This window comes from Shewanella sp. cp20 (assembly GCF_000832025.1).
Classification (GTDB): Bacteria; Pseudomonadota; Gammaproteobacteria; order Enterobacterales; family Shewanellaceae; genus Shewanella.
The window spans coordinates 288,357-390,159 of sequence record NZ_JPII01000007.1 but is presented as its reverse complement, the minus strand read 5'-3'; the positions used below and the strand labels follow the sequence as shown (position 1 = coordinate 390,159).

General features: G+C 52.6%; 88 protein-coding genes, 1 other RNA gene and 1 pseudogene (1 of these 90 running past the window's edge). 49 read left to right on the top strand and 41 right to left on the bottom strand.

Annotated elements, in window-relative coordinates:
- Positions 1-184: 184 nt before the first annotated feature.
- Complete coding sequence (locus DB48_RS02035; protein WP_041508643.1) at positions 185-2,419, bottom strand: acyl-CoA dehydrogenase; 2,235 nt, start codon at positions 2,417-2,419, stop codon at positions 185-187.
- Between the two features lie 450 nt (positions 2,420-2,869).
- Here DB48_RS02035 and DB48_RS02030 point away from each other — a divergent pair, with 450 nt between their 5' ends.
- The 3 genes from DB48_RS02030 to DB48_RS02020 are packed head-to-tail and all read left to right on the top strand — an operon-like array spanning position 2,870 to position 5,584.
- Positions 2,870-3,613 (top strand): (Fe-S)-binding protein, encoded by a 744-nt coding sequence (locus tag DB48_RS02030; RefSeq protein ID WP_041508642.1) that lies wholly within the window; start codon positions 2,870-2,872, stop codon positions 3,611-3,613.
- 10 nt (positions 3,614-3,623) lie between these two features.
- Complete coding sequence (locus tag DB48_RS02025; protein ID WP_041508641.1) at positions 3,624-5,012, top strand: lactate utilization protein B; 1,389 nt, start codon at positions 3,624-3,626, stop codon at positions 5,010-5,012.
- A 2-nt stretch (positions 5,013-5,014) separates the two neighbouring features.
- Complete coding sequence (locus tag DB48_RS02020) at positions 5,015-5,584, top strand: LutC/YkgG family protein (protein ID WP_041508640.1); 570 nt, start codon at positions 5,015-5,017, stop codon at positions 5,582-5,584.
- Between the two features lie 423 nt (positions 5,585-6,007).
- On the opposite strand, the gene DB48_RS02015 is transcribed toward DB48_RS02020, so the two are convergent.
- Entirely contained in the window at positions 6,008-6,901 is an 894-nt protein-coding gene (locus DB48_RS02015; protein ID WP_041508639.1) for a LysR family transcriptional regulator, read from the bottom strand.
- A gap of 337 nt (positions 6,902-7,238) precedes the next feature.
- On the opposite strand from DB48_RS02015, the gene DB48_RS02010 reads away from it, so the two are divergent.
- The 3 genes from DB48_RS02010 (at position 7,239) to mgtE (ending at position 10,002) form a co-directional block, all read left to right on the top strand.
- Positions 7,239-7,541 (top strand): hypothetical protein, encoded by a 303-nt coding sequence (locus DB48_RS02010; protein ID WP_041508638.1) that lies wholly within the window; start codon positions 7,239-7,241, stop codon positions 7,539-7,541.
- A gap of 202 nt (positions 7,542-7,743) precedes the next feature.
- The gene (gene ppiC, locus DB48_RS02005; RefSeq protein ID WP_041508681.1) at positions 7,744-8,022 is read left to right on the top strand and encodes a peptidylprolyl isomerase PpiC; all 279 of its coding nucleotides are present in this window, start codon (positions 7,744-7,746) and stop codon (positions 8,020-8,022) included.
- Between the two features lie 624 nt (positions 8,023-8,646).
- Positions 8,647-10,002: a magnesium transporter gene (gene mgtE, locus DB48_RS02000; RefSeq protein ID WP_041508637.1), complete on the top strand. Its 1,356-nt coding sequence runs from the start codon at positions 8,647-8,649 to the stop codon at positions 10,000-10,002.
- Here the strand turns inward: mgtE and DB48_RS01995 are convergent.
- On the bottom strand, positions 9,973-10,884 hold the full coding sequence (locus DB48_RS01995; protein WP_052813610.1) for a mechanosensitive ion channel family protein: 912 nt from the start codon (positions 10,882-10,884) through the stop codon (positions 9,973-9,975). The two genes, mgtE and DB48_RS01995, sit on opposite strands and share 30 nt — an antisense overlap.
- A 575-nt stretch (positions 10,885-11,459) precedes the next feature.
- Between DB48_RS01995 and DB48_RS20260 the strand changes: the two genes are divergently transcribed.
- From DB48_RS20260 to proC, 5 genes are read left to right on the top strand one after another with little or no spacing between them, the layout of a single operon-like run.
- Positions 11,460-11,636, top strand: a complete 177-nt coding sequence (locus tag DB48_RS20260) for a hypothetical protein (protein WP_200890531.1) — start codon at positions 11,460-11,462, stop codon at positions 11,634-11,636.
- 4 nt (positions 11,637-11,640) lie between these two features.
- Positions 11,641-13,137, top strand: a complete 1,497-nt coding sequence (gene putP / locus DB48_RS01990) for a sodium/proline symporter PutP (protein ID WP_041508636.1) — start codon at positions 11,641-11,643, stop codon at positions 13,135-13,137.
- A gap of 13 nt (positions 13,138-13,150) precedes the next feature.
- Entirely contained in the window at positions 13,151-14,251 is a 1,101-nt protein-coding gene (gene proB, locus DB48_RS01985; protein ID WP_041508635.1) for a glutamate 5-kinase, read from the top strand.
- A 2-nt stretch (positions 14,252-14,253) separates the two neighbouring features.
- Positions 14,254-15,501 carry a glutamate-5-semialdehyde dehydrogenase gene (locus tag DB48_RS01980; RefSeq protein ID WP_041508634.1) on the top strand — a complete coding sequence of 416 codons (1,248 nt, stop codon included), beginning with the start codon at positions 14,254-14,256 and terminating at the stop codon, positions 15,499-15,501.
- Positions 15,502-15,509: 8 nt separating this feature from the next.
- On the top strand, positions 15,510-16,385 hold the full coding sequence (proC, locus tag DB48_RS01975; protein WP_082035565.1) for a pyrroline-5-carboxylate reductase: 876 nt from the start codon (positions 15,510-15,512) through the stop codon (positions 16,383-16,385).
- A gap of 94 nt (positions 16,386-16,479) precedes the next feature.
- Here proC and DB48_RS01970 read toward each other — a convergent pair whose 3' ends face one another.
- From DB48_RS01970 to DB48_RS01960, 3 genes are all read right to left on the bottom strand, one after another.
- Positions 16,480-17,775 carry a glycerophosphodiester phosphodiesterase family protein gene (locus DB48_RS01970; RefSeq protein ID WP_041508633.1) on the bottom strand — a complete coding sequence of 432 codons (1,296 nt, stop codon included), beginning with the start codon at positions 17,773-17,775 and terminating at the stop codon, positions 16,480-16,482.
- A 69-nt stretch (positions 17,776-17,844) separates the two neighbouring features.
- Complete coding sequence (locus DB48_RS01965; RefSeq protein WP_041508632.1) at positions 17,845-18,633, bottom strand: alpha/beta fold hydrolase; 789 nt, start codon at positions 18,631-18,633, stop codon at positions 17,845-17,847.
- Positions 18,630-19,652, bottom strand: a complete 1,023-nt coding sequence (locus tag DB48_RS01960) for a M14 family zinc carboxypeptidase (protein WP_041508631.1) — start codon at positions 19,650-19,652, stop codon at positions 18,630-18,632. Before DB48_RS01960 ends, DB48_RS01965 begins: the two co-directional genes overlap by 4 nt.
- A 181-nt stretch (positions 19,653-19,833) precedes the next feature.
- Between DB48_RS01960 and DB48_RS01955 the strand changes: the two genes are divergently transcribed.
- On the top strand, positions 19,834-20,361 hold the full coding sequence (locus DB48_RS01955; RefSeq protein ID WP_041508630.1) for an acyloxyacyl hydrolase: 528 nt from the start codon (positions 19,834-19,836) through the stop codon (positions 20,359-20,361).
- Positions 20,362-20,436: 75 nt separating this feature from the next.
- Here DB48_RS01955 and DB48_RS01950 read toward each other — a convergent pair whose 3' ends face one another.
- Both DB48_RS01950 and DB48_RS01945 read right to left on the bottom strand, forming a co-directional pair.
- Entirely contained in the window at positions 20,437-22,068 is a 1,632-nt protein-coding gene (locus tag DB48_RS01950; RefSeq protein ID WP_041508629.1) for an endonuclease, read from the bottom strand.
- 212 nt (positions 22,069-22,280) lie between these two features.
- Entirely contained in the window at positions 22,281-22,961 is a 681-nt protein-coding gene (locus tag DB48_RS01945) for an energy-coupling factor ABC transporter permease (protein WP_041508628.1), read from the bottom strand.
- A 213-nt stretch (positions 22,962-23,174) separates the two neighbouring features.
- On the opposite strand from DB48_RS01945, the gene DB48_RS01940 reads away from it, so the two are divergent.
- Together DB48_RS01940 and DB48_RS01935 are read left to right on the top strand one after the other, a co-directional pair.
- Positions 23,175-24,263, top strand: coding sequence for a GGDEF domain-containing protein (locus DB48_RS01940; RefSeq protein ID WP_041508627.1), 1,089 nt, complete (start codon positions 23,175-23,177; stop codon positions 24,261-24,263).
- Between the two features lie 137 nt (positions 24,264-24,400).
- Positions 24,401-26,071: an amidohydrolase gene (locus tag DB48_RS01935; protein WP_041508626.1), complete on the top strand. Its 1,671-nt coding sequence runs from the start codon at positions 24,401-24,403 to the stop codon at positions 26,069-26,071.
- A gap of 55 nt (positions 26,072-26,126) precedes the next feature.
- Here the strand turns inward: DB48_RS01935 and DB48_RS01930 are convergent, their stop codons facing one another.
- A complete protein-coding gene (locus DB48_RS01930) occupies positions 26,127-27,638 on the bottom strand; it encodes a hypothetical protein (RefSeq protein ID WP_052813609.1) in 1,512 nt (503 codons plus the stop codon).
- Positions 27,638-29,290 (bottom strand): hypothetical protein, encoded by a 1,653-nt coding sequence (locus DB48_RS01925; protein ID WP_041508625.1) that lies wholly within the window; start codon positions 29,288-29,290, stop codon positions 27,638-27,640. Before DB48_RS01925 ends, DB48_RS01930 begins: the two co-directional genes overlap by 1 nt.
- Before the next feature lie 325 nt (positions 29,291-29,615).
- Between DB48_RS01925 and DB48_RS01920 the strand changes: the two are divergent.
- Together DB48_RS01920 and DB48_RS01915 are read left to right on the top strand one after the other, a co-directional pair.
- Positions 29,616-29,917: pseudogene (locus DB48_RS01920) on the top strand (DUF1840 domain-containing protein).
- Between the two features lie 613 nt (positions 29,918-30,530).
- Positions 30,531-31,976 carry a phospholipase D-like domain-containing protein gene (locus DB48_RS01915; RefSeq protein ID WP_041508624.1) on the top strand — a complete coding sequence of 482 codons (1,446 nt, stop codon included), beginning with the start codon at positions 30,531-30,533 and terminating at the stop codon, positions 31,974-31,976.
- A gap of 76 nt (positions 31,977-32,052) precedes the next feature.
- On the opposite strand, the gene DB48_RS01910 is transcribed toward DB48_RS01915, so the two are convergent.
- Positions 32,053-32,523, bottom strand: coding sequence for a cupin domain-containing protein (locus tag DB48_RS01910; RefSeq protein ID WP_041508623.1), 471 nt, complete (start codon positions 32,521-32,523; stop codon positions 32,053-32,055).
- A gap of 313 nt (positions 32,524-32,836) precedes the next feature.
- Between DB48_RS01910 and DB48_RS01905 the strand changes: the two genes are divergently transcribed.
- Positions 32,837-34,912 carry a M13 family metallopeptidase gene (locus tag DB48_RS01905; protein ID WP_041508622.1) on the top strand — a complete coding sequence of 692 codons (2,076 nt, stop codon included), beginning with the start codon at positions 32,837-32,839 and terminating at the stop codon, positions 34,910-34,912.
- A 169-nt stretch (positions 34,913-35,081) separates the two neighbouring features.
- On the opposite strand, the gene DB48_RS01900 is transcribed toward DB48_RS01905, so the two are convergent.
- The 3 genes from DB48_RS01900 to DB48_RS01890 form a co-directional block, all read right to left on the bottom strand.
- Positions 35,082-35,327 (bottom strand): hypothetical protein, encoded by a 246-nt coding sequence (locus DB48_RS01900; protein ID WP_041508621.1) that lies wholly within the window; start codon positions 35,325-35,327, stop codon positions 35,082-35,084.
- A 92-nt stretch (positions 35,328-35,419) separates the two neighbouring features.
- Positions 35,420-35,800, bottom strand: coding sequence for a hypothetical protein (locus tag DB48_RS01895; RefSeq protein ID WP_041508620.1), 381 nt, complete (start codon positions 35,798-35,800; stop codon positions 35,420-35,422).
- Positions 35,801-35,811: 11 nt separating this feature from the next.
- Positions 35,812-36,117, bottom strand: a complete 306-nt coding sequence (locus tag DB48_RS01890) for a monooxygenase (RefSeq protein ID WP_041508619.1) — start codon at positions 36,115-36,117, stop codon at positions 35,812-35,814.
- 171 nt (positions 36,118-36,288) lie between these two features.
- Between DB48_RS01890 and DB48_RS01885 the strand changes: the two genes are divergently transcribed.
- The 4 genes from DB48_RS01885 to DB48_RS01870 all read left to right on the top strand — a co-directional run bounded on the left by DB48_RS01885 (position 36,289) and on the right by DB48_RS01870 (position 39,696).
- The gene (locus DB48_RS01885) at positions 36,289-37,188 is read left to right on the top strand and encodes a LysR family transcriptional regulator (RefSeq protein WP_041508618.1); all 900 of its coding nucleotides are present in this window, start codon (positions 36,289-36,291) and stop codon (positions 37,186-37,188) included.
- A 117-nt stretch (positions 37,189-37,305) separates the two neighbouring features.
- On the top strand, positions 37,306-38,058 hold the full coding sequence (locus tag DB48_RS01880) for a sporulation protein (protein WP_041508617.1): 753 nt from the start codon (positions 37,306-37,308) through the stop codon (positions 38,056-38,058).
- A gap of 175 nt (positions 38,059-38,233) precedes the next feature.
- On the top strand, positions 38,234-38,839 hold the full coding sequence (locus DB48_RS01875; RefSeq protein WP_041508616.1) for a DsbA family protein: 606 nt from the start codon (positions 38,234-38,236) through the stop codon (positions 38,837-38,839).
- A 371-nt stretch (positions 38,840-39,210) separates the two neighbouring features.
- A complete protein-coding gene (locus DB48_RS01870) occupies positions 39,211-39,696 on the top strand; it encodes a hypothetical protein (protein WP_052813608.1) in 486 nt (161 codons plus the stop codon).
- 101 nt (positions 39,697-39,797) lie between these two features.
- On the opposite strand, the gene DB48_RS01865 is transcribed toward DB48_RS01870, so the two are convergent.
- The 3 genes from DB48_RS01865 to DB48_RS01855 form a co-directional block, all read right to left on the bottom strand.
- Complete coding sequence (locus tag DB48_RS01865) at positions 39,798-41,984, bottom strand: OsmC domain/YcaO domain-containing protein (protein ID WP_041508615.1); 2,187 nt, start codon at positions 41,982-41,984, stop codon at positions 39,798-39,800.
- A 178-nt stretch (positions 41,985-42,162) separates the two neighbouring features.
- Positions 42,163-43,731 carry a sensor domain-containing diguanylate cyclase gene (locus DB48_RS01860; RefSeq protein WP_041508614.1) on the bottom strand — a complete coding sequence of 523 codons (1,569 nt, stop codon included), beginning with the start codon at positions 43,729-43,731 and terminating at the stop codon, positions 42,163-42,165.
- 216 nt (positions 43,732-43,947) lie between these two features.
- Positions 43,948-44,181: a hypothetical protein gene (locus tag DB48_RS01855; RefSeq protein WP_041508676.1), complete on the bottom strand. Its 234-nt coding sequence runs from the start codon at positions 44,179-44,181 to the stop codon at positions 43,948-43,950.
- Positions 44,182-44,537: 356 nt separating this feature from the next.
- On the opposite strand from DB48_RS01855, the gene DB48_RS01850 reads away from it, so the two are divergent.
- Positions 44,538-45,440: a substrate-binding periplasmic protein gene (locus DB48_RS01850; RefSeq protein WP_160290134.1), complete on the top strand. Its 903-nt coding sequence runs from the start codon at positions 44,538-44,540 to the stop codon at positions 45,438-45,440.
- A gap of 200 nt (positions 45,441-45,640) precedes the next feature.
- Here the strand turns inward: DB48_RS01850 and DB48_RS01845 are convergent, their stop codons facing one another.
- Together DB48_RS01845 and DB48_RS01840 are read right to left on the bottom strand one after the other, a co-directional pair.
- A complete protein-coding gene (locus DB48_RS01845) occupies positions 45,641-46,468 on the bottom strand; it encodes a class II glutamine amidotransferase (protein ID WP_041508613.1) in 828 nt (275 codons plus the stop codon).
- Positions 46,453-47,406 carry an ATP-grasp domain-containing protein gene (locus DB48_RS01840; protein WP_041508612.1) on the bottom strand — a complete coding sequence of 318 codons (954 nt, stop codon included), beginning with the start codon at positions 47,404-47,406 and terminating at the stop codon, positions 46,453-46,455. Before DB48_RS01840 ends, DB48_RS01845 begins: the two co-directional genes overlap by 16 nt.
- 204 nt (positions 47,407-47,610) lie before the next feature.
- Between DB48_RS01840 and DB48_RS01835 the strand changes: the two genes are divergently transcribed.
- Positions 47,611-49,401 carry an N-acetylglutaminylglutamine amidotransferase gene (locus tag DB48_RS01835; protein WP_041508611.1) on the top strand — a complete coding sequence of 597 codons (1,791 nt, stop codon included), beginning with the start codon at positions 47,611-47,613 and terminating at the stop codon, positions 49,399-49,401.
- Positions 49,402-49,428: 27 nt separating this feature from the next.
- Here the strand turns inward: DB48_RS01835 and DB48_RS01830 are convergent, their stop codons facing one another.
- A complete protein-coding gene (locus tag DB48_RS01830; protein WP_041508610.1) occupies positions 49,429-49,998 on the bottom strand; it encodes an SOS response-associated peptidase in 570 nt (189 codons plus the stop codon).
- 342 nt (positions 49,999-50,340) lie between these two features.
- Here DB48_RS01830 and DB48_RS01825 point away from each other — a divergent pair, with 342 nt between their 5' ends.
- Together DB48_RS01825 and DB48_RS01820 are read left to right on the top strand one after the other, a co-directional pair.
- A complete protein-coding gene (locus tag DB48_RS01825) occupies positions 50,341-52,059 on the top strand; it encodes a hypothetical protein (protein ID WP_041508609.1) in 1,719 nt (572 codons plus the stop codon).
- Positions 52,052-53,005 (top strand): hypothetical protein, encoded by a 954-nt coding sequence (locus DB48_RS01820; RefSeq protein ID WP_041508608.1) that lies wholly within the window; start codon positions 52,052-52,054, stop codon positions 53,003-53,005. The genes DB48_RS01825 and DB48_RS01820 overlap by 8 nt, the downstream gene beginning before the upstream one ends.
- A 92-nt stretch (positions 53,006-53,097) precedes the next feature.
- Here the strand turns inward: DB48_RS01820 and DB48_RS01815 are convergent, their stop codons facing one another.
- Positions 53,098-53,484 carry a ribosome recycling factor family protein gene (locus DB48_RS01815; RefSeq protein ID WP_041508607.1) on the bottom strand — a complete coding sequence of 129 codons (387 nt, stop codon included), beginning with the start codon at positions 53,482-53,484 and terminating at the stop codon, positions 53,098-53,100.
- A 216-nt stretch (positions 53,485-53,700) separates the two neighbouring features.
- Here DB48_RS01815 and DB48_RS01810 point away from each other — a divergent pair, with 216 nt between their 5' ends.
- The 3 genes from DB48_RS01810 (at position 53,701) to DB48_RS01800 (ending at position 57,668) form a co-directional block, all read left to right on the top strand.
- Positions 53,701-53,949 (top strand): DUF3297 family protein, encoded by a 249-nt coding sequence (locus DB48_RS01810; protein WP_011866839.1) that lies wholly within the window; start codon positions 53,701-53,703, stop codon positions 53,947-53,949.
- A gap of 365 nt (positions 53,950-54,314) precedes the next feature.
- Positions 54,315-56,381, top strand: coding sequence for a methyl-accepting chemotaxis protein (locus DB48_RS01805; RefSeq protein WP_041508606.1), 2,067 nt, complete (start codon positions 54,315-54,317; stop codon positions 56,379-56,381).
- Between the two features lie 309 nt (positions 56,382-56,690).
- Positions 56,691-57,668 (top strand): substrate-binding domain-containing protein, encoded by a 978-nt coding sequence (locus tag DB48_RS01800; protein ID WP_443018602.1) that lies wholly within the window; start codon positions 56,691-56,693, stop codon positions 57,666-57,668.
- Positions 57,669-57,688: 20 nt separating this feature from the next.
- Here DB48_RS01800 and DB48_RS01795 read toward each other — a convergent pair whose 3' ends face one another.
- Complete coding sequence (locus DB48_RS01795; RefSeq protein WP_082035563.1) at positions 57,689-58,897, bottom strand: serine hydrolase domain-containing protein; 1,209 nt, start codon at positions 58,895-58,897, stop codon at positions 57,689-57,691.
- Between the two features lie 197 nt (positions 58,898-59,094).
- On the opposite strand from DB48_RS01795, the gene DB48_RS01790 reads away from it, so the two are divergent.
- Entirely contained in the window at positions 59,095-59,706 is a 612-nt protein-coding gene (locus DB48_RS01790) for a DUF2726 domain-containing protein (RefSeq protein WP_041508604.1), read from the top strand.
- Between the two features lie 231 nt (positions 59,707-59,937).
- On the top strand, positions 59,938-60,375 hold the full coding sequence (locus DB48_RS01785; protein WP_041508603.1) for a dCMP deaminase family protein: 438 nt from the start codon (positions 59,938-59,940) through the stop codon (positions 60,373-60,375).
- A 68-nt stretch (positions 60,376-60,443) separates the two neighbouring features.
- On the opposite strand, the gene DB48_RS01780 is transcribed toward DB48_RS01785, so the two are convergent.
- The gene (locus tag DB48_RS01780) at positions 60,444-62,483 is read right to left on the bottom strand and encodes a hypothetical protein (protein WP_152619076.1); all 2,040 of its coding nucleotides are present in this window, start codon (positions 62,481-62,483) and stop codon (positions 60,444-60,446) included.
- Positions 62,444-62,857 carry a hypothetical protein gene (locus DB48_RS01775; protein ID WP_152619075.1) on the bottom strand — a complete coding sequence of 138 codons (414 nt, stop codon included), beginning with the start codon at positions 62,855-62,857 and terminating at the stop codon, positions 62,444-62,446. Before DB48_RS01775 ends, DB48_RS01780 begins: the two co-directional genes overlap by 40 nt.
- A 342-nt stretch (positions 62,858-63,199) precedes the next feature.
- Here DB48_RS01775 and DB48_RS01770 point away from each other — a divergent pair, with 342 nt between their 5' ends.
- Genes DB48_RS01770 through DB48_RS01755 form a run of 4 tightly spaced genes read left to right on the top strand, consistent with a single transcriptional unit; the run spans position 63,200 to position 66,066 of the window.
- Positions 63,200-64,093, top strand: coding sequence for a nuclease-related domain-containing protein (locus tag DB48_RS01770; RefSeq protein WP_041508600.1), 894 nt, complete (start codon positions 63,200-63,202; stop codon positions 64,091-64,093).
- A 52-nt stretch (positions 64,094-64,145) separates the two neighbouring features.
- Positions 64,146-65,246, top strand: a complete 1,101-nt coding sequence (locus DB48_RS01765) for a hypothetical protein (protein WP_041508599.1) — start codon at positions 64,146-64,148, stop codon at positions 65,244-65,246.
- Positions 65,243-65,593, top strand: coding sequence for an STAS-like domain-containing protein (locus DB48_RS01760; RefSeq protein ID WP_041508598.1), 351 nt, complete (start codon positions 65,243-65,245; stop codon positions 65,591-65,593). Before DB48_RS01765 ends, DB48_RS01760 begins: the two co-directional genes overlap by 4 nt.
- Positions 65,584-66,066: a hypothetical protein gene (locus DB48_RS01755; protein ID WP_041508597.1), complete on the top strand. Its 483-nt coding sequence runs from the start codon at positions 65,584-65,586 to the stop codon at positions 66,064-66,066. Before DB48_RS01760 ends, DB48_RS01755 begins: the two co-directional genes overlap by 10 nt.
- A 184-nt stretch (positions 66,067-66,250) precedes the next feature.
- Here the strand turns inward: DB48_RS01755 and DB48_RS01750 are convergent, their stop codons facing one another.
- Positions 66,251-66,655 (bottom strand): hypothetical protein, encoded by a 405-nt coding sequence (locus tag DB48_RS01750; RefSeq protein WP_041508596.1) that lies wholly within the window; start codon positions 66,653-66,655, stop codon positions 66,251-66,253.
- A 334-nt stretch (positions 66,656-66,989) separates the two neighbouring features.
- On the opposite strand from DB48_RS01750, the gene DB48_RS01745 reads away from it, so the two are divergent.
- Together DB48_RS01745 and DB48_RS01740 are read left to right on the top strand one after the other, a co-directional pair.
- Complete coding sequence (locus DB48_RS01745; protein ID WP_041508595.1) at positions 66,990-69,713, top strand: DEAD/DEAH box helicase; 2,724 nt, start codon at positions 66,990-66,992, stop codon at positions 69,711-69,713.
- Between the two features lie 221 nt (positions 69,714-69,934).
- Positions 69,935-70,726, top strand: a complete 792-nt coding sequence (locus DB48_RS01740) for a hypothetical protein (RefSeq protein ID WP_041508594.1) — start codon at positions 69,935-69,937, stop codon at positions 70,724-70,726.
- A 503-nt stretch (positions 70,727-71,229) separates the two neighbouring features.
- Here the strand turns inward: DB48_RS01740 and gcvP are convergent.
- The 6 genes from gcvP to DB48_RS01710 all read right to left on the bottom strand — a co-directional run bounded on the left by gcvP (position 71,230) and on the right by DB48_RS01710 (position 79,548).
- Positions 71,230-74,118: an aminomethyl-transferring glycine dehydrogenase gene (gene gcvP, locus DB48_RS01735; RefSeq protein WP_041508593.1), complete on the bottom strand. Its 2,889-nt coding sequence runs from the start codon at positions 74,116-74,118 to the stop codon at positions 71,230-71,232.
- Between the two features lie 171 nt (positions 74,119-74,289).
- Positions 74,290-74,679: a glycine cleavage system protein GcvH gene (gene gcvH, locus DB48_RS01730; RefSeq protein ID WP_041508592.1), complete on the bottom strand. Its 390-nt coding sequence runs from the start codon at positions 74,677-74,679 to the stop codon at positions 74,290-74,292.
- 202 nt (positions 74,680-74,881) lie between these two features.
- The gene (gcvT, locus tag DB48_RS01725) at positions 74,882-75,976 is read right to left on the bottom strand and encodes a glycine cleavage system aminomethyltransferase GcvT (protein ID WP_041508591.1); all 1,095 of its coding nucleotides are present in this window, start codon (positions 75,974-75,976) and stop codon (positions 74,882-74,884) included.
- A 476-nt stretch (positions 75,977-76,452) separates the two neighbouring features.
- Entirely contained in the window at positions 76,453-77,661 is a 1,209-nt protein-coding gene (locus tag DB48_RS01720) for an FAD-dependent monooxygenase (RefSeq protein WP_041508590.1), read from the bottom strand.
- Between the two features lie 11 nt (positions 77,662-77,672).
- The gene (gene ubiH / locus DB48_RS01715) at positions 77,673-78,914 is read right to left on the bottom strand and encodes a 2-octaprenyl-6-methoxyphenyl hydroxylase (RefSeq protein WP_041508589.1); all 1,242 of its coding nucleotides are present in this window, start codon (positions 78,912-78,914) and stop codon (positions 77,673-77,675) included.
- A gap of 61 nt (positions 78,915-78,975) precedes the next feature.
- Positions 78,976-79,548, bottom strand: a complete 573-nt coding sequence (locus tag DB48_RS01710; protein ID WP_041508588.1) for a UPF0149 family protein — start codon at positions 79,546-79,548, stop codon at positions 78,976-78,978.
- A gap of 283 nt (positions 79,549-79,831) precedes the next feature.
- Here DB48_RS01710 and DB48_RS01705 point away from each other — a divergent pair, with 283 nt between their 5' ends.
- The 4 genes from DB48_RS01705 (at position 79,832) to DB48_RS01695 (ending at position 81,819) form a co-directional block, all read left to right on the top strand.
- Entirely contained in the window at positions 79,832-80,140 is a 309-nt protein-coding gene (locus DB48_RS01705) for a cell division protein ZapA (RefSeq protein WP_041508587.1), read from the top strand.
- Positions 80,141-80,217: 77 nt separating this feature from the next.
- Positions 80,218-80,398: non-coding RNA, 6S RNA (gene ssrS, locus DB48_RS19790), on the top strand.
- 172 nt (positions 80,399-80,570) lie between these two features.
- Positions 80,571-81,344 carry a MipA/OmpV family protein gene (locus tag DB48_RS01700; protein ID WP_041508586.1) on the top strand — a complete coding sequence of 258 codons (774 nt, stop codon included), beginning with the start codon at positions 80,571-80,573 and terminating at the stop codon, positions 81,342-81,344.
- A gap of 19 nt (positions 81,345-81,363) precedes the next feature.
- The gene (locus DB48_RS01695; protein WP_041508585.1) at positions 81,364-81,819 is read left to right on the top strand and encodes a CC0125/CC1285 family lipoprotein; all 456 of its coding nucleotides are present in this window, start codon (positions 81,364-81,366) and stop codon (positions 81,817-81,819) included.
- A 47-nt stretch (positions 81,820-81,866) separates the two neighbouring features.
- Here DB48_RS01695 and DB48_RS01690 read toward each other — a convergent pair whose 3' ends face one another.
- Genes DB48_RS01690 through DB48_RS01675 form a run of 4 tightly spaced genes read right to left on the bottom strand, consistent with a single transcriptional unit; the run spans position 81,867 to position 85,144 of the window.
- Positions 81,867-83,180 (bottom strand): ATP-binding protein, encoded by a 1,314-nt coding sequence (locus DB48_RS01690; RefSeq protein WP_041508584.1) that lies wholly within the window; start codon positions 83,178-83,180, stop codon positions 81,867-81,869.
- Between the two features lie 32 nt (positions 83,181-83,212).
- Entirely contained in the window at positions 83,213-83,914 is a 702-nt protein-coding gene (locus tag DB48_RS01685) for a response regulator transcription factor (RefSeq protein ID WP_041508583.1), read from the bottom strand.
- Complete coding sequence (locus DB48_RS01680) at positions 83,914-84,303, bottom strand: DUF3019 domain-containing protein (RefSeq protein WP_041508673.1); 390 nt, start codon at positions 84,301-84,303, stop codon at positions 83,914-83,916. Before DB48_RS01680 ends, DB48_RS01685 begins: the two co-directional genes overlap by 1 nt.
- A gap of 7 nt (positions 84,304-84,310) precedes the next feature.
- Positions 84,311-85,144, bottom strand: a complete 834-nt coding sequence (locus tag DB48_RS01675; RefSeq protein WP_152619078.1) for a MipA/OmpV family protein — start codon at positions 85,142-85,144, stop codon at positions 84,311-84,313.
- Positions 85,145-85,668: 524 nt separating this feature from the next.
- Between DB48_RS01675 and DB48_RS01670 the strand changes: the two genes are divergently transcribed.
- Complete coding sequence (locus tag DB48_RS01670) at positions 85,669-86,280, top strand: 5-formyltetrahydrofolate cyclo-ligase (RefSeq protein ID WP_082035562.1); 612 nt, start codon at positions 85,669-85,671, stop codon at positions 86,278-86,280.
- A 19-nt stretch (positions 86,281-86,299) separates the two neighbouring features.
- Here DB48_RS01670 and DB48_RS01665 read toward each other — a convergent pair whose 3' ends face one another.
- Positions 86,300-87,160, bottom strand: coding sequence for a substrate-binding periplasmic protein (locus DB48_RS01665; RefSeq protein WP_160290133.1), 861 nt, complete (start codon positions 87,158-87,160; stop codon positions 86,300-86,302).
- 280 nt (positions 87,161-87,440) lie between these two features.
- On the opposite strand from DB48_RS01665, the gene DB48_RS01660 reads away from it, so the two are divergent.
- Complete coding sequence (locus DB48_RS01660) at positions 87,441-87,920, top strand: copper resistance protein NlpE (RefSeq protein WP_041508580.1); 480 nt, start codon at positions 87,441-87,443, stop codon at positions 87,918-87,920.
- 15 nt (positions 87,921-87,935) lie between these two features.
- On the opposite strand, the gene DB48_RS01655 is transcribed toward DB48_RS01660, so the two are convergent.
- Both DB48_RS01655 and ung read right to left on the bottom strand, forming a co-directional pair.
- Positions 87,936-88,529: a hypothetical protein gene (locus DB48_RS01655; protein WP_152619074.1), complete on the bottom strand. Its 594-nt coding sequence runs from the start codon at positions 88,527-88,529 to the stop codon at positions 87,936-87,938.
- 183 nt (positions 88,530-88,712) lie between these two features.
- Positions 88,713-89,381 (bottom strand): uracil-DNA glycosylase, encoded by a 669-nt coding sequence (ung, locus tag DB48_RS01650; protein ID WP_041508578.1) that lies wholly within the window; start codon positions 89,379-89,381, stop codon positions 88,713-88,715.
- 166 nt (positions 89,382-89,547) lie between these two features.
- Between ung and DB48_RS01645 the strand changes: the two genes are divergently transcribed.
- Entirely contained in the window at positions 89,548-90,084 is a 537-nt protein-coding gene (locus DB48_RS01645) for a type II secretion system protein (protein WP_041508577.1), read from the top strand.
- A gap of 118 nt (positions 90,085-90,202) precedes the next feature.
- Positions 90,203-90,520, top strand: a complete 318-nt coding sequence (locus tag DB48_RS01640; protein WP_041508576.1) for a DUF3144 domain-containing protein — start codon at positions 90,203-90,205, stop codon at positions 90,518-90,520.
- 120 nt (positions 90,521-90,640) lie between these two features.
- Here DB48_RS01640 and DB48_RS01635 read toward each other — a convergent pair whose 3' ends face one another.
- Positions 90,641-91,255 (bottom strand): LysE family translocator, encoded by a 615-nt coding sequence (locus DB48_RS01635; protein WP_041508575.1) that lies wholly within the window; start codon positions 91,253-91,255, stop codon positions 90,641-90,643.
- 461 nt (positions 91,256-91,716) lie between these two features.
- On the opposite strand from DB48_RS01635, the gene DB48_RS01630 reads away from it, so the two are divergent.
- Positions 91,717-92,169, top strand: a complete 453-nt coding sequence (locus tag DB48_RS01630) for a thioredoxin family protein (protein WP_160290132.1) — start codon at positions 91,717-91,719, stop codon at positions 92,167-92,169.
- A gap of 225 nt (positions 92,170-92,394) precedes the next feature.
- On the opposite strand, the gene DB48_RS01625 is transcribed toward DB48_RS01630, so the two are convergent.
- A complete protein-coding gene (locus tag DB48_RS01625; RefSeq protein WP_041508671.1) occupies positions 92,395-94,971 on the bottom strand; it encodes a TonB-dependent receptor plug domain-containing protein in 2,577 nt (858 codons plus the stop codon).
- Positions 94,972-95,501: 530 nt separating this feature from the next.
- On the opposite strand from DB48_RS01625, the gene DB48_RS01620 reads away from it, so the two are divergent.
- From DB48_RS01620 to DB48_RS01610, 3 genes are all read left to right on the top strand, one after another.
- On the top strand, positions 95,502-96,950 hold the full coding sequence (locus tag DB48_RS01620; RefSeq protein ID WP_041508573.1) for a sigma-54 interaction domain-containing protein: 1,449 nt from the start codon (positions 95,502-95,504) through the stop codon (positions 96,948-96,950).
- A 187-nt stretch (positions 96,951-97,137) separates the two neighbouring features.
- Positions 97,138-98,580, top strand: coding sequence for a cytochrome c oxidase accessory protein CcoG (gene ccoG, locus DB48_RS01615; protein WP_082035560.1), 1,443 nt, complete (start codon positions 97,138-97,140; stop codon positions 98,578-98,580).
- A gap of 427 nt (positions 98,581-99,007) precedes the next feature.
- Entirely contained in the window at positions 99,008-100,603 is a 1,596-nt protein-coding gene (locus DB48_RS01610; protein ID WP_041508572.1) for an AMP-binding protein, read from the top strand.
- A gap of 91 nt (positions 100,604-100,694) precedes the next feature.
- Here DB48_RS01610 and DB48_RS01605 read toward each other — a convergent pair whose 3' ends face one another.
- The gene (locus DB48_RS01605; protein WP_041508571.1) at positions 100,695-101,210 is read right to left on the bottom strand and encodes a lipocalin family protein; all 516 of its coding nucleotides are present in this window, start codon (positions 101,208-101,210) and stop codon (positions 100,695-100,697) included.
- Positions 101,211-101,463: 253 nt separating this feature from the next.
- Between DB48_RS01605 and DB48_RS01600 the strand changes: the two genes are divergently transcribed.
- Positions 101,464-101,803, top strand: partial view of a DUF4382 domain-containing protein gene (locus DB48_RS01600; RefSeq protein ID WP_052813604.1) — the 5' portion only. 665 nt of this gene lie beyond the right edge of the window; only the first 340 of its 1,005 coding nucleotides appear in the window; its start codon is at positions 101,464-101,466; the stop codon falls past the right edge of the window.

Here is a 101,803-nt window from a genome sequence, read left to right as displayed (position 1 = left end):
CAGGAAAAACGCTTGAGAACAAAGCAGGATTTTTAGATAAGTAGTTATTCTACAATTAAAAATACTAATACAGTTATCGAGCGTTTTAACAAGCTAGCGTGATCAATTATTTACGACTATTGGTATAACCCCAAAAATAAAAAAGCCGCTCTAGCAGGCGGCTTTTATGTTTACACGACAGGCACTAGGCAATTTTCAGTGCCGCTCTGTCATCGACCAGCTGCATATCGAAGTCAAACTCGTCGACCCGAATGGCACGCTCACGCTTAAGGTTATAATCCAGCAGCTGCTTGTGCTCGCCCTCTGTGATGATCTTGGCGGCGCGGGCTCTGTCCAGCGTCTGCGCAAATCTCACCCCAGACTTAAAGTAGCCCTGCTTCAGCCCCTTCTTCACCTTGGCCAGCAGCGGCAGACAGGCGATCTTAGCCAGATAGGCCTGCTGATTGATATCGTTACCATCGCCCGGCACAGGCTTCACCAGATGGGTCAGCTGACGCTTGATCTGGGTATTGAGCTGCGCCTCGTGGGCCAGTTCACGGACTAGGTCGTCGTTGATCTTCTTCATCTTAGGCGAGTAGGTCACAGTGATCAGCTTCATCAGCTGGCGGGTCGCTGCCGATGGGAAATTGTCCAGGAAGCTCAGCAGCGCGTTTTCGGCGTTAACCAGCGCCCAACGTGTAGCATACTCGAAATAAGGCTTGGCCTGCGCACGATGTTCGCTGCTCACCTTCTGCTCGTAGTAACGAATCGAGGCCATGGCCGCGTACAGGTAGCTCATCACATCCCCCAGACGCGCCGACAGCATCTCGGCCTGTTTGAGCTTGCCACCGAGCACCAGCAAGGAGAAGTCGGCATACACTGCAAGTTTAGACGCCAGCTTGTGCACCGCCTTCTCATATTCAACCACTTCGCTCAGCTCAGACTTGGCTCCCGCAGTGAAAGGTAGCAGACCTAAGCGGAAGGCACGTAGACTGTTACCAACACTGTAGCCCACTGTCTGCTTGAAGATGCGGTTAAAGGTCTTGTCGGCATCCTTATCGTCGCTGTGAATCGCCTCTACCATGCTCTGCAGATGAGGGTGACAACGCATCACGCCCTGACCGAAGATCATCAGGTTGCGGGTCAGAATGTTCGCCCCTTCCACCGTGATGGCGATAGGCTGCGCCACATAGCCAGAAGCCAGAGTATTTTGTGGGCCACGCTGAATCGCCTTACCGGCCTGAATGTCCATGGCCGAGTTCAGCACGTCACGGCCGATCTCCGTCATGTGGTACTTGGCCATTGCGGTCACCACTGATGGCTTAAGCCCCAGACCCAGGCCTTCGGTGGTCAGTACACGCATCGCCTCTTGCAGATAGGTCTTACCTGCGATATCGGCCAGCTTCTCCTGAATCCCCTCGAACTTGCCGATGGCCAGACCAAACTGCTCACGCACGGCGGCATATTCTGCCGACGACTTAAACGAGGCCTGACTCACAGAGACCCCGAGTGCCGGTAGCGAGATACCACGGCCGGCGCCGAGACAGGCCACCAGCATCTGCCAGCCGCGACCTATGTTCTGCTGACCACCAATGATGAAGTCCATCGGAATAAACACATTCTCGCCGCGAGTCGTCCCGTTATAGAAACGACAGCCCATAGGGTCGTGGCGATTGCCCAGCTCGACGCCAGGATGAGACTTAGGGATCAGCGCGCAGGTGATGCCTAGCTGCTCCTTGCCGCCCAACAGACCCTGTGGATCTTCCACCTTAAAGGCCAAACCTAATACGGTGGCGATAGGCGCCAGGGTGATATAACGCTTGTCCCAGGTCACCGACAGGCCGAGCACCTGCTCGCCCTGATATTCACCCATGGTGACAGTGCCGATATCCGGAATACCACCGGCATCCGAGCCAGCCTCTGGGCTGGTCAGTGCGAAACAGGGGATCTCCTGGCCGTTGGCCAGACGTGGCAGCCAAAAATCTTGCTGAGCCTGAGTACCGTAATGCATCAATAGCTCACCAGGGCCTAAAGAGTTAGGCACCATCACGGTAACCGCCACCGCCGAACTCTTGGCGGCAATGGTCGCCACTATGGTTGAGTTGGCATAAGGGCTGAACTCAAGACCACCGAAGGCCTTGGGAATGATCAGTGAGAAAAACTTATGTTCTTTTAAGAAGTTAAGAATGTTATCTGGCAGGTGCAGGCTGTTTTGAATGGCAAAATCATCCACCATCTCGATCAAGGTCTGCACTGGGCCGTCGAGGAAGGCCTGCTCCTCATCGGACAAGGTGGCCCCCGGAACCTGACGCAGGGCATCGAAGTCTGGGATCCCCTGGTAGATAGATCCCTCTAGCCACACATCACCGGCGTCGAGCGCCTCTTGTTCGGTGGTAGATATACTCGGCAGTACTTTTTTAAATTTTGTTCTAATACTCATCTTTCAGACTCATCCGACCAGAAAACCTAGTGTGCATTACGTCACAAAAAACGAATTAGATCAAACATTCTAACCTCAAAAAAATGCTTTATTTTACAGTTACAAACATAACTTAAAATTAAGCCCATTCTTTTCAAAAGGTTACAAGTGTACGCCCAAATAAAAAATTTAAACAACCGTTTCATATAATTGTTTGAATCAAGCCTTTTTTGACCTGGATCAGTGACTTTTTCCAACAATGAGAGACCAAAATCACACTGTTTCAGAAATGAAAAAATACGTATATATATTTACTAAATTAGCACTACTTATTATGTGGATATAAGCTTAAATTATCATCACAAATAACCCTGCAACATGGGCTAAATACCAAGCTTATGCCACCTGTAGCGGCACTGAATAAGCCAGCGCATTCGCCCACATGCAGCCATCAAAAAAAGAGAGTGCTTCATGAAGATAGCCCTATTCATTCCCTGTCTGGTGAACCAGATGATGCCCCATGTCGGCATCGCAACCGTCGAACTCCTCGAAAAACTCGGCCATCAGGTCATACTGCCCAAGGGCCAAACCTGTTGCGGTCAGCCCATGACCAACTCGGGCTGTTTTGATGAAGCCAAGAAGACCACCCTCAAGCTGTTAAATGCCTTCAAAGGGGTCGAGTGTGACGCCATCGTCTGCCCGGCAGCCTCTTGCCTGGTGGCGGCCAAGGAAAACTTCCATGAGTTTGACGACAGCCCAGAGGCCCAGGCGGTGATCGATAAGCTCTACGAGCTGACCGAATTCCTCCACGATGTCGCCCCTATTCCCGCCTTCAACAAGGCCTTCAACTACAAGATCAGCCTGCAGCTCAGCTGTCACGGCATCCGCATGTTGGACCTGGCCACACCGAGCGAGCAGATGGGCCCACGCACCAATAAGGTAGAGGCCGTACTGAGCAGCATCCCTGGCATCGAAATCGTCTATCCGGATCGTCGCGACGAATGCTGTGGCTTCGGTGGTACCTTCGCCGTCGACGAAGGCGCCGTCTCCGCCAAGATGGGTAAAGACAAGGCGCAGGCACACGCCGCCACTGGGGCAACCTATGCAGTGGGCTTCGACCCCTCCTGCCTGTTGCACCTAGACGGCATGATCCGCCGTCAGCTATTGCCGATCGCGACCCGTCATATCGCCGAAGTCATCAACGCAGCCCTCTAAGGAGCCGACCATGTCTAGTCAAACAACCGCACTCAACTCAGGCGTGCATGCGAAGAAGGCCGACATCTTCTGTAAAGATGAGGCACGCGTCGATTGGCACTCTAAGGCCCTTTGGGTATTGCGTGAGAAGCGCGATCGCGCCGCCGGTAGCCTGCCTGAATGGGAACAACTGCGTCAGCTCGGCTCCGAGATGAAGCTACATACTCTGACCCACCTGGGCGAGTACCTTGAGACCTTCGAAAAGAACTGTCAGGCCAACGGCATCGTGGTGCACTGGGCCAAAGATGGCGCCGAGCACAACCAGATAGTGCATAGCATACTGGCCAAGCATCAGGTGAAGAAGCTGGTTAAGTCTAAGTCGATGCTCACCGAAGAGTGTCACCTTAACCCTTACTTGGAGAGCAAAGGCATAGAGGTGATCGACACCGACCTTGGCGAGCGCATCATCCAGCTGGCCAAGCAGCCACCGTCACATATCGTGGTACCGGCGATCCACATGAAGAAAGAGGAAGTGGGCGACCTCTTCCACGACAAGTTAGGCACAGAGGCCGGCGCCTCGGACCCTACCTATCTGACCCGCGCCGCCCGCGCCCACCTGCGTGAGCAGTTCCTGTCGGCCGATGCGGCCATGACAGGGGTCAACATGGCAATTGCCGATAAAGGCGCAGTCGTCGTCTGCACCAACGAAGGTAACGCCGACATGGGCGCTAACCTGCCGAAACTACAGCTGCACTCCATGGGTATCGACAAGATGGTGCCGGATCTCGACAGCGCCGCCATCTTGCTACGCACCCTGGCCCGCAACGCGACGGGTCAACCTATTACCACCTACAGCAGCTTCTATCGCGGTCCACAGGACGGCGGCGAGATGCACATCATCATCGTCGACAACGGCCGTACCGACATGCTTAAAGACAAGATTCTGGCCGAATCGCTCAAGTGTATTCGCTGTGGCGGCTGCCTGAACACCTGCCCCGTGTATCGTCGCTCGGGTGGTTACAGCTACAACTACACGATTCCTGGCCCTATCGGTATCGCCGTCGGTGCACAGGCCGATGACACTCACTCTATCCCTTGGGCCTGTACCCTGTGCGGCAGCTGTAGTTATGTCTGTCCGACCAAGGTGCCGCTGGATAAGATTATCCATCACCACCGTCGCCTCAAGGCCAAGGCGGGCAAGCTGCCATACGGCAAGCGCAACTATATGCCGCTGGTCGGCAACTTCATGGCCAGCGAGACCATGCTCAACTGCTCCATGAGTGTCGCCCGCACCGCGCTGCGCATCCTGCCGGGATCGCTACTCAAGCCATTCTCGGGCGCCTGGGGCAAGTATAGAGAACTGCCGGTCGCACCTAAGTCCAGCTTCGAAGCTTGGTTTAACAAAAACAGAGGTCAATAAACATGTCGAGCAAGCAATCAATTCTCAATGCATTAAAAAGCGTCGCGGTTGCACCTCAGGCCATGCCGCCAATCAATGTCAGCCCACGTCTTGACGATGTGATCGGCCAGTTTGAAACCAACCTGGGTACAGTCGCCGGCACCTTGCACAGAGAGGGCGGCTTGGCCGCCTTACAGGCTAAGGTGGACGAACTGATCAAAGAAGGTAAGCAGGTGATCTCTCAGGTCGAGGGCGTCACCGGCAACCGCAGCGCCCCGGAAACGGCTCACGAACTGAAAGATATCGACTTTGCCGTGATACCAGGCGATGTCGCCGTGGCGGAAAATGGTGCCATCTGGGTCAATAACCAACACCTGGGCCACAGGGTAACACCCTTTATCTGTGAGAACCTGTTTCTGGTGGTGAGCGCCGACAAGGTAGTCGCCAACCTGCATCAGGCGATCAAAAAGATAGGCCTAGACAGCGGCGAGTTCGGCGTGTTTATCGCAGGCCCCTCTAAGACGGCCGATATAGAGCAGGCGCTGGTCGTCGGTGCCCACGGCGCCTGTAGCCTGAATGTTTACCTCATTTAACACCTAAGGAAGGTGCGAATAAGTCCCGTGCTTGCTCTGCGTGTGCTTAAAGTGGATAGATGCAAGGCACAGTTTGCAGCGAATGGCCCTAGTCCTTCGCAAGAACTGTAACGCAGCAAATACCGCTGTAAGCCTCGCCCTGCGGGGCTTTGATAGCAACACCATTTCGGCGTTATTCAACTTCAGCAGGCCTCGGCATGCCCTCAGTTGAATGCCTTGAACTGTCGCTGCTATCAAAGCCAGAGCTGTGTGACGACTTGTTCGCACCTTCCCTAAGCTTCAACCCTATTTAGCAGCCTCAAACTGCCTGGCCACCGCTTTTACTAGGGTGGCTTTTTTTGCCTCAACCAGCGAAAACCAGTCCTATCTGAACCAATACTTATCGAGCAGAGTCGAGTGGATTAGGTACAAGAGGAATAGTTATTAATGAAACAGGCAGCTGGCCCTTTCCTGCATAAACTCGATAAACAGCTTCACCTTGAGGGGCTGATGCGTGCGCTGATGGTAGAGTAGCGAGATCCGCCGCTGCTCCCCCTGCCAATCTGGCAACACCCGACGCAGTTCGCCCGAGGCAAGCTCGGCTTTGACAAACAACTCAGGCCCATAGAGGATACCGCCGTCATCCACCGTCGCCTTCACCGCGCCGTTGAGATCGCCAAGGGTTAGCTTGGCCGGCCCCTCGTAGTAAAAGTCCTCGCCGTTTATGTGTTTCATCGACCAGTTAAACAGGGGCCACACCTTGATCAAGGAATGTTCCACCAGCTGATCGGGATGGTGAGGAATGCCGGCACAGGCAAGATATCCCGGCGAGGCAAACAAAGCATAATCCAGCACCCCAAGCGACTTGGAGACCCAGGAGGAATCCGGCTGGGCGCCGCCGACAATGGCCACGTCCACCCCTTCATCGATCAGATCTATGCTGGAGTTATTCTGAGTAATGTGCAGCTGAATATCCGGGTAAGTCTTGGAGAAGTCGTTCAGCACCCCGATGAAGATCATCGAGATGATCGACACGGGCGCCGCGATGCGCAGCGTACCTTCGGCCTTCTCTACTCTGGGCTCGCTACAACGGTCAAACTGGGCGACCACATTTTGATAGCGGCCAAAGAGCTCACTGCCCTCTTCGGTCAGCCTGAGCTTACGGGTGCTGCGCATGATCAGCTGGGTATCGAGCAAGCTCTCCAGCTTAGTGACCTTGCGACTCACGGTAGCCACAGGTATTCCCAGCTCTTTTGCCACCTGCGAAAACCCTCCGGTATTCACCAGATGTACAAACAGATGGATAAGCTCAAGTTCCGTGCCTACGTTGCGCGCCATCAAAAGCCTCGAAAAAACCGATTAGAAATGGATAAGAATTATAACAAAACCAAGTGTGTCAGACAGCTATCTGACCTCATTAAGCTTGCGCTCAATCAATAAATCCCTCATCTGCTGCCACAGATACTCGCCCAATAGGCTCCTTGCTTATCATTCCCCCAGCCTTCTCAATGGGTTAGCCCCTCAGTTCATGAGCAAACCCAGCGCCAGCAAGCTTAGCGCTCGCTAATTTAGACATGAGCAAGATATTAATTTTTAAGACAAAAACTAGACAGATGATATTTTGCACAGCAGAATAAATGTGACATCGGTCACATTTACCATAAGGAAGATAATAATGAATAAGATGATCCCTACAGCACTCCTACTCGTCTCGTCGGCATTTTCGGGCGCAACTTTCGCTAACTTTACCGCCATTGAATGTAACGATTGCTCATCGGCCGCAGCCCAGCAACAGGCCGCCAAGGTACTCGCGAAGCAGGACAAGCCCGTTTATGTGGTTGATTTCGTTAACTATCAGGTCAGCAAGTATCAACAAGAGGGGGAGGCGGTCACAGCCAAGGCCATGACGCTGTCTGAAAATCTACTCATCAACAATCACTATTCTTATCGGAAATCGACCCTACGCTCGGCAAATTAAAGCTTGTCAAATTAAGGCTCGGCAAATTTAATCACCTAACGGTCTCCTTTACGGAGGCCCTTTCACAATCCTGGCTATCCTATTGCCGAGTGAAATGGGCAACCCCAAACCAAGGTGGGCTAAATCCTCTTGGGCCAGCGAGGCCTAAGCCAGTATAATGGCCAGTATCAGATCCAATTTATTAGCCAAGAGGCAACACCAGATGGCCAGAACCGCAGCGGCGCTTCATATCTTAGTCAAACATAAAGAGCTCGCCGAAGAGATCATCGAAAAGCTCAACAAGGGCGCCAAGTTTGACCAACTCGCCAAGAAACACTCAACCTGCCCGTCGGGTAAGAAAGGCGGCAGCCTGGGTGAATTCAAGAAAGGACAGATGGTCCCTGCCTTCGACAAGGTCTGCTTCACCGGCGAGCTGATCACCCCGCATCTGGTGAAGACTAAGTTCGGCTGGCATGTGGTGAAGGTGTTGTATCGGACTTGATACTGAGATTTGCCAGTGACACGCTATGAGGCCATCCCTGGCCGCTCTACAGTTTCGTCTGACCTCCACGGAAGGAGAGAATGCCGATAAATGGCGGAAACATTTTCGGCCCTGAAACCGACTGTCACCGGCGTATCTACACAGAGTAATTATCTCTCTTCGATTTAACTTCATTTGATACTTCGTAAAAACAATACCCAAAAATAATGCTTAGGCTGGCATTTCAAAGTTTAAGTTATCTTTACTATCTGTGTAAAAACAGGTCTCTATGGCATCAGTAGCGATTTAGACAGCAGAACGACTAATGTGCGGCTCTAGCTTGCCGATGATAAAACCGCTCTGCCAACCTCAAGTTATACCATTCACCCCGACATCAGATGTTCAAAAAAAACAATAAATTCATAAGATTAACTATATCACCGTATTCCCCTCCCACTCATCCTTTCCCCGTTAAATCAACAGCATTACATCACGTCATTTAAGTGTTCCAGGTTAGACGTTGTACTGTTACTAACGCTATAAATTCATTAGAGTAGACTAAGCTCTCACTATCGATTCACTCCCTGTGATGAACCTGAATTTTGGGAAAAGCAGGCCCAAGATAGTCAATCAAAAGGAAATTCGATGACAGACAAATTTCAGCAGTTTGCAGACAGGCTCGACAGTGCATTACTTCAGGGCGATAACGCCGCCATTCAGGGCATTTTAGCCGAATGTACCAGCGCCGAGATCGCCCGTCTGCTCGAGTCTCAGCCTCCTAAAGAACGACTACAGATCTGGGCCCTGGTGCCCACGAGCAGCTGCGCCAAGGTGCTGCTGGCCCTGCCCAAACCACTGCGCCGCACGCTGATCCAACAGACAGAAGAAGCCAGACTCATCATGGGTCTGAGCCAGATGCAGATGGATGAGCTGGCGGATATCGATGCCGATCTGCCCATACCCGTTGTGTCGGCCATGGTGCAGGCAATGGACGCCCAGCGCAGGCAGCGCTATGAGTGCGTCAGAGACTACCCAGACAACAGCGCCGGCGGTCTGATGGATGTGGATAGTAGCGCCCTGCGTGCCGATGTCTCGGTTAAGGCGGCCCTGCGTTATCTGCGTCGTCTGCGCCAGCGCGAGGGCGAGCTGCCGGAACACTTAGACAGCCTAATGGTGGTCGATCGCGACAACACCCTGCTTGGAATCGTCCCCCTGAGCCTCCTGGTCTCCACCGAGATGGATATCAGCATTCGCGAGCTGATGTCGACCGAGGTAACCCGATTTACGCCACAGATGCCCGCCAGCAGCGTCGCCCAGGTCTTTAAAGACCAGGATCTGCTCTCGGCGCCCGTGGTGGACGACGAACAGAAACTTATTGGTCGCATCACGGTGGACGATGTGATCGACGTGATTCAGGATGAGGCCGACAAGGCGCTCTATTCCCAGGCTGGCCTTAACACCCACCCGGATATGTTTGCGCCCATAGTTCGCAGCGCCACGAGGCGGGCGCTCTGGCTCGGGATTAACCTGCTTACCGCCTTCCTCGCCGCCTGGGTGATCGGCCTGTTCGAGGCCGCCATCGAGAAGGTGGTTGCCCTGGCGGTGCTGATGCCCGTGGTGGCCAGCATGGGCGGCGTCGCCGGCAGTCAGACCCTCACCCTGGTAACCCGGGGCCTTGCGCTCAATCAGGTCAACCGCAACAACATCATCAGGCTGATTGGTCATGAGTTCAGTATCGGCGCGCTCAATGCCCTGCTGTGGGCCGCCCTAGTCGCCTTCATCGCCCTCAGGTGGTTTGGCGACTGGCAGCTGGGACTGGTATTTGGTCTCGCCATGGTGATAGTGCTGATCACAGGTGTCGTGGCCGGCGCCAGCATTCCTATGCTGCTCAAGAAGATAGGCATAGATCCGGCCCTGGCCGGCGGTGTCGTGCTCACCACGGTGACAGATGTGGTGGGTTTCTTCGCCTTCTTAGGATTGGCGACCCTGTTTATCCTCTGAGTTAGGCTCCGAGCCACTCGGTGACCTGCCCGTAAGCTTGAGCTCGCCATCGATATGCAGATCCCGCTGAGGGAAGGCGATCACTATGCCGGCATCATTGAACTGCTTATAGAGCCGAAAACGTATGTCGCTGCGGATGCGGCGAATATCGGCCTCGCTACTGGCACACACCCAGAAGATGCCATCGAAGATTAACGCGTTATCGCCAAAATCTTCGAAGATGGCAATGGGCGCCGGGCCATCTAAGATCTCGTCATGATCATCCAGCGTCTGCTTGATGATGGCCGCCACCTTCTCCACGTCTGAGCCATAGGCCACCCCAACCCTAACCGTCGAACGGGCGATATTGTCGATCAGGGTCCAGTTGGTCACAGTGTTTTCAAGCAGATGGCTATTGGGCACCAGCATGTGTACCCCATCGTTGCGACGAATCAGGGTCGAGCGGGTATTGATGCTCTCCACTACGCCTTTGGTGTCGCCTATCTCCAGAAAATCGCCGATACGGATCGGCCGCTCCCACATCAAGATCCAGCCGCTGATAAAGTTATTGATGATATTCTGCGCCCCGAAGCCCACCCCAATGGCGATGGCACCAGACACGAAGGCGAACGCCTTAAGGGGTATATTGAGGATCTCCAGGCTGGTCACCACAATGATGGCAATCGCCAGGATGAGGTAGATACGGGAAAACAGATGCACCGCGTCCGGCGCCACCTTACGGGCCAGCATGGCACGGCGAATGAGCTTGCCGATACGGGTCACGATAAACCAGGCCAACAGCAGAAGCAGCGGCACCTGCAGAACCTGAGAGACGGTGATCGCCGACTCACCATAGGTAAAGAGTACGAAAGATAAGATTTCCTTGATATCTGCCCAGTCCATACCAGCTCCGCCGCGACCCAACGTTTAATGAGTATAACAGCCCGGGACAAAAGCGGGATTTAAGCACTAAGCTCAAGGTGTTAAGAGCAAGCCATTAAGATCAAAACATTAGAGTCAAGGCGTGCAACCAGCACTTAGTCGTCAGAGCATAGTCGCCAGAGCCTCATCACCAGCGACCCAGGAGCTCAGCCCCATGCCGACCAATATAGTTACAGGTATAATCAAAACACCCTATCCCCCAAACCAGCTACAAACCGGAAGTTCGGCCAAAACAGCCCTACCCCGCCATCGTCTCGGCGCATAAAACCAATCAAGATTGATGATTTTTCATCCACAAAGTTCACACCAGCCCGCAATAAGGTTAGGCGTATTATCTTATTTACAGCTGACTTATTAATTTTACCAACCTGACACAAAGCCAGTAATAACGAGGGTTTCAGACAATTTCAGCTAAGAGAGGTTCGAGGTCAAGGCTTGATCTGGGGTGGAAAAGTGATCGCTCTGGATGTTAATATAGTTTGAGAACTAACTATTAGGTTTCTAATTAATTTTTTACAACTGCTCAGGAGGGCACAATGTCGTCAGACAATGCAACGGAAGAAAATCTCATCTCACAGGCGTGGCACAAGTTCCACGGCAAGGCAACCTATGCCATGCAACTCACCTGTTTATTCGCCATCTTAAGTACCTATCTTTTTGTCATGTTGAAACCCGGCGGGAGTCAAAATAACAAAGCGTTAGGAGGCCACTAAATCCATGCATTACTTAACTTATCTCTCGCTTGCTATCTATTTTCTGGCCATGTTGGCCATTGGCCTGTTTGCCTACCGCCGCTCGACCGATGACGTGTCGGGCTACATCTTAGGTGGCAGACAGGTGAGCCCACAGGTCACCGCCCTCTCAGCCGGCGCCTCCGACATGAGCGGCTGGATGTTGATGGGCCTGCCCGGCGCCATGTTTTTGGTGGGCTTCGAGACCATCTATATCGCCGTGGGTCTGCTGTTGGGTGCCCTGGTGAACTACCTGATCGTGGCCCCCAAACTCAGGGTCTACACCGAGGTCGCCAACAACGCCCTGACGATTCCTGAATTTTTCGCCAAGCGTTTTCACGATCCCAGCAGCAATGTCCGCATCATCTCTGCGGTGATCATAGTGATCTTCTTTACCCTCTACACCTCGGCAGGTCTGGTGGCAGGCGGTAAGCTGTTTGAGTCGGCCTTCGAGGTGAACTACGAGCTGGGGCTGGCGATCACCCTGGGTGTGGTGGTCTCCTATACCCTGCTGGGTGGCTTCTTAGCCGTCAGCCTGACCGACTTCGTTCAGGGCTGCATCATGTTTATCGCGCTGATCTTGGTCCCTGTGGTGGCCTATCAGGAGTTCAGCAATGCCGACAAGATGATGAACTTCGCCTATGAGTCTATCCCCCATTTTGGTGAGGCGATGCAAAACGTCACCCTGCTGGGTCTGATCTCGGCGCTCTCTTGGGGTCTGGGTTACTTCGGTCAGCCCCACATCATAGTGCGCTTCATGGCGATCCGCAGTGTGTCGGATATCAAGACCGCCAAGAACATCGGCATGAGCTGGATGACAGTCACCATCATAGGCGCACTCGCCACCGGCCTGGTGGGTATCGCCTATGCCAACAAGTTCGACATGAAGCTGAGCGACCCAGAGACCATCTTCATCGTCTTCTCAGAACTGCTGTTCCACCCCTTGATCAGCGGCTTCCTGTTAGCGGCGATTCTGGCGGCGATCATGAGTACCATCTCGTCTCAGCTGCTGGTGTCATCGAGCTCGCTGACCGAAGATATCTACCGTGTGGTCTCCAAGAAAGAGGCTAGCGAAGAGGAGATGGTAAAACTTGGCCGCTTCGGCGTGGCAGGTGTGGCCATAGTCGCCAGCCTGTTGGCGCTCGATCGCTCTAACAGCATTCTGTCACTAGTGAGTAACGCCTGGGCCGGCTTCGGCGCCGCCTTCGGTCCACTGGTCCTGTTTAGCCTCTACAAGAAGAACCTGACCCACAAGGCCGCCGTGGCCGGTATTGTGGCCGGCGCCGCGACTGTGCTGTTCTGGATCTACGCGCCAGTACTGCCCGAGGGCAAGGCGCTCAGTTCAATGCTCTATGAGATGATCCCAGGATTTATGGCCAGCAGCCTGGTTATCTGGGGAGTGAGCGCCCTGGATGGCGATCCCTGCGAGAACACCATAGAGACCTTCGATGAAGCCGCACGTCAGCTAGCAGAGCAAAGATAAGGCAGGGGAAAACATGGCAAACATACACTGGAAACGCATAGTCGTTAAGGTGGGTAGTGCCCTGATTGCTCCCCATAAGCAAGGATGCAGCAGCCATTACCTGCTAGGTATCGCCCAATTTATCGCGAACTGCCGCGCCCAGGGGATCCAGGTTGTCCTGGTCTCCTCGGGCTCGGTGGCCGCGGGCTGGCACAGGCTGGGCGATGTCAAACAGCCCAGCGTGTCACAGAAGAAGGCGATGGCCGCCGCAGGCCAGGCCGACATGATGGCCACCTGGGACAAGCTGTTCGACTTTCCCTCGGCGCAGCTACTGGTCACCCATGGGGATCTCAGGGATCGTGAGCGTTACATCAGCATCAAGAACACCCTCTTTAGCCTGCTAGATCACGACCTGCTGCCCATAGTCAACGAAAACGATGCAGTCACCACAGACAGGCTGCGTGTGGGCGACAACGACAACCTGTCGGCCATGGTTGCGGCGGCGGCCGATGCCGACGCCCTGATCATCTGCTCCGACGTTAACGGGCTCTACACCAAGAACCCGCAGCTGCACGATGATGCCAAGCTGATCAAACAGGTGAACGAGATCAACGAGTCTGTCTACGCCATGGCCGGTGGTGCCACCAGCGAGGTCGGCACAGGCGGCATGCGCACCAAGATAGAGGCGGCCGAGAAGGCGATTGCCCACGGCATTGAGACGGTGATCATCAATGGCTTCGACCCGGACGCCTTCAACCGTCTGCTCAAGGGACAGAATCCGGGCACCCTGTTCACCCCGTTCGACCAGCCCATGCAGGAGCATGTGCACTGGATGACCCATACCTCACAGGCCCAGGGCGAGGTGATCGTCGAAAACAACTTCGACGCCCCCCTAGATGACCAAGAGACGCAACTGACCAGCGACGATGTAGTCGCCGTAAAAGGCAACTTTTCCGTCGGCGACACAGTCCTAGTGCGCAAAGGCGATGGCACTAAGCTGGCGAAGGCCCAGGCCAATTACAGCAGTTGCTTACTGAATTTTATCGCCAAACAAGAGGATCGCGCATTTGCCCACGATGTCGAGCAGCAAACTGGTCCTATCTTAAGCGATGAGAACATCGCCATATTGGAGTAAATATGAGCATAATCGAAACCCTATCCATGGATGCCGCCCAAGCCGCGAAGACGCTGGCCCAGGTCGACACCCAGACCAAGAACACCATATTGTTGGACATGGCACGCAGCCTGCGCGCCGCCAGCTTCGAGATCCGCAGCGCCAACCTTATCGATCTCGCGTCCGCCGAACAGGCTGGCCTGAGCGCCGCCATGATAGACAGGCTGACGCTGGACGGCGAGCGTATCGAGGCGATGGCCCAAGGCATAGAAAACATCGCCAGCCTCCCCGACCCTATCGGCGAGCAACGCGACCTCAGCACCCGCCCCAACGGCCTCAACATCAGTAAGATGCGGGTGCCTCTGGGCGTGGTGTGCATGATCTACGAGGCACGCCCCAACGTCACCGCCGACGCCGGTGCCCTCTGCTTTAAGTCGGGCAATGCGGTGATATTGCGTGGCGGCAAGGAAGCACTCAACACCAGCAAGGTGATCGCCTCCGTCTTGCAGAAGGTCCTCAAACAATACGGCCTACCGGCCGCGCTGATCGCCGTGGTGCCCGACCCCGACCGCGCCCTGCTGATGGAGCTGATGCAGCAACGCGATCATATCGATGTCATCATCCCACGTGGCGGCGAGGGGCTGATCAATTTCGTTACCGAGCACAGTAAGATCCCGGTTATTCAGCACTTTAAAGGCGTCTGTCACCTGTATGTGGACAAAGATGCCGATCTGGATAAGGCGCTGGCACTACTGCTTAACGGCAAGACGCAACGCACAGGTGTGTGTAACGCCCTCGAGGGCCTGCTGGTGCACAGCCAGATTGCCCCTCAGTTTCTCGCCATGGCCGCCACGGCACTGACCAAGCACCAGGTGAAGATCAACTGCTGTACCAATACTCAGCAGTACTTCAGTGAGGCCAAGGTATTAGAGGAGGCAGACTTCGGTCAGGAGTATCTGGCGCTCGAACTCGCCGTTCGCCAGGTAGAGGACTTCGACCAGGCCACCGCCCATATTCATCGCTTCGGCAGTCGTCATACCGAGGTGATCTGCACCGAAAACGAGCTGACCGCCAAGCGTTTTCAGCGTACCGTCGATGCCTCAGTGGTCATGGTCAACGCCTCGTCACGTTTCAGTGATGGCGGCGAGCTGGGGCTAGGCGCCGAAATCGGCATCGCCACCACTAAGCTGCACGCCTATGGCCCTATGGGACTCGAGTCCCTCACCACGGAGAAATATCTGGTCAATGGCGACGGTCAGATCCGCGCCTAACATAAAACATGTCCTATCAAGCGTTACAGGAGGCAAGTATCTCTACCCAAGACACAGGCTTAAGCCCGCACCTGCGCATCGCCTTCATCGGCGGCGGCAATATGGCCAGCGCCATCATACGTGGCCTGATCAAGCATGGTCACAGAGCCGATCAGATCCTGGTGTGTGCGCCCAGCCAGCACACCCGCAGCCGCCTTGTGAAAGACTTCAATGTCAAGGTGCACTCGGACAACAGCGCCGCGGTCGCCTTTGCCGACATCATCATACTGGCGGTGAAACCCTTTATCGTTCCCCTGGTCTGTGAGGAGCTGCGCCCACTGCTAGCCCCCGTGTGCAAGCAGAAGCTGATTGTCTCGATTGCCGCGGGGCTGACCCACGCCAGCATCTCAGGCAGACTGCCCCAGCATACCCAGCTGGTGTGCGCCATGCCGAACCTGCCCAGTGCCATAGGCAAGGGGCTGACCGGCCTCTTTGTGCCTAGCCATCTCGACAGGCTCGCCTTCGACGATGCCGAGCAGTTGATGCGCGCCGTAGGCGACACCGTCTGGCTGGAAGATGAGACTCAGATGGCCAGCATAGTGGCCACGGCAGGCAGCTCACCGGCCTACTTCTTCCTGTTCTTAGAGGCGATGGAGAAGGCGGCCATCGCCCAGGGCTTACCCCCAAAAACCGCCAGCAAGGCGGTACTGCAGAGTGCCATGGGCGCCATCTCGATGGCGATGGCCAGCAAGGAGGGGCTCTCCAGCCTGCGCCGTCAGGTTACCTCGCCCAAGGGCACCACTGAGCAGGCGGTGCTCGCCTTTCAGCACGGGGATCTCGATGCCCTGGTCGCCAAGGCGATGGACAGCGCAGCCCGCCGGGCCAAAGAGCTGGCACTCGGCTAAGCGGTTATCCTCTTAAGCCTTAATAAAGAGAAGAGGCGCGCTCCATTGAGCGCGCCTCTTGTTTTTCTCCACGAATGAGAAACCGCAGAAAGCGTTACTTCGCCATGCAGTTGGCGTAGTAGGTCACGGTGGCAGGCCAATCGCTAAACACGCCGATCACTCCGATATCTTTGGCGAGCACATCCAGCAGCTCGAAGGCCTTGCCCTCATCTCGCGTCGCCTCAGTGATGCTCTGATAGTACCAACCGCCTCCCTGAGTCAGCAGGCCTGAGCGCTCCAGGGTCCAGGTGATGATCTTAAGCCCGGCGGCATTCGCCGCCTTGGCATATTCCGAAGGCACTATCTTGCCCTCGTCGTCCAGGGTCACCAACACCCAGAGCGGCGGCGCGATGATCTGCACGCCATCACCAGCTAGGCTATCCATGCTGGGCGACCAGGTCGCGCTGTTTTGCGGGTCGAAATCACTCAGATCGTATCTGTCATCGAGATAGACCGCCTGCTGGCCAAACTCGGGGGCGTTGGCAATCCAGTATTTCACATCCTCCAGGTTAAACGACTGAGGATAGACCTGGGATGGTGACACGCCGGCCGCAGTGTATTCATCCAACATCATCTGGGCATAGTCAGCCTGTGTCATGCCATCGAACGGCATGGTCACGCTCGGCGCCTTCAACTCGGGCGTCATCTTGACGCCCGCCGCCTTAAACATGGCGATACTCTCGCCATGGGTCATCAGGGTGCCGTCCCCGGCATAGAGATCCGTGCGCCAGTTAGCCGTACCCGCCATATAATCTTCTACCGTGGTGGCATTGGCATTGGCGCCATCCATCTTGCCCTTGAGGCGTTTGAAATCCGCCAGGGTAATGTCGCTGGTACAACAGGTCGCGCTGGCGCTCACCCCGTTAACTGGGTCTGCCGGAGTAAAGGGCACGCTGCACTTGGCCGCGATGTCGTCGATGGCTAAGATGTTAGTGGTGGTAGCCAGATCGCACTGGGAGTGACGGCACACCAGCGCCTTGTCGGCGGTAAAGGTCACGTCACACTCTACCACACCGGCGCCCGAGTCGATCGCCGCCTGGTAGGACTCTCTGGTATGTTCAGGAAACTGCATCGCGGCGCCGCGATGGCCGATGGCAAAGTCGCTGCGATAAAAAGGCCCCTGACGACACTGTTCGAGCTGACTCTTGAGCTCGCCATCGACCATCTGATCCACTAAAAACAGGGGTCTGACACCCACCTGAGCCGGCACCTGCTTGTCGATGCCCATGGCCTGGGCGAGCGGGTTGCTGGTTTGCTGATTATCATCGTCGTTGCTATTACAGGCGGCCAGGCTCAGGCTCCCCAATAGGATGCCTGCTAAGGCGGTCAGATTAGCTGTTGGTTTTCGCACTTTACTATTCCCTTAATTAACCATAGTCGGCCAGGGATACTAGCCAGTGCAGATGACAGTTAGACAAAATTATTGTGACAGTTTGCCGCCATCGGCCACTAAGTTCGCCTTTAGGCAGGCCTGCAGCGCCTCGGGGGCATCCAGGCTAATATCATGACCGCAATTGGGTAACACTATCGCCTGGGTCTGATAGAAGCTGGCCAGGGCTTGGCTACAGCGGGGATCGGCCAGTTTGTCATCGGCGGCGCAGATCACCACCACTGGGATGCTACTAAGGGGCGGCGCCTGAAATCGGGCACAGGCGATAAGCTGGCGAACGCCATTACAGAGACGAGTGCGCCGCTCACCACGCCAGCGGCTCCAGTTGGCGATGAGCGCCAGGTCGTCGCCATGATACAGGCTCGTGTATTGCAGCACACAGGCCTCCACCAAGCTAAGTCCACTGCCCAACTGGGTCAGCTTAAGCCGCACCGCCCTCATTATCGCGCCGAACAGAGGGAGCAGGCGAAAGCGGCGATACCAGGGAGAGAGATTGGCGGCGCTGCTGTTGAGCAGCACAAGCTGACGTATGCGATCCGGATAGTGACTGGCGAGTGCCAGCGCCGTCATCCCGCCCATGGAGAGACCGATAAGCACCACAGACTTACCCTTAAAGGGGTTGATATGCGGCGCGATCTGAGACCATACGCTGTCGCAGTAGCCGTCGATAGACTTGGGGCTCGACTCGCTGGCGAGGCGGCCGTTACCCGGCAGATCGACCGTGATAACCCGCTCGCCGCTCGCTACCAGGCGCTCGGCAAAGCCCTGCCAGTGACGCTCGTCGCGCATCAAGCCTCTTAGCATTACCCAGGTGGTCATCTTACTCCTCGATTAAACCAAAGCCTCAGCCCCTCGGCGGTCAGCCTCGTCAGCTCAGGCGGTGTCACCTGCTCCAACACCCTGCCATAGGCCGCGTCGAGCAGAAACTGCATCAGCACCACGTGGCGACGCAGGATCCTATGGTGTCTGTGGGGCGCCTGCGGATTGAAGTAACCGGGAAAGTTAAACAGCTGACGCGGATTTTTGCGCACCCAGGCCCAGGAGCCCATCTCTAAGGTTAGCGGTACAAAGGGGGTCTTGCCGTCAACCTGGGTCACCAGGTAGTCCCAGATATCACCATGGGTGCGATAGAAATGACTCTGAGGCGCCAGCTGATAGTGGCCGTGATGGGGATAGCCCTGCTCGAACAGTCGATGGAGTCGATAGACGTAGCCGATGCCGGCGAATGGCTCACGCGTATGGGCATGGGGAAACCAGAGATGATCTTTAAGACCAAACCCAGAGTGAGCATCCAATGCCAGCAGGCTACTGCTGCGCCAGTATAGCGAAGTGACATAGTCCACTAACGCCTTAGTTTCCCCCGCCATCGCCTCACCACGATACCAGGGCAGATGACGAGAGAACCGCTGACCGCCCACCAGGAAGGTCACCCCCTCCTGCGCCTCAATCGGCGCGTTGCGCATCAGATCCACATCCTGACCGTTGCCACGACTGCCACGCAGGAATCCCGCCGGGTTGACTATGGGCACGAAGGCCAGCCTCACCCTGCTCAGTAACGCCTGCAGATGCGTGTCCCAGTCGAGCCGACTGAGCAGGCTGCCGAGAAACGCCAGCACCACCTGGGCGCCGATGCGCTCGACCCCGTGAACCCCACCGACGAAGAGCACACAGGGCACTTCGCTTTCCTGAGTCCCCAGCTCTATGGCGGTCACAGAGAGCGCCTCGCCGCGATAATAAAAGTCCAGCAGCGAACGATGATGAAAATGTCCCTGATGCTGGGCAATCAAGCGCTTAAGGGTATCGATTTCAAAGGCATGCTCGAACGAGAACCGGCTCATTGCCCCAGCTTAACACTGCTTATCCATAAGCCTAACTTAGCCTGACAATGCGACAGGCAGATGACACTGGCTTGCCCCTATCGGTTGAGGCTTTAACAAGGCCATACAGATTTAGACTAATCTTAATTTAGGGCTTTCACCTAACGCCGCGAATTTTGGCGCAGCTTCTAAGGATGACCCAATGAAAAATATGTTGATTATCTTAGGCCTCTTCCTCACCTCCCTATCGGCTTTTGCCGAGTGGGGACTGAGTTACAACCTGGGGCAAGCCGACCCCAAATGGCATGGCTCGGAAAACGCCAGGGCCCACAGACTCGCCCTGGTTTATCAGCTCCCCATGGAAGATAACCTGCTCACCCGCTACCACCTCGGCATCAACCTGGAGCTGGCCTACCACTACTGGCAAGACTACACCCCGAGCGACAATCATGGCGTCTCAATCACGCCGGTCCTCATCTATCAATATCCCCTGGACAACCTCAGCCTCTACATCGAGGGCGGCATAGGCATCACCTATATCGACAGCGAACACTACCTCGACCGCAGCCTGGGTTCCCATTGGCAGTTCGAAGACAAGCTGGCCGCCGGCGTCATTTTTCACAAACGCCACAAGCTGGGCCTCACCTTCAGCCACTACTCCAATGCCAACCTGGCCAACGAGAACGATGGCTTCAATGTGGTCGGCCTCAGCTATGGCTATTTTTGGTAGTCAGATAAGTTAATAGACATAAAAAAGCGCAGCCAGGGGCCGCGCTTTTTATCAAGCAGATAAGTTTAGATAAACCTATGGGCAAGAGGCGCCGTAAATCTCACTCACCCAACTACTGTTATCGATGAAGGGATTACGGTTCTTCTGCCACTCGAAGACACGATTGTTGCGACGACGCTCCCAATCGCTGACCGGATCTTGCTGGTGCCAACGATACAGGGTGCAGAGGTCTCCAAGCAGCGCCTCACCATTACCCGTGACACCGCTGACCACGCTAAGATCAGGCGTGCCACTGGCATCGTTACCCTCGTATCTCACATCCATATAGAACACCATACGCGCCACATCACCCTTCACCTCATCGCGGGGCTCGAAGCTGTCGGCATCGGTAAAGTTACCCAGCGCCTCAGAGATCTCATCGCCGCCCGCGGCAAAGTCTTTATTGCTGCGGCTGCTATTCACTGTGACATCGGCCGGACGCAGGTGATGCAGGTCGGTATAGGCGTATTGGCTACTGCTAGGGAAGCCATGACTCTTGGCCCAGACATGCTCACGATTCCAGGCATCGAGCGAGTTACTCATACCGGCTCGATTGCTTTTAGGCTCAGAACGCCCTGTGTACAAGAGGATCACGTTATTGCTGTTGGCAGGATCTTCATCGGCATAGCCGAGCCCATCCCACACCTGACTATAGCTAAAGCGGGTATGCCCCTTGATGATCTGGTTCAGGCTGGCCTTAAGCGCCGCGCCGGTTTTCCCGATCGCATCGCCATAGTAGCTGGTGTAGACATAGTCTCCATTGTCACCGGCCGAGCCATCACCGCTAGAACCGCCACTAGAACCGTCGCCACCCGTGGCCGCACTATAACTTAGTGTGAGCGACACGCCACTAAAGGCCTCATAGGCATTGATGTTCACATAGTAGCGACCGACCACAGGTGCGCTAACACTGCACTGCTCATTATTACCTGTGAGATAAGGCGCGCAGTCATACTCAGATAGCGTCGGCTCGCTGCCCTGGCGCAGATAGAGATCGGCATCTCCCGTGCCGCCGCTCATGGTCACCACCACCTCGCTCGCCCCCTGGGGCAGGTCGAACAGATAGCTCAAGGTCTCACCCTTAGCCGCGCTAAGGTTAGACTTAGGCTGACCATTGCCCAACTGATTGTCACCGCCACCGGCAGAAGTATCACAGGTATCCAGGCTGCCCGTCCCCGGAGTACCTGCATTGTCCATGGCACTCCAATCGGCCTGGGACTTAGTGTTGATCACCGTGGTGCGCGCCAGAGAGACGTCACGCACATTCAGCGTCCAGCCACTCAGGCCACCTTCCCAGGCAACCACATCGACCTCTTCGCTCCCCTTGGACAGACGAACGAAGTCGCCCGAGTTGCCCAGGGTTAACGACATGGGGGATTGATCGGGATTGGTGTTAAACAGGCTGTAGAAGCCCGCCTGATTAGCCGCCACAGTGTAGTAGGCGCCGGCCGCCAGGGTGCCCTGCAACGCATAGCTACTGCCGTTATCGCTGAGCTGGTATTGGCTCAAATCGATACTGCTGCAGCCGGCATTAAACAGCTCGACATACTCTTCGACACTGTCGTTGTTGGGCGCATCGTATAACACTTCGCTGATCAGCAGATTGGCGTTGGCATTAAATGCCAGGCCAGCCACGAGCGCAGCGGTTGATAACTTATACATATCCATCGTAAATTTTCACTCTAGTATTTTTTATTATTGAGCCCGGCCGAAGACCTGGGCTGACCCCGTACTCCCTCGAAGACAGATGCTTCGCAGGAGTACAAGCTGGCATACTAGCGCTACCGGGTTACAATTTGAAACATTTAAACCATCATCTTGATAACCTTTGATTAAAATCAAGCTAACAGGCGTTTTGTGCGGGGCTTTTACCCTAGGGATTAAAAGTAGGTTCTGTCGGAATAGTCATAGAGCCATTCGGGGCGGTAGACCACCATCAGGGTGACCGCCATGCCGTTAAGCAGCGCCTCGGGAAAGGCCAGCAAGGGGATCAGCAACAGATAGTTATCTGCCAGGTAGCTCCAGTCATAGTCGCTGCTCAGGTAGAGCCAGGTCGACCAGCAGAGAATGTGAAACACTATGCAGAGGAAGGCATTCATGAAGGCGCCGCAGAAGATGTAGACGAACAGGTGGTGGGGCAAATACTTAAATACCTGACTGTAGACCACATAGCTGAGAAACAGCGGCAAGGCGATCGCCACCAGGCCATAGATGGCAAAATCCAGCGGCAGTTTGAGCATGAAGGTGGCAAAGAAGGCGACCGGCAACAGCAGCGCCAAGGTGGCCAGGCGCCAACCAAACATCAGCATCAGGGTCACCAGGCCGAGAAAATGGGCGTGAATCCCCGGGGTGATACTGGCGTCGATCAGCCATAGGGCGTTAACGAAGAAGATGGCCAGCAGCAGGCGGGTCTGTAGCGCCTTATCCTTGAGCAGCGCCTTCACATCCTCGACGGGCCAGATGGCCCATAACCAGAGCGCCAACACGACCATGGCCAGCAGCTGAGCACCGCCCAATTGCCAATCTATCTCACTCCATCTTTGTAGTAAGAATGCCGTCATCGTCCCCTTCCTATCCTAGTTCCAAATACGTTCAGGTTAGCGTCTTCCCCTTTGTACTCACCCTAACACAGCCCCAAATACCACGTCATCAAGCGTTCACCCGACAAGAGCAGGCTCTCCTCTAACTGGCATTGGAGTGGTCACAATATAAGCCACTGTTGATCTACTCAATTCTGGGTAATAATCCTCTGACGCAGTGAGGAAAGGGACATCATGCTTAAGTACTGGTACAAAGACTTTGCCCAATATCCACCGGGCCACAGAGACTATTGGCGCACCCGTTTGATCGGCCATACCCTGCTGCTCAGCAGCAGCTTCTTCCTGGTGCTCACCCTGCTCAACATCTTCTATTTCGAAAGCTATGAGTACGCCACCCTGGACGCCAGCGGCTTCGTGATTTCCCTATCGATTTTGGCCTTCTTCAACCGCACCGCTAACGTCAACCTCGCCTCCTGGGCTGTAACCCTGATGGTCACCGGATTGATCCTGCTGTTTGTCGCCTCGGTGGGCGGCTATGCCCACTCTCTCTATTGGGCCACCCTGATCCCGCCGTTCGCCTTCTTCCTCCTCGGTAGGCAACGAGGCAGCCTGGTCTCTCTAATCGCCTTCGGGGTATGCGCCTATATCGTCTATAACCAGATTCAGGAGGCTAAGCCTGTCACCTTCGGCATGGGCGCCCTGTTCAATGTCATCGAGGTATCGATTGCCCATATTTTGCTGTTTCGCTTCTACGAGGGCACCCGGTCCTCGGCCTATCGTCAACTGGGCGAGCGCAACGCCAAGATCCAGAAACTGGCGGAGACCGACAAGCTCACCGGCCTCTACAATAGAGAGAAGCTCGACATCACGATCGAGGAGTATCTGCTGCAGAGCCGTCACCGGCAGACCCCCCTTAGCCTGCTGATTCTGGATGTGGATTACTTCAAGCAGATTAACGACGCCCACGGCCACCTGACAGGCGATCGCGTGCTGATCCAGCTGGCCGACAGCCTCAGGAGCCTCTGCCGTGAGGGAGATTTTCTGGCCCGCTGGGGCGGCGAAGAGTTCGTGATCCTGCTGCCCGATACCTCACTCTCAATCTGTGTCGCCGTTGCCGAACAGCTACGCCAGGATATCGCCACACAGAAGTTTGATGGCCAGTCTCTCACCATCAGCCTGGGGGCCACCCAGCTCAGAGAAGAAGACACCATCAAAACCCTGGTCAACCGCGCCGATAACGCGCTCTATCAAGCCAAACACACGGGCCGCAACCGGGTCGTGGCTGAAGCCGCCAGCCCTCACATCTGCGCCGTTAACGACTAAACATCGGCAATTAAGGCCACTACTGCGGCTTTAGCTCAGGCTATCCTGGCGTATGCCAGCCACTACCTATGGCTAGTTTGCCATTACCCCTTAAGCTGCTAGTATCGAGACGAACACAACAGATAAAAATCAATAATATGAATACCCTAACTAAGACAAGCCTCGCCATGGGTCTGCTGTTTTCCGCCAGTGCCCTGGCGCAAACTACCCTAATCCATAACCTCAAGGGCTACACCCTGGAGCAGGGAAAGCTGACCCAGTTTAGCGCCATCGCCTTTAGCGACGATAAGATAGAGAAGATCTACCAGCAGCCGCCGACTGAGCTGCCAACGCAATCTCCCAACATCCGGGTGATCGATGCCAAGGGGCAGACCATGCTGCCTGGGCTCATCGATGCCCACGGCCACGTACTGGGATGGGGACTCAATCTTATCCGGGTCGATCTCAAGGGCAGCCAGTCTGAACGGGCTGCCGTGGCGCGCGTCGAGGCATTTCGCAAGCAAAACCCGGATCTCAACTGGATATTGGGCCGCGGCTGGAACCAGGTGCTCTGGCCAGCGAAAAGCTTCCCCACCGCCAAAGCCTTGGATAAGGCCTTTCCCGACACGCCAGTGTGGCTGAGGCGGGTCGATGGCCATGCGGGCTGGGCCAACAGCGCCGCCATGAAACTGGCGGGCATAGATGCTAATACCCAGGCGCCCGATGGCGGCGAGATCATCCGCGACGGCATGGGGCAACCCAGCGGCGTGTTTATCGATAATGCCATGGCACTGATAGAGCAGCAGATCTCGCCCCTGACTCAGGCTGAACAGGTGCGCGTACTGCGCGCGGCCATGGCCGACCTTGCCCGTTTAGGCCTCACCAGTGTGCACGATGCCGGTGTCGGCCACCATACCCTGGCCGCCTACCGTCAACTCGCCGATGAGCAGCAGATGCCGATCCGCATCTACGCCATGGTCGCCGCCGACGACAGCCAGTTCGAGCAGACGCTGGCCAAGGGCCCCTACCGCCACCCTGGTAGCATGCTGGATATCAGCAGCGTGAAGATCTCTGCCGATGGCGCCCTGGGCAGTCGCGGCGCCGCCCTGCTGCAGGACTACTCGGATCTTCACGGCCACAAGGGACTACTGCTCTACAAGGAAGAAGAACTCAAGGCTCTGATGCACAAGGCGATGCAGGCGGGATTTCAGGTGAACACCCATGCCATCGGCGATCGCGCCAACAAGCTGGTGCTTGACCACTACCAGAGGGAGATCGCCAAGACCCAGACCAAGGCGCTGAGACATAGGGTGGAGCATGCCCAGATCCTGCAGCTGAGCGACATACCAAGGTTTGCCGAGCTGGGGGTGATCGCCTCCATGCAGGCGACCCACGCCACCAGCGACATGAACATGGCCGAAGACAGAATCGGCCCGCAGCGGATCAAGGGGGCCTATGCCTGGCGTAAGCTGCTAGACAGCGGCGCGGTGATCGCCGCCGGATCAGACTTCCCCATCGAGTCGGCCAACCCCTTCTTTGGTCTGCACGCCTCGGTTACCCGTCAGGATCATGCTAACCGCCCCGAGCTAGGCTGGTATCCGGGCGAGAAGATGAGCCTCACCGAGGCGCTTAACAGCTTTACCCATGACGCCGCTTATGCCGCCCATCAGGAAACCATGATAGGGGAGCTCAGACCCGGCATGAAGGCCGACTTCATTCTGTTACAGAACGATCCCTTCACCATGGCCCCAGAGCGGCTATGGCAGACACAGGTCAATCAGACCTGGGTTAACGGCAAGAAGGTGTTCGACATCGAGACTGGCCGTTAGAGGAAGCCAACAAAGCGTCTGTTAAGAAAAAGCCCGGCCTGATTGCCGGGCTTTTTTAGCCTCGCGATGACGCCAACATGGCGCGATACTCGCTGTCCAGATAGGCATCCACCGCCTCGGCATCGATATGGCCGGCGTTATACCAGGCATACATCTCCTTAAGCGCCAGGTGACCGAAACGGCTCCAGCCCACCAGGTTAGTGCGCAGCAGAAACTGCACCATATCCCCACCCGAGCGCAGCGCCGCTTCGCCACCATCGATCAGACACATACTGCCGTGAGCCACCAACAGCATCCGCCTAAGCTCAGGATTGCTAGCCAAGGGAACACACTCAGACCAGGGCTTTTGATGGTAACAGCGCTGCTTCACCGTCCAGCCCAGACGGGTGATCAGCTCGGTCACCAGCACGGGCACGCAGAGGCCCAGCCCATGGCGCAGATCATAGCCTTGCTCGAAAACCTTAGTGCAGACCACGGCGAAGCTCTGTCTGTGCTGACCAAATTCGCCGACTTCCATAAACTGCAACAGGTTATAGAAGGGAATGGGGATCCCCGAGCCTCGGCCATAATCGGGGCGGTTTCTGTCTATCCCCGACGAGCCGGACACGTCGGACATCAGATGCCCAAACCAGTTGGCCACGCCACAGAAGATCTTGGCGATGAAGTTATGTCCCTGTAGCTCCGCCTCCGCCGAGATAGTCACCAGCTTACCCTCGCTGACGAAGCTGGCGCTATGGGTAAACTGGTTGATGATGGAGAAGAACAGCCCCACCAGGCAGGGACTGTGGGCCAGACTCTTGAGGTGGTGATTCTTAGTGCTTAGGTTTTTCACCGCCCCGCCCGTGCCATTAGGGCCGAAGGAGGTGGCCTGATCATAGTTCACCCCAAACAGCCCCTCGAGATAGCTGATGGCACTGGAGGTCTGATTGCCTCGCCCTCCCTGCCAGCCGTTGAAACGGGCAAAGTTTTCCACCGCTTTTTCGGCCAGCTTGTCGGCGCCCTTGGTCAGTTGGCTCTCACTGGGCGTACCGCCAAAGGCAAGATCGATGAGGCCGCCAATCACACCTGCCGTACCCGCGATGAGATAGTCATACTTATCGCACTGGGCCCCCTTGAGCGAAAACTCCTCGGCGATCCGCTTCTCCAGCGCCACGCGCTGACTCAGGGTCATCAGTCGGCGGTATGGGTCGCAGCTGAGATCTATCCCCTGCTGCTCGGCGTAGTGCTCCACCGAGGCGATGTAAGCTTGCCAGCTCATCTGCTCGTTGAAGTCCAGGCTGGCCAGGGGCGATAGCGCCCCGATGCCTAAGGTGATCTCCTCCTGGGTTACCTCGCAGTAACGGCTCACCTCAGAAGAGATGGCGATCTCCTCATCGAAGGCGATGCCACAGCTGTCCAGAATCGACTGCATATCCTCTAGCATGGTATCCAACGCCGCATCGTTTTGCGCTTGATGCTGATGCAGCGCCGACAGGGCAGCATCCAGCTCAGCCATGCGCTGCTCCGACGCCTCGAGCTGATGCTGCTGGGCTAACAGGGCGGCCGCTTGCTCATCACGGCTCGCCATCAGGAGAAGATCCCTGACAGCTTACCCTTAATCACATCGGCCGCCTTAAAATAGCCAATGGCATCGAACACGGCGGCCAGTTTATCCAGCTCACGGGTCGGGATATCCGGCTTGATCTTAAGCACCGTGACGTTAACCGTCTCATCTCCCTGCTGAACCTCCTCTTCCACCTCCTGGTAATATCCCATCACCAGGGCGTAGAACTGCTTCTTCAGCGGCTCCTGAGTCAGCGACTTCAACTTGGCCTCGTCCAGCTTGATAGGGCAGCGCAGCTTGATGCAGGAGTTTTGCATGACCCCCGATTTCCTGCTCAGTACATCGGCGGCGCCCGTCAGCGATGTCATCATCTTCATCAGCTTCTGTACCTTGGCATCTTGAATACCATAGCTGGCCACCGCCTGATTAAACTTGTCGGTAATATAGTTAAGGTCGTTGATGAGCAGCGACAGTGTCGCCTGGGTCTGCTTAATCACCTCATTGAGCATCAGCTCCCGACGCTTGGTCTTATCCAGCTCGTTGGCGCCGGTGAAGTGCTTGATCCCCTTATAGGCACCGACGCCCAGCAATACAGCAACCCCTATACCGGTTGCCATGCTGGAGAAGCCCAGTGCTCCACCCAGCCCCAGGGCGGCAAGCCCAGAGGTCATGCCCGCCGCCGAGAGTCCTACCACGGAGCCCGACAGATAGACGGCAGCCAGCGGCACACCGACCGCGCCAGCCTTGGCCGATAACTCCTTCATGCCACGCTTGAGGGCGTCATCGGTAAAGTCTTCCCTGAGCATGTTGAAGTCGTTCTTAATCGCCATCAGCGCCAGCTCCACCTCATCGTCGGACACGCCAAACAGCGCTTGATGCTCGTCGAGGAAGGCAAAGTTTTCATAGGAGCCATCGTTGACGCTCATGTAGGTACTGATAAGGTCTTTCACCAGAGAGATCTTCACCGCCTTGTTGTGGCTGGGCACGCACTCGGCGTCAATGGTGGCCAGCAGATCAACCAGGGGAACTTGATTGTGCTCGCTGGACAGATAACTGCGCAGCTCGAAGCGAGACTCGGTGGTCAGCTCCAGCCGGGTCATCAGCATCAGGATCTCGGAAAACTCCTTCTTATCCACCTCTCCATCGTCGGCAAAGGCCATGTTGGCGATCACTTTGACATAGGCAACCTTTAACGCCTCTGACATCTCCGCCAGGGTGACTATCTGATTCTCCTCCTCAAAGCTGTCGCACTCGGTCACCGCGCGATTAAGGATCTCGGCCAGCAGCCGGTAGTCGCAATCGATTAGGCCGTCTATGGTGTTACACGAGCCATCCTTTCTCAGGAGCTCGACAACGACCTCCTTCTTCTCCTTACCCTTATCGTTTGTCGAAACATATTCGACATAGTCCACCTTCTCGATATCGTCATAGGGGAAGATCATCGGGTCATCGAACATAGGCTTAAACACCAGGTGTTCCCCGGTAAAGGCCAGGCCATCCTTAGCGCTGCCGAACAGTGTGTTGTCATAGATGGCGATGATGGTATTGACCCTGTCCGTCAGCCCCATAGACTTGGCCGCGTTGTTGAGTTTTTTCTCTGGGATCCCAGGAGCGACGAAGACATTCTTGCTGACGCTGCCTATGTTTTCTTTGATGAAGGTATTGATCTCTTGCATCTTGCTTCCTTGTGAATTGCCCGGGAAGAGACGGCGAAACAAGGGTCCTTCCCATGGCCAAATGCGCGATTGATGAGCGCCGAAATGAGTGTTGCTATTTATAGCATGTCCCATTACAGGCAAATGAAACCGAGGTCACAATCTCATCGAATGAAATTTAACAAAACGTTTAATAGACAATAGGTTATAATTTGATCTACGGGATATACAAGTGTGAATTGTTGCCCGCTGGCGAAGCAATATTCCGCCGCCGTTAGCGGCGTAAACGGCACAGCAACAGAGGGGAGACGCCCACCTAGCAGGGCATTCATCAAGGAGTCGCGCAATGTTAGTCACCTTTAAAACCAAGCACTATGCCAATATCACCCTGTTTGGCGATGTGGCACAGACCTTCCTAAAGATACTCGGCCACAGCACCTCGGTGCCCGGTGCAATACGCGCCGAAGATGTGCCCGCCGCCCTCACCCGTCTGCAACAGGCGGTGGCGAACGCTCCAACCGAGACGCCTCAGACGGCAGAAATGAGGATGAAAAGGGCCCCTTCGTGAGCCTGAGACAGAGGGCACTCCCCCTTATCGAGCTATTCGAGTCGGCAGTTAAGAACAATGCCAACGTAATGTGGGAATAAGAAAAGCAGCGCTTAAATGGGTCTATTAATATCACTTAACGGCCCATTTTATACTTTCTACCATATTCAAAAGTTTGCCTCTTTCACCTTAATATTATGACTTATTTATATTCATCAACACCCCAACAAAATACCCCACACCAACCTGCCTGTTTTTAATACAAACCAATTAACACTTAATTAACAACCGGGCGTTACGCAAATAAAACAGAAGCATTAAAAACATAAGTAAATAATATTAACCAGTTATAGATCACTTGCTCAAATCGCTAAAATCTCAGAAGACCCCAAGAGCAATAACAAGCCCAGCCCACTGTTTTCAAAGCAAAACAATTGCAACAGAATGATTAGTCATTTTCGCTGACTAATTGCGCAACTTTTATTCAAAGCGTCGCATAACTAACAGAAAATATGAATATTTTAAAAGGTACAAATTTTGAGACATTTGTATAACTTTTGTTAAATAGCATCTACTAAATGTCACAATAGACTGTTAGTATGCTGTCGAGTTTTTAAACTAAGGACGGTTAAATGTAGCTAAAACCTACAATGAAATTTGGATTCAGATTACTCATTTTCGATTTACACTTTTATTATAAAAATAAGGTAAAACATGAAAATTAATAAACTGAATATGGGGTTGTTGTTATCGCTAGTTTCAGCAATGAGCTATGCCGATGATGTTGAAGTTTACTTTAATCACGTGGTCAATCCACCCGCCGTTCAAGCCAATCTTGAACAGAAAATTATCGAGCTTATCGATTCCGCCAATAGCACCTTGTATATGGCAATCTATGATCTCGACCTGCCCGGCATCGCCAATGCCATGGTGGCCGCCAAGCAACGCGGCGTCGATGTAAAGTTTGTCACCGACGAGGACAATATCGCCGGTGAAAATGACCAGGCCATCGCCATCTTAAACCAAGGCGGCGTGCCCTGGATCGACGATACCGAGAACGGTAGCGCAGGCTCCAAGATCCAACACAACAAGTTCATCGTGGTCGATGGCAAGAAGGTACTCACGGGTAGCACCAACTTTAGCCAGTCTGGCGTCCACGGCGATCTGGATGCCCAGGGTAACCTGATCAGCGAAGGCAATGATAACCATATCGTTATCATCGACTCCAACCAGCTGGCCAGCGTCTACACCCACCAGTTCAACCTGATGTGGGGCGACGGTCAGGGCGGTGCTAAAGACTCTCTCTTTGGCCTAGGCAAGCCAGACCACCAGCTCGAAACTGTCTACACCAACAACGACAATATCCGCATCGATGTGCAGTTCACGCCCCAATCGCCAAGCGTCTATGTGGGTTCGACCCTGTACAACATGCAGCAGTACATTCGCAACGCTCAGTATCGCATTCATCTGGCGCAATTTGTTATCAGCGCCCAGGATGTCGCCGATGAGATGGAGCTAAGACACGATGCGGGCGTCGAGGTGCAAGGCTTGGGCGATGCCTCCTTCTTCTCGCGCTACTACTCTGAGTTCCAGGATATGTTAGGCATTGAAAAGCCTAATACCTCGGGCGAGATCGAGGTAGACAGCTACACTGGCGCCGCCAACAACATCTGGGAAAATCCCGCCGACGTACGCGTAGCCAAGCTAAACGGTGGCGACAAGTTCCATCATAAGTACATGATTATCGACGATCTAGTACTAACCGGCTCCCACAACATCAGTGGCGCCGCGGCCTTTGGTAACGACGAAAACATCGTGGTGATCCACGACAGTGAAACCGCCGCCGAGTTTGAGGGACACTTCAGCTACACCTATTGCGTGGCCGGCAACGGCGCAGACTGCGCTAAGCCTGCCTATCAAGAAGGTACCTGGGAAGGGGTCTTCTTCAGCGCAAGCGAAGTCGGAACAGTGCTGGACATAGTCAACAACGCGACTCTGACCGAGCTGGATATTGACGCGGCCATGAACAAGACCGCCGCCAACAATATCATCGCGGCAAGACCGATCGCCGACATGGACACCCTGGCCGCCGTGCCTTACGTGGGTAACGCCGCCATGGTGGATCTGAAGGACTATATTGCCCAGTGGCTGAGCAAGTAGTCACTCGCTAGGTGAGATAAGGCGCGGCCCGCTTGGGTCGCGCCTTTTTTATTTAATCACGAAACAGCCCACAGGATTAGCGAGTCAGACGCTCGATGATCGCCCTATGCTGGGGATAGGCATTCAGCAGGGTCTGGCGGTCGAACAGCTCGAAATCCTCGAAGGTAAATCCTGGCGATACCATGCAGCCCACCAGTGAAAACCCCGGATTGTTCATCGCAGAGCCGAAGATACAGCCCTTAGGCACCAGAAATTGTGGTCGTTGACCGGCGGCAATATCTAGCCCCAGCTGAGCCGTGGTCAACTCGCCCGCCTCGTCGATCATATAGATGGTCAACGGCTCGCCGCCATGGAAATACCACATCTCGTCGGCGGTCAATCGATGAAAGTGAGACACCTCACCGGTACGCAGCAGGAAGTAAATACTGGTCCACAGCTGGCGTTTATCATCGAAGGCCTCCTGTGACCGGTAGGAGGAACAGTAATAGCCCCCTTCGACATGCTGTTCTAACTCAAGCTCCTTAATGAAATAATCCGCACCCTGCATAACAACTCCTTACTCTGGTTACTCTCAATACCCTAACTATCCAAACCTAACGCCACGCTATCGCTGCGGGCATCTCTTTACACTAACCTATCTTGCCATCTAAGGCTGTGACCCACGCCAAGGCACACTCTCGTAGACACTCAGATCTAACAGGGCAATGACCCCCTATGTCGCCCAACCAGCCATTAAGCTATGTATTTTTTTATTACAATTGTCTCGCTGATAAGCGTTTTAACTTTGTTGTTCAGCTTGGTAAGCTCTATGGCCATACCTTTAAAATCAAAAAAATAACTCAGTGAGGAAGAGAGCACCAATGAAAAAGTCCCTAATCGCTATTGCCTTAACCACAGCAGTTCTAGGTGGCTGCAGCAACCAAGATAGCCGTTCTAACAACGCAGCTTCATCTGAAGTGAGCATTCCATCTCAGACAAAAGCCGAATTAGGCAGCTTTGGTGTCGATCTCACGGCCCGTAACCTAAATGTTAAACCGGGCGATGATTTCTTCATGTATGCCAGTGGAACTTGGTATGACAACTTCATTATGCCAGCAGATAAAACCCGCTTTGGCGCCTTCAATGCCTTGGCAGAGCGCAGTGAAACTCAGGTAAAAGAGATCATCGATGATATCGCCAGTCGTAAAGACCTCAATGCAGAAGAGCAGCTTATTGCTAACTTCTACAAGGCTTACATGGATATCGATACCATCAACAAACTGGGGATCACTCCGGTTCAGCCAACCTTAGATCAGATTGCCGCTATTAAGTCTACCGATGATCTCACTAAAGTCTTTGGTAATGCCTGGTTAGAGGGCATTAGCGCGCCTATTGGTGGTGGCATGTGGTTTAACCGCCTCAATCCTGATCAGTATGAGATGTCTATCGGTGCCGGTGGCCTGGGTCTTCCGGATCGCTCTTACTATTTGGAAGACAGTGAACGTTTCGTCAAGATTCGTGATGCTTACTTAGCCCACATCACCAAAATGCTTGAATTTGCTGGTATTAAAGATGCGGCCCCTCGTGCTAAGGCCATCTTAGCGTTAGAAACCAAAATCGCTGAAGGCCATTGGCCACGAGAGAAACGTCGTAACCGCGACCTCACCTTAAATCAGATCAAGCGCGATCAACTCGGCACTGAGTACCCAGGTTTTAACTGGGACATCTATTTCGCCGAGACAGGTTATAAAGTTCCTCAGCTCAACATCTCGCAGCCTGAACCTATTAAGGCGATGATCAAACTGATCAATAATGAAGCGTTAACGGTTTGGCAGGATTACCTGACATTCCACGCCGTCAGTGATAACGCCGAACTCTTATCAGATGAGATCTACACCACTTACTTCGACTTCTATGGCAAGACATTAAGCGGACAGCAAGAGCCTCGCCCACGCTGGAAACGCGCAGTAGAACAGATGTCTGGTACCCAGTCATTAGGCTTTGCCATAGGTAAGGTGTACGTCAAACGTTACTTCCCTGAATCATCCAAGCAGCAGATGGCTGAGTTGGTGAAAAACCTGCGCACCGCCTTGGGACAGCGTATCGACGGCTTAGATTGGATGGGTGAAGAAACCAAAGTCAATGCTCATGCAAAACTAGCCTCTTTCAACCCTAAAATTGGTTACCCTGATGTTTGGCAGGAGTTTGATGGCCTGACCATCAGCAACAATGACTTAGTGGGTAACATTAAGAATCTAAGAACCTTCTTCCGCGAAGATAGCATCGCCAAAGAGCTGCAAAAAACTGACCGCAACCGTTGGGGCATGACACCACAGCGCGTTAATGCTTACTACAACAGCTCGTTTAACGAAATTGTGTTCCCTGCGGCCATTCTACAACCCCCATTTTTCGACCCTAATGCCGATCCAGCCGTTAACTATGGTGGTATCGGCGCCGTGATAGGCCACGAAATGGGACATGGTTTCGATGACCAAGGGTCAAAGTCTGATGCTAACGGTATTCAACGTAACTGGTGGACAGATGCCGATCGCGCAGCATTTGAAACCAAAGCCGATCAACTAGCCGCCCAGTACAGCAAGTATGAGCCTATCGAAGGCAACTTCGTTAATGGCCGTAACAGCCTAGGGGAAAACATAGGTGATGTGGGTGGTCTGGCGATGGCTTATCACGCGTACAAGCTGAGCCTTAATGGTAAAGAAGCTCCCGTTATCGACGGTCTGACAGGCGATCAACGTTTCTTCTTAGCTTGGGCACAGGTTTGGAAAGAGAAGCGTACCGAGCAGAGCATGCTTAACCAGCTTCGCGGCGGCACCCATGCTCCAGGACGTTACCGTGCACTTGCACCACGTAACCACGATGCCTGGTACAAGGCGTTCGATGTTCAGCCGGGTGATGCCCTGTACCTGCCTGAAGATCAACGCGTGAAGATCTGGTAAACTGATAAAATATGCCTGTGATTTTGTTTAGGTATCTAAATCGATACCTAAACAAGGCATTAGGTTTCACCTCTTAGCTATAATCCCCTAATGCTCATCTAGAGTTAAGGGAAGCATATAATTAAGCCCGCGGCGTCATGCCGCGGGCTTAATTTTTTATATCAATTGCTTAGTGGCGCGAGACACCATGACGCACCATCTCTTTACCCTGCTCGAACACTTCGTCTGTTATCCAGCGGGCATGCAGGAGTTTATGGTTCTTGTCGAACACCGCCACAAAATGGCGGCCATCTGCATTATTGGTCGCCATACCGACCCCCTCGACGCCCTCTAGCCCTAGGCCGCCGTTTTCCACTGCCAGCAGAAAGCTGGCAAGATCGTCCAGGTTATCGATAACCGCTTTATCATCACTCATGACTCTAGTTCTCATCTTTGCGCCTGCACCCAGGCCTAACTCTATGTGGCGTACTCTACCCTGAGTCCGGCTGGATGTGAACCCGTCGAGGACTAGAGCACTCCCTGCTTGCGATATTGCAAAGCAGACAACATGGCCATTACGGCAAAGAAAACCGGGTCACTCCAGCCAAAACCGACAAATATTCCCTTCACCCCTGCATAACCTGTGATCAACACGCCTAGCAAGTTAGTCAGCAATAACGCCAGCATCAGCTTCTTCGCCACCTCTCCAGGCGTAACTTCTCTGAGCAACCAAGTAACCAGAGCCAAGCCACCCAAAAAGATGCTAGTATGCTGAGACAAGAAATAGGCATATTGATCCTGAATCTGCACCCCATAGAGAGGCCATACCTGCAACGGCAGGAAAAAGAGCACTATGGCAAACAGGCCGTATATGGTACCGTGCAGGCTCAAAAAAAACTTGTTCGTCATCTTGCAACTCCTTAGACCAAAGGTGCCCGGTTAATCGTCGACAGCGGCATATTGATATCAAACACCTGGCCACGAACGTCTTTAACACCCATTTCTTTAAGACGAGCACTGTGCATAGCCAAATATGCCCTTGCTGACGCTTCATCTTCAAAAAGATAAATGCCACCGCCTAACTTATCCTTCTCACTCTCAGTCCAGATTTTCCAAATCATCCCTGGCTCCTGATTGATTGATTCAGCCAGCCCGACTAACTGCTCGGCCATCTGCTGACCAAATGGTCCTTCAAATTCGAAATCCACCTGTAATAATTTACGCATAATCTCTCTCCAAATATGGTTCAACTCATTCACTCTGACAATCCAACCACCCTAAGGCCTTGGATTTTGGCAAACGCACCAGGCGTTTTCCGTCGATAAATGCCATAATACTCGTAAAATTTAGACATTAAAGTTCATAATATTGCGAGTTAATGTAGATAAAATAGACCAATGAAACTTAAGACCACCCTAGAACAGTGGCAAACGCTACTGGAGATAGATAAGGCGGGTAGCATTCAGGCTGCCGCACTGACCCTGAATAAGAGCCACACCACCTTAATCTATGCCGTAAAGAAACTTGAATCTCAGCTCGATCTGCCACTACTGCGCATCGAAGGGCGTAGGGCTGTACTCACCGACCAAGGCAAATCCCTGTTACGCCGGGCCAATGCCATGTTAGAACAGGCTAAAACCCTAGAGGAACTCAGTACCCAAGTCGCCAGCGGATTAGAATCGGAGCTTGTCGTTGCTATCGATCATCTCTGTGATCGTCGCTGGCTATTTCAGCCGATGCAGGCGTTTTTCACCGAAAATAGCGCCACCTCAATAAGGGTGGTCGAAACCTCGCTATCGAAGACGACTCAGATGGTGGTGGAAGAGCAGGCAGATATCTCAATCATCAACCTTCCCATCAAAGACTATCCTTCAGAGACCTTTGCCTTAGTCAAACTGTATCCCGTCGTCGCCAAACAGCACCCCCTCGCCTTAGTCTCCTCGCCGACAACGGCTGATCTCGCCATCAATCGTCAGATAGTCATTCGCGATCTAGGCGAAAAAAGTCAGCAGGATGTCGGCTGGCTAAAATCCAACCAGCGCATCACGGTAGAAAATTTCGACCACGCCTGGCAGGCGGTCACTGAAGGCCTTGGCTACTGCCGCATGCCTCACCATGTAATAGAGAGATACCAAGACCCAGATGTCATGGTACTCAACCTAGAGCACGCCCACAGCTACCAGGTTCCATTACATCTGACGCTTCCCAAGGGGGTGAAAACAGGACCTGCAGCCAAACACCTCTATCAGCTTCTGCTTGCTTCAGCGGCAGATCGAGACGGCCCAGTTTTCACCTGAAGGCAATTGCGAATAAACGCCAGCCTTAAGGCCGTCTCACCATTACAAACCCAGAGTTGCAGCACAAAACGGACAATGTTAGGGTCTGCGCGACTGATAAACCTTCAAGGAAAGAAAATGTTAAAGAAAATCTTAGCCAGTGTCGGCATAGGCAAGGCCAGCGTCGATACCATTTTGCTCGATGAGCAACTGCGCGCAGGAGAGCCCTTTCGCATCGAGGTGGTGATCACAGGCGGTGAAGTAGAACAGGAGCTCAATGGCCTGGAGTTTGCCATCATGGCCGAGGCCAAGGCGGAAAAAAGCGTCGGCGATGATGAGATAAAATACCACAAGAGCATGGTGCTGCAGAGCTGGAAGCCGATGCTGAAGCAGACCATAGCGCCGGGCGAGACCATCACACGTCAGTTTACTCTCAATCTGCATCCCGAGACGCCGGCCACCCGCCTCTTTGGACAACGCATCGGCAAAGTCTGGCTGCAGACAGGCCTGGATATCAAGAACGGTATCGACGGCAGCGATCAAGACCCGCTAACCATCTTGCCCTCACCCACCCAGCTGGCGGTGTTAGAGCTTATCGAGCAGGCGGGCTATCGCCTCTACAAGACGGATATCGAGGCGGGTTATATCCATGCTCGCGAGTTCGCCTCACACCTGCCCTGCTACCAGGAGTATGAGTTTAAGCCCGCGTCACACTCCTTCTTCGGTGCCAGGGAACTGGAGGTGAGCTTCGTCGACAACGGCGAGGAGACAGGTGTACTGATTGAGGTAGATCGCGCCTTCTTAGGCGACGGCTATCGCAGCATCGCCATCCCTAACGAATTGGACTCCGTAGAGGCGGTTCGTCCCTATGTGGAAGAACTGCTTTCATAATTGCGAGCGAATATGGCGGTCGTGGTAACTCATCAAGCACGATCGCCGTAACAAGAGTCGCCGTAACAAGAGTCGCCATAACCAGAGCCACCACAGCACTCAATAAGCTGTTATCAATTCAATGCCTATACACCATGATAGTATGCATACTATTTCGACAGAGAATCGGCCCGATATGAATAAGCTGTATTATGTTTACGACCCCATGTGCTCCTGGTGCTGGGGATTCAAGCCCACCTGGGCGAAAATCGAGCAGGCGCTATCGGGCGAGATTGAGATAGTTTATCTGCTTGGCGGACTCGCGCCAGATAGCGACCAACCTATGCCGATAGCAATGCAGCAGCAGATCGCCGCGTATTGGCGTAGAATCGAGGCCCTGCTAGGCACAGAGTTTAATCATGAGTTTTGGGCGCTCAACACGCCAAGGCGAGCGACCTATCCCGCCTGCAGGGCCATACTGGCCGCCCGCGCTCAACAAGCCGAAACCGAGATGCTAACCGCCATACAAGAGGCCTACTATCTTAAGGCGCGTAACCCGAGTGACGATGACGTGCTGAGCGATTTAGCCAACAAACTGGGGCTGGATGAGGCCAAATTCAACGCCGACTTACGCCATGAAGCGACCCAGCAGGCCCTATTGGCCGAAATCCAATTTGCACGCTCCATCGGTGGCAATAGCTTACCCTCCCTGTTTGTACAGAGCCCTGCTGGCATCACGCCAATCACCATAGATTACCAGCACGCCGACACCTGTATTGAGCAGATAAAACATGCCCGATAGCGCAAATTAGCGAAAACAAATTAAAACGGACTTTATCCCAAGCTCTAATCTTATATTTGTCCCGAAAGGCGAATCTTGAGATTCGCTTTTTCGCCTAAATCTCTATGCCCTCGGCGCAGGCACGGTCAAAGTCACTGTCACAGGCGCTGTCATAGACACAGTCATCGGCACTGGCACTAGCACCTAATCGATAAATCGCGTAAAATATCGCCGCCTAATTTATAGGCCAAACATTTAATAAATAGACAAAACAGAAGCCCTTAGCAGGGTATAACAGAAGCCCTTAGCGGGGCATAACAAAAGCCCTTAGCAGGGCATAACAAAAGCCCTTAGCAGGGAAATGGCTAAGGCTAACCACTTAAGGACGAGTCATGGACCCTATCTCCCAGCTGTTTGCCGCCTATCTGGAAATGGTCAGCAGCAACATTGTCGCCAGCTATGAAGATGCCGCCAACACCCGTGTGGTCAGTCAGCGCCTGGTGTATGAAGACACCCCTATCGGCTTTCAGCATCAGCTGTGGCGAATCCGAGATAACAGTGTCTGCGCCGACATCAAACAGGATGTCACCCAATATGCCTACTGCACCCGCAAGGCCAAGCACATGTTCGCCAGTCTGTGTCAGCAGCTCTCGGGGCGTGACGATCTCAATCAGCACGGCAGGCGCCTGTCGACCATGTACTGTAACGCCTCCCTCAGCTTTAAACCTATGATCGCCCACATAGGCGAGCCAAGTTCACGCTCCGAGCAGCAACGGGCGCAGAAGCGTTGTAACGAGTTGATCCTCAAGGCGATGCAGGACAAGCGCCCCGAAGTGCAGCAACAAAAGGCGGCCGCCTGCGCCAAGGCAAACGGCTAGCCGCTCGACTAATCGACACCCAAAAGCGAGCACCAAACAGCAAGCACAAAAAAGCGAGCATTTAGGCTCGCTTTTTAGCTCATTAAATAGAAGAAAACCGGCTAGATACCCGCTTTTAACTTACGCGCCTGATGCAGCTTCTTGTAGCTCTCGATGAGACGCAGGTGCGGCTCTATGCCTTCCAGCGCCATGCTGGTCTCGGTCAGGCCAGAGAAACGAATCTCGCCGGTCACCGAACCTACCACCTGCTCCATCACATCCTGTCCAAACATGCGGGTGAAGTTATGAATGAAGTGCTCGAGTTCAAGATCTTCATCTAAGGTCACCTCGAGTACGGCGTTCATCGCCTGATAGAAGAGGCCGCGCTCCACAGTGTTGTCGTTGAACTGCAGGAAGTCTTCCACCAGCTCCAGCGCCTCTTCGTGAGCGCCCAGGGCCAGATAGATGAGGATCTTCAACTCGATAATGGTCAGCTGTCCCCAGACGGTGTTTTCATCGAACACGATACCGATCAGGGTACGGATATCCGTGTAGTTATCCAGTTGGCTGTCTTCCAGACGATTGACCAGATCGGCCAGTTCATCGTCGCTCAGGCGATGCAGGTTGAGGATATCTTCGCGGTAGTCCAGCGCCTTGTTGGTGTTATCCCAGATGAGATCGTCGACAGGATAAACCTCAGAATAATCAGGCACCAGGATACGACAGGCCGATGCCCCCAGCTCTTCGAACTCGGCGACATAGACCTCCTTACCCAGGGTTTCCAGAATGCCGAACAGCCCCTTGGCCTCCTCCTCGTTGCTGCCGGAGAAGTCCCACTCGCAGAACGCATAATCCGCTTTGTTGCTGAAGAAGCGCCAGGAGATCACCCCGGTCGAGTCGATGAAGTGCTCGACGAAGTTTTCCGGCTCGCTCACCGCCATACTGTTGAAGGTCGGCTTAGGCACATCGTTGAGTCCCTCGAAGCTGCGGCCCTGTAGCAGCTCGGTCAGGCTGCGCTCCAGTGCCACCTCGAAGCTTGGGTGCGCGCCGAAAGAGGCGAACACGCCGCCCGTCTTAGGATTCATCAGGGTCACACACATCACGGGGAACTGCCCCCCTAAGGAGGCGTCTCTCACCACCACGGGGAAGCCTTGCTCCTCAAGCCCCTTGATGCCGGCCAGTATGCTGGGGTACTTCTCCAGCACAGACATGGGCACATCCGGCAGCACTATCTCTTGCTCGATGATCTGCCGCTTCACCGCACGCTCGAAGATCTCCGATAGACACTGCACCTCGGCCTCCTGCAGGTTGTTGCCCGCACTCATACCGTTGCTTAAAAACAGGTTCTCGATCAGGTTCGAGGGGAAATAGACTGTCTCACCATCGGAGCGACGCTTGTAAGGAATGGTGCAGATACCGCGCTCGATATTGCCCGAGTTAGTGTCGATCAGGTGTGAGCCGCACAGCTCGCCATCCGGGTTATAGATGGCCAAGCTGTAGTCGTCCAGCATCCCTTCTGGCAGCGAGTCGTCATCGGTCAGGGCAAACCACTTCTCGTTAGGGTAGTGAACAAAATCACTATTGGCGATATCCAGGCCGAAGAACTGATCGTTGTAGAAGAAGTTACAGTTCAGACGCTCGATAAACTCACCCAGGGCCGAGCAGAGGGCACTCTCCTTGCTCGCGCCCTTACCATTGGTGAAGCACATAGGCGAGGCCGCATCACGGATATGCAGCGACCAGACGTTAGGCACTATGTTACGCCAGGAGGAGATCTCTATCTTCATTCCCAGATCGGCTAACAGGCCAGTCATGTTGGCGATGGTCTGTTCCAGCGGCAGATCTTTACCCAGAATATAGGTGCTGGTGTCACCATCAGGCTGGCCCATCAACATGGCGTTGGCATCGGCGTCTAAGTTTTCCACCGTCTCAATCTTAAACTCGGGGCCGGTCTGCACCACCTTCTTAACCGTACAACGGTCGATGGAGCGCAGGATCCCCTCTCGATCTTTGTCCGAGATGTCGTCGGGCAGCTCTACCTGGATCTGGAAGATCTGGTTGTAGCGATCCTCTGGGTCGACAATATTGTTCTGCGACAGGCGGATGTTGTCGGTGGGAATATCACGGGCCTTGCAGTAGACCTTAACGAAATAGGCGGCGCACAGGGCGGACGATGCCAGGAAGTAATCAAAGGGACTAGGCGCCGAGCCATCACCCTTGTAACGGATCGGCTGATCGGCGGTAACGGTAAAGTCGTCGAACTTGGCTTCGAGTCTAAGGTTATCGAGAAAATTAACTTTGATTTCCATGGGGTGCTTTCCACTGCGCTGCAACGCCCTGAGGCCCAACAGGCTATTTTTGAGAATGAAACAATTGAGGGGAATTATCGGTGTTTTTACCCCATTAGTCTTGGGTTAATTACCGAAAAAGGCCAAATGGCCGGAATTAATGCCAAAGACGGCGCCTAAGCGCCGCCTTTGGACCCATCTAGGGCATCTGCTGATTCTTCTGTCCCATCTTGTGTTCATACATCAGGCTGTCGGCACGCTCTATGATGCTGTCCACATCGTCGGTCTCATGCAGCAGCTGAGTACAGCCAAAGCTTAGGCTCCAGGCCTTACCTGTCTTACCCAGTCCCATCACGCCATAAGCGGCCTGAATTCGCTCCATGATATCGTTGGCACATCTGCCGTCACAGTCCACAAAGACGATCAGAAACTCATCGCCGCCGATACGTGCGGCAAAGTCACCGTTGCGGATCGACATGTTGATCACCTCGGCCACGCCCCTGAGCAGATCGTCTCCCGCCTCATGACCATGCAGATCATTGGTCTTCTTCAGATCGTTCACATCGATAAAGCTCACCGCCAGATCGGACTTTTGGCGTCGACTTTGGCTGATGTTCTTGCCCAGATACTCTATGATGGCGCTGCGATTATACAGGCCTGTCAGGGCATCGTGACGGGCATCGAAGGTCAGCTGGCTAAACAGACGCTGCTGCTCGACCTGAGAGCTGGCCAGCTTGTAGGCCAGGAAGACAAACATGGGGGACACCAACAAGAAGGCGATCAGCGCGCTGTTGTTGAGATTCTGCTGAGTGGCCAGAATCTTACTCTCGGGCACGAACATAACCAGATAGGCGCTCTCCTTATTCACTATGGTAAACAGCGAATCCGGCGCCATCTGAAAGCGGCTGAAATAATACTCGCCATCGTCCGTCACGACCTTGCCCAGCTCCGCCTGTTGCATCTTGCGCCAAGCCACTGGGTGGTCATCACCAAACTTAATCTGCTCACGCTCGGGGAACATGAAGCGCCACTCCTTATCGGCTTGATCTGCCATAAGGTAGAAGCCTTTACCGTTAAGCAGATAGGCCTTGTCATGTTCATGCACATTCAACTCTTCGATGATCTGCAACAGGTCTTTACCCTGATAGTTGATCACTCCTGCACCGATAAAGTCCCCGGCCGGGCCATAGATAGGCGTGGCGAAACGTATGGTGGGCTTAAAGGGCAGCTCCACCTCACCATGCTCGACATTGAGGTCGAAGGGCGAGGCATAGATCTCCTGCGGCCTGAGCCCGGCAAGCTCGCGGAAATAATATCTGTCCGCCTTATTCTGCAGCGCCTCGTCCGGCACCAGGTAAAGGCTGTCGTCCCGCAGTTGATCGATGCGGATCACCTCATCGCCCTCATCACTGAGTAGGCGGATCTGATCATAATGTTTGTAGAGGTTACCGATCTGGAACATCAGCGAGGTAAGGTAACGCTTGGCCTGAGGGTCTTTATCTTGCAAGGTCGAGATGGCCAGCTCACTGTGGGCATAATAGGCCAAGTCCGTTCCCACGATATTCAGCTCGGCAAGCAGGTTTGCCTGCATGTTGCCAAGCTCGGCATATTGGCGCATCTCCCGCTGTTTGGCGATATTGTTGCTGGACGTCAGGTAGACAATCGCCAACACGGCAGACAGGAACAACAGGAGCAGCAAGGAATAGAGCATGCTCTTCTTGTACTTGGCGGAGGTCAGGTTATATTCCTGAAGATCATCTCTATACATAACAGCGATACGTTTATAGTCATCCAGATTAAAAAGAAGGCCTGCTCGGCAGGCCTATTTGAGCCTAGTATAAATTACCTTGCCTTTCAAAACCTTAACCTTGTGTTAAAAACTGAGTTTTAATTCAGCATTTGCTAACTATAGATAAGAATCGGCCGTTAGCTGGCCATGGCCCTAAGTACAGTCAGCTTGTACCAATACAATAGCTAATCCGACTCAATCATCCTGCCTGTCGGTCTCACGCTTTACCAGGATAAAGGTGAGATACATCTTGGTGGGTAGCGATAACACCATGCCGAAGGCCACACAGACGGCGCTGATGATAATACCCGTCACCCCCATGGCCTCCATGGTGTCGCTAAAGTTATGCAGATAGATCCCGAGCGCGATCAAGCAAAGCCCGATAAAGATACAGGTCTTTAACAGCCGAATAAGCTTGGCATCCGTCAGTTCTCCCATAGCGGCCTTATCCCCATACCTGCATCGCAAAGCATTAAACCTAACTAATATACTAAGCACTTATAGGCGCCATATTGACCAGGATCATAAGAAAGCCTCTGAGCCCCAGCTAAAGGCTCTGGCTGGAAGAAGCTAAAGGCTCTGGCTGGAAGAAGCTAAATGCAAAGACTAGGCTTACAGAGGCGGCTCACCCTTTGCCCAGGCACTAACTTGATAGCATCGAATCACGCGAGCGCCAGTAACCACAGTGATCGACCAGGCATTCGACTACCTAGCCAGCCATAGTTCGAACAGAAAGTAGTACGAACAAAAATAGTCTGAATAAAAACAGTGCGAACAAAAATAGCGTGAACAGAAAAATACTCTTACTCATATTGCTGTTAACCCCGCCTTGGCAAGCCTGGGCGCAAGCCGACGCTTCCCTATGTCCAACGCCGTTGAACGTCGGTTTCAACGACTGGGCGCCCTACTCCTGGACAGCTCCACAGGGCGAGGTACTCGGCCTGGACGTCGAGATGCTCTCCTTGGTCGCTCGGCAGCTGGGTTGTCGCCTCAACTTCATCAAGATGCCAGCCAAACGCGCCCACCAGATGTTACAAACCGGCATGCTAGACATCATAATGGGTGCCAGCTATACCGATGAAAGAGCCAACTACGCTTACTTTTCAAATAGCTATCGTAGTGAAGAGGTCAAACTCTTCGTGAAGGCGGAGAGAGCCGAGCAGATAAACGTCGAAAAGTGGCAAGATATCTTTAGCCAACAACTTAAATTATTGGCCCCCTTCTATGGCTGGTATGGCCCCGACTACCAGGCCTCAAAAGATACCCTGTCACATCAAGGCCTGCTGGTACTGAGCCCAAACACTAATCAGTCGATCCAGATGCTGGCCTATGACAGAGGCGATATCCTGATTGGCGATGCCATGGCCCTGCCTTATACGGCCAATCAATCCCATGGCGTGGTGCTCTCGCCACTCAGTCTCTTGGTCGACAGCAACCAGATCCACTTCATGTTCAGTAAGCAGGCAAACCATTTGCCACTGGTCAGCGCCGTCAATCAGGCCATCGACACTCTCTCCCACCAGGGGGCATTAGCCAAAGTGATGATGAAGTGGCAACAAACCTCGCTGGCACACACCCAGGAACACACAGATCACCCTCCTACCCAGCCAGAATCAAAGCCGCGCCCCGATGGCGCATTAGTCCCCCAGGCGCAGGAGATAGGCCTCACAGCCGCTAACGGCTGGTGATAGACAAGGGGATGTCAAGTGAACTCTAGGTTTATGACTCGGCAAGGGCTAAAGCGAATAGAACAGGCTTTTCGGTATTTAGCCTAGGTCCGCTTTTGCTGAAGGTAATAGTTTAAATCAGATGGATATCTCAGCCATAGCACTGGCGAGAGTGCTTCAGGTAAGCCCTCACTGTGAAACTGTAAAATGGGGACGCCTCATCATAAGAAGGCTTCACTGGTCACCCGATTCTCTTCGATAATGGTAAAGGTATTAGCTGGAATCGGTTTCCACTTCTCACTGGCCTTATCTAAGGGTTCGGAAACCACCACGATACTCCCCTGCGGCATCAGCTCGAATTGATCATCAAAATCTTGAATACACTCGGTATCCGACGAGTAGAACTGGGTCATAGCCTCCTCATTATGGGAGAACCTCAGCGTATATAGCCTGTCCCCATCGGAGAGGGCGCAAGAGAGGTTTAACACGCCCTTAGGATTAACCCGCTCTAGCGCCACCAGCACCCGCTCGACCATTTTTTGCAACGCCAACTTGGGGGTCTGCTGCAAACCATAGCTAAGGGCTAACATGAAGAAGGTCTCGCTATCTGTGGTGCCCCTCAGATAAGGAAACAGCTCGGGGGCGATATCCAACTGGAGTTCACGGCGGATCTTCTCAAAATCACTCACATGACCATTATGCTGAAACAGCCAGTTCTCGAACTGAAATGGATGGCAATTGGTACGCTGTACATCGCCTGTGGTAGTCGCCCGAATGTGGGCAAAGAAAATATGCGACTCCACCTGATGACAGAGGTTTTTAAGATTCTCATCATGCCAGGCGGGCTTATCATCCCTAAATACGCCGGGCTCGACCCGTCGGTTGTACCAGCCGATACCGAACCCATCACCATTGGTGCTTAACAAGACGCCTGCGGGGCTGATATTCAATTCACTGTTCAGGCTCTGTGCCACCAAGGAGTGACTAGGCTGAGTCACTAAGGTATCTAAGAATATAGGGCGACCCGAATAGGCTAGCCATCGGCACATAGTAAGCCTCCCTCACGCCGCACCAACTTGGCAGACAAGCTTTGCTGCCGATAGAAGCCCTTAGCCTCACCCAAGGTATAATCGATAATCGCGGCGGCAATGTTACAGTCGGTGACATTTTCCAGTCCCTGTTTACCGGTAAAGTCGGGGGAAACATTGATCTCGAGCAGCAAGGGGCCTCGCGACGAGCGGACAAAATCAACCCCGGCGATATTGACGCCAATGCTTTGGGTCGCCCTTAGAACCACCTCTTCCTCTTCTGGCGTCAACACCACTGCGGCGGAGTGAGCCCCTAAGGAGACATTGGCTCTAAAGTCATCATCCTGAGACACTCTTTGCATCGCGGCAACCACACAATCCCCCACCACGAAGGCTCGTATATCTTGCCCGGCCGCCTCAGCAATAAACTCCTGGATCTGATAGCTAACGCCCGCCAGAGAGAAGGTCTTACACAGGTTGTCGACCTCCTTTTTAGTTTTAGCTAAAAATACTCCCGTGCCCTCTGTACTCTCGATCAGCTTCACCACCAAGGGGAGCTTAAGATGGCCAACCAGACTCTCCAAATACTCTGGCGTATAGGCGATAGCCGTGGCAGGAAATGGCAGCCCCTTACTCAATAGATATTGCAAACATTTAAGCTTATCCCGGCCGAGTCGCAGGGCCTCTGGCGACTCACTGACATAGATCCCGGCGCAGATAAACTGCTGCAAAATATTGATACCAAAATCGGTATAGGAGACGTTAAGCCTTGGGATTACAATATCAAAATGATTCGTAATCAATTCATTTTGATAATAAATTTCTGGTTTATCTGGAAGTAATTCGATACTCAGTTGCCGCAGATCGAGCAAAAAGGCGTCATGTCCCTTGGCGCGAGCTACTTCAACCAATCGATTGTCGTCATCAACCTGATTAGTTGTCAGAATAGCTATTTTCATAAGTCCTTCAGTAGTTTTTAAATAAACAAATTTTCGACTTGTTTAAAAGTGTAGCAGCCTCATCTCAGATTGCTTCCGCAATTTCACTTCTAGTAAAACATTAAAATGATTCACTTCTTTTCGCTCATTTCACTTGAGAAGCCAGCGAGTTTTACTAAGGTAAATAGTTATAACTGATATTAATTTCATCTCACAGGAGTGACTATGTGCGGGATTGCCGGAGAACTCTCATTTACCACTGCGCCCGAGGTTAACCAGGTCGCATCTATGCTGGATAAACTGGCCCCAAGAGGGCCAGATGGAGAGGGCCTCTACAGCCAAGGGCGATGCTGCCTGGGCCATAGGCGCTTAAAAATCATCGACCTGAGTGAGCATGGCGCCCAACCTATGGTCGACTCAGAACTTGGGCTTACTCTGGTATTTAACGGCTGCATCTACAACTACCGCGCATTACGTGCCGAACTCACCGAGCTGGGCTACCGCTTTTTCTCCCATAGCGACAGCGAGGTGATTCTCAAGGCCTATGCCCACTGGGGGCGGCAATGTATCGAAAAATTCAACGGCATGTTTGCCTTCGCCATCTATGAGCGGGATACGGGACGGCTGTTTATTGCCAGAGACAGGTTAGGAATTAAGCCCCTCTACTATCTCAATGATGGCCAGCGCTTGGTATTTGCCTCCAGCTTGCCGGCGCTCTTGCGTCACCCCGCCGCAGATACAGAGATAGATACCCAGGCCCTAAACCACTATCTCTGCTTTCGCGCCATCGTTGGCGATAAGACCTTATTTAAACAGATCCACAAGCTGGAAGCGGCGCACTGGATGACTGTAAGCGCCGACGGTGAGATTGACCGACAAGCTTATTGGCATCTCTCTCCGGGTTCCAGCCTGGAAGCGGAGACAGAGGAGAGCTGGTCTCAACAGCTCAAGGCCAAGCTGTTTGAGAGCGCCAAGCGCCGTTTGGAGGCTGACGTACCGGTAGGTGTCCTACTATCGGGCGGCGTAGATTCGTCGCTGATAGTCGGCCTGTTACACGAGCTGGGACAGAAAGAGATCCATACCTTCTCCATCGGCTTCGATGATGTGGCCGACGAGCTGGGCAATGAATTTAAATACTCGGATCTGATCGCCGAGCACTACCAGACTCAGCATCACAAGATAGTGGTCAGCCATAGTGAGTTGATCTCTCATCTGCCTGAGTGCGTAATGGCGATGTCTGAGCCCATGGTGTCTCATGATGTCATCGGCTTCTACCTGCTGTCTAAAACCGTTAGCCAACACGTTAAGGTGGTTCAGAGTGGTCAGGGAGCCGATGAGGTCTTTGCAGGCTATCACTGGTATCCTCCCATGGTCGATGCAGGCCAGGACAATGAGGCTCAAACCTATCAAGACGCGTATTTTTCCTGGCAATACCCTGAATATCGACAGCTCATCGCCGAACCACTGCTCGATGGCGATCATGCGGGGCAATATGTGCACGACTACTTTGCTCAATGCCCGGCGCAATTTGCCATCGATAAGACCCTGATGCTGGATACTCAGGTCATGCTGGTCGACGACCCCGTCAAACGGGTCGATAACATGACCATGGCCTTCGGACTCGAAGCCAGGGTGCCCTTCTTAGATCATGAACTGGTCGAACTGGCCAGCCGTATTCCCTTCGAACTCAAGCTTAAAGAGGGCGGTAAATACCTGCTCAAACAGGTGGCAAGAGAGCTCATCCCCCATCAGGTGATTGACAGACCCAAGGGCTACTTTCCTGTACCCGGCCTGCGTAACATGCAAGGCCCCTACTTAGCACTCGCCAAACAAGTTTTTGCCCGTCCCGAGGCTAGGACCAGAGGCATTTTCAACATGGACTACATAGACGCCATGCTCGAAACCCCTGATGCACAGCTGACCCGCTTTGGCTCTCGCCTCTGGCAGGTGACGCTACTAGAGCTCTGGTTACAGTTGCATCTTGATGAAGTCAGCTACCCCGCTGACACAAACTGAGCTAAGCCCAAACGCCCCGGGTGACAGCTAACAGCTGGTGATAGCCAAGGGGATGTCCGGCGAGCTCAGCAGTGCATCCAGTTCGTGGGGCGCAGCGCCAAACCAGAAGGCCAGCGCCTGCGGCTCGACAAGCAGCGGCATGCGGTGATGGTAAGGGGCGCAGCTGGCAATCGGCTGAGTGGTCAGGGTCACCAGGGCATGACCACCATCAAGCTGAGGATAGACTATCCCCGCCATCAACAGCGGTTGCCCGTCACGCCTCTGAAACAGATACTTCTGTTTAACAGCATTCGCCTGTTGCCACTCATACCAACCGTTACAGGGCACCACAACCCTGTGATGAGCAAACGCCTGGGCGAAGGTGCGTTTCTCTCTGACCGTCTCGGCCTGCGCGTTGATCAGCAGGCGTTTGGCCCAATCGGGTTTTATCCCCCAACTGGCATCGACCTGGTTTAGGGCCATGCCGTCGGATGCTAGAGTTGCCACCCGCTGGGTGGGCCTGAGATCCCTATTGGTCTCGCTGTGAAACTTGATCCCCAGCTGACCCGACACCCAGTCGCACAGGGGATCGCTAATCACATTGAGTCGGCCACACATGCTCTACTCCTTATTAGCTCTATTCCTTCTTAGCTCTATTCTTGCCGAGCTGCTTATTGTTTATTGAGCCAAGCCCATTTGTCCAAGGCTTAAATGTAAACCTTGCAAGGGCCAAGTTAAAACACCGGGCTGTCGCTGTCCAATCCCGCTTTCGGCTGGGTGCTCAAAGACAAACTTGTTAATCTTCTGTGATTAATCACACACTTAGGTGGATGCTTAGGTTTCTTTTCCCCTCCGCTATAGGTATAGTTTTTAACAAAAGTAACCCCAGTTCGTGGCGCACCGACTCAATCACTCGGCCCAACCGCGCCATGACACCTCAGCTCGGACACGGAAGCGACAATGATAAAACTGATCATTCTTGGCTGTTTTGTGGCATGGATGTTTATTCGCAAGCTCAGCAAGTCTAAACCCGACTCGATTTGGCGACTCAAGCTAAGACGCCTGACCCGCTACCTCATGCTTGGCGCCGTCGCCTGGTTTGTGGTGATCGCGTTTGGCTCGGTGAAATACCAGATCTACACAGACAAGATATACACCTACAAGAGCAAGGTGCAAACCGTGTTCGCCTGGGAAGAGAACCGCCTACTGCCCATCAAGGCATTAGCCAAGCCCGTGCTACTGTCGCTGGACTATCAAACCAGCTTTCCCATGAGTCAGGCCACCGAGAAGTCCCTCAGCAAGCAATATCCCTACGAGCCACGTTTTCAGGGGATAAGCAAGTTCTTAGGCACCTTGTTGCTGCTTGTCTGGCTCACCGCCTATCTGTCTCGCCATCGCCATACCGATAAGCGCTGGCAGGAGGCCGTCGCCAGCGACACCAAGGCTGGCTACCGCGACTTCTTAACCTGGGCGCGCAGCAATCCCCTCAGGCGTGCCCACTGCACCGGCATGCTCAAGAAGGCGGATATCGCCATGCAGTCTATCGACCAGCGCGGACGCCTGAAACTCGAGATGTACCGCAAGGGTTGGGCCGAACGCGGACTCAACGCCGAGTTTCTCGACATGCTACATAAGGTGATCAAGGCGGGTCATTCACAGATCAGCATCAAGGCTGCCCATATGCCCTGCACTAAAACGGCGGCCGAGATCGAAGACATTAACATGCTCGTCTCTGGCTGGAGTGGCCTAGACCCGCAGCTGTTCATGCAACGCTATTACGCAAATCGCAAGGCGCGCGCCGAGCGAAAAGCCGAGCCCGATGCCTTTGAGGCGCAGCTACTCAAGACCCCGGAACACCTGCGCTTCACCTATCCTGAGCCTCATGTTGCCGGTAGGCTACTGGAGAAGCAGCTTGCCAGCGTACTCAACCAAGGCAAGAAACGCTTTCTTGGCGATGAATTATTACAGTTCACCCCACACAGCGAGATAGGCCTTAAGCAGCCTGAGGTAAGGCTCGAATTCAGCTATATGCAGTCCCTCAATGCACAGCAGGGTAATCGTGCATCGGGTGTCTGGACCGGAGAGCTCAAGCACAAGACGATCACCATGGGTGACACCCAATATCCTGGCGGCAACATGCTCTGGCTGGTATTTGGTTTGGTGTTTGAGTGGCGCCTGATTATCGATGGCGTAGAGGTCAACAAAGGAGAATATAAGTGCTATCCAGACTCCAATATCTGTAACGTTAGCCGCCCGACCAAACAGAATATGCCGGAGAAAGCGGAAATCGAGAGACATATCTTCGATGTGGTCGCGCTTTCCAACATCAGCTCGCTATTCGCCCAGATGATGGGCATCAGCGAGGAGAAAATTAACCAACATACCATAGAGCTGAGCAACCAGACCGCCTTCGAAGCCAAGCGCCAAACCCAGGCCTCTAACCAGCTGGCCGACAAGCTCGAAGATGCCCTCAGGGGTGAGGCTTTAGACGAGCTGATCAAGAGCAGCGGCGAAGAACTCTATAAGCAAAACAAAGAGATGGTCGATGCGGTCATTCGTGACTATATCGTCAATCACGGCGACACAGACACAGTATTGATGGTTATCGACCTACTTGGCGAAGCCGCCCCGGAACTGGCCGCTAGCCTGCTGCAGATCATCGGAGGTTCAGATGAATAAATGGATTTTACCATGCTGTGCGGCGCTGCTACTTATCCTCGCCCCCGAGGTCGCCCACGCCGATCTGAAACAGAAGATCAAAGACAAGATAGAAGATGGCATCTTCGAGGCCTTCGCCGGTGAACTGGCCAAGCTACCTGGACTGTCACACCTGATAGCCCAGGTGGAAGGTAACCAGTATCAACTGATAAGTACCAACAAGAATGCAGGCCTACTGGTTCTGGGCCGCAACAGCAATCTCGACAATGCAACCCTGTCTACCCGTGCCAACGGCGCAGGTTTTGAGATCAGCCGTCAAGCCTACCTGGCCCCCGGTACCTATTGGCTCAAGGCCAGCCCCAAGGATAAGAAGAAGCAGGCCATCTCCCGCAAGGTCTATGTTCAGGCCAAACGTCGCAGCCAGGTGACCCTCACCTTCTGGGAGAAGGGACGCAAGACCTTCCCGCTGGAGATAGTGACCCAGCCGACCTCGGCTAAGGTCAGGGTGATGAACATAGGGCCTAAATATGAGTTCGGCATGCCCCTCAGACCCGGAGACTACCTGCTTGAGGTGAGCGACAAGGGCTATAAAACCCGCAAGCTTAAGGTGAGACTGGACCACAACCAGAATCAGTTTGGGATCAGCCTACAGCCGCTGAGTGGCAAGAAAGTCACAGCGGCAAAAGACGACACAACCAATACGGATACAGGCGCGGATACAGATGCGGACAGAGGCGCGCAGAGCCACAAGCCGAGCCAAACCGCAGGTGACCAGGCGGCAAAATCTGGCGATGCCAAACAAGATGGCGAAACAGACAAGGCCAAGAAGAAACCTTCGACCACCATAGAGGTGATCGTCTGGGTGCTGATGATAGGTGGCTTTATCGGTTTCTGCTGGCTCACCTATAAATTGTTCACCTTTATTTTTACCCTGATGGGCACGGCCTGGCGCAAGCTGAGCGCCTAGCCTATTCTCATCGAATCGCGTAATGACTCATCTTAAAAGAAGGGGGATGGCCAGCCTGGCAATCCCCCTTCTTTTTTGTTTAAAAACAGAGCTTAACTGTCGGCCTCAAATCTTGCTTGGCGAGCCTCAATGATAGTGCACTGGGTCTGCTCCATCAGCTCCCCCAGGGTGATACCTGGGGTCTCTCGGATCATACGCACCAACTTCACCTCCAGGGGTTCTAACTTATCGGCATGCGGCAGTAGGCCCGCCTCCAGCTTAGCAATCAGATAGGGCGCCATAACGGGCTGACACTGCTTGAGTGCCTGGGTAAAAGATTGCACATCAACCGCCCCGCCCGCCAGCTGCCAATTACGTGAGCGTCGTACCCGCTTCAGGCTGCAGCCAAAATCGTCGGCTAAGGTCTGCGCCTGTGTCACCTTCTCGCGACCGATTCGATGAATCAGCGAGGGTAAGGCGATGACGATCGCTTCGTTCATGGCGGCAATGTCCTCGGGCTAAAGCCTCAACTTAACCTTAGTGCTTAGAGTGAAGCGCTAATGCTTAAAATGAATCGTGAGCGCCTGAAATTAGGCAGGAATGAGCGCCATTCTTCCAGCCCAAAGCCAAAAACTCAAGGCGGGTGTTATTCGCTTGAGCCCATAACCAGTATTGCCTACAATAGCGCACAACTTATTTGATTGAAGATAACCACTATGACTGACACTAAATCACTACCTGCATTGCCCGATCGCCTATCTGTCAATCCACGTAGCCCACACCATGTGGCCGACTACTTCGAGCATGACATCGGCATTCTTGTAAACGGCAAAGAGCGCTTCAACGTCGAAGAATATTGCATCAGTGAAGGCTGGGTGAAGATCCCTAGCCCTAAGGCCCTGGACCGTCACGGCCAACCACTAATGATGACAGTTAAAGGCACCATCGAAGCCTTCTACAAGTAGTCGCTATCAAATAGTCGCCATCGGCCGCCAGCTTTAATCAAGCAAGGCAACAGGCTGAGACAAATCTACAGCGTAAAAGGGAAGCCCAGGCTTCCCTTTTTCATACTTGCTCTTCTCTATCACTCTGTCACTCTGTCACTCTGTCGCTCAAGCCTCAATTGCTAATCTAGCCAATTAGTTAGACCCAGTTGCAATGCCAACTGGCTCACCTCTTAGCAATATCTGTTAATCAACTCTCATTTGTGTCAAACAAGTTGCACCCACATCACGATTCTGTAACCACCCGATTGCCTTTAGTTGAATTTTGCCACTAAATGTCCATTAGATTTTTCTTATATCTAGTCAAATTAACTAGGCTGGTTTTTATGAAAATAACAATAAAAGCTAAACTAATCATATTAGTAGGCGCTTTACTCGTTGCAGTTTCCGGCTTGTTTATCATCAACACCTTCATCATCGCTCAGGAGGTGCTAAAACAAGAAGAGCGCAATATCAGTCATGAAGTTGAAGCCCTCATCAAACAGAACCTTATCGGCCAAGTCGACACTCTAAGCCGCTCAGTCAACGACCTCTACCAGCAATCACGAGAAGAGAACATCAAACAGGCCTTAGGCGATGAGATCAAAATGTTCCGTGATGTCATTAACCGCCTATATGAAAATGACCTCACCGACGATCCCGCCATGCTGATCTACACCTTTCTCAATGAATACCGCTGGGGCGAGGGCCGCTACCTGTTTGCCTACAATGCCGACACCCTCGAAAACGAGGCCTCGGGCATGGGCGGTGTGTCCATGGGCAATAGTCGTGATGCACTGGATGAGCGAGGCAACTACTATGCGAGGGATATCGTCACCGCGGCCAAGGCTAATCCCATAGGCTACACCAGCTACTACTTCTCCAACCCATCAACCGGACAGGTGGAAGAAAAACTCTCTGCCTCTTTCTATTTCGAGCCGCTAAATTTAGTGATCGCCACAGGCGAATATGTCAGCACGCTGAGACAAGACAAGGTCAACAATGCCTTGCAAGCCATATTGGCAGCCAAGTTTGGCGAGGATGGTCACTTCTGGATACAAGACCTCAACGGCAAGCTATTAGCCCATCCTCAGCAAGCACTGGTAGGACAAAGCACCAAAAACACCCAAGAAGCCAAACAGGTTTTGGGGGATAAAACCGATGCCTTCCTTGAGCTCAGCATCACTAATCCGGCCACCAATAAGCAGCAGACTCAGATTGCCTATGTTAGGAAGATACTCCCCGAATGGGGCTGGGTCATAGGTACTGGTACCTATGAGTCAAACATCAAAACCATAGAGCAGGGGCTTACCGATGGCACCGCGGCGATATTTGACGAAAAAATTTACCGTAGCATTGCCGTTGCCAGCGTTCTGATCATCGTTGCCCTGGCCTTCTGTGTGTTTTTGCTCAACAAGATCATCGCCGACATGGTGATGTTGAAAAACCGTATCGATGCCCTATCGACCGGGGATGCCGACCTAACCTCAAGACTCGCCATCAACAGCAAAGATGAACTGGCGGCCATCGGACATTCGGTCAATAGCTTTATCGGCTATCTGCAGGCCATGTTGCTTGAGATCTCTCAGGCCTCCAGCAAAATCACCCGCGAGATCAGCCAGCTCGACAGCCACTCGGAGCGCAACAGCTTGGCGCTAGACAATCACAGATCGGAAACCGAGCTAGTGGTCACCGCCATTAGCCAGATGAATGCCTCGGCCGATGCCGTCGCCCAGAGCGCGGTAAAAATGGCCGGCAGCACCCAGCAGGCCGACAACGAAGCACAGACCTCTAGCCTCAGAGTCTCTGACGCCGCTAACAGTGTTAAGGCTCTGGTCGAGGAGATGCAGTCAGCCACCCAAAGCATTCATACCATGAGCGGTAATACCAACCAGATCATCTCGGTATTGAGCGTGATAAAAGAGATCGCCGATCAGACCAATCTGCTCGCCCTGAATGCCGCCATCGAGGCAGCCCGTGCAGGCGAACAAGGTCGTGGCTTTGCCGTGGTGGCTGACGAGGTGCGCTCTCTCGCCTCACGCACCCAGTCATGCACTAACCAGATTGAGCAGATCCTTTCCACCTTACGCCGCGACGCCGACACGGCGGAAAAGGTGATGCATGAAACCACCGACAGCTGTCACAGGGTCACCCAGGATACCGCACGCGTGACCTCAAGCCTGGGCACTGTCACCGGCTCTATCACAGAGATAAACGATCTCGGCAGTCAGATCGCCAGCGCCTCAGAGCAGCAGAGCACGGTCACGGCAGAGATCAGCCAGAATATGCACACGATAGAAGCCATGGCACAAGAGCTGGTACAAAACGGTAAAGACACTGTGACCAGTACCCAAAGCCTGGCTGCCGCCAATCAGAAGCTCAGCGCCATGGTGAATAAATTCAAGCTGGCCTAGGGTAGGATGGAAGTGCCTCCTACCGGAGGCGCTTTCACAAGCAGACGAGTCAAGGCTCCACGTATTTATCACTAAAAATTCTTGATCCAACACATATCTTTGGCGGTGTCACTTTGCTACATTTGGTTATCAAAATGTGAAATTCTGGCTTAATGTGCTGTAGCCTAGATTCCTGTCACGCAGCAACTGCGACTTATGTTCGCCGTGAATAGTTCACCGTGTATAGCTCGCGGTAAATAGTTGGCTGTGAATTAGCTTAGAGGGACGAACGTGACTCGATTACTCATCACTCTCATTTCGTTGACCCTAATGATCACCGCTAACGCTGGTGTTAGTGCCAAGACGCTGAAATTTGCCGTAGTGCCTAAGTTTTATGGCGCCTTCTTCGATCAGAGCAAGCTGGGATGCGAAGCGGCCGCCAGTCAGCTCACCGATGTTGAATGCATCTATCTGGGGCCAGAGATCTCCAGCGTGCGCCTGCAAGACAAGGTGATCGAACAGCTGATCGATCAGGGCATAGACGGTATCGCCGTCGCCATCACCCAGTCTAAGTTTCTCGCCGAAAACAGCCTCAGCAAGGCCAAGGCCGCCGGTATCCCGGTGATCACCTATGACTCAGATTTCGACGCCCCGACCCTGGCCCAGCACCAAGATCTGCGCCGCGCCTACATAGGCACAGACAACTTTGCCTTCGGTCAGGCCTTGGGTGAGCAGCTCAAGAAGCTCAGGCCCAATGGCGGTAGCCTCATCATCCAAACCGGTCGCCCCGACTCCCCTAACCTCAACCTCAGAATCATGGGGATTCGCAGCGCGCTCTCAGGCAAAACCTATACCACGCCACCGGGAAAGCGCCTGCACAAGGATAACGGCTGGACGGAGATCAGGGAGCCCTTCTCCAACTTCGACCAACTCAGTCAGGCGGTGAGACAGATGGAATCCGTCATGAAGGGCAAACCCGTTAAGGCCGACTCCTTTATCGCCGTGGGTGGCTGGCCGCAAAACGATGAAGCCCTGTATCGCAAGATGATAGCGCCCTATAAAATTAAGCTAAATAACAAAGAGATAGTCGTGATTATATCGGATGCGGCGCCTCCTCAGCTCGCCATGCTGCAAGACCACCTCGCCCATACCAACATAGGTCAGAGTCCCTACGAGATGGGTCGGCAGGCGATATTCACCCTACATAAGATCGTCAGCGACCAGGCCTTCGAGCAGATCGTCTACACCCCCATCAAACTCTGCACGCCAGAAAATGCCGAGCGCTGCGCTAAGAACAGCAGCGACTAAACCAGCGACATTTTCGTCCCCTAGTTAGATGAGTTAACCGGCCGGTAGAGTTGCTTGATGAGGGCCGCCGCGATCACAGTGGCCGGGTCGCGCCCATCCACGCTAGGCGCCAGGTTGGTCCAGACCACCAGGCTCACCTTGTTGTCTGGGTCATGGCCCATAAAGGAGTTATAGCCAGGCAGCTCACCGGTATGACCATAGAGTCGACCGAATCTTGCGATGCCCAGGCCATAATAGGCGGTGTTGGGATTATCGGGATCTATGGGTTTCACGCTGGCCAGACGCTGTTGTTGCATCGCCTCGCTTAACAGCTCACCACCAACCAGGGCCTCGACCCAAACAACTAGATCTCTGGCAGTAGAGATCCCCGCCCCGGCAGCCCAGCCCCAGGATGGATTGGCGAAGGTTTGCTCCCCAGGGGCTATCACCCCATCGCGAGCCTGCTGCTGCATCGCCTCGGGCAGCGCCCCGTCCATGGTCAACAAATTGGTGCCATACATGTAACCTTGTGCGTAGGGCTCGGGTAGACTGTTGTCGGTGGTCGCGGGAAACAGGGTTTGGCTTAGTCCGAGGGGGGTAAACAGGCGACGCTGCATTATTTCAGGTAAGTCGCTGTCATCGAGTTTCTGGGCAATCAAACCAAGCAACACAGTATTGGTATTAGAGTAACCAAAAGCCGTGCCTGGCGCGAAGTCGAGCGGATAATTAAAGCTCAGTGTCAGGAGTTCATCTTGCGTCCAAGCCTTGGTGGGATCTTGGTCCAGCATCTGATTCAGCTCGAACGTGGTCGTGTAATTATGCAGACCACTCTTCATCGCCAGCAACTGCCTTATGGTGATCTGCTCGCCGCTCGGCACACCGCTCCAATGCATGGCGACTGGGTCATCCAGCTTGAGCTTCCCCTCCTGCACCATCTGTAAGATCACTGTGCCCACCCAGGTCTTGGTGTTAGAGCCGACTCGCAGGTGTTGATCGAAACGGGTCGCCTCGCTGGCGCCATACTGACTCACCCCATAGGCATACTCAAAATTGCCCTTTGGTGTATGCAGCAACACCACGGCGCCGGGCACTAGCATCTCCTCGGCCAGCGCATCCACCGTCTGCTGCATCTTAACCGAATCGATCGTGTTTAGTGCATCATGGTCATCGCTGTTACAGCCAGCGACAGCCCCAAACAAGGCGCACACCAACCAGGGCTTCACCCTGCTCATCACAGTATTCGACATCATTCAGCACTCCCTCTGTAATACCGCACTGCGGTCAGACTCTAGACCAACCATCCCTTGCAATACCTCAAGCTAATCTGCTTTCGACCGGGATTCAAGCCAAGATGACAACAACATCATATTGAAAAAACCACGAACAGGGCTTATTGTGCCAACACACAAGCTGGGCAACGACGCCCGCCTCAAGAGATGGACATTCGATGAACCTAAACCTGTTATTCGCCTTTGCCTTCGGCATTATCATCATACTGTTTCTGTTAGGCCGACTAAGCAGTGCCCCTAAAAGTCAGCAGTATCAATATCGTAAACACAAAACCCTGTTTACCGCCGCGGAGCGATCGTTTCTCGGCGTGCTGGATAATGCCATTGGCGAGCAATACCGCATTCTCGGTAAGGTACGCATTGCCGATGTGATCACCCCAGAGAAAGGGATGACCCGCCAACATTGGCAAAACGCCTTCAACAAGATCTCAGCCAAACACTTTGACTTTGTGTTGTGCGACAAGCAGACCCTGAGCGTTATCGCCGTCATCGAACTCGACGACAAGAGCCACAAGCAAGCCAAGGTCGTCGCCCGTGACCAATTGGTAGAAGAAGCCTGTCGTACCGCCGAGTTGCCGCTGATCCGCTTCGAGGCCAGGCGCAACTATCACCTGGAAACGGTTCGCGCCCATATCGATGCCATACTCACCGCCTCCGCTGAGTTAGAAAATAGCACCAGGCGAGAACCCACGTTGGCCTCGCCCCGGCCAACCGAATCAGAACCAGAGATAGAGACGCTGCCCGCTATCAGGGCGACGCGTGAAAGCTAACTCCAACCTAAAGAGCCGCCCGCAGGATAGGGGATTTTTCCAGCCTATCGAGATGCAATATGCAGATGTCTCAGACGGGCTACCGCTAAGGGCTGGAGCGCCTGACCCGCAAAGATGGTGGCATACTCGCATTAGGTGATTAGACCATTAAGCAGTAGTTGATTTCTCATTGTTCTCCATAGAGAATAGCGCCTAACAGATTCAGTTATTTAGCAGAGGAACCTCAAGAAGATGATGACCAAATGGGCAATACGTTTTTTACAGATGGCCGAGCTCGTAGCTTCTTGGAGTAAAGATCCCTCGACCCAGGTTGGCGCGGTGATCACCGAAAACAATCGCATCGTCTCTCTAGGTTTTAACGGCTACCCCCACGGCATCTCGGACAGCGCCGAGACCGACAACCGCGAGATGAAGCTGCTCAAGACGCTGCACGCCGAGGAAAATGCCATTCTCTACGCCAAGCGCGACCTCAGCAGCTGCGAGATCTGGGTTACCCACTTCCCCTGCCCCAACTGCGCCGCCAAGATCATCCAAACCGGCCTGAAGGTGGTGCACAGCCCACAACCCAGCGACGACTTCCTCTCTCGTTGGGGCGATAAGATAAAGGTCAGCGAAGATATGTTCGAGCAGGCCGGCGTCGAGGTGGATTGGATGCAGGTTGAACAGTAAAATCTGTCCCAAAATCAGTTAAAAATCAGGCACCGTTCGGTGCCTGAAACCATCTACAGTCCCTAGTTTTAATTCACTAAGTTGAAACTGCTACTCGTCGGTACACCATCCCAGCTACCGCTGACATCGGTGACGCTAATGGTATAAGTGCCGGGCGTAGTACCACCATTGCCTTTTTTGTTGGGCGCAGAGGTTTTCCAGCTGATCTCAGCAATCCCAGAACTATCACTGGCGCTGCTTACAAGCGTAAAACTCTCTAGCGTCGCCGTGTTGGTCACATTCATACTGACCACGGCACCTTCCTCTAGCTCGCCATTAGCCTCCTGTACCAAGGCTCGAATAACCACCTCATCACCCACTGTAATAGTGCTTGAAGCGATATAAGTAATTGTCTGAGACTTGCCTTTGCCACTTTGCTGTAAATACCCGGTACTGATACTGCTCACCCCCAAGGTATCGTCGGTCACAGGTGGTGAGCCCCAAGTGGCGGATGCCATCAACTGCGGCTTAGCCATGCCGGTATTGAGCCAAGCTTCCAGCATGTTATCGCCTTCGGCGCCGAGGAATGCGCTCTGGCGATTATTAGCCAAGTAGAGGAACTGGATGTATTCCCAACTGGTGCCTTGGTAGAGCAAGTCGATAGTGGCATACACGGCACCGGCCGGAGGATTGAGGGTTAGCCGATCATAATGGTCATACACACCGCCAACACCAGGGCCGCCAAATTGATTGGCGGGTACCGGCAGCGCGTTGCGCCTTTTAGCCTCATCGAAACTCATGCCATAGGGAGGAATACGATTGTCGGCCACTACATGATTGTTTAGCGCAAAGTGAAAACTCTCCGCAATACTGTCGGCACTGCCAGTCGCCAAATCCGCCAGAGTCGTTACCGTCTCACCACTGAAACGGTTATAGGCTAGCGCTATATCACCGCTGACACCTAAGGACACTAAACGCTCAGCCCAGGCTTGAGTAATGCCATAATGCGCCGAATAGATACGGGTATTTGCCCCAGTTAAATCCACTATCGATTCCACTTCGACAGCTGCGCCACCGGCAGGGTTGGCAACCATCACACCTATCGGCCCATAAGCGCCATCTTCCCGCAATAGCTGCTCCTCATCGCCATACCATTTGATGTTAAGCCACATACGCCGGCCTTCAGGATAACCTGAGATCAGTTTATGTCCGGTGAGATTTACCACTGTGACCAGATTGCCATCCACACTCAAGTTGGCCGCTTGTTGCAGATGCTGCTTCGCCCTTTCAGTCGCCAGATCGATAGCCGACAACTGCGCCGCAGTCAGCCCATCGCCCAGCCTTAGCTGCGAGTGACTGTCCTGATATTTGATAACCTCGCCAATCCAGCTATTACCGCCGGTAAAATCGTGTTGTGGCAGGTCGTTACGCACTTGGACACCACGCTTATTAGCCCCGGCGCCTTGCACCGGCCGCATATGACAACTTTGACAGCTGAAATAACGAATATCACCATCGGCATAATTACCGCCAGTTCCCGCTAAAAGTGCCGCTTGATAGGTCAGCTCAATCACGCCGCCTTGATGACGTAAATTCTCAGGCAGAGACAGAAAATCGGCCACTTTTGTGGTGGGAAATGCACTAGCTTTATATTCGCTAAAGGTGCGCTCAACCACGCCATAGGCATAAGGAGGATTATTAAACGCTGCCTTATCCACCACAGGGCCGCCCACATTTGGGTTTCCAGCTGAGTCTTGAGAGGAGATCACCTGCGGCGCTCCGGGCTGCGTGCCATTACCTGGGGCTAAATCGCCCACCACAGGGTTGGAAACATCATGGCAGGAACCACAAAAATCCACATGGCGATGAAACTTAGACTGCATAAATTGATGGCGGGCATCGGCGTCGACATAAGGGCCTAACTTGGCGCTGCTGGCATTCCAGAGTGACAAGATACCGCTGCCGTAAAAGCCCTCTTCGACACTTTGGCACGTGCCCGATGGCGCTAACACTTTATCGCTACAGTTAGCTATAAAGGGGGCAGTCATCGCACCTTGCAACACAGGATCGGAATTGTCGGTGTTGGTCATCACATGGCAGGTATCGCAATCCACGCCATTATCATCCATCGCGGGAATTCCCGAACCATCGGTTGGAGTTGAATGCCCGTCATACCAGCCTTTGGTGCTGTGGCAGCGGATACAAAAATCTCCCGGCCATCAAAGTCTTGCTCTGCAACCGCCATGGTCGCCCAGAAAATCGGATCGCGACTGGCGTTGGCCATGGCACTACCGCGCCAGCCCGTAGCTGGCTCATGTTCAGGATTTGTTTTGTTGTAGCCAGAGTGGCAGTTATCACACTTATCCGGTGACTCAAAATTACCGGCTTGTCCCTGCTGAGTCCCAGGCAACTGCACTTCGGTAGGCACCACATCTGCCGCAAAACTTTGAGCGATGAACAGGCTCGCGCTAAACGCGATAAAGGAGAGTTTATTGAACATCATCTTTGCCCCCATTGATTTCCAGCTGTGGAAAGGCGACAGCTAACGGTTAAATTTTAACCAATGCAGTTTTTGTAATATTGACCTACCTCAAATTAGATAGGCTTTGTTATAACATTGTGAACATACTGCCACGAGCATTAGACCCTTAAAGACTTAGCGTCATAGCGCTACTGGGATGAGCAGCCCCACCAGAAAGAGCGCAACCGGCAAGATTGAAAAACACGTCACAATTAGACCAATTACCAGTTACTTTTTAGACACATTGAGCGTATATTATGCGAATATTCATGGGTTTATCTCTTTAATCACTGATATACCCACTCTTTTGCTTCAAGGATGAACATGACAGAGCTGACAGCCAACCTCCTTTCTATAGCCATCTTGCTATCGGGTATGTTTGTCGTGATGAGTGTTGCTTGGCTGCTTCTAAAACGACGAGACCTCACCCTAGACTTACCCGTTGATCGCGACCAACTCATCCGTATTCCCGCCTACGGCTTACAGCAACAGATTCAAGACCTGCAAATGGATGTTATCGGCGCCTTGGTTATTGCCGTCATGGTTGTTGCCTTTCCCTTCGCCATCGACAGCCTCAGGGCCCATATCATTCAAGAAGATGTCCCCTGGCTATTCATCTTTACCATAGTCATAGGCCTGATTTATAGCGGCTACAAAACCTGGAAAGCCTTCACACGACTGACCAAGTTACGTCTGGGTCATACCGCCGAAATTGCTACCGCCAACGAGCTCGTCGGATTACAGGCGCTGGGTTATCAGATCTTTCATGACGTGCAGGCTGATGGCTTTAATATCGACCACCTCGCCATAGGTAAAAATTGTGTATTTGCCATAGAAACCAAAGGCCGCCACAAGCGCATTAAAGATAAGAACAACGGCGGCAAAGCCTATGAGGTCACTTACAAAGACAATCGCTTGTGCTTCCCCTCTTGGCAGGAAACCAAGCCGATAGAACAGGCCGCGAGACAAGCCAAATGGGTCGGCAACTGGCTCACCAAGGCCAGCGGAGTCGAGGTCAATGCCATGCCAGTACTCGTGTTCCCCGGCTGGTACGTCACCAATCAATCCAGGCCGCCTTTCCCGATTTTGAATCACAAGCAGTTGGTGAAAATCTTACCTAAGGTCAACGGCCACAAAGAATACGGCCAAACATTCACCCAGCAAGAGATGGACGCCATCGTTTATCAAGTTGCGCAGAGGTGTTTGAGTAAGAATTAAAGTATCGCAAAACACATAGAATTCGAATTACACCTAATAACAAAAACTATATATGAAAAAAATCACCAAGAAGCAAAGACAAAGAGATGTCTTATACAGCTTACAGCTAAGAAAATCATACCACCCATCTAAACAGAGCTCTAAAAAAGGGGAGATATTAATTGCAAATCAATGGATTAAAGAAAACCAAAGATTCATTAGACAATTGGATAAAAAAAGGAAAACTTATTCTATAGAGTTCCCTGAGGAAGTTAACTTTTCAAGTGCATTTGTTGAATCAGTCCAACCAATTAACGCTATAAGAAAGCTAATCGAGCTCGACAGTAAGAAACATCGACTAAAGTCCATAAACATGAACAATATCAATGGCATATCAACACCCGCAAGTTTGGTTCTAACTGCAGAAATAGACAAATGGAATGATAAGGTCGGAAGAAAGCTTGTGCCACAAACCGAAGAGTGGACTGAAAATGTGAAAGCTCAATTATCAGATTTAGGCTTTTTTGAGCTATTTAACTTTGACAAATGCAAAGTTACAACAGAACCTTCAACATTGAATATTGTAAAGTTTATAAAAGGAGCTCCTGGTGATGAGAAAAAAGCTAAAATTCTTAGAGAAAAAATCGAAGAAATAGTAGGTAACAGAGTAAAGAGGCCACCACTATTTCAAGCTCTTTCAGAAGCAATAACTAATGTAACTCACCATGCTTATCCTAAAACGTATCGAAGTAAAAAGCACTGGTATATGACTGCTTCCTTTTGTAACGAGAGCAGACGCTTAAAAGTCGCTTTCTACGATCAGGGTATAGGTATACCATCGAGCCTACCACGCTCAAATCTCTGGGAACGAGCTAAGGCTTACATGAACCGATTAAATCTATATAATGATCATCCTTCTCTAATCGAAGCTGCTGTTGAAATGGGTCGAACTCAGACAGATAGAGAAAACCGAGGAAAAGGTTTGCAAGATCTTCTAGAATTCATAAAACAATATGGCAATGGTTATATGTCAATTCTAAGTCAAAAGGGTCTTTACAAGTTTACTTGTGAGAATCGCAGTGAACGAACAAAAAAAGAGTCATTAAAATATCCTATATTAGGAACTTTAATTATATGGAGTGTCATAGTACCTGAAAAAGGAGGAGCTTCATGAAATACAATATTGGAAAAGATTTTTGTGATACACCAGCCGGACGGTACCTTAGTGACGGAGATTATACTGGTGAGCACTTTAGAGAAAATGTTCTTAAGCAACTCGTAAATCAACTTGCACCAGGAGAAAAACTAGAAATTAAAATTGATGATTGTGAAGGCTTTGGTTCATCATTTCTAGATGAAGCATTCGGAGGAATGGTCGGAAAAGGCTACATAAAACCAGCAGATTTTAATGAATTACTAGTTATCGAATATGATGAAAATGACGATTCTGAGTCTTTTTCCTTTTTCGAAAAGAAAATTAGAGAATACATAAATACGGCAGAATCAAAGTCATGGAAATAGTTGATAGGATTTTATCTGGCACAATAGCGGCAATACTAGGTGCTTTTTCAGCATTTTTATTTAACCGATTAAACTGGCAAGAAAGCACTAAAAAGGAGTCCATAATTTCCTTAGAAAGTGAAATTATCAATACTATTGATTCCTTAGCCGAATGCTCCTTGACTTATTGGTCATCAGATCAAAATGACTTAAAAAACAGTAAATTACTAGAAGCAAAAATAAAAATGCTATTTAACATGGTTTCTCCATCTTTTAGGCAACTGGCTTTTGTTCACGGAAAATTTAGTGCAGGGGATCACCAGAAAATATCATCAGAAATTGAATCTTTATTTGAATACACTACAGACGGTGACTTCGAATCAAAAAATCGAAAAAGCTCCCCAAAAAAGTGCCTTAAAATATCTAACTCTTGCAACAAAATAAAAATAAACATTCGAAGAGTGATACATAGCCAACAAAAAAACACTAATTGACAATCAAAAACCAACGCATCAATAATTTATCAGTAGAAAATGAGAACAAGCTACTCCCTAAAATTAAACATGCCCATACCTAACAACATCCAATACTAATAAGAAACAACAGGGGGATCTGAATTTAATCACATTCATAATCTCGCCTACAGTTAATTCATAGTAGGCTTTTACAAAGCCCTAACTAGATGCTCAATACAAAGTTATAAGATAACATAATAAAGCCGTTCTGCCGCCCAATTGCATTCGCAACCGCGACCAAGCGGCTTTTTATCGCTTGTTCTATACCGGTGCCACGCTCAAGCAAGTCATCAACGGCGATGAAGGCAGTGGTCGTCAGGCGGCTACTCTCATAGTGATAGGCGTAACCGGGTTCGACGATCCACTTTTTCGATGCTAGCAGATCGCCCTTATCATCCAGGGTTCTGACCAGGGTAAAGTCGAAGGAGAGGATATGCTCTTCGTTGCCGTACCAATCCGCCTTTAATGCCTGAAAGTTGATCCACATCTCCAGCTGGGCCAGTAAGGGCTTAAGAGAACTCGAAAATCTGTCATCGGCCGTTATGGTGATGGGGAATCCTTGATTCATCGCAGCCTGTTCCTCTTGCGTTAATTCTTTAACCTTTAATCACTTGCTATCTTTTCCCCTTAGCTTGGCCTTGGTTAATCTTGCTTAAGCTTAGGGTTTTAGCTGCACGATAGTGACTCGAGCCGATAGTAAAGGTTTGATTGTGCCTGTAAGCCTGCCATGATGCAAAAGCGAGAGCACTATCTATGTCCTTTATCTATGTCCTTTATCTACGTCCTTTATCTACGTCCTTTATCTAGGCTCCTAGCTCCCCTCTTTACGCAGCCAAACCTTGTTGAATTTTAACGGTTAAGTTACCCTTGCAACGCCGATAAGCCTTGAGGATGGATAGGGTTTGCAAGGGATTCTGAACTACTACAAGCAGTGCTTTGCGCACGACAGCGCCGAGATCAACCTCTGGTCTTGCCATAAACTCGCCGAGCAAGATCAACTCGTATTGCAAGGGCAAGATGAGCTGGCCAGCGGGTTTCTGCCGCGCCTGCCCGTGCCTTATGACCTCGCCTCGGCATTGAAGCATCGCAGCGCCGCCTATCTGCGCGAGCGGGTACTGCTGCATTGCAGCCTGTTCTTCTGTGGCAGCATAGAGCTAAATGGCGAGCGGCGTAAGGTGGTGACACCGCTGCTATATCGCGAGTGTCAGTTGCTAGAGGATAACGGCGAGATCTACCTGCAAGCCAGCGACTCACTCACGGAGCAAGGCAGGTTCAACATCAACGAGGCACTGCTGGAAAAACTCGTGGTGGAAGGCCATACCCTGCCCCAGACGCTACGTGATGCTCCAACAGATGTGAGCGGCTGGATTGCCTGGCTGCGCGCCGGACAGGCCGATGTGGATGCCTCCCAGCTACTGCACTTTCCCAAGCTCATCGATGAAGCGGAATTCGCCACCCTGACCCGTAAGCGTAAAGGCTGCTTGGTGAGTCGTAGTCAGCTCGTTTTGGCTGAACGCTCGCTGGCCAGTCGCGGCATTCTGCACGAACTCGATATGCTGGTTGCCGCGCCCGAATTATCGCCGCCGCTGCAGGCGCTATTTGCCGAGCAGCCGCCAGCCCCCAGCAACAAGCACATTGAAACCCAACAAGACTGCCTGCCCGGCCTGCTGAGCACGCCGCAAACCCAGGCGCTGGAGATAGCCGCCAATCATACCCTGGGGCAGATCTCGGGCCCGCCGGGCACAGGTAAGAGTTACACCATAGCCACCATCGCCGCCGAGCAGATCTTGCGGGGCAAGTCGGTATTGATCGCCGCCCACACAGACGTGGCCGTTGACGTGATTGCCGATAAACTCGCACAACAGTTTCAGCTGGGCAGCAGCCTGATCCGCGCCGGTTCACCGCAGTTTATCAAGCAGCTCAAGGCCCAGGTGGACGACATGCTCAACGGCATCCATCCGGTCGCCAACAAGAAGGTGACCGACATCGAGCTGCAAGAGGCCTACAAACAGCTGGAGATAGTCACCAAGCAGCAGGCCAAGCTGGAGGCCAGTTTTACCCGCCATTGCAAACGCGCCATCGGCCGGGGACAAACCCTGGCCAAATTGGAACGCCAGCAGTCTCGCTGGCGCCTGCCCTACTTCAATTGGTTCTATCGCGCGGGGATAAAACGCTTCTCACGTCAGTGGAGCGTGCTGGACAGCCTCAACAGCTTGATCGAACAGAAAGAGCAGCTAAGCCTCAACTATCTGCAACTGGCCACCGGTCATAGGCTCTATCGACTGCTGCAAAACAAGCGCGGCTCTTTGGTGAGTTTCTCCAAGGCGATACGAGCGCGTCAGTCATCGAAACAACTCGAAGCCTTCAACAACACCAACTTCGAGGCGCTGCAACAGACCTTTCCTATCTGGCTCTCTAGCCTGACGAGTCTGCACCGTGTACTGCCAATGCAGGCTCAGATGTTCGACCTAGTGATCATCGACGAGGCCACCCAGGCCAACATTGCAGAATGCCTGCCCGCCCTACAGCGCGCCAAGGCGGCGTTAGTGGTCGGTGACAACAAACAGCTGAGACACTTCTCGTTTCTCTCCCGCGACAAGCAGGCCAGTATTCAAAGCCAGCTAGGGCTCTCATCCGACCGACGCGGCCTGCTGAGCTACCGCGATGCCAGCATGCTAGATTTGGTCTCAGGCTCCCTCGGTGCCCAGGCGCAGGTCGCCTTTCTCGATGAACATTTTCGCAGCAAGCCCGAGCTTATCCAGTTCAGTAATCAGCAGTTCTATCAAAATGCCCTCAAGGTGATGCAGCACAGACCTTGCACCAGCTCGGGACACCTGCACCGAGTCCGAGTAGAGGGTGTTCGCGACGCCAAGGGCGTCAACGTTATTGAGGCCGAGGCCTTGATGGATAAGTTAAGCCAACTCATTACCGAGCAGGCCGATGCCCTGGTGCCCTCAAGCATCGGCGTGCTGTCATGCTTTCGCCATCAGACCGAATACCTGTCGAAGCAGATCATGAGCCGTTTCAGTCAGGCACAAATCGAACGTCATCAGCTGCGCATCGCCACCCCTTTTGGCTTTCAGGGCGAGGAGCGCGACATCATGCTGCTCTCTTTCAGCATAACCGCCGAGGATGGACGGGCAGCGGCCTACCTCAACCGCGCCGATATGTTTAATGTGGCCATCACCCGCGCCAAACAGGCGCAGTGGCTATTTTTGTCGTTGGATGAAACCGCGCTACCCGGCAGTAACCTGCTGGCTCAATACCTCACCTCGGCCGATCAGTTCGAGGCCAAGCACAACTACGCCGACGCCTTAGATGAGTTCGGTCAGGCGGTCGCCCTGGCACTGGAGGCCAAAGGCATAGAGATATGGCGCGCCTACCATATGGCGGGGCTGGAACTGGATATCCTGTGCTGCTACAAGGGTCAGTATCTGGCGATAGACTTAATCGGCTACCCCGGCCCCTGGGAAGACTTCTTCGAGATAAACCTCTACAAGCTACTGCAACGCGCCGGCGTCAACCTAATGCCCCTAAGCTACGGCTTGTGGAGCCAGCAACAAACCCTGTGTATCGACCACATCTGTAAGCAGTTCGGCATAGCGCCAAGCCAAGAGGTCGCTTGAAGAAAATTCAATTGCCCACAGCCAGTTAATACCGCAAGGTTATTTTTTAGATCAGATGGATAGCAAGTATGTCAAAGGGAATGACACAGCTTAACCGGATTCCTCTACCATTTTTATTACTGGCTTTATTACTGGTATTGGTACTAGTTTTAAGGCTGTCGGTGGGCGCGGCAAACATAGCCATCCCCTGCTCGGAAAATACCTACTTACAGGCTCCCCATATGGAGGCTCCCCGCATAAAGGACGTGATCGATAACACGGCAAACCTCACCTATCAGAATGATGCCATGCTGGAGAGCGGGCAAGAGGTTCATATGGTGAGCGAAATCGAGCTCACCTTAGCTAGCAACGGGATTGACGAACAAGCCACACCGCAAATCAGCGCCGTCACATTCCTCTCCGCCGCCATGACACTCAACTGCGATAGCGACTGCGATAGCGACTGCGAAACCATGGACGGCCTTAACCGTCATGCCGGGCAACTGTTTATCGCCTTTAACCGTTACCTCGCCAACCTGCCTCAACTTAATCTGGTGAGCGCCAAAGACTTTAAGTTTGAAGATGATAGCGAATCGCTGCTTATCCGTATCTCGCAAAGCAAAGCAGAGATCTCCAGGTTATTGGCAGAGGACATTGAGAGCGAAATTAACGAAGGAAAGCCCCCCATAGTTTACATCAAACTCCTTGGCAAACATGGCTTAGTACTGCACCTCAAACTCATGCTTACAGACAAAACCTGGTTAATCGCAGAGACCATTGAAGAAGGCTTAAGAAGCACTGAAACCGCTGAAGACGGCTTGAGCATAGCAGAGCAACTGCCCTTAATTAACTTCAGCCAAAGCGAGTATGAGGTCTTTCATCAAAACAGGCCTTGGGCGGAGCACTTTGTAATGAATCAAATCCGCCTAACCCAGTGCTGGCACAGGACAATCGCCGCGACACGACTCGCCCCCGACGGCACCACCACAACCCAAGACAGAGACGTCGTCACCTGCGACTATCAATACCGTTAACCGCTCAGCCGCAAACAGCTAGAACGAAACAGCGCAAAGCTAACGGACATAAAAAAGCGAACCACATGGGTTCGCTTTTTTTATTATGGTCAGTGCCGTACACATCCCAAATGACGTTACTGCCGAAGATAAGACAAGGAAACCTGCTGTTTTCGCCGCAGTAGCAAGTCTAAGCAGCTAACAAAAAAGCGAACCACAAAGGGCTCGCTTTTTATTATGGTCGGTGCCGTACAACTCCCAAATGACGTTACTGCCGAAGATAAGACAAGGAAACCTGCTGTTTTCGCCGCGCAGTTGACTGTAGTCAATGAGCAGCTAACAAAAAAGCGAACCACAAGGGTTCGCTTTTTTATATCTAAACTTCAAATGAAGCTAGTTACGCCATAATTGCGTCGCTGACGAAGCTAATGCAAGGCGGATTGAAAGCTTTCGCGCGGAGTTGACTTGTGTCAATGAGCACGAAAGCTGAGATTCAACGCCGCAGTAGCGAGTCGAAGCAGCAATTATTTGTAATCGTCAATCGGTGCACACGAGCACATCAAATTACGATCGCCGTACACATCATCGATACGATTAACCGTTGGCCAGAACTTGTTAGCCTTCACCGCAGCCGTTGGGAACACGGCGGTTTCACGGCTGTATGGACGTGAGTCGAACTCGCTATCCATGATGTCTGCCATGGTGTGCGGCGCGTTGTGCAGCGGGTTGTTATCCGCTGGCCATTCACCGGCTTCAACCTTGGCGATCTCGCCACGGATGGCAACCATGGCTTCGATAAAGCGATCCAGCTCGGCCTTAGACTCAGACTCTGTCGGCTCGATCATCAATGTGCCCGCAACCGGGAAGCTCATGGTCGGCGCGTGGAAGCCGTAGTCATTCAGACGCTTAGCAATATCCATCTCGGTGACGCCTGAGGCTTCTTTGAGTGGACGCAGGTCGATGATGCACTCGTGCGCGACACGGTCATTACGGCCTGTGTAGAGCACTGGGTAATGAGCAGACAGCTTCTTCATCATGTAGTTGGCGTTAAGCAGTGCCATCTGAGTCGATTGTCTCAGGCCCTGGTAGCCAAGCAGCTTGATGTACATCCAGGTGATAGGCAGGATGCTGGCGCTGCCGTATGGCGCTGCCGATACCGCACCGTTGTTGTCTGACTCACGACCATGCTTAACCACGGCGTGACCGGCAACGAATGGCGCAAGGTGTGCTTTAACGCCGATTGGGCCCATGCCTGGTCCGCCGCCACCGTGTGGAATGGCGAAGGTCTTGTGCAGGTTAAGGTGCGACACGTCGGCGCCGATTGAACCAGGTGAAGTCAGACCTACCTGAGCGTTCATGTTGGCACCGTCCAGGTATACTTGACCGCCATGCTGATGGATCACCTCGCAAATCTCGGCGATGGTCTCTTCGTACACACCGTGAGTCGATGGGTAGGTGACCATGATGCAAGAGAGGTTTTCGGCCACTTCGGCAGCCTTGGCCTTAAGATCTTCCATATCCACGTTACCGGCTTTATCACAGGCGGTAACCACAATCTTCATGCCAGCAAGCTGGGCCGAAGCCGGGTTAGTACCGTGGGCAGACTGAGGGATAAGACAGACGTTTCTGTGGCCTTCGCCGCGAGACTCGTGGTACTTCTTGATGGCCAACAGACCGGCGTATTCGCCCGATGCACCCGAGTTAGGCTGCATGCACATGGCATCATAACCTGTGATGTCGACCAACCAGTTAGACAGCTCTTCGATAAGCTCGGCATAACCCTGTGCCTGATCTTGCGGGCAGAAAGGATGCATGTTGCCAAATTCTGGCCAGCTCACCGGCATCATCTCGGTCGCCGCGTTCAGCTTCATGGTGCAAGAACCTAGCGAAATCATCGAGTGGTTTAACGCTAAATCTTTGTTTTCCAGACGCTTGATGTAACGCATCATCTCAGTTTCGCTGTGGTAGCGATTGAAGGTTGGATGCTCGAGGATGGCGTCTTGACGAACCAGCTCGGCTGGAATTGAGTTGCTGCCATTGCTGATGATGTCGGCATCGATCGCCGCAACATCCAGACCATGACCTTCACCCAGTACGATATCGAACAGCTGCGCCACATCTTCACGAGTGGTGGTCTCAGCCATGGCAACACCTAAGATGCCGTCGCTGTCGATACGTAGGTTCACTTCACCGGCGATGGCGCGTGCCTGTACGGCGGCGCTGTCGGCAACCTTGAATGAAACGGTATCGAACCAGCTATCGTTTACCAGCTCAACGCCCTTGGCCTTAAGACCGGCGGCGAAGATGTCGGCGAAGCGATGGATACGGTCGGCGATGATCTTCAGGCCTTTTGGACCGTGGAATACGGCGTAGAAAGAGGCCATGTTAGCCAGCAGCACCTGTGCAGTACAGATGTTTGAGTTCGCCTTTTCGCGGCGGATATGCTGCTCACGAGTCTGCATCGCCATACGCAGGGCGCGGTTACCGCGAGTATCTTGTGACACACCGATAATACGGCCAGGCAGTGAACGCTTGTGCTGATCGCGGGTCACGAAGAAGGCCGCGTGTGGACCACCAAAGCCCATTGGCACACCGAAACGCTGGGCGCTACCGAAGACAACATCGGCACCCATAGAGCCAGGCGACTTAAGTGACACCAGCGACATGATGTCGGCGGCAACAGTCACGATAGCCTTCTTCTCTTGCAGGGCAGCAAACAGCTCGGTGAAGTCGGTGATTTGACCATAGTGGTTGGTGTATTGGAACAGGGCACCAAACAGCTCGTAGTTAACCGCTTCGCTGGCTGGGCCAACGACGATTTCGAAACCGAAACACTCGGCGCGGGTCTTTACCACGTCGATAGTCTGTGGGAACACATCATCGGCGATGAAGAAGATGTTGGCTTTCTTCGCCTTAGAGACACGCTTGGCCAGCGCCATGGCTTCGGCTGCGGCGGTGGCTTCGTCCAGCAGGGAGGCTGAGGCCAGGTCAAGACCGGTAAGGTCCATCGACACCTGTTGGAAGTTCAGGATGGCTTCTAGACGGCCCTGGGCGATCTCAGGCTGGTATGGCGTGTACGCCGTGTACCAACCTGGATTTTCGAATACGTTACGCTGAATCACGCTTGGCACGATAGTGCCGTAGTAACCCATGCCGATGTAGCTCTTGAACACCTTGTTCTTATCGGCGTACTTGCGAATCGCAGCAAGGCCTTCGGCTTCGCCACAGGCGCTGCCAACGGCAAGATCGCGTCCAAGACGAATCGACTCAGGGACTATCTGCTGTGTTAAATCTTCTAAAGATTCTGCACCAACGAAGTTCAGCATCTCTTGCTGATCTGCGCTGTCCGGGCCGATATGACGACGGATGAATAGTTCGTGCTGCTCTAACTGAGTGAGGGTTTCAGTGGTCATGATTAACCTAGTTCCATATTTGCCAGTATCCTAGCTGTAGGGGGCTGGTGTTACCGGTCTCGTTGTTTGATGTGGTTCTACTTCTCGTTATATGGCAATGGCTTATTGCATGGCCTTATAACGAACGAAGCCCCATCTCTATGCGATATGGGGCTTCGTCGTCATCGACAATTACTCTTCGTCGATAACCGCTTGATAGCCTTCGGCATCAAGCAGATTGTCTAGTTCGCTCAGGTCGCTTGGCATGATGCGGAAGAACCAGCCATCGCCGTAAGCGTCGCTGTTAACCAGCTCAGGAGAATCTTCCAGGGCTTCGTTAACCGCTACCACTTCACCAGAAATGGGGGCGTAGATGTCTGAAGCGGCTTTTACCGACTCGGCTACCGCGCAGTCATCACCGGCGCTAACGCTGTCGCCAACTTCTGGCAGCTCAACGAAAACCATGTCGCCTAGTAGCTCTTGGGCGTGCTCACTGATACCAACAGTGTATGAACCGTCATCTTCTTTGCGGATCCATTCGTGTGAAGAAGCGTATTTCAATTCAGTCGGAATATTGCTCATTATTTTTGTTCCTTGTTCCGTAGTGCTAAATTTTAAAAACTAAGCCTGCTTAACCACTCAAGTGCCTGTCGTTGGACTGGGTCAGCCGATATTTTAGCAGCTTTGCCCCGAGTTGCTTAGCCTGTATCAGACTAACAACCCAGACTCACCAACGCCCTTTTGGCTACCTGACGGTCAAACAGGGATAACCCTTATCAAACAGTTAGAAGGCCTGCTTACCGTTACGCACGAAGCTAGGTGCGATCACTTTAACAGGGACGCGCTTCTTACGCATCTCGACTTCTGCGACATCGCCAACAGAATTAGGTACGCGCGCCATGGCGATTGAGTAACCTAAGGTTGGTGAGAAGGTGCCGCTGGTGATAACGCCTTGCTGTTCGACGCCGTCTGCGTCGGTGAAGAAGACTGGCATGCCGGTGCGCAGTACGCCCTTGGCTTCCATCACTAGGCCAACGAGCTTGTCAGCGCCGGCGGCTTTGATAGCGGCTAGCGCTTCGCGGCCGATGAAGTCACGATCTTCGGGTTCCCAGGCGATGGTCCAGCCCATGTTGGCCGCCAGCGGGTTAACGCTCTCGTCCATATCCTGGCCGTATAGGTTCATGCCTGCTTCTAAACGTAGGGTGTCGCGGGCGCCCAGACCACATGGCTTAACGCCAGCGTCTAGCAGCGCTTGCCACAGGGCTTCGGCCTCGGCCTCGGGTACGATGATCTCGTAACCGGCTTCGCCTGTGTAACCTGTGGTTGCGATGAAGAGAGAGCCAGACTGCACACCGAAGAAAGGCTTCATGCCTTCGACTGCTGCGTTTTGCTCGTCGGTAAATACTGCCGCCGCCTTCGCCTTAGCGTTAGGGCCTTGAACGGCGATCATCGCCAGCTCAGGACGCTCGGTAACGGTCACGTCATAGCCTTTAACTTGCTCGGTGATCCACGCGAGGTCTTTCTCACGAGTGGCCGAGTTCACTACGATACGGTAATGGGTGTCGCTGAGATAATAGGTGATCAGGTCGTCGATAACGCCTGCATTGTGGTCTAACATGCCACCGTAGAGCGCCTTACCCGGCACCTTGAGTTTGGCGACGTCGTTGGCCAGTAGCTTACGAAGAAAATCACAGGCCTGAGCACCGGTAACATCTACTACTGTCATGTGAGACACGTCAAACATCCCTGCGTCTTGACGCACAACATGGTGTTCTTCGATTTGAGAGCCGTAGTTTAGCGGCATGTCCCAACCGTGAAAGTCGACCATTTTGGCGTTAGCTTCTAGGTGCTTGTTAAAGAGTACAGTTTTATTAGCCATTATTATCTCTTCTTTTTTGCCCTTTTCGGGTCTTACCTGGCGGTGCCTCAGCGCTAGGGCATGATTGATGAAATGGGGCAGAGGCCGAAAGGGTCGGTCAAGCACTCTCTTGTCATCAATAGGCGGTAGCGAAGCAGACGATTATAGTCAACCGTGCTGAACTGACACACCTGAACCTAGGGTACTTTAGGGCCAGGATGTGATTGCAAAGATGAGTTTTTGCATCAATTGCGTCGAATAAGATGCATCAACAAATTCTGTTTTAAGATACGCGCTTGGTATCAAAATGCGGCGAAATTATACCTTGCGTCACAGTTTTGTATACAAGAGAATTTTCTAATCCGAACCATTTTTCCATTACTTTTTCTCATGTTTAAAATGTAGTTTTTTTACATGAGAATCCGTATATCAAATCAAATGATGTCAACCACTTGTATTTAAAAACAAAATGATATTCCGCCGCATTTTCTCAAGCCTTATTTACACAACTCAGGCAAGCGGGTTTTGTTACCCATAGCCTGTTGCATAAACAGTGTTTTCACAGGAGAAAGGTTATCCACCAGGTTGAGGCCCAGATCCCGCAGGGCTTTTTTCACCGGATTACTGCCTTCGAAGAGTCGTTTAAAGCCTTCCATCGCCGCGATCATCTCCAGCGCGTCCGCCTTACGCCAGCGCTCCAGGGGACGAAGATTGGCATAATCGCCGATATCCCTACCCTTGGCCTTAAGCTCGCTCAGGGTCTCGATAATGGCCGCGGCATCTAAGAAGCCCAGGTTGACCCCCTGCCCCGCCAGCGGATGTATGGTGTGGGCCGCATCTCCGGCGAGTACCAAGCGGTGACGGGCGAAGTGCCGGGCATAACGCATGCGGAGCGGGAAGGCCTGTGGCTCGCTTTCCAGTGTGCACATGCCCAGCTTACCGTCGAAGGCGGCGGTCAGGCTGCGCTCGAACTGTATCTTGTCTCCCTCAAGCAGTGTTTGCGCCTTGGCCGGCGGGACCGACCAGACGATGGAGCAGAGCTCCTTTTCGAACAGCGGCAGAAACGCCAGTGGGCCGTCGCTTAAGAACACCTGTCTGGCGGTAGCATTATGGGGCAGCTCGGTACGAATAGAGGCGACGATGGCATGATGGCCATAGTCCCAGAAAGTCATGGGGATCTTGCACTGCTCACGCACCCAGGAGTTGGCACCATCGGCGCCTATTACCAGCGCCGCTGAAAGATTGTCGCCATTATCCAGAGTCAGCCAGGCCTCACGCTCGCCGAAGGCGATTTTTTCCAGACGGTGATTTTCAAGGTGGGTTACCTCGCCAAGCTCGCTCGCTCGGGTCGCCAGCGCATGGCTGATGTTGTCATTTTCTATGATGCTGCCCAGGGTCTGCTCGCTAATAGAGTGGGCATCGAAACCTATCTTGCCCAAGCTATCCTTATCCCACACCGCCATCTTCTGATAGGGGCCGACGCGAGACTCATCGATATAGGCCCAGGCTCCCAGATGGGTAAGCAATCGCTGACTGGCCTTGTTGATGGCACTGACTCTTAACCTGGCCTCGCCAGATACTGCCTGGGTTTCCCCGGCGTCGATCACCACGACCCTAAGCCCTTCCTGACCCAGGCCGATGGCGGTTGCCAGCCCTACCATGCCTCCGCCGATAATGGCAACGTCATAGGTTTGTGTACTGAACATAGAGAGATCCTTTATCGAAACTGACTGGCAGATTGAGGCGATTTCCACCCCATGGCTTTACGGGCAATAGGGGTCTTGAGCGGCGGACACCAGGAGAGCAGTCTAAGCCCCAGGTTGCGACCTGCCACCAAGGGCCAATGCTGATTGGAGAAGCCGCGCACAAGAAATTCCACATTGGTGATTGTCGTGTCGCGATCTTGCTGACGTCGACTCAGGTATTCGTGGGTCAGCTTGGCGCCGCCGATATCCTCGTCCCGCTCGAGCGCCTCATCGACTACCTCGAGCAAACAGACGAGATCCCTCAGCCCCAGGTTAAAGCCCTGACCGGCGATAGGATGCAGCGTCTGCGCGGCATTACCGATAAACACGGTGCGCTGATAGATGGGACGCGCCATGTAGGAAAGCTTAAGCGGGTAGGCATGACGCTCACCCACATCGATAAAACGCCCGGCACGGTGGCCGAAGGCATCTTGCAGCGCATCTAAGAAGGCGGACTTATCTGCCCCCAGCATCAGCTCGGCATGTTCAGGCGCCAGAGCCCACACCAGGGAGACGCGGGGTTGCCCGTCAACGTTGGCCATAGGCAGAATGGCCAGCGGGCCGCTATCGGTGAAACGCTCATACGCCCACTCGTGATGTGGCGTGTCGGTAAGCACGTTGGCCACCAGCGCCACCTGCTCGAAATCCACCTGCTCAAGCGGCAGCTTAAAATCTTGTCTGACCTTAGAATGTAATCCATCTGCTGCGACCACCAGCTTGGCGCTGATGGCGGTGCCATCGTCTAGCATCAGCTGCTGCTCATCGACCCCGGCGGCTATGCTGGCCACCTTGGCGGGACAAAACAGGCTAACCTCTTGCTGCTCAAGCAGGCTAAACAGCTTGGCACCCACTCGCTCCAGCTCGACCACCTGCCCCAGATAGGGCAGATGAAAATCCTTGGCGTTTAGTGTGGTCATGCCGAAATGGCCGCGATCCGAGACATGAATATTCTCGATGGCCGTGCCCAGGTGGGCCAGCTTAGGCCAGATGCCGAGACGGGTCAGCTCGAAAATAGAGCCCTGGGCGATGGCGATGGAGCGGGCATCGAATCCCGGATGGCCGTCGCCGGGACGGTTGGCTTCGATAAGGGCGACACGCAGCGGTTGCTGCCGGGTTTGCGCTAAATTAGCCAGGCCAAGGGCCAGGGTGGCACCGGCCATGGCGCCGCCAACGATGGCGATATCAAACGGCTTAGGGTCAGACGAAGTGGTCATTCACTTTCTCTATTGTTGGCAAGCGCTTAACTAGCGCCTGCCGCTTCAAATGCAGACAATATTAATGAATCATGGGGTCTTGATCTTTGATCTCACTCGGCTCGGGGCCGAATTCGGCATAACAGAGTAGCGCCGCCATACGGGCAAACTCCATCAGCTCGATATAAGCAGCCTCAGACTCTTCATCTTCGGCCACATCGAACTCCACCTGAGCGATCTCGGCGAGATCTTGAATCACCTCTTTGACATCACTCGAGGCGCGGTTGAGCTTAGGCTGCGCCATGGCAATCCCCGTCAGGAAGCTCTGTACCCATAGCGAGAGCGCCTCGACGCGCTTGCTTAGGGTCTCCTCCTCTTCCGGCGCCATAGGCGTGAAACCAAAATCGGCGTCTGTGATGCGCGCCAGGGTATCTTGATAGAGTTCTTCCAGCAGCTGCACCAGTGAGGGAGGCGGCAACTGACCATCGTTGATCAATTCGAGCAGGGGCTTGATCCACTCGCTCTTGGCTTGACCAACACCACCACAGATCAGTCCCACCAGGGAGCCATGGACTTCAACGGGATGTTGGGCGATATCGGCGGCATTGAGCTCGGCGAACAGAATTTCGATGCGTAAAGAGGGAGGGGTTGCCATAAGGTGTTCCAGTCATTATTTCACTTCTGACATGCTAGCAGATCTGGCCTGCTCGACCAAGCCAAAAGCATAGGCTGGCAGCCAGCTTAGCCCATTGGCAGCACGACACCATAACGTTAGCTGCGCACAATTCACGCAGCCACAGGCTACCAATGCTAAGCTATTGGTTATCTAAACAACATTTAATCTAACAAAGCGTTATTAAGGCCCCAGTGTTATTGCACTTTCCAGGGCAGCCCGATATAGTCCGCTCAACGACAGGATAAAAGGATCTACATCGCAAATGAGTAGCCATGCTATCGAAATTAGCTTATTGGGACGCACCTACTCCATCGCTTGTCCGATAGGACAGGAAGATGCCTTGCGCCATGTGGCCGACAAGCTGGAAAAGCAGCTGAGTTCCCTGCGTGCTCGAACCAACAACCTTAGCCGGGAAGAAATTGCCATCATGGCCGCTCTGAATATTGGCTATGAATTGTTGGAAGAACAGAAGAAGAATCAAGATTATATTAAGCAGATGGATGAAAAAATCGGTCTGCTGCAGTCGACCTTAGAGAGTGCGCTGGTTGAGCGCGCAACAAAAGGCGATTAAACTGTAATTACGCGTGAGGCGAAGCGATTTATAACGAATATCGCCGCCCGATCTAAGAGGTCGATACGCAACAATTTTGCTCCCTGTGGTGTGCGTGAGTCGGTTATGTCCCTGTGCCGATATTTACAAACTCAGGGTGAATGTTTTGATGACATTGCGCAAGCTCGGCGCGAACCGAGAAGCCTTAGGATTTAATCATTTACCCGCCTTGAACCTACGGTTCAAGGGCTACACCGGTAACGGCATCTTGGGGAGCAATTCAAATTAAAGAGGCCAGAAGGTATAACACTTTCTGGCCTTTTTTATGCCCCAAACAAGCTCCCCTGTCTTATGCACTGTAGGCTAGGATACATTCGGATACAGAGTCCGCATACGTCTTTCAATATAGTTTCGCCATCGTTATTAACAACAATGTGATGAGAACAAATCAATGAAAAAGCTATGCTTCCTTATTTCAACAGCTCTGATTTCAAACTGTGCCTTAGCTGAAGGTAATACCTATATCCGTAATGGCAATATTTATAGTCATCAAGGCCAATTCTTTGCCAGTGCCGGAGCGGTAACCGGCAGCGAGTTCTACCAGGGTCAAGATCGCAAAACAGGTGGCTACATTAATGGCGGCTATCATGGCGAAGACTTCAACGCAGACCTAAGCGGTATAAACTTTCGTTTCTTTAAAAGCACCGATAAGGCGATTGACCTGAGTGTATTTGTAGCTGGTAATTCGGGTTTTGATGCCAGCGACGCCACAGTTCTTAAGGGTATGAAAGATAAAAAATTTAGCGCCGACATAGGCTTAAATGCTGATCTTCATATCGGAAACGACACCTTGTCAGCAAAGTTTCAGCACGATGTCACTGGAGTTTATAACGGCTACCAGGCAGACCTCACTTACTACCGTCCAACGACTCTAGGCTTCGCCGACTTCGTACCTTACGTAGGTGTTCACTATTTTAGCAATGGGTATGTCAATTACTACACTGGCGTATCTAAGGCTGACGCAACCCCTAAACGCCCAACCTATAAGGCAAGTGGTTCACTTGCATACAAACTTGGTTACGCTTTAGTGATACCAATTACTGAGAATATCGACATTACTCAATCGACCTCTTATACGTATTTAGGTTCTGGCTTGGCTAATTCACCTCTAGTTGATAGCCGCAATCAATGGATGACAACACTAGGCGTCAGCTACAGTTTCTAGTGATGAGAGAATAAATGTCATGAAATCATTGAAAAAACTATCGACAGGTATCGTGCTTGCCCTAACACTAGCGGCCTGTGCCACACCTTACGATACCCAAAAGAGCTTTTGGACATTTGGAAAGGGATTTCAAACGGTACAAATAGCACCAGATAGCTGGCAGATCAGCTTTGTGGGTAACATCAATACAGATAGGGCTTTAACTCGCAAATATGTCTTGTTGAAATCGGCAGAGCTTTGCCGCCAAGCAGGCTATTCCTATTTTACTTACGTTAGCGAGCAAACTTATCGAGACTCGGTTGGTCAGTTCGGAGTAAGTTCAAAATCTAAAGATAGCCTCTTTACCAGCTCGACTATAGATAACGAAACCTCTACAGTTGTTGAGGTGACCGGACTTAATAGCAAGCCTATTAATACTGAAAAACAGATCTACGATGTAAACTATATCCTAAACAATGTATCTCCTGACGAATAGGTTATAGCCACGAAGGAGACTGGCACCGCAACTTAGTGCCAGTCTCACTATTCTATGTTGTTATATGTATTGCCTACAATTTTAAACGCCAATGACATTTTCGCCCCACCTAACTTTGGGGAGTAATCGATAGACAACCGAGTCCCCATCCATTCACCTATACGATGAACAATTGCTAATCCCATACCGTGCCCAGCATTTCCCCGACTTTGCTGACCACGTACAAACGGCTTCACGACCAGATCTACCTCACTGATATCAATACCTTTACCGTCATCTTCAACATGCAGCCAAGCTTTGTCGCCACTAACCTCGAGACAAAGATATATAGCAGAGCACCCAAAGCGCTCGGCATTACTCAATAGATTCGCCAACTGCATAGACAAATACTTGGGATCCGTTTTAACCATCAGCGGCGCCGGCGCTAGCTGACAATCAATTGGGTATGCAATACTGCTGTAGATTCCGAGCTTTTGTTTAAGCCAACTATTGAGTTCAATCACTTGAAATTCGGGTTGGATATTAGCTTCATCGAGGCGAGCATAACTCAGTAAGATCGAGACTAATTCTTCCATGGTATCGAGATCTCGGTTTAACCTTTGAAAGTATTTAGCTCTAAGCTGCTCATTTTGAGTTTCTTCCAACGCCTCTATACCAAAACGTAAGCGGGCAATCGGTGTTTTTAAATCATGGGACACTGCACGACTTAAAAGCTTATTATCTTCCACTAGCTGCTGAATACGATCTGCCATTCGGTTAAATTCGGTTTCAATGGCACCTATATATGAGGTCTTAGTTACCCTTACCCTTTCCTGGAGCTCTCCCATACCAAAGGCTTTTGTCGTCCTACTCAGACGCATTAACTGTCTGATAAGTGGCGAAATCCAAAACAATAGAATAACGACCATTCCGCCATAAAACAGCGTGGTATACAGCTCGTTTAAGCTGAACTCATTTTCCTCTGTTGATAGTAGATGAGTTCGAATGTTGAGTACTCGACCAGTTTGGGGCATACGATAATGCAGTGATATGCCTTCTTCGGAATCCAGCAACAAATAGGCATCTATTTCAAACTGAACCGTTAGTGATGGCGGCAACACAAATGCCGCCTCATCAATAATGGATAGTCGATGTTGGTTTTTCTGATTCCAACTATTCACAAATCCTGTGGAATCGACATCGTCATTATCTAAACTTAAAGCTAAAGCAGATCCCACTAACTTTAATGCGGTCAATTCTTCCTGAGCTGTCGATGTTTCGAAATCCAAGCTATTTAATCTAGCAAACTCGCTAATTGACCAACCTAAACTGACGATAGATGCCAATACCACCAGCACAAGTGAAATGATGAGCCGCTTCATCCGCCCTCCTAATTAATACATGACGAATGAAATTATTGGGGTGTATCTTCTCGGCAAAAAAGATAACCTTTTCCGCGAATCGTTTTAATTTCATAGGGGTGACACTTCGCCTCAGTCAGTTTTTTTCGCAGACGCGAGACTCGGTTATCTACCGAACGATCAAAGCCGTCATACTCGATTCCACGAAGAGTGACAATCAAGTCTGCTCGGCTCACCACCTCTCCCATTTTTGACGCTAATAACCAAAAGACATCAAATTCATTGGCATTTAGCTTTAACGGTTGTTCATCAATAAGGACAGATTTGGTCACAGCATTTAAGACTAATGATCCAAAAATAAGTTGTTGTTGAACATTGTCGTCTGATGAACGACGTAACAAGGCGTTTATACGTGCAAGCATCACCTTCGGCCTTATCGGCTTAGTTAGGTAATCGTCCGCACCGACTTCAAGCCCTCGAATCTCATCGCCATCCTCAACACAGGCTGTCATAAACAAAATAGGGCCTTTATAAAAAATTCTTGCCTCTTTGCAGATATCAAAGCCATTTTTTATCGGTAACATAACATCCAGTAGTACAAGATCAGGCTCTTCTTCGGCAATCATGGCCAGCGCGTAATCTCCTTGATTAGCAACGGTAATACCGTAACCATGATCCAGCAGGTAGTCGCTTATCCACTCCGCCAATGAAGCATCATCTTCAACAACTAAGATATTCTTCTCCGCCGCTAGCATTAGAATAGCCTCCAACCAGACTGACTTTGTTTGGGCGCTTTATACACCCAAGTAACAACGACTTTAATCTCAGCCAGTGGCTCTTCACTATCGAGACGAATCAAGCTATAGAGTGTTGTGGAAATCCCCTCAAAATCGTATTGATACTGCTTCATTGCTTGGCCATCCCAACAAATTATCTTTTGATGACTCTTAGATTCAGTCAAACAATAGCGCCCTACATCTGGGGTTTGCCATTTAAACAGTACATTTTGATAGCAGGTTTGCCCTTTATGCAGCGCCACACACTGCTCCGGAGAAACAGTGAGCTCAATAGGGGTCTGACTAGCCTGCAGGTTCATTGAACTAACCGAGATGAGTAGCCCCAACGACAGGCATAATTTAGTCATGGGCCACCTAAAATACATAGCTAATTGAAGCGTTGAAAAACGATAAATAGCCAGATTCATTAAAGGGGCTGTCAGTAACTTCAGCAGGCAGTACAGTCATGCGATACATAGCACGAAACACCAAGCGTTGGCTGATGGGATAGGCCACACCAACCTCCAAACCATAGCTAAACGAGCCATTTGGCTGGTATTCAGGAAACCTCTCCGTCGCCTCATCACTATTAACGCCAAAAAGATATTTATTTAATCTAGAGGATGAGTATTCAACACTGCCTAGCGCATGGAAATTCCAATTACGAACTTGCCAAGATTTTCCCAATCTGGCACTACTCTGGACACCTTGGCCATCATAATAATCGGTCACAATACGATATTGAAACACATAATCATCACTCCAATATCGAGTGAGCCTAAATCCCGCACCAATATAAAATGAATCTTCAGACATTAAATAAGCATTACGTTGCGCCTCATTTAGAGTTTTGGGATCTACCCCTTCAGCTCTTGACCAAGACCCCTTCAAATTTGCAGCGAGTATATCTAGCGACCAATTTTTGGAATTCCAGATATTGTAACCAATATTAATACCATCTTGAGACTGATGTACCATTTCAACAAACAGGCCTTTATATTGATACATGCCGCTAATTAACAAAGAGGGTTCTATTAATCCAGCATCAACTTGGCGAATGTCTACTTTATTCACATTGTACACACTCATACCAAGTTCAAAATAACCACCATCGTCGGTTCGGTTGTCAACTCCCCTACCAATACTGGTAGCGATATCAGACGCGACAGAGCTTAAAGGAACAAAAAAGACTAACGATATAATCACCATTAGCAAGCGGGAGCTATAATACATTTACTTTCTCAAAAAGATAAATACGAGTAAAAACAATGTTAATCGCTGTAAAACCTGTTAACAAACCAAAGGTGTTAAACCAAATACCAACAAATTAAAAACAAAGCCAACCAAAACCTTAAAAATCTGATAATGCCACACCAAAATACTGTTAAAAAATAAATATTTTGGCTACATAAATTTCCAGAACATTATAATACAATCAGCACAAAAGATTGTAGAAAGATTAATAAAAACACTCCCCACCCACTTAAATGCAAAGGTATTACCGACCTAATAAAAACAGTAATAAGTTATTTGAAACGAGGCTTATAAAACCCATTATTTATATAGAGAGTATCAGAAATTGATTTAAACCCAGTCCATACTTAGGTATTCAGCCATTGAATAACCATACTCTTGGCATCACCGCAACGCATACTTGAAAAGTTTCACTCAGCAGAGATAGACTGCCCACATAACATAGAACTCGATAACAGCCTTTAATGGAGTTAAGGATATTGAAACCCGCCTTCGCGCCGAGCGCCGCCAACCAGGAAAATCGTCAGGCGATCAGAAATCAAATCCGCATCGCAAGGCGGGCGATTCCTGCCGACACCCAGAAACAATTTGCCCATGAGGCAGCCACAAGGCTGATGGCGGTGATTGGTCAGCGTCAGGCAAAACACGTCGCCCTCTATCTGACCAGCGATGGCGAGCTGGATACCCAGCCGCTGATTGAGACCCTGTGGCAGGCTGGCGTGAATGTCTATTTGCCGCGTCTACACCCCTTTTCACGGGGCAACCTGCTGTTTTTTAAATACCATCCCACCAGCCACCTGATCCAGAATCGCCTCAAGATCTGGGAGCCAAAACTCAACATCACTGAGATGATCTTGCCCCAGCACCTGGATGTGATCATCACGCCTCTGGTGGCCTTCGATAAGCAGGGGAATCGTATGGGAATGGGCGGCGGCTATTATGATCGCTGCCTGAGTGACTGGCAGTTGAGGGGCAAACCCTACCCCATAGGCTATGCTCACGATTGCCAGCAGGTAGCAGCGCTACCCACAGAGCACTGGGATGTGCCCCTGCCCATGATAGTGACGCCATCTGTCATCCATACAGGCTAGGCCCGTTGCGGGGGCTCTCTTATCGACGAGCCTGTTTCTGCTGCCAATAGCCATTGGATCCAAAACCATGTTCGCTGAGTATGCGACCCACCTCGCCACTTTGCGCCATCTCGGTCAGACTTCGATTAAAGTCGTCGAGAACCTCTTGATAATGAGGCAGGCTTCTCGAGAGACCAAGGTGAAAAAGCTCCACACTCAGGGGCTCGCCTACTACCTCAAACTTGTCTTTAAACTGATCGCCCGATTGGGCGATCAGATACTGCGCAACATCTTCGCCAATCAGCACTAAATCGATTCGTCCGGCGAGTAACTTCTTAAGGTTGACCTTATCTGAACTGGCGGCTTCGGTTTTCAGCGCAGCGTTTTGAAATGCCTCTGGATTGGCATAGCCCCGGCCAATGCCGATACGATACTGACGAAGATCGGCCATGGTATTAAAGGCTATCTGTGAATCCACCCGTTTATAGAGCACGACATTGACCGAGAGTAGCGGCGCAGAAAAGGCGATCCACTCCTCCCTCGAGGGGCGATACCAGACACCCAAAATCACATCGGCGCCCCCCTTTTTCATGATGGCCTTGGCGCGGGCAAAAGGATAATAACGGTGAGCCATGGGATACCCCGCGTGTTGAAACACCGCCTGAGCCAGATGATAGATAACCCCCTGCGATGGCAGATTCGCCGAATAAAAGGGGGGATAGTCGTTAGACACGCTCACCAGAGAAAGTTTGTCGATTGACTTCTTTGCCGGTGCTACTGCCACTTGGCCAGATATTGCGCCGCCATTATCGGCTGAGCAGCAAACAGAAAAAGCCGTCGCCAACACTAGTGCAAATGCCAAACTCAAACGACGAGCCACACCCATGCCGGTACTGGGCATTAATCGGCTCGAGTAGCCAAAGTGGCTCGTATCACAGAGAGTAAAGGTACTGGGCATAGTTTAAGTTTCATAAGGATTAACAGATGGATAGTTCATATTTTAGTCTAATTTACCGACCTTAGGGTTGAGAGGTTAGGGTTAGCAAGAGAGCAAAGGGTGATTGAATGAAATCCGCTTTGAAAGCATGGAGAAGACAGACTAAAGTGTGCAGAGACTTATAGCGCAGGCTGGCCATTGGTTTTCCACGCTCCCCTGCTCGCCACCCGTTAAGGAAGAGATAATGAAGATAAGCGCGCGATTCCTCCCAGTTGTCCTGCTCACCCTCGGCGCCTGCGCTCAACAAACGCAAGCACCGAAATCCCCAGAGCCACAGCCAGAAGCCGCGATGTCACAGCCAGCAGCTTCTGTGTCAGCCATGCCGCTCGGCGATACCAGCCGCAATGCACTGGATTGGCCGGGCCTCTACGTGGGCACTCTGCCCTGCGCCGACTGCCAGGGAATCGCCATGAGCCTGCAACTCAATGGCGACAACAGCTATCGACTCACCCAAGAATACCTTGGCAAGCCAAGCCAGGCCGCCAAGGTGACCCTTAATGGGCAATTTAGCTGGAATGAGATGGGCAGCAAGATCACCCTTGATACCAAGGCCAGAAGCATGAAGCTTCAGGTGGGTGAAAATATACTCTTCATGTTGGACGATAAGGGTGAGCGAATTAAAGGGGCGCTGGCCCAGCAATACCAATTGGTGAAAACCAATTGATACGCTGATTCAGACTTAATTTGATTTACACCAGAGGTTTACACAGGGCGTGTCACCCACGTTAACCTCAAATCCTGGGCAGTGGTTGGCGAAGTATTTGGCCTCCTGACAAGAGGTCATCTGCAGGCATTGCTGCCGGGCATCGCAGCTAAAGACCACATCTTGTAGCTCCTGCTTACCCACGTAATACTCAGACCCTGGCGGAAACAGCCCCTCCGGCGGTTTGATGTCAACATTGGCTGAATAGTCATAGTTGACCATAAACAGATAGAGCAGATGACCAAAGGCGATCGCCAGCGCCACCAGACCGACCTTTACCCGCCAGCTGACGGCCTCGTGGTTATCGAACTTATCAAGCGACTCGAAGGGCGAGGTCAAGGTGATGGGATTGCCCAAGTCGATCTCTCCCTTGGTGACCTTAGTACCGCGCAGCGAATCTTTCCATTGGCGATACACCACAGATTCACCCTCTTTGGGCATGTGTTCGTAGGGGAGTAAATTGATGCCAAAAATTCTGAGTTCGTCCGATCCGTCGTCCGGGGCGATAAAGCCTACCCTCTGTTCCTGATTCCAACGAACAAGCGTTCCTCGCTTAGCTCTAATATCCATATTCCTGTCCGCCTTGAAAGCCTAGCCTGGTAGGCGGCCACCTACCTAAGCCGCTGTAACCTGTTGCAGTCTCTATGGGTTATCCCACCCCAAACTGTTAACAGTTACGTTACACTCCTCTATCAATATAATTAGCTTTTCAGGGGACGGCAAGTATGATTTTGTAGCAACTCGGCCTGAATTTTACACCTGCCAGTCGATAGGCGTCTCGCCGGAAGCCTTTAACAACTCGTTGATTTTTGAGAAGTGTTTACAACCAAAGAATCCGCGATAGGCCGAAAGCGGCGAAGGGTGTGGCCCGGTGACCAGATGGTGTCGGTCTGACTCGATAAGCTTGCTCTTCTTCATGGCATGGCCCCCCCACAACACGAAGATAATCGGGCGTGCTTGCCCATTGAGCAGCCTCAGGGCGTTGTCGGTGAAGGTCTCCCATCCGGCCTTAGCGTGGGAATGTGCCTTGCCCTGCTCTACCGTGAGCACAGTATTGAGCATCAAGACCCCCTGCTCGGCCCACTTAGCAAGGTGGCCATGTGCAGGGATCTCGAATCCCTGGATATCGCTGGCAAGCTCCTTATACATATTCACCAGCGAGGGAGGGACCTTAACCCCCGGCTGCACCGAGAAACAGAGGCCATGCGCCTGGCCCTCACCGTGATAGGGATCCTGACCGATTAATACCACCCTGACCTTATCCAGCGGCGTCAGTTCGAACGCGCTAAACACCTGCTCCTTTGCCGGATAAATAGCCTTACCGGCATCACGCTCTCCCTGCACGAAAGACTGCAACTGGCCGAAGTAATCTTGCTGTGCCTCTTGGTCGATAAAATCTTGCCAGCGGCTGATCTCTGTCATAGCTATCTCTTTATATCTTTTAAAAAAAACTTAGAATCGAGTGGTATTCTTGGCGTTGTCCGACTCGGACAGATACATACGCCACATCTAAGACTTACCTAGCCTAAGGACTTACCTAGCCTAAGACTTACCTAGCTTAGTCTCTACAATCCCAAGAGGTTTTACGATGTCCTTGGCACTTAAACGCGGCTTTACCCTTATCGAACTCGTGGTCGTCATCATAGTGCTAGGGATCCTGGCGGTCACCGCCCTGCCAAAATTTATCAACCTCTCCCAGGACGCTCAAGTGGCCAGCGTTAAGGCCACCGGCGGCGCCTTCAAGTCCGGCATCGACATGGCCCGCGCCGTATGGGCCGTTCGCGTAGGCTCGGGCCCGGCGGAAAACCTCAAGACCTTCGGCGACAGCGAGTCGGGCGAGATGAATTTTAACGCCAATGGCTGGCCGGCGCAGCATTACTTTACCGATAACGAGGCCTCACCTCAGCTGGACAACGTAGAAGATTGCATCTCGGTATGGGAAACCGTCTTTCAGGGCGACGAGCCCAGCGTTTCCCGCGGCGATGCTCAGACCAGCACAGATTATAAGGCAAACTATATCAGTGTGAATCAATGTCGCTATCACCTGAGCGACAATCAAAATCTCAGCATCTACTATGATTCACGCGATGGCCGCGTGCTGGTCGACAGCGATCCCGCCAGTTAATCTCGCGAGCCTATGGGGATTGGCGATATAGATCCCATTACCTCTAAATCTATGCTTCATTAACGGCTAATTTACGTTACTATGCCAGCATACTATTGACCTACCTGTGAGCATGCGCATGTCAGAACAGCAAAAAGAAACCACTATTTTTCAGATAGCCGACAAGTTTATCGCCTTAGCCAACGAGCTTAGCGCCGAGGAGCAGGATATTGCCAAAGTAGGTACCGCCCTGCGCTTTGCCGCCGCCCGCTTTAACGCCTTCGAGGCAGCGCTGAAATCTGCCGATCTTAAGGCCGAGAAAACCAACGCACTGGAGTGGTTTACCAAAGAATACAAGGATATGTTGAACGATAACTTAGACGATCATATCGACAATCCACCTTCGGCTCAGCAAGAGCCTACCAAAGATGATGCCGTACAGGTCTTCAACGGCTAGTCTGCCGACAGGCATAAACAGATAAAACAATGCGGCTAAGGTAGATCCCTTAGCCGTATTTGTATTACTCAGCTAAAAAGCGCGACGCCATAAAAGCTACCAAGCGTTACGCCATAGAGGCTAGAGGGTCACCAGCACCCGCACCGCCAGCAGAATCAGCACCACACCCGAGAGCTTATCGATCAGCGCCGCCTTCTCTCTGAGCTTAGGTAACACAGACTTGTGCGACAGCAGGAAGGCGATCAGCGTGTACCAGAGACCATCGACCACCAGTGGCGTCAGCACGATAAGCGACTTACCCCACAGCTCGTCGGCTACCATCACAAACTGACTGAAGAGCGCCAGAAAGAACAGCATGATCTTTGGGTTAAACAGCGAGATGGCAATGCCATCGCGTGCCGCAGTGATGAGATCCGTCGACTTGCCGGCCGCCAACTTGTCCGACATACCGCCCTTAGAGCGCAGCGCCTGAACGCCGATATAGGCAAGATAGAGGGCGCCGAGAATCGCGATACCGTTAAACACCAGCGGCGCCTGCTTGAGCAGCACGGCCAAGCCTAGCAGGGTCACCAGGGCATAGACACCTATGCCGATGGAATGTGCCCAGGCGCAGACGATGCCGTTGGCTCTCCCACCTCCTAAGGTGTGACGCACCACCATGGCCAAGCTAGGCCCGGGCGACATGGCCCCCAAACAACAGATGGCTAGCAGACCAAGCCAGGCACTAAAACTCATACGGTATCCTCTATCATTCACAATTACGAAATCGGCGTTACGAAATAGGCGCTACGAAATAGGCGTTACATCGCCCCAACCTGATGGCGACTGGCAAATCCAGCGCAGGCCAATATACCTCAATCCCCCCATGCTTTTAATACTCCCGACGAAACTAAACCCATGCGGGTGGCGCGGGCATCGACCTAAGTCAGGCCATTAACTTATTGAGCGGTTTAATCTGTTGGGGAAGAGAGCCCCTCACAAGGGCTCCACACCATGAAATTATCCGCGCCTTGCGCTTTTGCCCCGCGTAAGCAGCAGACATGTTAGGCTAAGGCCCAATACTCAGACAGATTGATGAATCCCAGGATATGAGCTCTAACCTACTTCTTCTAAGCACCGCGACCCTAGGGTCGATATTTGGCCTGCTTGTCTGGCTTGTGTACAAGCGATGCCAAGGAAAGAATATCCCGATTGGCGTGCTAGGCGTCCTAAGCTGTCTATTGCTACTCAATGCCGCCGTCACTTACTTTGTCTTGCCCAAGGAAGACAGCCAAGCTTATAAACAACTGACCTGGCACAACCTGCAGCCAGAGCAGATCCCCGCCTGGGTTGCTAAAGGCAAAACGGTATTTGTGGATGTCAGCGCCGACTGGTGCAACATATGTAAGGCCAACAAAGACAGGGTACTGCATCAGGCGGTGGTGGTTGAGCGGCTAAAGGATAAAAATATCCTGTTGATGCGCGGCGATCTTACCCAGAGCGACGCCAGGATAGAGGCTTACCTGGCCAGGTATCAGGCCTATGGCGTTCCCTTTAACATCGTCTACAGTCAGGCGCATCCCACTGGCCTGGTACTGCCTAGGGTGCTGTCTATCGACGATCTGCTAACCTCTCTTCCACCTCGAAGTTATACCAATCGTAATAAATAATTAATCATTCTAGCTTGTTAAAATGCTCGATAACTGTATTAGTATTTTTAATTGTAGAATAACTACTTACCTAAAAATCCTGCTTTGTTCTTAAGCGTTTTTTCTGCGCTATTTCTGATCACATATTTACTGTGATTGGTATTAGTTTTATAAAAAAAGAAGGCTGCATAGCAGCCTTCTTCTTATCTCAATCGCTGGCGTCAAAGCCGATTGAAGCACCGAGGATTAGAAGCGGTAGTTCACGCGACCATAGTAGTAGCCACCGTTGTAATCGAACGGGCCACTCTCATAGTACACGGCGCCTAGCACGCCACGGGTACCGTCCTTCAGCTTTTGCGCCTCCTGATCGAACAGGTTGTTGGCACCGATAGATACCGTCAGGCTGTCGAGGAACTGATAGCTTAACTCGAGGTCCAGAGTCACCGCCGAATCGGCCATCTCAGACCCCCAATCCGAGGTATCGTCGGCGTGGGTCGCATAGTACTCGCCGAAGTAGTTACCGCGCAGCGACATGCTGAGTCTGTCCCAAGACTGTGCCCAGGTCAGGGTCGCACGGTGAGCCGGAATACCATCTTCTAAGCGACGTACCTTACCCTCATCTGTGGTGTTCGGGTTGTACTTATCTACACTGGTATCTGTCCAGCCATAGGCCAGGCTAAACTTGGTATCGCCAGACAACAGCTGAGTGTCGTAGGAGGCGACCAGATCGATACCCTGAGTGGTGGTATCGAAGTCGTTGGTATAGTAAGTCACCGCAGAGATCAGCTCTGGGAACTCAACACCGGCGGCGCGCAGCGCATCATAGTCATCAGCCTCAACCGCGATCTGACTCGACTGGGCGATACGTCCCGTCACCTCGATGTTGTAGTAATCTACTGTCACGAAAAGGTTTTCATGTTCAAACACTGCACCCAGGGCGTAGCTGACAGACTCTTCAGGCTTGAGCACCTTACCACCATAGAAGGCCGATAGCGGATCCGTTGGCGGCGCGATAAAGGTCTGGATCAGATCGCCATCGACGATAGAGGTCTGAGTGTTTACCACGTTCTCCTGGCCCACGGTCGGCGCACGGAAACCTGTGCTGTGCGAGGCGCGGAAAGAGAGAGCGTCTGTGGCCGTGAACTGCGCGGTCAGCTTATAGTTGAGGGTATCGCCGAAGGTCGAGAAGTCCTCATAGCGCAATGCGGCACCCAGCAACCAACGCTCGCCCAGATAGGCTTCCATGTCGGCATAGACACCTATGTTGTTACGCGAGTTCTTGCCTGCGGCCTCTGGACCGAACCCCTTGAAGCCGTGAGAGCCGATGTTAAAGCCCTGGTCGGCGTAAGGCCCGGCCACCCAAGAGGCTTCTTCGCCCTGAGTGATCTCGAACGACTCTTCACGCCACTCGAAACCTGTGGCGAAGCTGATATCTTCGACGCTGCCTAGGGTCAACATGCGAGAGAAATCTAGGTTAACGGTAGTCTCTGCCTGCTCATAGGCACCGGTTTCGAAGTCGGTGGGCGTGTCTAAGCCCAGTGACGGGTTGAGCGAGTTCTTCAGGCTGAAGGTCGACTTGTTGTTACCCATACCCGCGCTGAAATCATAGTTCCACTCTCCCAGCTCGCCCTTCACCCCGGCGAAGAAGGAGCTGTCTTCCACCGTACCGGCAAACTGCGGCGTATAACCGCCCGGACGCAGCTGGTTCATGGCGAAACAGTTAGGGTCGGCCAGCATCGCCTTGTAGGCATCGGTTTCCAGCACGTTGCCGTCGCTACCATCGGCATTCTTAGGAATAGGTACCACGGCGCAGGTAGAAGGATCGCCATTGATCGCGCCTACCAGCAAGGTCTCACCGTCATCCAGTGAGTAGACGTTGCCACGATTGTGTGGGTTACGATAGTAGAAACCACCGACCACGTCGCGCGAAGAGAGGTTACCGAAGGCATATAGGCGCGCATTATCATTGATGTCATAGCCAGAGTTTAGGAAGAAGCTATAGTCATCCTTGATCTCTGGGTTCCCCCACACCTGGGCAGGGTCTTCGACGAAGGTATTGCCCTGCTCTATCAGGTTGGCCGCATCGGGACGCTGTATGCTGCGGCTGGTCGCATCGGCATTCTTGTATTGTAGGCTGAGGTTCACAAAACCAGCATCGGACAGTGGCAGTCCCACGTTGGCATCTATGGTAGTGGTGGCACCGTCACCCTCATAATATTCACCCTGACCGACTGTGATAGAGCCACCCTCGGCGTCATCCTTAAGCACAAAGTTCATCACACCGGCGATGGCATCTGAGCCGTATTGCGCCGCTGCACCGTCGCGTAGTACCTCTACTTGTTTCAGTGCCGCACTCGGGATCACCGAGATATCCGGGCCCTGAGCACCGTCGTTGATACCGCCGCCCTGGAAGGCGATCACCGAGGCGCGGTGACGGCGCTTACCGTTTACAAGCACTAGGGTGCTATCAGAAGGCAGACCACGTAGGTTGACCGGACGGATCAGGGTTGCCGCATCACTGATAGGCTGAGCACGGGAGTTGAAAGAAGGTACAGAGGTGACCAACATATCGATCATGTCGGTCGAACCATTCTTCTTGAGATCATCGCTGCTGATGATATCGATAGGCACTGGCGAATCGCCGATAGATCGCGGCGCAGAGCGTGTCCCCACCACGGCAATCTTTTCAATATTGTCAGACGCTTGAGCCTGTTGATCATCGGCCAACGCCTGTGTACTCGCTAACGACCCTGTCAATGCCAAAGAGATGGCAAAACTCAGCGCACTCACGCCGAAACCTTTATTTTTATGTGTTGTCATCATATTTCCCGCATAGTTTTTTTTATATTTCGCCATCATTCGCGCCTTTTTAACGCGAATCACCACAGGCATTCCCCAGAGCGAAATGAATACATTTCATTTACACTTCTATAACAAATAAAAAATAATTGCTAATACTAATTAATCTAAATTAGACGATAGTCGGTTAGTGGCATAGGCTAAAAAACGAACAAACATGCGGTGTTGGCGGCAAAAAACCAAATAGATTAGTCAGTAAAGCTCAAACAATTCCGGTTAGAGCAATTATTCAGAAGCACTCAAAAAATCAATCATTGGTTAACATCTACCTCTAATGAGATAGTTAAAATAATCGGCTAGGCATAGCGAAAAACAAACATATCGTCGGCCTAAAAACGAGTGACGATATATCGCGACATTGATTGATGACGCCAACCAGAAAAACCGGTTAAGATAGACGCAGATTCAACCCTGGGATGTCGAGCTTATATCCCGAGGCGAACATTTGAAGATTGCGCTCCCAAGAGGCGCATTGCCAGCAAGGAGCGGCGAGCATGGCTTGTAAACACCCAAGGGTCGATGATGCCCATGTGGACTTTCTACCCGAGAACAAACTCCTGCTCAACGCGGTCGGAGAAGGGATATACGGCTTCGACCTCGAAGGAAACGCCGTGTTTATCAATCCCGCGGCCGAGAGAATGACGGGCTGGAAGGCCGAGGAGCTACTGGGCAAGAACATCCACGACTGTCACCACCACAGCCATGCCGATGGCAGCCCCTATCCTCAGGAAGAGTGCCCCATCTATAACACGCTCCACGACGGTATCGCGAGAGAGATCAGCCATGACCTCTTCTGGCGCAAGGATGGCAGCAGTTTTCCGGTGCACTACACCTCGACCCCTGTCTACAAGCAAGACCGTCTCATTGGCGTAGTCGCGATATTTCGCGACATCAGCATTCAGAAACAGACCGAGGCCTCGCTCAGGGAGGCGCTTAAGCAGGTGCAGGCCCTGTCGGAGAAGTTGGCCAACGAAAATGATTACCTGCTGACCGAGCTGGCCAGCCACCGCCAGGAGGTGAATATCTCGGGCGAGAGTGAAGCGATTCAGTCACTGATCCAGCAGATAAAGTTGGTGGCCAATACCAGCAGTACTGTCCTGATCAACGGTGAAAACGGTACCGGCAAGGAGTTGGTGGCCCGCAACATCCATGCCCTGAGCGATCGCAGCGTTCAGCCCCTGGTGAGCGTCAACTGCGCTGCCTTCTCCCCCACCCTGTTAGAGAGTGAGCTCTTCGGCCATGAAAAGGGCGCCTTCACCGGCGCGACCAGCCGCCGCAAGGGACGGTTCGAGCTGGCCCACCAGGGCACACTGTTTCTCGATGAGGTGGCCGAACTCTCCCTCGAGGCCCAGTCTAAGCTGCTCAGGGTGATCCAGGAGCAGGAGTTCGAGCGTGTGGGCAGCAGCACCCCGATCAAGGTGGACATACGCCTGGTCACCGCCACCCATCACGATCTACTAAAGCGGGTAGAACAGGGGCTGTTTCGTATGGATCTCTACTATCGCCTCAATGTGTTCCCGCTGCATGTGCCGCCTCTGAGGGAGCGGCTGGAAGATATTCCGCTATTGGTCAGCGATATTCTGCTCAACCTCAACCATAAGCTGGGCAAGAAGATCAAAGGGGTCAGCAAACAGGGCATGCAGCATCTGATGGCCTATCATTGGCCCGGCAATGTGCGCGAACTGCAGAATGTGATCGAGCGTCAGACCATACTCTGTCACGGCCAGATCCTGCAGATCCCGGCACTGCAGGCCGAATCACAGCCCCAGGACAAGGGTGAGTTTCAGACCCTGCAGCAGGTGGAGGCCAACCATATTCGCCGCACGCTGAAGCGTCTCAACTGGCGTATCTCAGGCCCCAACGGCGCCGCCAATGTGCTGGGACTGCCCGCCAGCACGCTGAGGTCCCGCATGCTCAAGCTAGGCATTAAACGTCCCGCCTAACAGGCTGACTGACTGACTGCGGCCCATACAAATTAGCGATATGTCGCCAAAGCACGATATATCGCTAATCAAATAGAATCCAATCAGATTCAACTCCCTTTATTTCAATAGCTTACAAAGCACCTAAACTTGGATCTCAACTTGCAGTGGCTGTCGGCAATTCCCTTAGCAAGAGTTTAGAAATCCAATGAGTCAAGATCTCAGCAGTAAAGAGAACCCAATACCCTCCAAGTCCGCCTTGGGCACCGCCATTCCCGTGACCAACCTGCCGGCCCAGCGCGGCAAGATACATATCAAGGAGCAGAAGGGCCACTTTCAGCGGCTGCGCACCGGCCTCAACAGCCTGCTTATCCTCTTCTTCTTCCTGCTGCCCTTCATTCCCTACCAGGGACGCCAGGCCATTCTGTTAGATGTCGAGCGTCAGGAGTTTCACTTCTTCAGCCTGACCCTATGGCCCCAGGATTTCACCCTGCTGGCCTGGCTATTCATAATTGCCGCCTTCGGCCTGTTCTTCGTCACCGTCTTCTGGGGGCGCGTCTGGTGTGGCTACCTCTGCCCCCAGACCAGCTGGAGTTTTGCCTTCGTCTGGATAGAGCGGCAGATTGAGGGCAACAGCAACAAGCGTCACGCCCTGGATAAGGCCCCCTGGCACCTGGAGAAGATCCTCAAACGCACCGCCAAGCACCTCGCCTGGGGACTCGCGGCGCTGGTAACAGGCTGCGGCTTCATCGCCTACTTCATCCCGGCCAACGAACTCTATGGACAGATCTTCACCCTCAGCGCCAGCTTCTGGGTCAGCGCTTGGGTCTGGTTCTTCGCCCTGTGTACCTACCTCAACGCAGGCTGGATGCGCGAGCAGATGTGCCTGCATTGCTGCCCCTACGCCCGCTTCCAGTCGGCCATGTTCGACGCCAATACCCTGACCGTCTCCTATGACGCCACCCGCGGCGAGTCGCGCGGCCCGAGAAAACGCAAACAGGCCACCGAGCTTGGCGACTGCGTCGACTGTAACCTGTGTGTCGATGTCTGCCCCACGGGAATCGATATCCGCAACGGCCTGCAATACGAGTGCATCAACTGCGGCGCCTGCGTCGACGCCTGCGATCAGACCATGGATAAGTTTGGTTACGACAAGGGGCTGATCCGCTATGCCAGCGAGAACGAGCTCAAGCAGAAACAGGTAAAACGCTTTACCTCCTTCAAGTTCGTCGGCTATGGGCTGGCGGTGATCATCATGCTGAGCGTGTTTGCGCTGGACCTCTATCGTCATCAGAGCATAGATCTCAACGTTATCCGCGATCGTCAGAGCCTCTACCGCGAGGTGGGCGACGGTCGCATAGAGAACAGCTATACCCTGAAGATCCGCAACAAGACACAGGAAGATCACCAGTACCTGATCGCCCTGGCCGATGCCGCTAACCACGGTATCGCTCGGCAGACCAAACAGCGCGTGTTGATCAAGGCTGGCGAACAGCTGAGCTACCCGGTAACCGTATATGAGCAGAAACGGGCCGGTTTTGTCGGCGCTAAGCTGCAGAAGCAGACCATATCTTTCACGGTAACCAACCTGAGTAACCCTAAGGAGAAAGTCTCCCAGGCCAGCCCCTTCTTCAGCCTGAGCGCCTTTTAAGCCCTCTATTAAGACAACCACCCCCGGCGGCGCAACATAACGCCGGGGCAAACGCCCGCCACGAGGCGGGCGATTCTCACCCCTTGCTCTTCCGATTCAAGGCTCAGGTCTAAGTCATCAGGTCTAAGTCGTCAGGTCTAAGTCATCACGCCTAAGTCATCACGCGTAAGTCATCAGGCGAAAAGGCTCAGGCTTCAGGGCGATGAGCTTGTTCCCGCTTACCGCTAGGCCCACATCAGGTCAGACCAGATGGATTTTACCACTACAAAAATAATCATATTAAACATAAAGATAGGCATTAAACACTCGTTTTATTTCCTGCCGATGAAGGTTGACCTGAGGTGATTTTTAGCACAGTCTAAACACCTGTTTGATTTTTAGCTGACGCCCAATCATACCCACAATAATAACCAAAGGAGACGCGTCCATGGCCTATGATTCTCACGTCCATGTAGACCTGGAGAAATATGCTTCATTGATCGATCTGATCGAAATCGCCGCCGAGCGCTATGGCGATAAGACAGCCTATGTATGCCTAGGCAAGGCCAGTAGCTTTGCCGACATAGAACGCGACTCCCGCAACTTCGCCGCCTACCTGCAACAACATACTCAGCTGGAGGTGGGCGACAAGGTGGCCATCCAGCTCCCCAATCTTACCCAGTTTGTCATCGCCGCCTACGGCGCGCTGCGGGCCGGTATGGTGCTGGTCAACACCAACCCCTTGTATACCCAGAGAGAGCTGATTCACCAATACCGAGACTCGGGCGCCAAGGCCTTGGTGGTGCTGAGCGATCTTTTGCCCACACTGGAAGGCGTGATCCCCGAGACCCAGATAGAAACGGTGATCGCCACCCATCCGCTGGATCTGCTCGCTCCCCAGCCTCAAGCCGATAGCCCCCTCGCGCACATAGGCTTTACCCAGGTATTAGCCCTGGGCGCCGAGGCAAAATATCGCCCGGTACGGGTCGAGCAGGCTAGCCTGGCGGCGCTGCAATACACGGGCGGCACCACGGGTCTCTCAAAGGGCGCCATGCTCAGCCACACTAACCTGCTGGCCAACATGCTACAGGTGCAGTCGCGACTGGCCAGCAAGTTTGTCGAGGGCGAGGAGATCTTCGTCGCGCCCCTGCCCATCTACCATATCTACGCCTTCATGGTGAACTTCGTCTACTTCGAACAGGGCGGCTGCAGCGTACTCGTCCCCAACCCGAGAGACATCAGCGGCCTTATCCAGACCATGTCGCAACATGCCTTCACCGGGTTTGCCGGCCTCAACACCCTGTTTGTCGGCCTCTGCCATCAGCAGGCCTTCCAGGCGCTGGACTTCAGTCATCTCAAGATCACCATCTCAGGCGGCACGGCACTGACCCAGGCGGCGGCCAGCATCTGGCAATCCACCACGGGCTGCACCATAAGTGAAGGCTATGGCTTGTCGGAAACCTCCCCCGTGGTCTCCCTCAATGCGCCTGGGCTAGAGTGCCTGGGCACCATAGGGCGACCCGTAATAGATACTCAGGTGAAGATCCTCGACACCAACGACCAGGAGGTGCCGCAGGGTGAGATAGGCGAACTGGCGGTCAAGGGACCACAGGTGATGAGCGGTTACTGGCAAAAGCCGGAGGAGACCGCCAAGGTGATGACGCCGGACGGCTTTTTCAAGACGGGGGATATCGCCCTGGCCACAGAAGATGGCATGCACAAGATAGTGGATCGTAAGAAAGATATGATCATCGTCTCAGGCTTCAACGTCTATCCCAACGAGGTGGAAGATGTCCTAGCCGCCCATGAAAGCGTGCTGGAGTGCGCCGTGATTGGCGTCGAGGATAGTCGCAGCGGCGAGGCGGTCAAGGCCGCCATAGTGTTGCGAGAACCAGAACGGGCAAACGAGGAGATGAAGCAGAACCTGCTCGACCATTGCCGCAGCCAGCTGGCCGCCTACAAGCTGCCCAAGATCATCGATTTTATGCCAGCCCTGCCCAAATCGACCGTGGGCAAGATACTGCGCCGCGAGCTCAGAAAATAGCCTGAGCCGATCGTCTGGGTTAAGGCAACAATCAGAAACAGGGCGTCCACCAGGGCGCCCTGTTTATTTGGATAACTATTTTGTCAATCGCCTATTGCGCCCAGATAAGCGCCTGGGTATCGAACCCCAGATTCTGCGCCTGAGTGATAAACGCCAGCCTTACCGACTCATCCACCTCGGGCGTTCTCGCCAGCAGCCAGAGATAGTCCCGGTTATAGCTGGTCACGAAGGCGTAGTTGTAATCTTCATCTAGGCGATAGATCACATAGGCACCATAGAAGGGGCCGAAGAAGGAGACCTTGAGGTGGCCAATGTCTGGAGACTCGACAAAGTAGGCCTTGCCTTCGGCCGTCTTCCAGGTCTGTGATTGCGCATCGAAGCCGCGATTAGTCACACTCACGCCACCGTCGCTTCGTAGCCGATACTCGGCGCTCACCCGACTCAGGCCACGCTCGAAACCATGATCCAGCCGGGCAACCTCATGCCAGGTGCCCAGATACCTGGAGAGCTCAAATCCCTCGACCGGCGCAATCCCCTTTGGCGCACTGGTGCAGCCACTCATGAGGGTTAACAGACAAAAAAGATAAAGCGTTACTGGCCATCTCATCGTGATACTCCACTACTTAAGGCGATTAAAAATCAATTGTTTGAGGCAATACGTTGAGATCTCCCCATAAGTTCACCGGCGGTAGAAGGAGCCTGCCTATCGCACTTTCTTGGGGCCTTCAACCGCCGCTATCCCTTTGCGTTAGCGCGCTCACAAAGTACAAATTTCAACCAGTAACGTCCTGCTATTTGTGCCAGTGCCCCTTAAAATGAATGAAACCATTAGAAAAAACTCATTAAAAGGTTTACTCAAGATGCGACCCCTACCTCAAACTTTAGCTCAAGCTTTAACCCTAGGCTCAAGCCTATTTCCCCTCACGCTCGTGGGTCTGATGCTCGGCGGCTGTGGCGGCTCGGATGACACCAGCCCACCAGAGCAGCTCGCCACCGGCACTGTGAGTATCGCCCTCTCTGATTCGCCCATGAGTCAAGTCAGCAGAGTCGAGCTGGTGTTAGATAAGCTGGTAATGACAGACGCTCACGGCCAGGTACATACCCAGGATATGGCCCAACACAGATTTAATCTGCTGGACTACCAGGGCATGGACAGCCACAGGGTGATCGACGGCCTCGAACTGCCTGCAGGTCAGTATC

Bases quoted from the DNA above. Each gene is read 5' to 3' on its own strand.
- DB48_RS01635 (WP_041508575.1), bottom strand. From the start codon at position 91,255: ATGAGTTTTAGTGCCTGGCTTGGTCTGCTAGCCATCTGTTGTTTGGGG.
- DB48_RS02035 (WP_041508643.1), bottom strand. From the start codon at position 2,419: ATGAGTATTAGAACAAAATTTAAAAAAGTACTGCCGAGTATATCTACC.
- ccoG (WP_082035560.1), top strand. From the start codon at position 97,138: ATGAGTCAAGATCTCAGCAGTAAAGAGAACCCAATACCCTCCAAGTCC.
- ubiH (WP_041508589.1), bottom strand. From the start codon at position 78,914: ATGACCACTTCGTCTGACCCTAAGCCGTTTGATATCGCCATCGTTGGC.
- DB48_RS01795 (WP_082035563.1), bottom strand. From the start codon at position 58,897: ATGATGTCGAATACTGTGATGAGCAGGGTGAAGCCCTGGTTGGTGTGC.
- DB48_RS01895 (WP_041508620.1), bottom strand. From the start codon at position 35,800: ATGACGAACAAGTTTTTTTTGAGCCTGCACGGTACCATATACGGCCTG.
- DB48_RS01840 (WP_041508612.1), bottom strand. From the start codon at position 47,406: ATGAAAATAGCTATTCTGACAACTAATCAGGTTGATGACGACAATCGA.
- gcvH (WP_041508592.1), bottom strand. From the start codon at position 74,679: ATGAGCAATATTCCGACTGAATTGAAATACGCTTCTTCACACGAATGG.
- DB48_RS01860 (WP_041508614.1), bottom strand. From the start codon at position 43,731: ATGTATAGAGATGATCTTCAGGAATATAACCTGACCTCCGCCAAGTAC.
- proB (WP_041508635.1), top strand. From the start codon at position 13,151: ATGGCAAACATACACTGGAAACGCATAGTCGTTAAGGTGGGTAGTGCC.
- DB48_RS01870 (WP_052813608.1), top strand. From the start codon at position 39,211: ATGGACCCTATCTCCCAGCTGTTTGCCGCCTATCTGGAAATGGTCAGC.
- DB48_RS01925 (WP_041508625.1), bottom strand. From the start codon at position 29,290: ATGCAAGAGATCAATACCTTCATCAAAGAAAACATAGGCAGCGTCAGC.
- DB48_RS01695 (WP_041508585.1), top strand. From the start codon at position 81,364: ATGAAATCATTGAAAAAACTATCGACAGGTATCGTGCTTGCCCTAACA.
- DB48_RS01810 (WP_011866839.1), top strand. From the start codon at position 53,701: ATGACTGACACTAAATCACTACCTGCATTGCCCGATCGCCTATCTGTC.
- DB48_RS01825 (WP_041508609.1), top strand. From the start codon at position 50,341: ATGATAAAACTGATCATTCTTGGCTGTTTTGTGGCATGGATGTTTATT.
- DB48_RS01765 (WP_041508599.1), top strand. From the start codon at position 64,146: ATGAAAAAAATCACCAAGAAGCAAAGACAAAGAGATGTCTTATACAGC.
- DB48_RS01610 (WP_041508572.1), top strand. From the start codon at position 99,008: ATGGCCTATGATTCTCACGTCCATGTAGACCTGGAGAAATATGCTTCA.
- putP (WP_041508636.1), top strand. From the start codon at position 11,641: ATGCATTACTTAACTTATCTCTCGCTTGCTATCTATTTTCTGGCCATG.
- DB48_RS02030 (WP_041508642.1), top strand. From the start codon at position 2,870: ATGAAGATAGCCCTATTCATTCCCTGTCTGGTGAACCAGATGATGCCC.
- DB48_RS01760 (WP_041508598.1), top strand. From the start codon at position 65,243: ATGAAATACAATATTGGAAAAGATTTTTGTGATACACCAGCCGGACGG.
- DB48_RS01815 (WP_041508607.1), bottom strand. From the start codon at position 53,484: ATGAACGAAGCGATCGTCATCGCCTTACCCTCGCTGATTCATCGAATC.
- DB48_RS01875 (WP_041508616.1), top strand. From the start codon at position 38,234: ATGAATAAGCTGTATTATGTTTACGACCCCATGTGCTCCTGGTGCTGG.
- DB48_RS01665 (WP_160290133.1), bottom strand. From the start codon at position 87,160: ATGCCCAGTACCGGCATGGGTGTGGCTCGTCGTTTGAGTTTGGCATTT.
- DB48_RS01950 (WP_041508629.1), bottom strand. From the start codon at position 22,068: ATGGATATGTATAAGTTATCAACCGCTGCGCTCGTGGCTGGCCTGGCA.
- DB48_RS01805 (WP_041508606.1), top strand. From the start codon at position 54,315: ATGAAAATAACAATAAAAGCTAAACTAATCATATTAGTAGGCGCTTTA.
- DB48_RS01625 (WP_041508671.1), bottom strand. From the start codon at position 94,971: ATGATGACAACACATAAAAATAAAGGTTTCGGCGTGAGTGCGCTGAGT.
- gcvT (WP_041508591.1), bottom strand. From the start codon at position 75,976: ATGGCTAATAAAACTGTACTCTTTAACAAGCACCTAGAAGCTAACGCC.
- DB48_RS01775 (WP_152619075.1), bottom strand. From the start codon at position 62,857: ATGATGTTCAATAAACTCTCCTTTATCGCGTTTAGCGCGAGCCTGTTC.
- DB48_RS01820 (WP_041508608.1), top strand. From the start codon at position 52,052: ATGAATAAATGGATTTTACCATGCTGTGCGGCGCTGCTACTTATCCTC.
- DB48_RS20260 (WP_200890531.1), top strand. From the start codon at position 11,460: ATGTCGTCAGACAATGCAACGGAAGAAAATCTCATCTCACAGGCGTGG.
- DB48_RS01710 (WP_041508588.1), bottom strand. From the start codon at position 79,548: ATGGCAACCCCTCCCTCTTTACGCATCGAAATTCTGTTCGCCGAGCTC.
- DB48_RS02010 (WP_041508638.1), top strand. From the start codon at position 7,239: ATGAATAAGATGATCCCTACAGCACTCCTACTCGTCTCGTCGGCATTT.
- DB48_RS01835 (WP_041508611.1), top strand. From the start codon at position 47,611: ATGTGCGGGATTGCCGGAGAACTCTCATTTACCACTGCGCCCGAGGTT.
- DB48_RS01800 (WP_443018602.1), top strand. From the start codon at position 56,691: ATGATCACCGCTAACGCTGGTGTTAGTGCCAAGACGCTGAAATTTGCC.
- DB48_RS01680 (WP_041508673.1), bottom strand. From the start codon at position 84,303: ATGACTAAATTATGCCTGTCGTTGGGGCTACTCATCTCGGTTAGTTCA.
- DB48_RS01890 (WP_041508619.1), bottom strand. From the start codon at position 36,117: ATGCGTAAATTATTACAGGTGGATTTCGAATTTGAAGGACCATTTGGT.
- DB48_RS01655 (WP_152619074.1), bottom strand. From the start codon at position 88,529: ATGGATATTAGAGCTAAGCGAGGAACGCTTGTTCGTTGGAATCAGGAA.
- DB48_RS02025 (WP_041508641.1), top strand. From the start codon at position 3,624: ATGTCTAGTCAAACAACCGCACTCAACTCAGGCGTGCATGCGAAGAAG.
- DB48_RS01910 (WP_041508623.1), bottom strand. From the start codon at position 32,523: ATGCAGGGTGCGGATTATTTCATTAAGGAGCTTGAGTTAGAACAGCAT.
- DB48_RS01675 (WP_152619078.1), bottom strand. From the start codon at position 85,144: ATGGTGATTATATCGTTAGTCTTTTTTGTTCCTTTAAGCTCTGTCGCG.
- DB48_RS01780 (WP_152619076.1), bottom strand. From the start codon at position 62,483: ATGGATGATAATGGCGTGGATTGCGATACCTGCCATGTGATGACCAAC.
- DB48_RS01945 (WP_041508628.1), bottom strand. From the start codon at position 22,961: ATGACGGCATTCTTACTACAAAGATGGAGTGAGATAGATTGGCAATTG.
- DB48_RS01660 (WP_041508580.1), top strand. From the start codon at position 87,441: ATGAAGATAAGCGCGCGATTCCTCCCAGTTGTCCTGCTCACCCTCGGC.
- DB48_RS01995 (WP_052813610.1), bottom strand. From the start codon at position 10,884: ATGGACTGGGCAGATATCAAGGAAATCTTATCTTTCGTACTCTTTACC.
- DB48_RS02015 (WP_041508639.1), bottom strand. From the start codon at position 6,901: ATGGCGCGCAACGTAGGCACGGAACTTGAGCTTATCCATCTGTTTGTA.
- ung (WP_041508578.1), bottom strand. From the start codon at position 89,381: ATGACAGAGATCAGCCGCTGGCAAGATTTTATCGACCAAGAGGCACAG.
- DB48_RS01640 (WP_041508576.1), top strand. From the start codon at position 90,203: ATGTCAGAACAGCAAAAAGAAACCACTATTTTTCAGATAGCCGACAAG.
- DB48_RS01770 (WP_041508600.1), top strand. From the start codon at position 63,200: ATGACAGAGCTGACAGCCAACCTCCTTTCTATAGCCATCTTGCTATCG.
- DB48_RS01960 (WP_041508631.1), bottom strand. From the start codon at position 19,652: ATGAGCCGGTTCTCGTTCGAGCATGCCTTTGAAATCGATACCCTTAAG.
- DB48_RS01620 (WP_041508573.1), top strand. From the start codon at position 95,502: ATGGCTTGTAAACACCCAAGGGTCGATGATGCCCATGTGGACTTTCTA.
- DB48_RS01705 (WP_041508587.1), top strand. From the start codon at position 79,832: ATGAGTAGCCATGCTATCGAAATTAGCTTATTGGGACGCACCTACTCC.
- DB48_RS01940 (WP_041508627.1), top strand. From the start codon at position 23,175: ATGCTTAAGTACTGGTACAAAGACTTTGCCCAATATCCACCGGGCCAC.
- DB48_RS01900 (WP_041508621.1), bottom strand. From the start codon at position 35,327: ATGAGTGATGATAAAGCGGTTATCGATAACCTGGACGATCTTGCCAGC.
- DB48_RS01830 (WP_041508610.1), bottom strand. From the start codon at position 49,998: ATGTGTGGCCGACTCAATGTGATTAGCGATCCCCTGTGCGACTGGGTG.
- DB48_RS01700 (WP_041508586.1), top strand. From the start codon at position 80,571: ATGAAAAAGCTATGCTTCCTTATTTCAACAGCTCTGATTTCAAACTGT.
- DB48_RS01750 (WP_041508596.1), bottom strand. From the start codon at position 66,655: ATGAATCAAGGATTCCCCATCACCATAACGGCCGATGACAGATTTTCG.
- DB48_RS01740 (WP_041508594.1), top strand. From the start codon at position 69,935: ATGGAGGCTCCCCGCATAAAGGACGTGATCGATAACACGGCAAACCTC.
- DB48_RS01885 (WP_041508618.1), top strand. From the start codon at position 36,289: ATGAAACTTAAGACCACCCTAGAACAGTGGCAAACGCTACTGGAGATA.
- DB48_RS01915 (WP_041508624.1), top strand. From the start codon at position 30,531: ATGAAAATTAATAAACTGAATATGGGGTTGTTGTTATCGCTAGTTTCA.
- DB48_RS01865 (WP_041508615.1), bottom strand. From the start codon at position 41,984: ATGGAAATCAAAGTTAATTTTCTCGATAACCTTAGACTCGAAGCCAAG.
- DB48_RS01905 (WP_041508622.1), top strand. From the start codon at position 32,837: ATGAAAAAGTCCCTAATCGCTATTGCCTTAACCACAGCAGTTCTAGGT.
- DB48_RS01685 (WP_041508583.1), bottom strand. From the start codon at position 83,914: ATGCTAGCGGCGGAGAAGAATATCTTAGTTGTTGAAGATGATGCTTCA.
- DB48_RS01930 (WP_052813609.1), bottom strand. From the start codon at position 27,638: ATGGCGAGCCGTGATGAGCAAGCGGCCGCCCTGTTAGCCCAGCAGCAT.
- DB48_RS01645 (WP_041508577.1), top strand. From the start codon at position 89,548: ATGTCCTTGGCACTTAAACGCGGCTTTACCCTTATCGAACTCGTGGTC.
- DB48_RS01880 (WP_041508617.1), top strand. From the start codon at position 37,306: ATGTTAAAGAAAATCTTAGCCAGTGTCGGCATAGGCAAGGCCAGCGTC.
- DB48_RS01955 (WP_041508630.1), top strand. From the start codon at position 19,834: ATGAAAAATATGTTGATTATCTTAGGCCTCTTCCTCACCTCCCTATCG.
- mgtE (WP_041508637.1), top strand. From the start codon at position 8,647: ATGACAGACAAATTTCAGCAGTTTGCAGACAGGCTCGACAGTGCATTA.
- DB48_RS01965 (WP_041508632.1), bottom strand. From the start codon at position 18,633: ATGACCACCTGGGTAATGCTAAGAGGCTTGATGCGCGACGAGCGTCAC.
- DB48_RS01935 (WP_041508626.1), top strand. From the start codon at position 24,401: ATGAATACCCTAACTAAGACAAGCCTCGCCATGGGTCTGCTGTTTTCC.
- DB48_RS01690 (WP_041508584.1), bottom strand. From the start codon at position 83,180: ATGAAGCGGCTCATCATTTCACTTGTGCTGGTGGTATTGGCATCTATC.
- DB48_RS01755 (WP_041508597.1), top strand. From the start codon at position 65,584: ATGGAAATAGTTGATAGGATTTTATCTGGCACAATAGCGGCAATACTA.
- gcvP (WP_041508593.1), bottom strand. From the start codon at position 74,118: ATGACCACTGAAACCCTCACTCAGTTAGAGCAGCACGAACTATTCATC.
- DB48_RS01720 (WP_041508590.1), bottom strand. From the start codon at position 77,661: ATGTTCAGTACACAAACCTATGACGTTGCCATTATCGGCGGAGGCATG.
- proC (WP_082035565.1), top strand. From the start codon at position 15,510: ATGTCCTATCAAGCGTTACAGGAGGCAAGTATCTCTACCCAAGACACA.
- DB48_RS01605 (WP_041508571.1), bottom strand. From the start codon at position 101,210: ATGAGATGGCCAGTAACGCTTTATCTTTTTTGTCTGTTAACCCTCATG.
- DB48_RS01980 (WP_041508634.1), top strand. From the start codon at position 14,254: ATGAGCATAATCGAAACCCTATCCATGGATGCCGCCCAAGCCGCGAAG.
- DB48_RS01785 (WP_041508603.1), top strand. From the start codon at position 59,938: ATGATGACCAAATGGGCAATACGTTTTTTACAGATGGCCGAGCTCGTA.
- DB48_RS02020 (WP_041508640.1), top strand. From the start codon at position 5,015: ATGTCGAGCAAGCAATCAATTCTCAATGCATTAAAAAGCGTCGCGGTT.
- DB48_RS01845 (WP_041508613.1), bottom strand. From the start codon at position 46,468: ATGTGCCGATGGCTAGCCTATTCGGGTCGCCCTATATTCTTAGATACC.
- ppiC (WP_041508681.1), top strand. From the start codon at position 7,744: ATGGCCAGAACCGCAGCGGCGCTTCATATCTTAGTCAAACATAAAGAG.
- DB48_RS01790 (WP_041508604.1), top strand. From the start codon at position 59,095: ATGAACCTAAACCTGTTATTCGCCTTTGCCTTCGGCATTATCATCATA.